Raw genomic sequence first — 115,343 nt, forward strand, 5'->3', positions numbered from 1 at the left:
AGACCTCTCGTTCGCGGAGGGGAAGAGTCGTGGTGCGGGGTGTGACGCCACCGAGTCTGGGCCGCGCCCCACCGGCCGGCCAGGACGTCTTCCGCCTGGGTGTGACGCACCCAGGCACCCGGCGCGGGGCCGCACTAGCCTGGAGCCCATGGCCGACAACGACCTCGGAGAATTCCTGCGCAGCCGCAGGTCAGCACTGCGGCCGGACGAGATCGGCATGGCGAGCCACGGCACCCGCCGCGTCCCCGGACTGCGCCGGGAGGAGGTCGCGGTGCTCGCCGGCGTCAACGCCGACTACTACACCCGGCTGGAACAAGGCAGGGAACGCCGCCCCTCGTCCCAGGTGCTCGACGCGCTCAGCCGCGCGCTGCGCCTCGACGACGACGCCCGGGCCCACCTGTACCGCCTCGCCGGCACCGTGCCCGACGAACCCGCCGCCCCCGTACCCGACCAGGTGAGCGCCACCTTGCGGCAGTTGATGGACGGCTACACGCATACGCCTGCCTTCGTCCTCGACCGGACCCTGGACATCCTGGCGGCCAACGCGCTCGCCGACGCCCTCTACGCGCCGTTCCACCCGGCGGACAACCTGGCCCGCATGACGTTCGCCGACCCCGCGGGGCGCACCTTCTACCAGGAGTGGCACAAGGCCGCCCAGGCCGTCGTCGCCAACCTCCGCCACGCCACGGGGTAACGAGCCGGACAACCCGCGTCTGCGGGACCTCGTGGCGACCCTCACCGCCGGCAGCGCGGAGTTCGCCCGCCTGTGGGCCGCCCACCCCGTGCGCGGCAAGACGCACGAGGCCAAGCGGTTCCGCCACCCCGACGTCGGCCCCCTCACCCTCAACTACCAGGCGTTCGACGTGCGGGAGGCCCCGGGCCAGCAACTCGTCATCTACCACGCCGAACCCGGCAGCGACAGCGCGCACGCCCTGCGTCTGCTCGGCTCCGTCCACGCCACCCGGACCCGTCCCGCCCCGCACGGCACGGACCGCGGCTGAACGGGGTTCTCGCGGGGGAGTCCGGCGGACGGCCGCGGACACATGGGCACCGATCGGCGTCCGGAAGGGCACAACAGCGTATGCACGCGGGCGGATCACCGGCGGCCCGGTGCCAGGATGAGACGAACGCACCGGCCCACCACAGGAGTTCAGGCGTGAGCTGGGAAGCGGCGGCCTCCGGCCGCCGCACGCGGACGGCGTCGCGGAGAACGGACAGTGGGCCGCGTACGAATGGTGCCCCCGACGGCGGCCGGTGACCACACCGCAGGCTCGACCCCGCACCGGAAAGGCGGACATGACGGAGAGTTCGGTGCCCGGCGAAGAACTCGCCTGGCTGGACGCGACGGCACAGGCGGATCTGGTACGGCGCGGTGTGCTGTCACCGACCGAGCTGGTCGAGGCGGCGATCGAGCGGATCGAACGGCTCAACGGCAAGCTCAACGCGGTGATCACGCCGTTGTACGAGAAGGCACGCGCCGAGGCCGCGGCCGGCACGCTGCCCGACGGCCCGTTCCGCGGGGTGCCCATGCTGCTCAAGGACATCCTGTGCGACTCGGCGGGCGATCCGGCGTACGGCGGCATGCGCGCGCTGCGCGACCGCGACTGGCGGGCCGCGGAGGACTCCACGCTGGCGGCGCGGTTCCGTTCGGCGGGCTTCGTCTTCTGCGGCCGGACCAACCTCCCCGAACTCGCCACCAGCGTCACCACCGAACCGCTGGCGCACGGGGCGACCCGCAATCCGTGGGACCTCACCCGTTCCCCGGGCGGCTCCAGCGGCGGATCGGCGGCGGCCGTCGCCTCCGGCATGGTGCCGGTGGCACACGGCAACGACATGGCCGGCTCGATCCGGATGCCGGCCAGCGCCTGCGGGGTCGTCGGCCTCAAGCCCACCCGTGCCCGCACCACGCTCGGCCCGCGCTACGGCGAGTACTGGGGAGCGGTCACCCACGAACACGTCCTGACCCGCTCGGTACGGGACACCGCCGCCGTGCTCGACGTCACCGCGGGGATGGCGGCCGGCGACCCCTACACCGCCCCGCCCCCGGCACGCCCCTACCGCGAGGAGGTCGGCGCCGACCCCGGGGCGTTGCGGATCGGGTTCCGCTGGACGCCTCCGGGCGCCACCGAACCGGCCCACCAGGACTGCGTGGCCGCCGTCGAGCACACCGCGCGACTGCTGGAGTCGCTCGGCCACCACGTGGCTCCCGCCCCGGCGGCGGCCCTGGATTCCCCCGCCATGGCCGAGGCGCTGCCGACCCTCTTCGCGGCCATCCTCGCCTGGGAACTCGACCAGTGGTCCCAACGCCTCGGCGAACGGCTGGAACCCGCCGACCTGGAGCCGATGAACGGGTTCCTCGCCGAGACGGGCCGCTCGGTGACCGCTTCCCAGTGGCTCTCCGGCATTCAGGCCTGGCAGCAGTGGGCGCGCGGCGTGGCGGGGCTGTGGGAGGACGGCCTCGACATACTGCTCACCCCGACGCTGCCCAACCCGCCGCTCCCGCTCGGCGAGTTGGCACCGGACGCCAAGGATCCGGCGGAACTGGTCGCCGGTGTCGCCCAGGGCATAGCGTTCACCCTGCCCTTCAACGTCACCGGCCAGCCCGCCGTCTCCCTGCCCCTGTACCACGGCTCCGACGGACTGCCGATCGGCGTCCAACTCGTCGCCGCCTACGGCCGGGAGGACCTGCTCATCCGGCTGGCCTCCCAGCTCGAACAGGCCGCCCCGTGGTCCGACCGGCGCCCCGCGTTCTCCGCGTAGCGGATCAGCGCGCCGGGACCGGTTCGAGGCCGGGCGGGTCAGCAGGACCGTCGACGGCCGGCTCCGCAGGAGGCCGCCGACAAGGTGCCCGACCCCCGCAAGCCCTTCATGCCGGGGCGGTGACGGAACACGACCGGGCCTACCTCCACCCGACCGCGAGGCCGCCGTCGCCGGGACGGCGGCCTCGCGGTCACATCCGTTCCGGCGCCGAAACCCCCAGCAGCCGCAGCCCGTTGCCCAGCACCAGCCTGCTGGCCTCCGTCAGCCACAGCCGGGCCCGGGTGCGGTCGTCCGGGGTCTCGCCGTCCCTCGGCAGGATGCGGCAGGCGTCGTAGAAACGGTGGTAGGTGCCGGCCAGCGCCTCCAGGTAGTGGGCCACCCGGTGCGGCTCGCGCAGCGTGGCGGCGGCGGCCACGACCTGCGGGAACGCGGCCAGCGCGGCCAGCAGGTCCACTTCCCGTTCGTGGGTGAGCAGCGAGGGGTCGAAGTCTTGCAGGGTGCCCTTGCCGATCCCGGCCTGTTCCGCCTTGCGCAGGACGGCGCACGGCCGGGTGTGCGCGTACTGGACGTAGTACACCGGGTTGTCGTTGGACTGCCGGGTGAGCAGGTCGATGTCGAGGTCGATCATCGCGTCCACGCTCGCCCTCGCCAGGGCGTACCGCGCGGCGTCCACACCGACCGCCTCGACCAGGTCGTCCAGGGTGAGCACGGTGCCCGCCCGCTTGCTCATCCGCACCGGCTTCCCGTCCTTGACGAGGTTGACCAACTGGCCGATGAGGATCTCCAGACGGGTGTCCGGATCGTCGCCGAAGCACGCCGCCATGGCCCGCATCCGGCCCACGTACCCCGCGTGGTCGGCGCCGAGCATGATGACCACCCGCTCGAACCCCCGGGACCGCTTGTCGAGGTAGTACGCGCAGTCCGCGGTGAAGTACGTCCAGGAGCCGTCGCCCTTGACCAGCACCCGGTCCTTGTCGTCGCCGAAGTCCGTGGTGCGCAGCCACACCGCGCCGTCGGCCTCGAAGACATGGCCGCCCTCGCGCAGCCGGGCCACGGCGGCGTCCAGGCCGCCCCGGTCGTGCAGGTCCTTCTCGTTGAAGTAGGTGTCGAAGCGGGTACCGAACGCCGCCAGCGACGACTTGATCTCGGCGAACATCAGCGCCGTGCCCTCGGTCCGGAAGACGGCGGCGGCCTCCGGCTCCGGCAGGTCGAGCACACCGGGGCGCCGACGCACCACGGCGGCGGCGATCTCCTCGATGTACGCGCCGCTGTAGCCGTCCTCCGGCACCGGCTCGCCCCGCGCCGCGGCGAGCAGCGAGCGGACGAAGCGGTCGATCTGCACCCCGGCGTCGTTGAAGTAGTACTCCCGCGACACATCAGCGCCCGCGGCGTCGAGCAGCCGGGCCAGCACATCGCCCACCACCGCCCACCGGGCACCGCCGATGTGCACCGGCCCGGTCGGGTTCGCCGAGACGAACTCCAGGTTGAGCCGCAGGCCGCCGAGCCGATCGGTGCGGCCGTAGGCGTCACCGGCCAGCACGATCTCCCGGGCCAGGGCGCCGAGCGCCGCGCCCTCCAGCGTGATGTTGAGGAACCCGGGCCCCGCGACCTCGGCCCTGGCGACCCCGTCCGCCGCGGCCACCAGCGGCGCCAGCACCTCGGCCACGGTCCGGGCGGGCAGCCCCGCGGACTTGGCGAGCCGCATGGCGACGTTGGTCGAGTAGTCACCGTGGCTCCGGTGGCGTGAGCGCTCCACACGGATCTCCTCGGGCACCTCACCCGAGATGCGTCCTGACTGGATGGCCGTGTGTACGCCGTCGGATATGACGGTCGCGAGATCTGCTGGAGTCACGGCGACGACGCTATCGGCAGCGATGCCCGACCGGCACCCGATATTCGCCCCGGCCACCCCTCCCACCAGCGAGATCCCCGTCACCCCGGCGCCGGGGCGAGGCACCGCCGGGCGGGGGCGGACCGGCCCGGACGCGGCTGACCCGTTCAGCGGGCGCCGGTGTCGGCCACCGGAGCGGAGGGGCGGCGCCAGGCGGGGACGGGAGTTTACCGGGGCGCCCGTCCGGACACCTGGAATGCGCCCGGAACGCTCGCGGACGAGGAGAAGTGATGGCTCAGGTCGCCGATTTCGTGCTGGACAGGCTGCGCCAATGGGGGGTGCACCGGGTCTACGGCTATCCCGGTGACGGCATCAACGGCATGCTCGGCGCGTTCGACCGGGCCCAGGGCGACCCCGAGTTCATCCAGGTGCGCCACGAGGAGATGGCCGCCTTCATGGCGTGCGCCCACGCCAAGTTCACCGGCGAGGTCGGCTGCTGCACCGCGACCTCCGGCCCCGGCGCGGTCCACCTGCTCAACGGGTTGTACGACGCCAAGCTCGACCACCAGCCCGTGGTCGCCGTCATCGGGCAGCAGAAACGGCTGTGCCTGGGCTCCCATTACCAGCAGGAGATCGCCCTGGAGCAGCTCTTCGCGGACGTCTCCGAATACTGCCAGATGGTGGTGGAGCCGGCCCAGGCCCGCCACGTCATCGACCGGGCCTTCAAGACGGCGCTGACCAGGCGCTCGGTGGCCACCGTCATCATCCCCGAGGACATCCAGGAAGCCGAGGCGCAGCCGTCGCCGCCCAAGACGCACGGCGCCGTCTTCTCCAGCGTCGGCTGGAGCCGCCCGCGGGTGCTGCCCAACGAGGACGAGCTGCGCAAGGCGGCCGAGATCCTCAACGCCGGCGAGAAGGTGGCGATGATCGTCGGACAGGGCGCCGCCGAGGCCGAGGCGGAGGTCGTGGAGACCGCCGAACTGCTCGGCGCCGGGGTGGCCAAGGCGCTGCTCGGCCGCGAAGTCCTCCCCGACGACCTGCCGTTCGTGACCGGACCCATCGGCCTGCTGGGCACCAAGGCCAGTGACAACATGATCCGCGGCTGCGACACCCTGCTGATGGTCGGCACCAGCTTCCCCTACGCCGAATGGCTGCCCGACGAGGGACAGGCTCGCGGCGTCGAGATCGACATCGACGGCCGGATGATCGGCATCCGCTACCCCATGGACGCCCACCTCGTCGCGGACTCCAGGGAAAGCCTCAAGGCCCTCATCCCGCTGCTGCGGCGCAAGGAGGACCGAGGCTGGCGCAAGAAGATCGAAAAAGACATCGCGGAGTGGAACGACATCCTCGACAAGCGCGCCGGCCAGCACTTCGAGGGGCGTATCAACCCCCAGGCGGTGGCCCACACCCTCTCCCCGAAGCTGCCGGACGGCTGCATCCTGACCGCCGACTCCGGCTCCGGCACCAACTGGTGGGCCCGCCACCTCAAACTCCGCAAGGGCATGCGGGCCTCCCTCTCCGGCACCCTGGCGACCATGGGACCAGGCACCCCCTACGCCATCGCGGCCCGCTTCGCCTACCCCGACCGCCCGGTGATCGCCTTCGTCGGGGACGGCGCGTTCCAGATGAACGGCATGAACGAGATGATCACCATCAAGCGGTACTGGGACCGGCTGGCCGGCGGACCGCCCTTCATCTTCTGCGTCTTCAACAACCAGGACCTCAACCAGGTCACCTGGGAACAGCGCGCCATGGCCGGCGACCCCAAGTTCCCCGGCTCCCAGCACATCCCCGACGTGCCCTACGCGCAGTACGCCGAACTGCTCGGCCTCAAGGGCGTCTACTGCGACAAGCCCAAGAAGATCGGCGAGGCGTGGGACGAGGCGCTGGCCGCCGACCGCCCGGTGGTGCTGGAGTTCAAGGTCGACCAGGAGATCGCGCCGATCCCGCCGCACATCATGGCCGCCCAGGGCAAGAAGGCGGCCAAGGCAGCCGTCCACGACCCGGAGAAGGCCGGCATCGCCACCCGCGGTGTACGGCAGAAGCTCACCGAGATCGCGGAGCACCTGCCTGGACGGGACCATGGCGAACGGTGACCGCCGCACCGGCGGCGCGGCCGGAACCGTCGACGCCGTCCGCGTGCACGCCTTCGAGTACCCCACCGACGGCCCGGACGGCGTCGAGCAGGACGGGACGCTGGAGTGGGACTCCACCACCGTCGTCCTGGTGGAGATCGACGGCGGCGGGCACACCGGCATCGGATACACCTACGGGGACGTGTCGGTGGCCGCCCTCGCCGAGTCCAAGGTCGCGCCCGCGCTGCTCGGGGCGGATCCGCTGGCGCCGCCCGCCGCCTGGCACCACGTCTTCGGCCGGATCCGCAACGCCGGACGCCCCGGGGTGGGGGCGATGGCGGTCTCGGCGGCCGACATCGCCCTGTGGGACCTCAAGGCCAAGCTGCTCGACCTGCCGATGTTCCAGGTGCTGCCGGCCTTCCACGACCGGGTACCGGTCTACGGCAGCGGCGGCTTCACCAACTACCCCCTGCCACGCCTCGCCGACCAGCTCACCGGATGGGCACAACAGGGCATCCCCCGGGTCAAACTGAAGACCTCCCGTGACCCCTCGGCCGACCCCGCACGGCTGACCGCCGTCCGCCAGGCCGTCGGCCCGGACACCGAACTGTTCACCGACGCCAACGGCGCCCTCTCCCGCAAGGAGGCGCTCTACTGGTCCCGGCGGTTCGCCGACGAGTGGGACGTGCGGTGGTTCGAGGAACCGGTGACCTCCGACGACCCGGCCGGACTGCGCATGCTGCGCGACCACGGCCCCGGACGGCTGGAGATCGCGGCGGGCGAATACGGTTACGTGCTGCGGGACTTCGCGGCGCTGCTGGAAGCCGGCGCGGTCGACTGCCTGCAGGCCGACGTCACCCGCTGCGGCGGCCTCACCGGCCTGCTCCAGGTCGCCGGCGCCGCAGCCGCCGCACACGTCGACCTGTCCGCGCACTGCGCCCCCGCGGTCTCCGCCCACGCCTTCTGCGCCGTGCAGCGGCTGCGGCACCTGGAGTACTTCCACGACCACGTGCGCATCGAGCGGATGCTCTTCGACGGCACGTTGTCACCGCGCGGCGGCGAACTCTGCCCCGACCCCGGCCGCCCCGGACTCGGCCTCCGCGTGAAGTGGGCCGACGCGGAGGCACACCGCGTCCACGGCCCGGAACGCGCTTGACGGCACCGCCTGATCGACATCGAAGGTAGGAGAGTGCGCCACGATGGCGAAGACGTCCAAACGACACAGCCGTGACGTCCCGGCGAAGACGGACCCCGCGATCCCCGGCGCACCCCGCGCCCGGCAGACCATCGAGGTCGGCCGGCTGGAACGGGCGCTGCGCAAAGCGGTCGAGGGCGAGGTCCGGTTCGACCCCGGATCCCTGGCCCTGTACGCCAACGACGCCTCCAACTTCCGCCAGGTGCCCATCGGCGTGGTGATCCCGCGCACCCTGGACGACGTGGTGGCCACCCACCGCGTCTGCCACCGGTTCGGCGCGCCGATCCTCAACCGGGGCGGCGGCACCAGCCTGTCCGGGGAGACGGTCAACGAGGCGGTGGTGATCGACCACTCCAAGTACCTCACCCGGATCGGCCGCATCGACGCCCGGCGGCGCCTGGTCACCTGCGAGACCGGCGTCATCAACGAGGAGCTCAACCGCCATACCGGCCGCCACGACCTGGTCTTCGGCCCCGACCCCTCCTCCCACTCGCGCTGCGTCATCGGCGGCAACATCGGCAACAACTCCTGCGGCATCCACTCCGTGCAGTCCCAGCTGTACGGCCCCGGCCCGCGCACCTCCGACAACGTGCACGCGCTGGAGATCGTCACCTACGACGGCGCGCGCTTCTGGGTCGGGGTGGACGAGGAGAAGGACCTCGACCACATCATCGCCAAGGGAGGACGCAAGGGCGAGATCTACGCCGCCCTGCGCGACCTGCGCGACCGCTACGCCGACGCCATCCGGGCCGGGTTCCCCTCCGAGACCCAGCTCCCGCGCCGGGTCTCCGGCTACAACCTCGACGAACTGCTCCCCGAACGCGGCTTCAACGTCGCCCGCGCCCTGGTGGGCACCGAAGGCACCTGCGCCACCGCCCTCCAGGCCGTCCTGATGCTCACCCCCGCCCTGCTCCAACGCACCCTCGTCGTGGTCGAGTACGACGACCTCGCCGAGGCGGGCACGGACGTGATGGAGATGATCGAGCGCTTCAAGCCGATCGGTCTCGAGGCGCTCGACGACGAACTCATCCGCGACCAGCAGTTGCAGAACATGAACGTGTCGGACATCAAGGAGCTGCCCAAGCTCGGCGGCGGCGCCTGGCTGCTGGTGCAGTTCGGCGCCGACACCGCCGAGGAGTCCGCCGCCACCGCCCACGCCTTCATCGACTGGCTCACCTCCGAACGCGGCTACGAGCGCGACCGGATCGTGATGGCCAAGAGCGAACAGGAGGGCGGCACCAGCGAACACCTGTGGGCCATCCGGGAGAGCGGCTTGGGCTCCACCGCCTTCCCGCCGGACGGCAAGGACCACTGGCCCGGCTGGGAGGACTCCGCCGTCCCGCCGGAGAAGGTCGGCGACTACGTCCGCGACCTGCGCAAGGTGATGGAGAAACACGGCATCACCGGCGCCATGTACGGCCACTTCGGCCAGGGCTGCATCCACTGCCGCCTCAGCTTCGACCTGCGACACGCCGACGGCCTCGCCACCTACCGTGCCTTCCTGGAGGAGGCCGCCGACCTGGTGGTGGCCTACGGCGGCTCGGTCTCCGGCGAACACGGCGACGGGCAGCAGCGCGCCGAACTGCTGGAGAAGCAGTACGGCCCCGAACTGCTCCAAGCGATGCGGGAGTTCAAGGCCATCTGGGACCCCGGCTGGAAGATGAACCCCGGCAAGGTCGTGGATGCCTACCGGCTGGACGAGAACCTCAAGCTGGGCCCCGACTACAACCCGCCCCGCCCGGCGACCAAGTTCGCCTACGCCGAGGACGGCGGTGACTTCGCCCACGCCGCGCTGCGCTGCGTCGGTGTCGGCAAGTGCCGCGTCCCGCGGGCCGTCGACACCATGTGCCCCAGCTACCAGGTCACCCGGGAGGAGAAGCACTCCACCCGGGGCCGCGCCCGGCTGCTCTTCGAGATGCTGCGCGGCGAGGTGATCACCGACGGCTGGCAGTCCGAGGAGGTCGCCGACGCCCTCGACCTCTGCCTCGCCTGCAAGGGCTGCACCAGCGACTGCCCGGTCAACGTCGACATGCCCACCTACAAGGCGGAGTTCCTCCACCACCACTACAAGTCACCGCGGCGCCGCCGTCCCAGGTACGCGTACGCCTTCGGCTTCATCGACCAGGGCGCCCGGATCGCCTCCCGGATGCCGGAGATCACCAACTTCGTCACCCACACCCCGGGGCTCGCCCGCATCGCCAAGCTGGTCGCCGGGATCGACCGCCGCAGGCCGCTGCCGTCGTTCGCCCCGATGACCCTCCAGGAGTGGTTCCGCCGCCGGGGAGGCACCGGCAACCCCCACGGCCGTCCCGTCGTCCTCTTCCCCGACACCTTCAACAACCACCTGCACACCGACGTCGGCGTCGCCTGCGTAGAGGCGATCGAGGCGGCCGGCTGGCGGGTGGTCATGCCCGAGGGACACGTGTGCTGCGGTCGGCCGCTGTACGACTACGGCTTCCTCGACGAGGCCGAACGCTACCTGCACACCGTCCTGGACACGCTGCGCGAACACGTCCGGGCCGGCACCCCGGTCGTCGGGATGGAACCGAGCTGCCTCGCGGTCTTCAAGGACGAGCTCGGCAAGCTGCTCCCGCACGACGACGACGCGGCCAGGCTGACCCGCAACGCCTACCACTTCGCCGAGTTCTTCGACGCCTTCGACATCGAACCGCCGAAGCTCGACGGCACGGCACTGCTGTGGGGCCACTGCCACCAGCGCGCCACCGGCGGCATGGACGCCGACCAGCGCCTGCTGGAACGCATGGGCCTGGAGGTCGACAACCTCAAGGGCGGCTGCTGCGGACTGGCCGGCTCCTGGGGGTTCGAATCCGGCAAGTACCGCATCTCCATGGACTGCGGTGAACAGGCGCTCCTGCCCGCCGTCCGCGAGGCCGACCCGGACACCCTCGTGGTGGCCGACGGCTTCTCCTGCAAGACCCAGATCGAGGACGCCGGCACCGGTCGGCGGGCGCTCCACCTCGCCCAGGTCATGGCGCTGGCCCGGCAGAAACAACAAGGCCAGGTCCCCGACCCGCCCGCACCCTGAGCCGCCCCGCCCCGACACCGGCCCGCCGTACCCTGCGCGTCGGCGTCGCCGGCGCCCTGTGCGCCACCCCGGTCCTCCTCGGCGCACTGGCCCGACGCCGCCGCGCGAAACGGTGACCCTCGCGGTCAGCCCTTCGCCCCGATGCCCGACGGGGAGACGGACAGGCCGGCGGAGGCGGTCTCGATGGCTTCGTCCAGGACTTCCCGGGTAAGGGCCAGGTCCGCGATGAGCCGGTCGATGCGCTGGCGTTCGGCGACCAGCTCCTCCACGAGTCTCGGGGTGGCGGACTCGTTGGGGCCGCCGTCCGCGTCCCGCATGCACGGCAGCAACTGCGCGATCTTCTTGCTGTTCAACCGGCCGCGTACAGGGCCTGGACGCGGATGACGCGGTCGACGGCCCAGTCGCCGTACTCCCGTTGGCCGCCGGGGGTACGCTGCGACCGCAGCAGCCCCTGCTGTTCGTAGTAACGCAGTGAGCGCTCGCTCACGCCGCTGCGCCTGGCCAGTTCGCCGATCCGCATTCCCCACCTCGCATGCCGAGCGCCGTGTTGAACCTGACACCGGTGTCAACTCCTACCGTACCGGCATGACGAACACGGCAGCACGGTCAGCGCTCTTCGAACCCGCCCGCCTCGGACCCCTGCACCTGCCCAACCGCCTGGTGATGGCGCCGCTCACCCGCAACCGCGCCGGAGCCGACGGCGTTCCCGGGCCCCTCATGACCACGTACTACACGCAGCGCGCGTCGGCGGGGCTGATCATCGCCGAGGCGACCACACCCAACGCCGTGGGGCAGACCTACCCGAACATCCCCGCCCTCCACGGCGCCCACCACGTGGCGGGGTGGCGCAGGGTGAACGACGCGGTGCGCGCGGCGGGCGGCAGGATGGTCGTGCAACTGCAACACGGGGGCCGGGTCGGCCACCCCGACAACAGCGGGCTGACGCCGGTCGCCCCGTCGCCCGTTGCGCTCCCGGAGACGATCCACACCCCCAGCGGGCGCCAACCCTCCGTCGTGCCACGGGAGATGACCACCGACGACATCCGCTCGACGGTGGCCGACTTCGCCGCCGCCGCCCGCAACGCGGTGGCCACCGGCTTCGAGGGGGTCGAGGTGCACTCGGCCAACGGCCACCTGCTCCACCAGTTCCTGGCGGAGAACACCAACCGCCGCACCGACGCCTACGGCGGCCCGGTCAGCCGCCGCGTCCGGTTCGTGGTCGAGGTGGCCCAGGCCGTCGCCGACGCCATCGGACCGGAACGGGTGGGGCTGCGCATCTCCCCGGGGAACACCGTCAACGGCATCGCCGAGGGCGACACCGGGCGCATCTACCCGGAGTTGGTGGCCGCGCTGGCCGGTCTCGACCTGGCCTATCTGCACATCGTCTTCGCCGACCCGGACCAGCCGCTCTTCCGCGACCTGCGCGCGGCGTGGCCGACCGCGCTGATCGCCAACCCGGCACTGGGGCACGGCCCGCTCCCCGCCGACGGCGGCCGGCGGGCCGGCGAGCGGCTGCTGGACGCCGGCGCCGACCTGATCGCCTTCGGCCGCGGCTTCCTCGCCAACCCCGACTTCGTGGCACGTCTGCGTACCGGCGCGCCACTGAATCCGGTGCGCGAGGCGTACACGATGTATACCGGCGGCGAGACCGGATACACGGACTACCCCACGCTGCCGGCCACCGTCGCCCACGCCGTGCCGGCCGGTGCGGGCGTCACCCGGTAGGCCGGTCCCGGCGGCCGTGTCACCCCAGCACCCCGGCCAGCGTCCGGACGACGACGGCCTCGAAGCGGTCGGGTACGTCCCCGGGCGGCTCGGCGGACTCGCCGAGGAGCGCCGCGAGCCGGGGGTGGTCGCCCGAGGCGGCGGCGTGGCGCAGGTAGGCGGCGGTACGGCGGGCACCGGGGTCGGCGGCGGCCCGTTCGTGCTGGACGAAGACCGCGGTCAACGCGGTGAGCAGGGCGAACGCCTCCAGTTTCGCGGCGGGGGAGGCGGGGTGGCCGTCGAGCACCGTCAGGATGTGTTCCAGCAGTCCGACCCCGTTGGGGCCGAGCACCGGCCGGGTGACGGCGAGGGTGGCGAGCCACGGGTGGCGGCGCATGATGTGCCGGGCCTGGCGGGCGACATCGAGCAGGTCGGCCCGCCAGTCCCCGGTGGGGGCGGCGAGTGCGTACTCGCCGCCCGCGTGGTCCGCCATCAGGTCCAGCAGGTCGTCCCGGGTGGCGACGTACCGGTAGAGCGAGGCGGCGCCGGTGTCCAGCGCCGCCGCGACCCGGCGCATCGAGACGGCCTCCAGGCCCTCGGCGTCGGCGAGCGCCACGGCCGCCGCGGTGATCTCGGCCCGGCTGCGCTCGGCGGGCCGGCCGGCCGCGGCCTGCTCCGGTCGCATCCAGATCACGACGTCCTGCCGTTGGTCCGGCATCACCGTCCACCTCCTGTGTTGTCGCCACCCTACCATTTCGCGTACGGTGTTCGCGAATCGCATTGCGAACGTCGTTCGCAAACAGTGACCAGGAGGCCCCCGCCATGCCGGAGCACGCATACAACGGTGACGTACGCATCGCCTACGAAGACCTCGGCGGCCATGGCGGCGACCCGCTGCTGCTGGTGATGGGGCTGGGTGCCTCGCGCTTCTGGTGGCCGGACGGCCTGGTCGCGGAGCTGGTCGGGCAGGGCTTCCACGTGGTGGCCTACGACCAGCGGGACGCGGGGGAGTCCACCCGCTTCCCCGACCGCGCCGGCGCCCCGCCCTTCGCCGCGCTGGTGCGCCGGCGGACCCCCGCCTACACCGCCGAGGCGCTGTGCGACGACGCGATCGCGGTGCTGGACGCCGTCGGCTGGGACGCGGCGCACCTGTTCGGCCACTCCATGGGCGGCCTGCTGGCCCAGCGCACCGCCATCCGTCATCCGGACCGGGTGCTCACCATGACCTCCTCCGGCGCCGTGCCCAGCGACGCGGCGGGCCTCGCCGTCCTGCGGTATCTGCGGCTGGGTACCGTCGCCCGCTTCGCGCGGATGCGGTCGCCGGAAGGGCCCGACGCCGCTGCCGCCTTCGCGACCGCCGTCGGTGACGCGCTCGTCGCGCCCGGCCGCCGCTTCGAGGTGGCCGAGGCCCGCGTGATCATGGCGAAGGAGGCCGCCGCCGGGGTGGCGAGCTTCCACGACCCCCAGGCCCAGAGCCGGCAGATCGGCGCCAAGTGGCACGGCGGACGGCTCGCCGAGGTCGCGGTGCCCTCCCTCGTCCTGCACGGCGCCGACGACCCCCTGGTCCGCGTCTCCGCCGCGCACGCCATCGCGAACGCCGTTCCCGGCGCCGGTCTCACCGTGATCCCCGGCGCGGGCCATCTGCTGCACCGGGAGGTCTGGCCGCAGTACGCCGCGCGGCTCCGGACGTTCGTCGACCGGTCCGGAACGTCCCGTACCGCCCGGGCCGGTTGACGTACCGCCGCGTACCGGCGGCGGATCGGGCCGGCCGGTCAGGTCACGGCGTCGGCGACGACCGTGGTCACGACCTTCTCGACGTCGCCGTGGGTCGGCCGGGCGCCTTCCCGGTCTGCGAAGAGCAGGTGCGCGGCCCCGATCAGGGTGGGGGCGAGGGCGTCGAGGTCGGCGTGGGCCGCGACCCGGCCCAGGTCGCGTTCGGCGGCGAGGTAGCAACGGACCATGGCGGTGGCCTCGTTGAGCAGCGGCAGGCCGCCGCCCGTCACCTCGCGCACCTTGGCCCGCATGGCGTCGTGGACGACGACCAGGCCGACGATCCCCACGGCGACCGCGTCGAAGAGGGTGGTCAGCGCGGCGACCAGGTTGCCGGTGACCGTACCAGTGCCGGCCGACTCGCGCAGCGCCGCGCCCTGCGCCTCGACGCGGCCGATCCGGTCGAGCACCAACTCGGCGAGGAAGGTGTCGAAGTCCGCGAAGTGACGGTGGAGCAGGCCCTTGGCGACCTGCGCCTCGGTGGTGACCGCGCGGCTGGTCAGCGCGCTGGCGCCGTCCCTCAGCAGAACGCGTTCCGCCGCGGCGAACAGCTGCTCGCGCGCGTCGCGCATGGCGACCCCTGTCGGCACCGCACACCTCGTCTTTCCCGTGGAACCGTGGCCATCCGTTGCGGAGTGGGCGAGCGCCCACTTAAAGTGGGCACATGCCCAGTCTATCTCCGGTGCCCGACGGGCACCGCCCCGACGACGGAACGCACGCGCTGCGCGACGCCGCGCGGTCCTACGGCACGGACGCCGAACGGTACGACCGCACCCGGCCCCGCTACCCCGACGCCCTGGTCGAACGCGTCATCGCCGCCGCCCCCGACCGCGACGTCCTCGATGTCGGCGCGGGCACCGGCATCGCCGGACTCGCCTTCCAGGCCGCCGGATGCACGGTGCTCGGCGTCGAACCCGACCCGCGCATGGCCGAGTTGGCCCGCCGCAAGGGGCTTGAGGTCGAGGTCGCCACGTTCGAGGGGTGGGACCCGGCGGGCAGGACGTTCGGCGCGCTCGTCTCCGGAACGGCCTGGCACTGGATCGACCCGGTGGCCGGCGCCGCCAAGGCGGCCACGGCGCTGCGCCCCGGCGGCCGGCTGGCGCTGTTCTGGAACGCCTTCCGGCCCGCCCCCCAGGTGGCCCGGGCGTTCGGCGCGGTCTACGCCCGGGTCCTCCCCGACCTGCCGGTCCTCCAACGCGCGATGGCCGGCCCGGACAGCCACGCCGGGATGGTCGCCACGGCGTCCGACGGCATCGCGCGGACGGGTGCGTTCGGCGCGGTCGAGCAGTGGCGCTTCGACTGGTCCCGCCCCTACACCCGCGACCAATGGCTGGACCAGGTGCCGACCTTCGGCGGCAACGGCCAACTCCCGCCGGACCGGCTCGACGCGCTGCTGACCGGGATCGGCGACGCCGTCGACGCGATGGGCGGCGGCTTCACCATGGACTACACCGCGCTCGTGGTCACCAGCACGCGCCTGCCTTGAACGGCGCGTCCACAGCGATCACTTCGCGTGATCGCTGCGGTTGCCGATCGCGTCTTGGCCGGCGCCGCGCACGGCGGTTGACTTGCCACCAGGCGGGAGGCCGCCACCAGGCACCGAAAGGACGGAAGCCGTGATGAACAGCAGCGAACCCCGGGACGTGGTCCGGCGTTACTTCGAGGCCCTGGCGTCGGGTGACGACGAGGTCATCCGTGACTGCTGGGCGGAGGACGGCAGTTGCTGGTACGGCGGTGACCTGCCGATCTCGGGTACCTGGCAGGGACGCGACCGGGTGATCAACGGCTTCCTGGCGACCGCCTTCGCCCACCTCGACCCCGACCAGGAGATCGGCCTGCGGGTGACCAACGTCTTCGGCGAGGGCGACCAGGTGCTCGTCGAGTGGGACTCGTGGGCCACCGGAAAGACCGGCAGGGCCTACCACGAGAAGAACATCGGGGCCTTCGTCGTCCGCGACGGCAGGATCGTCACCATGCGTGAATACGCCGACACCCAGCACTGGGAGCGCGCTCTGGTCGCCGACGCGTCGTGAGCCCCCGCACAGGACCGGCCGGAGCCACGGATCTTCGGAACCGCCGGCGTAGCGAGGAGGATACGGGGGAAGGACTGGGCCGGGACAGGGTGATGGCGAGGGGGTCGGGGTGCCGGGGACGAGACGCGGTGGTGCGACGGGTGGACGACGCGCGGCGGTGCTCGCGCCACGGCGGCTGGCGGCCGTGGCGCTGACCGCCTCCGTGGCCCTCTACATGGCGCTGGTGGCCTTCGGGAACATCACCGACTTCGGCACCAACCAGCAGTTCGTCCGCCACGTCCTGGCGATGGACACCACGTTCCACGACAAGGCGCTGATGTGGCGTGGCATCACCTCACCGCGCGTCGCCGACGCGGCCTACGTCCTGATCATCGCCTGGGAGACGATCACCGCGCTGGTGCTGGTCTGCGCCACCGCGTTGTGGTTCGTCGTGCCGGGACGCGCCCGGTCCTGGAGCGCGTACGGCCTGGTGATGACGGTGCTGCTGTTCGGCGCGGGCTTCCTGGCCGTCGGCGGGGAGTGGTTCGCGATGTGGCAGTCCAAGCAGTGGAACGGGCTGGAGGCCGCCACCCGTGACCTGGTGTTCGCCGGTGTGACGCTGCTCGTGGTCCTCGGCGACCGCGAAGTGACGGGTCGTCAGGGAACCGAGGGCCCCTGAAGGTAACGGCCGTCGGCGTCGTACGGCCAGGCGTTGGCCGTGCAGCCGTGGAGTCCGTCGATCTGCTGCATCATCACGGGGGCGGGCCGGCCGGGGCCCGGGCAGCCTTCGTGGCCGTGGCCGATGCGGTGGCCGACCTCGTGGTTGACGATCAGGGCACGGTAGTCGTGGATGGGCCCGGGGAACTGCGGTGAACCCAGCATCCAGCGCTTGAGGTTGACCACCACGGTGGGGCCGACGTCGCAGTTGACCTCGCCGTGGGTGTGCAGGCCCGCGGCACCGCAGATGGCGTCCACCGTGTCCGGGGTGGCGATCTTGACCACGAAGTCGGCGTCTCCCGACGAGACCAGCTGGAAGCCGTCGTGCCCGTCGCGTGTCCAGCCGCGCGGACTGGCGAGTATGCCGCGGATCTCCTCCGCCGCGCCGGCTGCCGATATCCCCGTGCCGTCCTCGACCTCCACCTTGAAACGGCGTATGCGCCCGCCCCCCGCCGCATCGCCCGATGCCTGCGCGGTGGTGAAGACACCGGTGCCGTGCTCGGAGACCGTCGAGGTTCGCCCGTCCTGACCGCCCCCCGGGGACGGGTTCGTACCACCCGGCGTGGGCCCGGCCGGGCCGGTGGGGGAACCGGCGGTACCGCTCCGGGTGATGTGAGCGCTCGCACTGGCCGTGACGCTGGGCCCGACGTCTGCGGTCGGACCGGGCGGAGCGCTCCGGTATGCCGTCACCGACGCGCCCGCACGCGCCGCCTCCCCCGGCTTCACCACGACGACCACCGCGCCGAGCAGAGCCAGCGAGGCCAGCCCGAGGATCAGATACGGTCCCCTGCGGCGGTGCGCCGGCCCGCCCGCGTGCTTTCTCGCGCTCCGCTTCGGCGCTGCGTTCATCCCACATCCTTCTCGGTCGCCCTGCGACCACCAGACTGGACGTGGCACATGATGATGCCTGGACCATATGGTCACGGGAGCGTAACAGCCGCCTGATCGGCGATGGTTGGCCGGCCGGACGGCGTGACCCCGCCGGCCACGCGTCGTTACGCGCTGAACTCGCCCGCGTGCTCGGCGGCGTAGGCGGCCAGACCCTCGACCATGCGCTGCATGTAGCGGCTCAGGTACGACCGCCAGAACCAGCCGGTTCCGGCCAACTGGGGACGGAACGTGGCCGACCAGTGGATCTCCGTACCCTGCCCCGAGGCGGCGGGGCGCAGCTCGACGACGGCACGGTAGTCCTTCAGGGGGCCGGAGCCGACGATGGAGTACTCGAAGCGGGACGGGGGCTCCAGCTTGTCCACCCGTTCACGGCTGACGTTGCGGCCGGTGCGGAACTCCCGTACGTCGCCGACGTGTTGCGGACCGTCGGCCGGGCCGGGGCCGTCGAGCGAGAAGGCGTCGATCGGCGACCACGACGGCCAGGTGGCGCCGCGGAGCAGGATGGCGAAGACGGTGTGCGGATCAGCCGCCGACCGAGCGGTCACGTGGTACGCGGTGGACATGCCGACGAGCCTAGGGACCCCGCGGCGCGCGCTCCATACGCGCGATTGCGGAACCGGCGGTCACGACTTGCGGTAGTCGGACGGCCGCATCCCCGTGTGCCGCAGGAACGACGCCGACAAGGCACCGGGGCTGCCGAACCCGCACCGGCGCGCGATCTCGGCGACCGTGAGGTCCCCGTTGACCAGCAGCCGCTGGGCGGCCTCGATCCGCAACCGGGTGAGGAACCGGTGCGGTGTCTGCCCGGTCGTCGCCTTGAAGACACGCAGGAAGTGGTACGGGCTCAGGTGTGCCTCGGCGGCGAGATCGGCCAGGGTCACCGGCTCCGCCAGCCGGTCACGCATCAGCGCGATGGCGGCCCCGACCCGGCCGTCCTCCTTGGCCGGTGCCGGAGTACGGCCCCGGGTCAGCAGATGCGCCGTGAGGAACGCCGCCGCCGACTCGGCGTACAGGTCGGACGTCTCGTCCGCCGACCCCAGCGCCGACAGCACCTCCGCCACCACCGGGTCACCCGCGGCCACGGCGGCGGCCATCCGCTCGTAGTCCACGACGGCACCGTCCATCCGCTCGGCGGCCCGCTCGACGGTGCGGTACGGGATGTGCGCCTGCACACTGCGCAGGGCCGTGGTCGCCCGGTAGCGCCACGTGGTGGGGCGGCCCGGGACGACCAGCTCCAGCCGCCCCGGCACCCAGCGGTGCCGCCGCCATCCGCCGTCGGCCCGGGTCTCCAGCTCGGCACGGCCCGCGACGACCAGGACCAGATGGAGATCGGCCGTCCCCGGCAGCTCCAGACCGTCGGCGTTCGCCGCGTGGTCGAACCGCTGGACCAGCAGCGACCGCCAGCCTTTGGCGTTCCAGCTGCAGTAGGTGCGACGGACGTAGGGAGCCATGTCGAACCCCTCGTACGGCCGCAGGTCGAAGTCGGACGAGTCGAACATCCTGCAAGGCTACTGAGCCGCGGGACCGGTCACCGTCCCTCCAGGGCCGCGGTGAGGGAGGCGTACAGCGGGATGAACCGGTCCAGGCCGGTCAGGTGGATCATCCCGCGGATCCGGGCGTCGGTGCAGGCCACGCGGAGTTCGCCGTCGGCCTGGCGGAGGGCCTTGTGGGCCGCGACCAGGGTGCCGAGCCCGGAGGAGCCCATGAAGTCCACGGCGAGCAGATCGATCAGGATCCGGTCGTGGCCCGCCTTCAGCAGATCGCGGATGTGCTCCCAGCACGGGGGTGGTGTCGAAGTCGGCGGCCCCCCGGACGGTCACCACCGCCCAGCCGTGCTCTTCCCGGTGGGTGATCCGCAGAGGGGGTCGCTTCGGGTTCCGGCCGCTGTCGCGCACTGTGTGCCTCCGTATCTCCCTCCCCCGGGACGGCACCGTAGCCGGGGCGCGCGGTCGGCGCGGGGACGTGCGGGCCCGGTGTCACCGGAACAGCACCATGGCCCCGGCCCGTCAGGTGTGGCTCGCGGCCTGCCGCGTCGCGTCGCGGGGCGCGCGCTCGCGGCGCGGGAGCAGCAGCGGGGTGGCCAGGAGGAGGACCCCGGCGGCCGCGATCGCGGTACGGGGGCCGGTGACGGCGGCGAGCAGACCCCACAGGGCGGTCAGCGTCGCGATGGCCGCGCTGCTGCTGACCGACCACGCGGACAGGGTACGGGCCACCCGGTCGGGCGCGGTGTTGTCGAGCCGGCAGGTGGCCAGCACCGGGTTGTAGACACCACAACACGTCACCAGGGCGAGCTGCACGGCGAACACGAGCACCATCCCGGCCGCCCCGGGCCGGACGAACGCCAACCCCACCGACCAGCACGCCCGCAGCGCCCCGGCGGTCAGCAGCACCCGCCGCTGCCCGAACCGTGCCACGAGCCGCCCCGCCACACGGGAACCGACCAGCCCCCCGACGCACGGCGCCGCGAACACCAGCCCGTACTGCCACGGCGCGAACCCGAGGCGCCCCAGCAGCAGCACCGAGAGCAGCGGTTCGGTGGCCATGATCAGACCGTTGACCAGGACGCTGTTGAAGAACAGCGGGCGCAGCGTGGGATGGGTGAGGATGTGGCGCCATCCGACGAGCAGATCACCCGCGCGCAGCCGGGGAGCACCGCCGCGTGCCGGACCCGGTTCCGTCCCGCCGATCGCCCGGATGCCCAGCGCCGAGAGCAGGTAGCTGAACGCGTCCGCGACCACGGTCGTCACCGGGCCGAACAGTCCGATCGCGGCCCCGCCGAGCGGTGGTCCGATCACGGTCGCGCTCCACGTCGTGGACTCCATCCGGCCGTTCGCGACGAGCAGGTCCTCCGGCGGCACGAGCGCCTTGAGGAAGGCACCACTGGCCGCCTTGAAGGCGATGTCGGCCGCGGCGACGACGACGGAGACGAGCAGCAGCTGACCGAAGCCGAGCAGACCGAACGCGAACGCCACGGGGACGCTCAGCAGCGCGGCGAACCGCGTCAGATCCATCGCGACCATCACCGGGCGCTTGCGCCGGAACTCCACCCACGGACCGAACGGCACCGCCACCACGGCCCCCACCGCCCGCCCCGCCGCGGCCAACGCCGCCACCTGGGTCGGCCCGGAATGCAGCACCAGGACCGCGATCAGCGGGAACGCGCCGAACCCGAACCCCGTGCCGTACGCGCTGACGGCGTACGCCGCCCACAACCACCCGAACTCCCGCCCCAGCGCCCGCCTGCCCGCCATACCCCACGCACCCCTCGCCGACCCGGGACCACCACATGCTGACCACCGGCATCCAAGCGAGTGACGGACGGCGAGATCAAACAACCGACCAGCCATGAAAGCACAACCGTCGGTTGTGCCATTACGCTGGCCGGCGTGGATCTCGACGCTGTGCGCACCTTCGTGGCCGCCGCGGACGCGGGGCGGTTCCAGGACGCCGCCGCCGGGCTGTCGATCACCCAGCAGGCGGTCTCCAAACGCATCGCCACGCTGGAGAAGACGCTCGGCGTGCGGCTGTTCACCCGTACCGCGCGCGGCGCGAAACTCACCATCGACGGACAGGCGTTCCTGCCCCACGCCCGTGATCTGCTGCGGGCCGAGGAGCGGGCGGCTGCCTCCGTCCGTCCTGGCAGCCGCCCGTTGCGGGTGGACGTGATCGGGCGCCGCCTCGCCCCGGCCACCCTGCTGAGTGACTTCCGGCGCGCCCATCCCGGCACCGAACTCGACGTGGTGACCCTCTTCGACGCCGACGCGGCCGTCGACGCCATCCGGTCCGGTGTGATCGACGCCTCCTTCCGTGCCGTCACCATGCCCGGCCGTGCGCTCCCCGACGACATCGAGGCGGTACGGGTCTACGGCGAGCCGATCCAGCTCCTCACCGGCCCGGCCCACGAACTCGCCGCCGCCCACGCGGTCACCCCCGCCGGGCTCGTCGGACACCGGATCTGGATGCCCGGCCTCGTCCCCGGCACGGAATGGGGCGCCTACTACGACGCCCTCGCCGCCGCGTTCGGGCTCACCATCGAGATCACCGGCCCCGACTTCGGCACCGAACCCGTGCTGGAGACCGTCGCCGGCTCCCCGGAACTGGCCACCTTCGTCGGCGAGCGGACGCATCTGGTGTGGCCCACCGACCACGGCCTGCGACGGATCACCGTGCGGGACCCCACACCGGTCTACCCCCACTCGCTGGTATGGCACCGCGACAACCCGCACCCGGTACTCGCCGCGCTCCGCGACCACCTCCGCTCCGCCCGCACCGACCACGACGACACCGGCACCTGGGCACCGGCCTGGGCGTGGTCGGCCGAACCACGGCGGGGGAGGTAGCGGGGACGTCAACTGCCGTGCCGCCTCAGGCTTTCCAGCAGGGCACGGAAGGTGCGCGCGGGACGGCCGGTGAGGCGCTGGACGGTGTCGGTGACGCGGTCCTCCGACCCCTGCGCGATGGCACGGTCCAGGCCGGCCAGCATGGCGGCGAACTCCGCCGGTACGTGTGCCGTGAGGTGGTCGCGCATCTGCTCGTAGGTCAGCTGGTGGTGGACCACGGGCCGCCCGGTGACCTTGGTGACGGTCGCGGCGATGTCGTCGTGGCTGAGCGTTTCCGGCCCCGTCAGGACGAGGTCGGTGCCGGGTGCCGTGTCGTCGGTGAGGGCGTGGACGGCGACGGCCGCGATGTCGTCCGCGTCGACGAAGGCGACCCGGCCGTCCCCGGTGGCGGTGCGGATGACGCCTTCTCGGCGGATGCTGTCGGCGTGCGCGTGGGCGCCGGTGAAGTTCTGCATGAACCACGAGGGGCGCAGCACCGCCCACTGCTCGAACAGGCCGGGCAGCGCCTGGTGCACGGCGCCCACCGCAGGGCCGCCCGCGGGGATGGCCGAGGAACTCAGGAGCACCGCGCGGTGTACGCCCGCGGCGCGGGCCCGACGCAGGAACGGCAGCATGACCGTCGCCGGGTCGTAGTCGCCCACGGGCGGAACGAGGTAGACGCGGTCGACCCCGTCGAGGGCGGCGGCGTGAGTGGCGGGTTCGTACCAGTCGAAGGCGACCGGTTCGGCCCCGGCGACCGGGAGGGCGCGGCGGCTGCCGGCCTTGACGCGGTGGCCCGCCGCCGTCAGTTGGGCGGTGGTGCGGCTTCCGGTGGTGCCGGTGGCGCCGATGACCAGTGTGGTTCCGGTGGTGGTCATCGAAGGCTCCGGGTGAAGTCGGCGCCGGGTCGGGTGGCGACGGCGAGCGGGTTCCAGTAGTCGCGGTAGGACGTGATGCGTCCCCGCACGACGGTGACCACGGCGACGTAGGTCATGTCGAAGGGCTCGCCGGTCCGCACCAGGCGGCCGGTGCCGCGCATCTCCACCACGATCACCTCCGGATCGGTGGTGGTGTGGATTCGCACGGTGGGAAAGTCACGCAGGTCGATGTGGTCGGGGTAGTGGCGCATGTAGGCGGCGATGGCCTCCTTGCCCTCCAGTCGCTCCGGCCAGCCGTCGGGGGCGAACGGGAACTCCATCACGCCGTCCTCGGCCCACAGGCCGACCCAGCCGGCGATGTCTTTTTCCAGGAGCAACCGCAGGCTGCGGCGGTACAGATCCGCGGGGGACGGCGATGCGGACATGGATGACCTCCACGACAATCAAGGATCCGGACTTTCGGTCCGCTTTGACGATACGGACTGACGGTCCGGTTGGCAATCGGGGGTCCCGTGGGAGGTCGCCTGTTCGGTGTTGCGAAGCGGAACGTTGCTCCGTATTGTTCAAGCGGAACGACGCTCCGTTTTTGACCGTTCAACGGAAGGCACGCCATGTCCGACGTACCCACGGGTACCCCCACCACCGTCATATCCGCGAAGCCGGTCGTCCTGCCCGCCCCGGGCCGCGGCGAGGACCTCCAGGTCCGCGTCTCCGCCCCGGCCACCGGCGATCGACTTCCCGTCATCGTCTTCTCGCACGGCTTCGGCTGGTCCATGAACGGCTACGCGCCGCTCGCCGACTTCTGGGCCGCCGAGGGCTTCGTCGTCGTACAACCCACCCACCTCGACTCCCGCACGCTCGCCATCCCCGCCGACGACCCCCGTACCCCACGGATCTGGCGCATCCGTGTCGAGGACGTCACACGCGTGCTGGACGGACTCGACGTGCTGGAAGCCTCCGTGCCGGGCCTCGGCGGACGGGTCGACCACGACGCCGTCGCCGTGGCCGGCCACTCCTGGGGCGCCCAGACGGCGAGCACCCTGCTGGGCGCACGCGTCCTCGGCCCCGACGGCGTTCCCGGTGACGACATGTCCGACCCCCGCGTCAAGGCGGGCGTGCTCCTCGCCCTGCCCGGCCTCGGCGACGATCTCACCCCGTTCGCCGCCGAACACCTCCCCTTCATGAGGCCGTCCTTCGACCACATGACCACCCCGGCGCTCATCGTCGCCGGGGACCACGACGACTCCCCGCTGTCGACGCGCGGACCGGACTGGTTCACCGACCCCTACACCCACAGCCCGGCCGACAAGAGCCTGCTCACCCTCTTCGGCGCGGAACACTCACTCGGCGGCATCCCCGGATACGAGGTCGCCGAGACCACCGACGAGAACCCCGCCCGCGTCGCCCTCGTCCAACGCCTCACCTCCGCCTTCCTGCGCAGCGCCCTCCACCCCGGGGACACGGCCTGGAAGGCGGCGGTCACCGCGCTGGAGGAGACCCCCGACCCGCTGGGGACGCTGCGGCACAAGTAGGCGCGGCCCGGCCGGAACACACCACCACCCGGCGCGGCGCGCGCTCTCAGGAGAAGTCGGTGGCGGGTTCGGTGGCGTAACGGGTCATGGCGCGGATGTTCGCCTCGGGGGTGAGCGCCTGGCCCTCGGCGAACATGGTGCGCAGGTCGCGGAAGTACTGGACGTACAGGTCCGGGGTGAACGTGCTGAGCATGACGGCCGGTTGATCGGTGACGTTGGCGAAGGTGTGCGGGGCGCCGGGCGGGACCATGACGAGGGTGCCCGCGGGGGCGTCGTGGTCCTGGTCGCCGACGGTGAACCGGACGGTGCCGGAGATGATGTAGAAGCCCTCGTCGTGCTGGGCGTGACGGTGTTGCGGGGGCCCGGGGGTGTGCGGGGCGAGGACGGACTCGGCGATGCCGAGGCGGTGCCCGGTGTTGCCGCCGTCCTCCAGGATGCGCATGCGCGTGGTGCCCAGGAGGATGGTTTCGCCCTCCCCGGGGCCGACCACCGATACGGTCTTCGATGCGTCAGTCATGGTGTGATTCCACGGCCAGGGTGGCGCGTCCGTCCAAGACCTGTTCCGCGACGTCGATACCGCACGGGTATCGTCGCACCATGGAGCTGCGCACGCTGCGTTATTTCGTGGCGGTCGCCGAGGAGTCGCACTTCGGCCGGGCCGCCGTCCGGCTGCACATGAGCCAGCCGCCGCTGAGCCGGGCGATCAAGCAGCTGGAGACCGAGATCGGGGCCGCGTTGTTCGACCGGTCGTCCGCCGGCGTCACGCTGACCCCGGTGGGGGTCGTGCTGCTCGACGAGGCGCGTGCCCTGCTCGACCAGGCCGACCGGGTACGCGTCCGGGTGGCCGCCGCGGCCGGAACGGCGACCGTCACCGTCGGCGTCCTGGGGGACGGCGCCGACCCGGACGCGACACGGCTCGCCGCCGCCTTCCGCGCGCGGCACCCGGGCGTCGAGGTCACCGTCCGCGAGACCGGCCTGACCGACCCCACCTGCGGGCTGCACGCCGGAACGGTCGACGTCGCCCTGACCCGGGGGCCGTTCGACGAGACCGGTCTGAGCGTGCGCGAGTTGCGCGCCGACCCGGTGGGAGCCCTGCTGCGCGCCGGCGATCCGCTGGCCGCCCGCGCCACCCTGACCACGGCCGACCTGGCCGGCCGCCGCTGGTTCCGGTTCCCGGAGGGCACCGACCCGCTGTGGCGGTCGTACTGGAACGGCGGGGAACCCCGCGAGGGCCCGGTGGTGCGCACCGTCCAGGAATGCCGGCAGGCCGTGCTCTGGAACGGCACGGTCGGCATGACCCTGCTGGACGACGAACCGGTGGAAGGGCTCACCGTCGTGCCGTTGACCGACATGCCGCCGAGCCCCGCGGTGGTGGCGTGGAACACCGGTGACACCAACCCGCTGGTCCGCTCGTTCGTCCGGACCGCGGTCGCCGCCTACCGCGGCCGGTCCGGACGGCCGTAGGGTCCTGCCGTGACCAGTGCTGACGACGCGGCGTACACGTTCCGCACCGCCCGGGCCGAGGACACGGCGGGCATCGCGGACCTCGACGGATCCTTCACCACGAGCACCGTCTTCCGGGTGGCCGTCACCGACGACGGCTTCACGCTGCGGGAAACCTCCGTCCACCCGCCGCTGACCAAGGTCTTCCCCGACGACGAACCCGACGACGAACCCCACGGCGACGAGGAGGACACCGGCCGGCGGCACACCGTCGTCGCCGTCACCGCCGACGGCGAACTGGCCGGCTTCGCCGCCGTGTCCCACTCGCCGTGGAACCGCCGCCTGACCGTCGAAGACATCGAGGTCGCCCCCGCCCACCGGGGCCGCGGCGTCGGGCGCCAACTCATGTGCCACGCCGCCGAGTTCGCCCGCGAACGGGGCGCCACGCACATCTGGCTGGAAGTCACCAACGTCAACGCACCCGCGATCCACGCCTACCGGGCGATGGGCTTCTCCTTCTGCGGACTGGACACGACCCTGTACGAAGGCACCGCCTCCCAGGGCGAACAGGCCCTCTACATGAGCAGGCCCTGCCCCTGAGCCGGCACGGCGGCACGGTGATGCGTCGCGGAGCGCGGGCGAGGGCGCGTCCGCCGCCTCCGACCTCGTCGGACGCGTCCGCCCGCCCCGCGATCCCGGACCGAATGAACCGTGCTGTACAGGAGGGCAATTGCACTGCACCCGCGGGCAGCCCGGGGAAATTGATGGCGTCACTTCTTGAATGGATCTGCGGTCAACTGATTCAATCGGTACCAATCGCCCGTTCGTAGTGCTCCGTGTCTCGCCCCGGGGTCCGCGTCCCCTGTGGCGACGCTACTACCAGGGGACCTTGCATGGATTTAAAGAATGCGCCTGAGTTAACGCTTTCGTCGCCCGATCGTCTTCTCCCCGCACCGGGCCGACCGTGCCACTGACCATCAACAGTTGGCTGACCGCACGCAAGGCACTCACCTCGACGTTCAGCCACGTCCCCGAGGTCGCCTTCGTACAGGCCCTGCTCGACGCCACCGGCGGCGCCCCGCCCCTCGTGCTCGCGCTGGCCGAAGACATGGCCGCGAGCGGTGTGGCCCCCGAGAGCGCCAACGCCTCCGCCGTCGGAATCACCGGCGGACCCCAACTCGCCCGCGCCGTCGACCAGTTCGCCGACTCGCTCGACCCGGAACTCCTGCCCGCGGCGCTGCTGCTCAGCATCGCCGCCGGAACGGTCCCGTACGAGCACCTGGCCGGCCTCACCGGCATGCCGCAGGACGCGCTCGACCGCTGCGCACGCGTCCTCGCCGAGCGCGGACTCGTCGACGACGAGGCCCCGCCCACACGGTTCCGGCACGCCCCGGCCCGCCGCCGGCTCGCCGCCCGGCTGCTGGACCGCCTGGTCGAGCCCGCCCGCTGGCCCACCGTCCAGACCTGGCTGCTCAGCCTCTACGAAGGCCCCGACGGCAGCGCGCCGCACCCACCGGAACCCCACGTACTGGCCCGCCTGCGGGCCGCCGCGCGCCTCCGGCTGGACGCCCCCTCGCGGCTGCTCCTCGCCGAGCAGTTGTGCTGGGCGGGCCAGAGCGAAGCGGCGCTCTCCCTGCTCCGTGACCCGCTGCCCTCCGGCGCCGACGCCGCCACGTTCCACGGCCTGCGCACCCTGATCAGATGCTTCTTCCCAGGCCAGGACGGCGTACCCGCCGCGCCGACGGCCGGCACCTGGAACGGCATCGGCGACACACCCCCGTTGACGGTGGCGGCCGAGGCGCTGACCGCGGCGCTGGCCGGGATGCCCGCCTACGAGGTCGCGCCGCGCGCCGAACGAGTGCTCTCCGTCGTGGAGTTGGGGCCCGGTACGTTCCAGTGCGTACTGTCCGCGGTGTGGGCGCTGCTGTACGCGGACCGCCTGGAGAGCGCCGCGGCGTGGAGCCGCCGACTGGCCCAGCAGGCACGACGCGGCGGCGGATCGGCGTGGCAGTCGGTCTTCCTCACCATCCAGGCCACCGTGGAGCGGCAACTCGGCTCGCTCAAGGCGTCCGCCCGGCACAACGCGCTCGCGCTGGAACTGGCCGCCGAGGAGTTCTCCACCTCGCCGTGGCGACTGGTGATCGAGTGGAGCAGGCTGGTCGCCAGCCTGCTGCACGACACCGAGGTGGTCGACCGGGTCGCGGTCGAACCGCCGACCACCAGCGTGCTGTGGGTCTACCACCGCTACGCCCGCGGACGCGTCCACCTCGCCGACAAACGCCACGACGAGGCCCACGCGGACTTCATGGCCTGCGGGGACGCGCTGCGTTCCTGGAAGATGGACAACCCCACCGTGGTGCCCTGGCGATCCGGCGCGGCGCTGGCGCTGGCGGCCCTGGGCGACCGGCCCGCCGGGCTGGCGCTGGCCCTGGAGGAGGTCCGCCTCGCCCGTGCCTGCGCCGCGCCACGAGCGCTCGGCATCAGCCTGCGCAGCGCGGCGGCGCTGGCCGACCCCCCGTTCCGACTCGACCTGCTGCGCGAGTCGGCGCTGGTGCACGAGGCCGCGGGCGCCCGGCTGGAGCTGGCCTACACCCTGCGTGACGTGGGCGTGGAACACCTCCGCAGCGGCGAACAGCAGCAAGGCCGCGCCACGTTGACCACCGCCCTGCAACTCGCCGAACAGTGCGCCGACGCCGAACTGGGCACGCAGATCCGCGACCACCTCGCCGACGGCGCCCCCGGCGAGGGCACGTCCCACCGCACCGCCGCCACCGCGCTGACCGCCAGCCAGAAACGGGTGGCGCTGCTGGCCAGGGCCGGACGCAGCAACCGCGACATCGCCGGCGAACTCTTCCTCACCGTCAGCACGGTTGAGCAGCACCTCACCCAGATCTACCGCAAACTCGGGATCAGCCGCCGCATCGAACTGGCCCGGCTCCCCGCCGAGCTGCTGACCCCGCCCGGATAGGGGGCGCCCGGCCGATCTAAGGGTTGCCCGCCCCCACCCCGCTCGCAAAGAATCGAGGAAGGTAGAGCAAATGCTCGATTCGCCGGGTGGGTGAATTCCATGCCGCGCTCATCCGATGAAAGTCGCCGTGGCGTCGTCCGCCGCGTCCGCGATCTACCGTGGGAGAGCGAGTGGGTAATTCTCAGGACGAATTGGTCCGGGCGCTCAGGACCTCGTTGAAGGAAAACCAGCGGTTACGCCTGGAGAATGAACGGCTGACCACCGGTTCCCCGGAGCCGATCGCGATCGTGGGGATGGCCTGCCGTTACCCGGGCGGCATCGGCTCGCCCGCCGACCTGTGGCGGCTGGTGGCCGACGGCGGCGAGACCCTGTCGCCGTTCCCGGACAACCGCGACTGGCCCGAGGACCTCTACGACCCCGACCCCGACGCCCCCGGGCACACCTACGCGCGCGCCGGCCACTTCCTGCACGAGGCGGACCTCTTCGACGCCGACCTGTTCGGCATCTCGCCCCGCGAGGCGACCACGATGGACCCCCAGCAACGCGTCCTGCTCGAAACGGCATGGGAGACCTTCGAGCACGCCGGCATCGACCCCCACTCGCTGGCCGGCAGCGACACCGGCGTGTACGCGGGCATGATGTACCACCACTACGACAGCGCCGGAAACCTCAACCCGACCACGCTGGACGGCTCCATCGGCATCGGCGGCGCGGCCAGCGTGGCCTCCGGCCGCATCTCCTACCTGCTCGGCCTGGCCGGCCCCGCCGTCACCGTCGACACCGCCTGCTCCTCCTCGCTCGTGGCGGTCCACCTGGCCGCGCAGGCGCTCCGCAACGGCGAGTGCTCCCTGGCCCTGGCCGGTGGGGTGACGGTGATGACCTACCCGTCGATCCTCGTGGAGTTCGCCCGGCAGCGGGTGCTCTCGGCCGACGGCGTCTGCAAGTCCTTCTCCGACGACGCCGACGGCGCCGGTTGGGGTGAGGGTGTCGGCCTGTTGTTGTTGGAGCGGCTTTCCGATGCGGTGCGTCGTGGTCGTCGGGTGTTGGCGGTGGTGCGTGGGTCGGCGGTGAATCAGGATGGTGCGTCGAACGGGCTGACGGCGCCGAACGGTCCGTCGCAGCAGCGGGTGATTCGTCAGGCGTTGGCGCGGGGTGGGCTGTCGTCGGCGGATGTGGATGTGGTGGAGGGGCACGGGACGGGGACGCGGCTGGGTGATCCGATCGAGGCGCAGGCGTTGCTGGCTACGTATGGGCGGGACCGCGCGGCGGATCGGCCGTTGTTGTTGGGGTCGGTGAAGTCGAACATCGGTCATGCGCAGGCGGCGGCGGGTGTGGCTGGTGTGATCAAGATGGTGATGGCGATGGGGGCGGGTGTGGTGCCGCCGTCGTTGCATGTGGGTGCGCCGTCGTCGCAGGTGGATTGGTCGTCGGGTGCGGTGGAGTTGGTGACGGAGGCGCGGCCGTGGCCGGAGGTGGGGCATGCGCGTCGGGCGGCGGTGTCGTCGTTCGGTATTTCGGGGACGAATGCGCATGTGATTGTGGAGGGGGCGCCGCCGGTTGCGGCGCCCTCCGGTACGGCGTCCGTGGTGTTGCCGGTGGTGCCGTGGGTGGTGTCGGGTGATTCGCCGGCCGCGTTGAAGCAGCAGATCGAACGGCTTGATCAGGTTCCGGAGAACGTGTCTCGGCTGGATGTGGGGTTTTCGCTGGCGGCGGGTCGGGCGGCGTTGCGGTGCCGTGCGGTGTCGTTCGGCGGAGGTTTCCAGGTCGACGGGGAAGCGCCGGTGGTGCGGCGTTTGGGGGTGGTGTTCACCGGTCAGGGGTCGCAGCGTGTGGGCGCTGGGCGGGAGTTGTACGACACGTTCCCGGTGTTCGCGGCAGCGGTGGATGAGGTGGCCGATGAACTGGACCGGCATCTGGGGTTCGATCATCCGCTGAAGGAGGTGATGTTCGGCGGGCGGACTGGCCTGGATGACACAGGCTATGCGCAGGCGGCGTTGTTCACGTTGGAAGTGGCGTTGTGGGAGTTGGTCACGTCGTGGGGTGTGTCGGCGGATGTGGTGGGTGGCCATTCCGTTGGTGAGTTGACGGCGGCGTATGTGGCGGGTGTGTGGTCGTTGGCGGATGCGTGCCGGGTGGTGGCGGCGCGGGCGCGGTTGATGCAGGGGTTGCCGTCGGGTGGGGCGATGGCGGCGGTCGGGCTCGCCGCTGACGAGGTGCGGGGGATCGAGGTGGCGGCGGTCAACGGGCCGTCGTCCACGGTCGTTTCCGGCACCGAAGCCGAGATCGAGGCGTTCCTCGCCGGGCTCGACAGCACCGTCAAGACCAAACGGCTCCGCGTCAGCCACGCCTTCCACTCACGCCTGATGGAACCGATGCTGGCCCCGTTCGCCGAGGCACTGCGTGAGGTGGAATTCCGCCAACCGATGCTGCCGGGCGTGTCCAACGTGACCGGTGAGGCCGTGGACGGCGAGTGGACCGATCCCGACTACTGGGTCCGTCACGTACGTTCTGCCGTGCTCTTCCACCACGACACATCGGCGATGCGGGCCGACGGCGTGCTGGAACTGGGTCCGGACGCCGTCCTCAGCGCCCTGTTCGGCGAAACCCCGGCCGCCACGGCGTTGCGGCGGGACCGTCCTGAGGTGGCGACGCTCCTCAGCGCCGTGGGCACGGTATGGCGATGGGGTCGTGATGTGTCCTGGGCGTCGATGTTCGACAGCACCGGAGCACGCATGGTGGAGTTGCCCACGTACGCGTTCCAGCGCCGTCGTTACTGGCCGGCCGCGGTGTACGGATCGAGCGTGGCTGCGGCCGGAGTCGAGGGGGCCGGCCACCCGTTGCTCGCCGCGGCCGTGGAGGTTCCGACGTCGGGGGCGTTGGTGCTGACCGGACGGATGACGGTGGCCGATCAGCCGTGGCTGGCGGAGCACCGGGTCTTCGGCAGGGTGATCCTGCCGGGGACGGCGTTGGTGGAGTTGTGTGTCGCCGCCGGGGACCGGGTGGGGTGTCCGGTGCTGGACGAACTGGTGATCCACGATGCCGTCCCGTTGCCGGCCACCGTGCGGATCGTGGTGGATCCGGCGGGGGCGGAGGGGACGCGTACGGTCACCGTTCTCACCCGCGACGGGGAACGGTGGACGACCCACGCCACCGGAACCATCGCGCCGGAGTGTGCGGAACCGGTCGCCGAGAAGGCACCGCCCCCGAGTTGGCCCCCCGCCGGCGCCGAAGGGCTCGACGTGTCCGACGCGTACGGCCGTCTGGCCGCCGCGGGGCTCGACTACGGGCCGGCTTTCCAGGGGTTGACCGCCGTCTGGGCCGGTGGTGGGACGGGTGAGGTGTACGCGGAGGCGCGGTTGGACGACGTGGCGTGTGACGGCTATGGCATCCATCCCGCGCTGTTCGACGCGGTGTTGCACGCCGCCGCTCTGCGGAGCGTCAGCGAGGCGGATGGCGAGGTCGTCGTTCCGTTCAGCTGGAAGCGGGTCCGTCTGCACGCGGTGGGCGCCACCGCCGTACGGGCGACGCTCACGCCCACCAGCGGGGCGGGCGGGCACAGTTGGCGGCTGCTGGTCACCGATCCGGGGGGGGAACCCGTTCTCACGGCGGACGAGTTGGCGGGCCGCCCGTTCACCGCGCCCGTCCCGGCCGCCGCCGGGGGAGGGGACGACCTGTACCGCGTCGACTGGGTTCCGGTCGAGGTGCCGGCCGCCGGCGCCGGGGCCGGGGTCGAGGTGGTGCGGGTGGCTGCCGCCGAGGGGTACGGGCCCGAGGTGGTGCATCGGGTCTGCCACGCGTTGCTCGCCGAGCTTCAACGGCACCTCGGCACACCGGGCCCGGACGACTCCGCGTTGGTGGTGCTCGGCCGGAACGCTGTGGGCGCCTACCCGCAAGACGTGGTGGATCCGGCCGCGGCAGCCGCGTGGGCCCTGGGGGCCAGCGCCCAGACGGAGACGCCCCGGCGGATCGTCCTGGTCGACGTGGGCCCCGGGGTCGCCGTGGACGACGGGCTGTTGGAGGCGCTGGCCGCCACCGGTGAGCCGCAGCTCGCGGTGCGTGCGTACGGTGTCTTCGCGCCGCGGCTGGCGCGTATGGACGACCACACGGACCTGCCCATCGCCCCCGCCGCGCTGGCCGGTCCCGTCCGTGTCGGCATGCGCGGCGCCGGCAGCCTGGACGACCTGGCCTGGCTGCCCGCACCGGAATCCGACGGTGACCTGGGGCCCGACGAGATCCGCGTCGCCGTCCGCGCGGCCGGCCTCAACTTCCGTGACGTCATGACCGGCCTCGGTCTCGTCCCGGGTGACGTCGGACGGCTCGGCGGCGAGGCCGCGGGCACCGTGCTGGACGTCGGCTCCGCCGTGACCGACCTCGCCCCCGGCGACCGGGTGATGGGTATGACCCAGGGGGCGTTCGGCCCGGTGCTCGTCGCCGACCGGCGCACCTGGGTACGGATGCCCGCGGGTCTGTCGTATCCGCAGGCCGCGGCGGCGCCCATCGTGTGCCTGACGGCCTACCACGGGCTCGTCGAACTCGCTCGTGTGAAGCCCGGACAGAAGGTCCTGGTGCACGCCGCCGCCGGTGGGGTCGGCATGGCCGCCACCCAGCTCGCCCGGCACCTGGGCGCGGAGGTGTACGGCACCGCGCACCCGACGAAGTGGCCGGTGCTGCGTGAGGCCGGCTTCGAGGACGACCACCTCGCCGGATCGCGTGACCTGGACTTCGCGGAGATGTTCCCGGACGACTTCGACGTCGTACTCAACTCGCTGACCGGGGAGTTCGTCGACGCCTCGCTGAGACTGCTGCGTCCCGGCGGAACGTTCCTCGAAATCGGCAAGACGGACATCCGTGCCCCCGAGCAGGTCGCCGCCGTCCGCGACGACATCGACTACCGGGCGTTCGACCTGCTGGACCAGCCGCCGGAACGGATCGGCGACCTGTTGGCATCGGTGCGCGCGTTGATCGCGGAGGGATATCTGCCTCCGCTGCCGGTGACGACGTTCGACGTACGACAGGCACCCGAGGCGTTCCGCCACGTGAGCCAGGGGCGGCACACCGGCAAGATCGTGCTGACCGTCGATCCACCGGCCGACCCGGACGGCACCGTTCTCATCACCGGCGGAACGGGCGACCTGGGCGGCCTGCTCGCCCGGCACCTGGCCGAATCCGGATACCGCAGGCTGCTGTTGGTGTCACGGCGCGGACCGCGAGCACCGGGCGCCGCCGAACTGCGCGAGGCGTTGGCGGCGGCCGGGGCCACCGCCGAGATCGAGGCGTGCGACGTCTCCGACCGCGACGCGGTGGCCGCTCTGCTCGCCGGACGGCGCATCACCGGCATCGTGCACACCTCGGGCCTGCTCGACGACGGGCTGATCGGCGCGCTCACGCCGCAACGGATCGACCGGGTGCTGTGCGCCAAGGTGGACGCGGTGGCACATCTCGACGAGTTCTCGCGTGACCTGGACCTCGGCCTGTTCGCGGTGTTCTCCTCCGCCAGCGGTGTGCTCGGCGGACCCGGCCAGGGCAACTACGCCGCGGCCAACGCCGCGATGGACGCGATCGTACGGCGCCGCCGTGCCGCCGGGCTGCCCGGGATGTCGCTGGCCTGGGGGCTCTGGGACCGGCCCGGTGGTATGGCCGGCGGGCTCACGGCGGCCGACCTCGCACGGATGGCCCGCCGGGGCGCCGCGGCGATCGACGGCCCCACCGGCATGGCGCTGTGGGACACCGCCCTCACCCACAACAGGCCCCTCATGCTGCCCGTACGATTCGACCTCACGCGCGCCGAGAACCTACCGCGGCTCTTCTCCGGCCTGGCCCCCGGCACCACCACCCGCCGCCGCGCCGAGCGGACACCGGTGGGCCGTGAAGACCTGCGGGCCCGGCTGCGCACCGTGCCTTCCGCCGACCGTCCCCGATACGTCACACGCGTCGTCACCGACCACGCGGCCCGCGTCCTCGGCCATACCGACGGTACCGACCTGGACGCCCGACGTCCCTTCACCGACCTCGGCTTCGACTCGCTGACCTCCGTCGAACTGCGCAACCTGCTCTCGCGCACCACCGGGCTGCCCCTGCCCGCCACCCTGACCTTCGACCACCCGACCCCCGCCGCGGTCGCGGACCACCTGTACGGTCTGCTGACGGCCGACGAGGACGGACGGCGGAACGTCGCCGACACGCTCGCCGGCCTGGAGACCATGCTGGCCGAAGCCGACCTGGCCGAGACCGACCACGGCGAGATCGAGTCCGCCCTGCGGCGCCTGTTGTACCGCTGGACCGAGCGGCGCCCTGGTGGCGCCTCCGCCGACGACGTGAACGACGCCTCGGCGGGCGAGTTGCTGGCACTGCTCGACAAGGAACTCGGCAGCGCCTGAAACCCTGCCCCTCACACTCCTCCAGTCCCGGATCACCACCACTCGTCCAGTCACGGAATCGAGGGCAAGTGTCGGACGACCAGAAGTACCTGGACTACCTCAAGCGCTCCACGATCGAGATCCGCGACCTGCGCCGCCGCCTGCACGAGGCCGAGACCAAGGACGGCGAGCCGATCGCGATCGTGGGGATGGCCTGCCGTTATCCGGGTGGTATGGGGTCGCCGGAGGAGTTGTGGCGTCTGGTGTCGGAGGGGCGGGACGGTGTGTCGGGGTTCCCGGTCGACCGGGGCTGGGACCTCGACGCGCTCTACGACCCCGACCCCGACACCCCCGGGCACGCCTACACCACGCAGGGCGGTTTTCTGCCGGGTGCCGGGGAGTTCGACGCGGAGTTGTTCGGTATCTCGCCGCGTGAGGCGTTGGCGATGGATCCGCAGCAGCGGTTGCTGGTGGAGACGGCGTGGGAGACGTTCGAGCGGGCCGGGCTCGATCCGTTGTCGTTGCGCGGCAGCCGCACCGGTGTCTTCGCGGGGATCACCAGCCAGAACTACGGCGTGCCGGGGGTCTTCGCCGCGGCCCCGGTCGAGGGCCACGTGATGACCGGTACCACGTTGAGCGTGGCCTCGGGGCGGTTGTCGTACGTGTTCGGGTTGGAGGGGCCGGCCGTGTCGGTGGACACGGCGTGTTCGTCGTCGTTGGTGGCGCTGCATCTGGCGGCGCAGGCGCTCCGCAACGGTGAGTGCTCGCTGGCGTTGGCGGGTGGGGTGACGGTGATGGCGACGCCGTTGATCTTCGTGGAGTTCGCGCGGCAGCGTGGTCTGTCGGTGGACGGGCGGTGCAAGTCGTTCTCGGACGCGGCCGATGGTGTGGGGTGGGGTGAGGGTGTCGGATTGCTGCTGTTGGAGCGGCTTTCCGATGCGGTGCGTCGTGGTCGTCGGGTGTTGGCGGTGGTGCGTGGGTCGGCGGTGAACCAGGATGGTGCGTCGAACGGGTTGACGGCGCCGAATGGTCCGTCGCAGCAGCGGGTGATTCGTCAGGCGTTGGCGCAGGGTGGGCTGTCGTCGGCGGATGTGGATGTGGTGGAGGGGCACGGGACGGGGACGCGGTTGGGTGATCCGATCGAGGCCCAGGCGTTGCTGGCTACCTATGGTCGTGATCGGCCCGGAGACCGGCCGTTGTTGTTGGGGTCGGTGAAGTCGAACATCGGTCATGCGCAGGCGGCGGCGGGTGTGGCTGGTGTGATCAAGATGGTGATGGCGATGGAGGCGGGTGTGGTGCCGCCGTCGTTGCATGTGGGTGCGCCGTCGTCCCAGGTGGACTGGTCGTCGGGCGCGGTGGAGTTGGTGACCGAGGCACGGCCGTGGCCGGATACCGGACGGCAGCGCCGCGCGGCGGTGTCGTCGTTCGGTATTTCGGGGACGAATGCGCATGTGATTGTGGAGGGGGCTCCGCCGGTTGCGGAATCGGTGGCACCGGCGTCTGTGGTGTTGCCGGTGGTCCCGTGGGTGGTGTCGGGTGATTCGCCGGCCGCGTTGAAGCAGCAGATCGAACGGCTTGATCAGGTCCCGGAGACCGTGTCTCGGCTGGATGTGGGGTTTTCGCTGGCGGCGGGTCGGGCGGCGTTGCGGTGCCGGGCGGTGTCGTTCGGCAGCGGTTTCCAGATCGACGCGGAAGCGCCGGTGGTGGGGCGGCTGGCGGTGGTGTTCACCGGACAGGGATCGCAACGCCCTGGCGTCGGGCGGGAGTTGTACGACACGTTCCCGGTGTTCGCGGCTGCGGTGAATGAGGTGTCCGGTGAACTGGACCGGCATCTCGGGTTCGATCATCCGCTGAACGAGGTGATGTTCGGCGAGGGGACTGGCCTGGATGGCACGGGCTATGCGCAGGCGGCGTTGTTCACGCTGGAAGTGGCGTTGTGGAAGCTGGTCACCTCGTGGGGCGTGTCGGCGGATGTGGTGGGTGGCCATTCCGTTGGTGAGCTGACGGCGGCCTATGTGGCAGGCGTGTGGTCGTTGGCGGACGCGTGCCGGGTGGTGGCGGCGCGGGCGCGGTTGATGCAGGGGTTGCCGTCGGGCGGGGCGATGGCGGCGGTCGCGCTCGCCGCTGACGAGGTGCGAGGGATCGAGGTCGCGGCGGTCAACGGGCCCTCGTCCACGGTTGTTTCCGGCACCGAAGCCGAGATCGAGGCGTTCCTCGCCGGGCTCGACAGCACCGTCAAGACCAAACGGCTGCGCGTCAGCCACGCCTTCCACTCACGCCTGATGGAACCGATGCTGGAACCGTTCGCCGAGGCACTGCGTGAGGTCGAGTTCCATCAGCCCACCCTCCCCGGCGTCTCCAACGTCACCGGCAGCCAGGTCAGCGACGAATGGACCGACCCCGACTACTGGGTCCGCCACGTGCGCTCCGCAGTGCTCTTCCACGACAACACCTCATCGCTGCGGGCCGACGGTGTCCTCGAACTCGGCCCGGACGCCGTCCTCAGCGCCCTGTTCGGCGAAACCCCGGCCGTCGCGGCATTGCGTCGGGACCGTCCCGAGACGGCCACACTTCTCAGCGCCGTCGCCACGGTGTGGCAATGGGGCCGCGATGTCACCTGGACATCGGTCTTCGATGGCACCGGAGCACACCACGTGGACCTGCCCACGTACGCGTTCCAACACCGCAACTACTGGTTGCCGTTCGCTTCCCGGACGACTGCCGATCTCGGCCATCCGATGGTGACGGCGCTGGCTGAAGTGCCGTCGACGGGTGTGAGCGTGTTCACGGCTCGTGCGGTGCCGGCCGAGCAGCCGTGGCTCGCGGAGCACCGGGTGATGGATGAGGCAATCCTGCCGGGTACCGCCATGGTGGAGTTGTGTGTCGCCGTGGGGGAGCGGGTGGGGTGCCCGGTGGTGGACGAGTTGGTGGTGCAGACGCCGATCCGCGTACCCGCCACGATGGAGATGGTGGTCGACCCGCCGGACGCCGATGGCCGCCGTGGCGTGGCGCTCCACACCCGCGACGGTGACGAGTGGACGACCCATGCCACCGGGGTTCTGAGCAGCGGCCCCGTTGACCCGCCGGTGCCGATGGACGCGTGGCCGCCCGCCGGTGCGGAGCCGTTGGCGCTCGATGACTTGTACCGGGATCTCGCCGAGCGGGGCCTGGACTACGGGCCGGCGTTCCAGGGGCTGACCGCTGCCTGGCGCCGTGATGGCATCACCTACGCCGAGGTCGAACTGCGGGGCCCCGTCGCGGACGGATACGGCATCCATCCCGCGCTGCTCGACGCCTGCCTGCACGCCGCGGCCACCGACACCGACGAGCCTCTGGTGCCGTTCGCGTGGAACGGCGTCGCCCTGCACGCCAGCGGGGCCACCCACGTGCGGGCCGTGCTCACCGCGACCGACACCAACGCGACCCGGCTCGCCGTCACCGACACCACCGGGGCCCCGGTGCTCTCGGTGGCCTCCCTGCGGGTGCGGCCGGCGCGCGCTTCCCGTTCCGGTGCCTTGTACGGCGTGGACTGGCAGCCGGCCACCGGCGCGACCACGGCGCTGCCGGAGGGCGTCGTGTACGAGGTGCCCCGTGACAACTCGCCGCTGAAGTCTACCAGTTGGACGCTCGACCGGATACGCGACACCGAAGGCCCGCTCGTCCTGGTCACCCGTGGTGCCGTGGCCACGGATCCCGCCGAGCCCGCCGATCCGGCCATGGCGGCCGTCTGGGGCCTGGTTCGCAGCGCGCAGGCCGAGGATCCGGGCCGCCTCGTCCTGGTCGACCTCGCGTCGGAAACGGCCCTGCCTTCGTCCTTGCCCGTCGGAGAGCCACAACTCGCCGTACGGGACGAAGTGTTGGTGCCACGCCTGGTGCGGTTGCCCGCCGCCGACTCCGCGTCGGCCGCCGTCACCGGGACCGTGTTGCTGACTGGCGGCACCGGCGGGCTCGGGCTGCTGTTCGCCGAACGGCTGCTGGCGGCCGGGGCCGAACGGGTCGTGCTCGCGTCCCGGCGGGGCCCGGACGCCGTCGGCGCCGCCGAGCAGGCCGGACGCCTGCCCGGGATCGAGGTAGTCGCCTGCGACGTCACCGACCGGGACGCGCTCGCCGAGGTGGTCGGCCGTTACGGCGTCACCGGTGTGGTGCACGCGGCGGGCGTGCTCGACGACGGTGTGATCGGGACGTTGACCCCTGAGCGGCTGGAGCGGGTTCTCGCGCCCAAGGTGGAGGCGCTGCGGCACCTGGACGCGTTGTGCCCCGACGCGGAACTGTTCGTGGCGTTCTCGTCGAGCGCCGGTGTCTTCGGCAACCCGGGCCAGGGCGGTTACGCGTCGGCCAACGCCGCCGTCGACGCGGTGATCCAGAGCCGCCGCGCCCGGGGCGCCGCCGGGGTCTCCCTGGCCTGGGGGCTGTGGGGAACGGGTATGGGAGGCTCAGCCGACCGGGAACGCGCCGCCCGTCTCGGGATGGCCGCGCTCACCGACGACGCCGGGCTCGCGTTGTGGGACGCCGCCCTCGGCCAGGACCGCGCCGTGGTGGTGCCGGCGGATCTGCGTACGCGGGCGTTGCCGCGCCTGCCGTTGTTCGCCGCGCTGCGCCGGGAGCCGGTGGCCGTGCGGCGGACCCCGGAGTCCGCCGGTGCGTGGCGGTTGCCCGGCAGCGGCCGTGAGCGGTATGCGTTGGACACCGTGCTCGACCACACCGCCCAGGTGCTCGGCCACGAGGACCGGACGCGGATCGACCCCGGGCGCCCGTTCACCCAGCTCGGTTTCGACTCGCTGGCCGCCGTCGAGTTGCGCAACCGGCTCGCCAGGACCACGGGACTGTCGCTGCCCGCCACGCTCACCTTCGACCACCCGTCCCCGGAGGCGATCGCCCGCTTCCTGCTCGCCGAGGCCACCGGCGCCGAAGAGCCCCGCGCCACGACACCAGTGGTCACCGGCACCACGGACGAGCCGATCGCGATCGTGGGGATGGCCTGCCGTTATCCGGGTGGTGTGGGGTCGCCGGAGGAGTTGTGGCGTCTGGTGTCGGAGGGGCGGGATGGTGTGTCGGGGTTCCCGGTCGACCGGGGCTGGGACCTCGACGCGCTGTACGACCCCGACCCGGACGCGTTCGGCCGTACGTACACCCGCGAAGGCGGTTTTCTGCCGGGTGCCGGGGAGTTCGACGCGGAGTTGTTCGGTATCTCGCCGCGTGAGGCGTTGGCGATGGATCCGCAGCAGCGGTTGCTGGTGGAGACGGCGTGGGAGACGTTCGAGCGGGCCGGGCTCGACCCCTTCTCGTTGCGCGGCAGCCGCACCGGTGTCTTCGCGGGGGTCATGTACCACGACTACGCGCCCTCGGCGGGGTCGGTCTCCGAGGAGGTCGAGGGCTACGTGGCCACCGGTGTCTCCGGCAGCGTGCTGTCCGGGCGGTTGTCGTACGTGTTCGGGTTGGAGGGGCCGGCCGTGTCGGTGGACACGGCGTGTTCGTCGTCGTTGGTGGCGCTGCATCTGGCGGCGCAGGCGCTCCGCAACGGTGAGTGCTCGCTGGCGTTGGCGGGTGGGGTGACGGTGATGGCGACGCCGTTGATCTTCGTGGAGTTCGCGCGGCAGCGTGGTCTGTCGGTGGACGGGCGGTGCAAGTCGTTCTCGGACGCGGCCGATGGTGTGGGGTGGGGTGAGGGTGTCGGATTGCTGCTGTTGGAGCGGCTTTCCGATGCGGAATGTCACGGGCATCGGGTGTTGGCGGTGGTGCGTGGGTCGGCGGTCAACCAGGATGGTGCGTCGAACGGGCTGACGGCGCCGAACGGTCCGTCGCAGCAGCGGGTGATTCGTCAGGCGTTGGCGCAGGGTGGGCTGTCGTCAGCGGATGTGGATGTGGTGGAGGGACACGGTACGGGCACGCGGCTGGGTGACCCGATCGAGGCCCAGGCACTACTGGCTACCTATGGGCGGGACCGTGCAGCGGACCGGCCGTTGTTGTTGGGGTCGGTGAAGTCGAACATCGGTCATGCGCAGGCGGCGGCGGGTGTGGCTGGTGTGATCAAGATGGTGATGGCGATGGAGGCGGGTGTGGTGCCGCCGTCGTTGCATGTGGGTGCGCCGTCGTCCCAGGTCGACTGGTCGTCGGGCGCGGTGGAGTTGGTGACCGAGGCACGGCCGTGGCCGGATACCGGACGGCAGCGCCGCGCGGCGGTGTCGTCGTTCGGTATCTCCGGCACCAACGCGCACGTGATTGTGGAGGCGGCACCACCGGCTGCGGCGCCAGCCGATACGGCGTCCGTGGTGTTGCCGGTGGTCCCGTGGGTGGTGTCGGGTGATTCGCCGGCCGCGTTGAAGCAGCAGATCGAACGGCTTGTCCAGGTGCCGGAGCAAGCGTCTCCGCTGGATGTGGGGTTTTCGCTGGCGGCGGGTCGGGCGGCGTTGCGGTGCCGTGCGGTGTCGTTCGGCAGCGGTTTCCAGATCGACGCGGAAGCGCCGGTGGTGGGGCGCCTGGCGGTGGTGTTCACCGGACAGGGATCGCAACGCCCTGGCGTCGGGCGGGAGTTGTACGACACGTTCCCGGTGTTCGCGGCAGCGGTGGATGAGGTGGCCGATGAACTGGACCGGCATCTGGGGTTCGCTCATCCGCTGAAGGAGGTGATGTTCGGCGGGCGGTCTGGCCTGGATGACACGGGTTATGCGCAGGCGGCGTTGTTCACGTTGGAAGTGGCGTTGTGGAAGCTGGTCACCTCATGGGGTGTGTCGGCGGATGTGGTGGGTGGCCATTCCGTCGGTGAGCTGACGGCGGCCTATGTGGCGGGCGTGTGGTCGTTGGCGGACGCGTGCCGGGTGGTGGCGGCGCGGGCGCGGTTGATGCAGGGGTTGCCGTCAGGTGGGGCGATGGCGGCGGTCGGGCTGCCGGCGGAGGACATCAAAGGCATCGAGGTTGCGGCGGTCAACGGGCCGTCGTCCACGGTCGTTTCCGGCACCGAAGCCGAGATCGAGGCGTTCCTCGCCGGGCTCGACAGCACCGTCAAGACCAAACGGCTGCGCGTCAGCCACGCCTTCCACTCACGCCTGATGGAACCGATGCTGGCCCCGTTCGCCGAGGCACTGCGTGAGGTCGAGTTCCATCAGCCCACCCTCCCCGGCGTCTCCAACGTCACCGGCGGCCAGGTCAGCGACGAATGGACCGACCCCGACTACTGGGTCCGCCACGTGCGCTCCGCAGTGCTCTTCCACGACAACACCTCATCGCTGCGGGCCGACGGTGTCCTCGAACTCGGCCCGGACGCCGTCCTCAGCGCCCTGTTCGGCGAAACCCCAGTCGTCGCGGGGCTGCGCCGGGACCGTTCCGAGACAGCCACACTCCTCAGCGCCGTCGCCACGGTGTGGCAATGGGGCCGTGATGTCACCTGGACATCGGTCTTCGACGGCACCGGAGCACACCACGTGGACCTGCCCACGTACGCGTTCCAGCACCGCCACTACTGGCTGACACCGGGGCGTCGTTCGGACGTGGCGGCGGCAGGGGTGGAGGGGGCCGCGCATCCGTTGCTCGGGGCGGCAGTGGAGGTTCCGACGTCGGGGGCGTTGGTGCTCACCGGGCGGATGACGGTGGCCGATCAGCCGTGGCTGGCGGAGCACCGGGTCTTCGGTCGGGTGATCCTGCCGGGGACGGCGTTGGTGGAGTTGTGTGTCGCCGCCGGGGACCGGGTGGGGTGCCCGGTGCTGGACGAACTCGTCATCCACGATGCCGTCCCGTTGCCGGCCACCGTGCGGATCGTGGTGGACCCGGCGGGGGCGGAGGGGACGCGTACGGTCACCGTTCTCACCCGGGACGGGGAACGGTGGACGACACACGCCACCGGAACGCTCGCCCCCGGCACGACCGGTTCCGTGGCGTCGGACGGGAGCGGCGCGTGGCCGCCGGACGGGGCCGAGCCGGTGCCGCTCGACGACTTCTATCCGGAACTCGCCGAGCGTGGGTTGGAGTACGGGGCCCTGTTCCAGGGTCTCACCGCGGCCTGGCGCCGTGACGGCATCACCTACACCGAGGTGGAACTGCGGGGCCCCGTCGCGGACGGATACGGCATCCATCCCGCCCTGCTCGACGCCTGCCTGCACGGCGCGGCCACGGCTACCGGCACCAGCGGCGAGGTGCTCGTCCCGTTCACCTGGCAGGGGGTACGCCTGCACGCGGTCGGTGCCACCACCGTACGGGTCACTCTCACACCCAATGGCGAGTCGGCAGAGGGCAGTTGGCGACTGAAGATCACCGACCCGGGCGGCGCGCCCGTCCTCACGGTCGACGCGCTGGTCCTGCGGCAGGCGCGCGCGCTTCGGCCGCCACGGGCCACCGACCATCTCTACGCGGTCGACTGGGTGCCGGTCGTGGCGGAAGCCGTCGCCACCGAGGGCGCCGCCGTGTGCCGGGTTCCACGGGCTGGTTCCCCACTGGAGGCGGCGACCTGGGCGCTGGCCAGGCTGCGGGAGGCCACCGGTCCGCTGATCGTGGTCACCACCGGCGCAGTGGCCGTCGAGGAGCCGGATCCGGCGATGGCCGCCGCCTGGGGCCTGGCCCGCAGCGCCCAGGCCGAGAACCCGGGGCGGATCACCCTCGTCGACCTCGCACCCGGGGCCGAACTGCCCGGTGCCCTGCCGGGCGGAGAACCCCAACTCGCCCTGCGGAACGGCCATTTCCTGGCACCACGTCTCGTCCGTGTCCCCACCGGGGAGACGCCGGACCGGCCGGCGGTGGGCGGCACCGTCCTCGTCACCGGCGGCACCGGCGGACTTGGCGCGCTCTTCGCGGAACACCTGCTGGACTGCGGGGCCGAGCGGGTGGTGCTCGCCTCGCGGCGCGGACCGGACGCCCCCGGCGCCGGCGAGTTGACCCGACGGCTCGCGGCGGTCGACATCGTGGCCTGCGACGTCACCGACTGCGACGCGCTCGCCGGGATCGTCGAACGGTACGGCGTCACCGGGGTGGTCCACGCGGCGGGCGTCCTGGACGACGGCACGCTGGACACACTCACCCCCGACCGCCTCGCTCGCGTGATGGCGCCGAAGGTCGAACCGCTGCGCCACCTCGACGAGTTGTGCCCCGACGCCGCGCCCTTCGTGGCGTTCTCCTCGGCGGCCGGGATCCTCGGCGCGCCGGGGCAGGGCAACTACGCGGCGGCGAACGCGGCCGTCGACGCGCTGATCGAGCGCCGCCGGGCGGCCGGGCGGGCCGGGATCTCGCTGGCCTGGGGGGTGTGGGACGACACCGGCGGCATGGGCGGCGGCGCCGGACGGGCCAGGCTGGCACGCCAGGGCATGGACGCGCTGACCTCGGCGGACGGACTCGCGTTGTGGGACGCGGCGTTGGGCCAGGACCGGGCGGTGGTGGTGCCCGTCGCGCTCGACCTGCGGAAGGTCGCCGGCGGCGGGCGGGTACCGGAGCTGCTGTCGGCGTTGGTTCCGGCGCCGGCGCGGCGGCGTACCGCGGCGGGCCCCGACGCCGCCACCGCAGGACGGCTGCGCGACCGGCTCGCCATGTCGCGTCCGGCCGAACGGGAGCAGGCGCTGCTGGACCTGGTGGCCGCGCAGACCGCCCAGGTGCTCGGCTACGGCGACCCCGGACAGGTCGACGTGACCCGGCCGTTCACCGAGGCGGGGTTCGACTCGCTGGCCGCCGTGGACCTGCGCAACCGGCTCACCCGGGCCACCGGGGTGGCGTTGCCGGCCACGCTCACCTTCGACCACGCCACCCCGCTCGCGGTCGCCCGTTTCCTCGGCACGCTGCTGGTGCCCGGCGAGGCGGAACTGGTGGAACGGGTGCTGGGGGAGCTGACTTCGGTCGGGGAGTTCCTCGGCGCGCCCGACCGGCACGACGACAGCCGGGCGCGGATCACCGAACGGCTCCGGGCGCTGCTGCGCGGCGTCGAGCGGGAGGCCGGCGGCGCGGCGGAGGTGACCGACCGGCTGCGCTCCTCCACCGACGACGAACTCTTCGAATTCCTCGACGACCAGCTCGGCATCTGACGAAACGAGTGGTACACCAGTGGACGAGAACGGGAAACTGCGCGACTACCTGACCCGGCTCAGCGGTGAACTCCACCGCACCCGGCTCCAGGTGCGCGACCTGGAACGCAAGGGCTCCGAGCCGATCGCGATCGTCGCCATGGCGTGCCGCTACCCGGGCGGCGTGTCGTCCCCCGAGGATCTGTGGCGCCTGGTCGCCGACGGTGTCGACGCGGTCTCCGAGTTCCCCGGCAACCGGGGCTGGAACCTCGCGGAGCTGTACGACCCCGACCCGGAGGCGGCCGGCCGGTCGTACACCCGGCACGGCGGTTTCCTGACCGATGCCGACCGGTTCGACGCCGGGCTCTTCGGCATCAACCCGCGTGAGGCGCAGGCCATGGACCCGCAGCAACGGCTGCTGCTGGAGGTGGCCTGGGAGACGTTCGAACGCGCGGGGATCCGGGCCGACCGGTTGCGCGGCAGCCGCACCGGTGTCTTCACCGGCATCATGTACCACGACTACTCGGCCTGGGCCGCCGTGGACCTCGCGGCGCTCGACGGCTACCAGGGCAGCGGCAGCGCGGGCAGCATCGCCTCCGGGCGCATCTCCTACGTGCTGGGTCTGGAGGGGCCGGCCGTCTCGGTGGACACGGCGTGCTCGTCGTCGCTGGTCACCTTGCACCTGGCGGCTCAGGCGCTGCGCGGTGGTGAGTGCTCGCTGGCCCTGGCGGGCGGGGTGACGGTGATGGCCACGCCCACCACGTTCGTGGACTTCAGCCGTCAGCGCGGGCTGTCGCCGGACGGGCGGTGCAAGTCGTTCTCGGACGACGCCGACGGCACCGGCTGGTCCGAGGGCGTCGGTCTGCTGCTGCTCGAACGCCTCTCGGACGCCCGGCGCAACGGGCACCCGGTGCTCGCCGTGCTCCGCGCCTCCGCCGTCAACCAGGACGGCGCCTCCAACGGGCTCACCGCGCCCAGCGGCCCGTCGCAGCAGCGCCTGATCCGACAGGCGCTCGCCCAGGGCGAGTTGGCCCCCGCCGACGTGGACGTGGTGGAGGCGCACGGGACGGGGACGCGGCTGGGTGATCCGATCGAGGCGCAGGCGCTGCTGGCCACCTACGGGCGGGACCGTCCGGCGGACCGGCCGCTGCTGCTGGGGTCGGTCAAGTCCAACATCGGCCACACCCAGGCGGCGGCCGGGGTGGCCGGGGTGATCAAGATGGTGCAGGCGATGGCGGCCGGGACCGTGCCGCCCACCTTGCACGTGGGCACCCCGTCGTCCCAGGTGGACTGGTCCACGGGCGCCGTGGAGCTGGTGACCGCGGCCCGGCCGTGGCCGCACACCGGGCGGGCCCGCCGGGCGGCCGTGTCGTCGTTCGGTATCTCCGGCACCAACGCCCACGTCATCCTGGAGGAGCCGCCCGCCGCCGAAACCCCCGACGAGACCGCCGCGGAACCCCCCGAAGAAACCGTCGGTGTGGTGCCCTGGGCGGTGTCGGGCCACTCCGCCGCGGCGCTGCGGGCCCAGGCGGACCGGCTGGCCGGATACGTCACCGGGCGCCCCGGTGTCCGGCCGGCCGGGGTCGGGGCCGCGCTCGTCGCGCACCGGACGCCGCTGGCCCACCGGGCGGTCGTGCTCGGGGCCGGCCGGGACGAACTGCTCGCCGGGCTGGCCGCCGTCGCCGCGGGCGAGGAGCACCCGGCGGTGGTGGCCGGGGAGGCGGCGGCCACCACCGGCCGCTCGGTCTTCGTCTTCCCCGGGCAGGGCTCGCAGTGGGCCGGGATGGCGCTCGCCCTCGCCGAGTCCTCCGAGGTGTTCCGTGCCCGGCTCGCCGAATGCGACGACGCTCTCGCGCCCTACCTGGACCGGCGCCCCCTCGACGTGCTCGACGACGCGGCGGCCGGTGCCGGGGAGTTGACGCGGGTCGACGTGGTGCAGCCGGTGCTCTTCTCGGTGATGGTCGCGCTCGCCGCGCTGTGGCGCTCGGCGGGTGTGGTGCCGCACGCGGTCACCGGCCACTCCCAGGGCGAGATCGCCGCCGCCTGCGTGGCCGGCGCGCTCAGCCTGGGGGACGCCGCCCGGGTCGTCGCGGTCCGCAGCCGCCTGCTGGTGGGGATCTCCGGCAAGGGCGGCATGGTCTCGGTGGCGCTGCCGGCCGCGGAGGTCGCCGCGCGCCTCGCGCCGTACGGCGGGCGGATCGGCGTCGCCACCGTCAACGGCCCTTCCGCCACGGTGGTTTCCGGCGACGAGGACGCGCTCACCGTGTTTCTGACGGTATGTCAGGACGAGGGTGTCAGGGCGCGGCGCGTACCGGTCGACTACGCCTCCCACTGTGCGCACGTCGACGCGGTCGAGGACGAGCTGCTGGCCGAACTCGCCGGGATCCGCCCGCGCGACGGCGAGATCGCCTTCTACTCCGCGACCACCGGCGACCTCCTCGACGGGGCGGCCCTGGACGCCGCCTATTGGTTCCGCAACCTGCGTGAGCCGGTCGACTTCGAACGGGTCACCCGGCGGCTGCTGGACGGCGGCTTCACCGGCTTCGTCGAGGTCAGCCCGCATCCCGTGCTGACCGGCGCCATCGAGGACACCGCCGCCTCGGCGGGCGCGGTCCCCGTGGTCACCGGAACGCTCCGGCGCGACGACGGCGGACTGCCGCGCTTCCTGCGCTCCCTGGCCCACCTGCACGTCGCCGGCGTCCCGGTGGACCTCGCCCCGTTCCTGCCCGGCGACCCGGTGCCCGATCTGCCGACCTACGCCTTCCAGCGGCAACGCTACTGGGCGACCCGTTCCTCCGGCGGCTCGGCCGACGCCGCCGCGCTCGGCCTCGGCGTGGTCGGCCATCCGCTGCTCGACGCCGTACTCGACGTCCCCGGCGGCGGCGCGACGCTGGTCAGCGGACGGCTCTCCACCGCCGCGCAGCCGTGGCTCGACGACCACCGTGTCTCCGGCCGGGTGCTGCTGCCCGGGGCCGCCCTGGTCGAGATGGTGATCCGCGCCGGGGACCAGGCCGGCTGCCCCGTGCTGGACGAACTGGTCGTCCAGGCACCGCTGCCGGTGGAGGCCGTGGTGCCGGTGCGCGTCGTGCTCGACCCGCCGGACGAAGGAGGACGGCGCCCGGTCACCGTCTACGCCCGCCTGCGCGACGACGCCGAGTGGACCGCCCACGCCACCGGCGTCCTCGCCCCCGAAGTCCCCGACACCCCCGCCACATCCCAACCGGCCGGCGCCTGGCCGCCCTCCGGGCCGGTGACGGCCACCGCCGAGGACGCGTACCCGGAGCTGGCCGCCCACGGACTGGCGTACGGCCCCGCCTTCCAAGGGCTGCGCACCGTCTGGCGCGGCGACGGCGAGATCCTGGCCGAGGCCGAACTGCCCGAACCGCAGCGGGACGACGCCGGGGCGTACGGGATCCACCCCGCGCTGCTCGACGCCTGCCTGCACGCCGCCGCCTTCGGCGACCTGCTCGACGGCGGCGACGGCCCGCTGCTGCCGTTCGCCTGGGCCGGGGTCCGGCTGCACGCCGTCGGCGCGGTCCGGGTACGGATCCGGGTCACCCCGGCGGACGGCGGTGGCGTGCGGCTGCTCGTCACCGACGCGGCCGGCTCGCCGGTGCTGACCGTCGCCGCGCTGACGCTGCGTCCGCTGCCGGCCGGGGCGCTGGACCCCCGGCCGCGCGCCGACGACCTCTACACCCTGGAGTGGACGCCGTGCGCCCCGGCCCCGGCCGCCGACCGGACGGCGGTGAGCGTGCTGCGCGTCCCGGACGGCGAGGACATCCGCGAGGTCACCGCCGCCACCCTCGCCGGACTCCACGCCTGGCTGGCCCGGACCGACGACACCCCGCTGACCGTCGTCACCCGCCACGCCGTCTCCGTCCGCCCCGGCGAGGACGCCGTCCCCGCCCAGGCCGCCGCCTGGGGCCTGATCCGCAGCGCGCAACTGGAACACCCGGGCCGGATCACCGCGGTGGACACCGACACCGACACCGAACTGTCCGAGGACCGCCTCGCCGCGCTGGCGGCCACCGGCGAACCCCAGCTCGCGATGCGCGGCGACACCGTCCACGCCGGCCGCCTGACCCGGATGACCGGACAACTGCCGATCCACCCGGTCGAGTTGACCGCCCCGCTGCGCATCGCGATGCGCTCCGGCGGCACCGTGGACGACCTGGCGTGGATGCCGGGCGACGAGGCGGACGGCCCGACGCCGCCGGGCCACGTGCGTATCGCGGTCCGCGCCGCCGGCCTCAACTTCCGTGACGTCGTGGTGGGTCTGGGCATGGTCGGCGGTGACGTCGGCAGACTCGGCGGCGAGGCGGCCGGTGTCGTCCTCGACGTGGGCCCCGGGGTCGACGACCTCGCCCCCGGCGACCGGGTGTTCGGCCTGTGCCCGGGGGCCTTCGGCCCGGTGGTCGTCGCCGACCGGCGCGGGCTGGCCCGTATCCCGGACGGCTGGAGCTACGTGCAGGCCGCCACGGTCCCGGTGGTCTTCCTGACCGCCTACTACGGACTGCGCGGCCTGACCCGGCTGGAGGCGGGGGAGAAGCTGCTGGTGCACGCCGCCGCGGGCGGGGTGGGCATGGCCGCGGTGCAACTGGCGCACCACTTCGGCGCCGAGGTGTGGGCCACCGCGAGCCCCGCGAAGTGGCCGGCGGTCCGCGCGCTCGGCGTGCCGGCCGAGCGCATCGCCTCCTCGCGCACCCTGGACTTCGCGTCCGCGTTCCACGGCATGGACGTGGTGCTCAACTCGCTCGCCGGAGACTTCGTCGACGCGTCGCTGCGGGTGCTCGCCCCCGGCGGCCGGTTCCTGGAGATGGGCAAGACGGACATCCGCCGCCCCGAGCAGGTCGCCGCCGTCCGCACCGACGTCGAGTACCGCTCGTACGACCTGCTCGACCCCGGGTTCGACCGGCTCGCCGGGATCTTCGCCGAGCTGATGGAGTTGTTCCAGCGCGGTGCGCTCACGCCGCTGCCGGCCACCGTCTTCGACGTACGCGACGCCCCCGAGGCGTTCCGGTTCATGGGCCGCGCCGGGCACACCGGCAAGATCGTGCTCACCGTGGACCCGCCGACGGACCCGGAGGCGGCGGTGGTGATCACCGGCGGCACCGGCGACCTCGGCGCCCGGCTCGCCCGCCACCTCGCCGCCGGCGGCGCCCGCCACCTGGTCCTCGTCTCCCGCCGGGGCCCCGACGCGCCCGGCGCCGACCGGCTCGCCGCCGAACTGCGCGCCGCCGGCGCCACCGTCGAGGTGCTGGCGTGCGACGTCACCGACCGGGACGCGGTCGCCGCGCTGCTCACCGGGCGGCGCGTCGGCGGCATCGTGCACACCGCCGGCCTCCTCGACGACGGCGTGATCACCGCGCTCACCCCCGAACGGCTGGACCGGGTGCTGGCCGTCAAGGCCGACGCCCTCCGTCACCTCGACGAACTCTCCCGCCCCCTCGACCTCGGCCTGTTCGCCGTCTACTCCTCGGCCACCGGCGTCCTCGGCGGCGCCGGCCAGGGCAACTACGCCGCGGCCAACGCCGCCGTGGACGCCATCGTGCTCCGCCGCCGCGCCGCCGGACTGCCCGGCATCTCGCTCGCCTGGGGCCTGTGGGAACAGGACGGCGGCATGACCGGCACCATGGCCGACACCGACCGCGCCCGGCTGGCCCGCCTGGGCGTCGGCGCGATCACCGCCGACGAGGGCACCGCCCTGTGGGACGCGGCACTCCGCCACAACCGGCCGCTGGCCGTGCCGGTCAAACTGGACCTGCCCCGAACCGCCCAACTCCCGCCGCTGCTCTCGGCGTTGCGCCCGGACGCCGTACACCGGGCCACCGCCGACGACGGCCTCACCGCCGGCACCGCCGACGAACTGCGCCGCACACTCGCCGGGCTGCCCCTCGCCGACCGGGCCCGGCACATCACCGACCTCGTCGCCGGACACACCGCGCGGACCCTCGGCCACCCCGACGCCTCCGCACTCGACGTCGGCCGCCCCTTCACCGAGCTGGGCTTCGACTCGCTCACCGGGGTCGAACTGCGCAACCGGCTCTCCCGGGCCACCGGACTGACCCTGCCGGCCACCCTCGTCTTCGACCACCCCACCCCGCTGGCCCTCGCGCGCGAACTCCACGCCGACCTGACCGGCGAGTTGCCGGAGCCCGCCCCGGCCGGGTACCCGACGCGCCCGGCCGACACCGGGGCACCCGTGGCCGTGATCGGCATGAGCTGCCGGTTCCCCGGCGGCGCGGACTCACCCGCACTGTTCTGGCGCAACCTGCTCGACGGGGCCGACGCGGCCACCGACGTGCCGTCCGAACGCTGGGAGATGGACGCCTTCTACGACCCCCGGCGCGGCGCGCCCGGCAAGGCGTACACCCGCAAGGCCGCGCTCGTGCGCGACATCGCCGGCTGGGACGCGGAGTTCTTCGGCCACTCCCCGCAGGAGGCGATGCGCCTGGACCCGCAGCACCGGCTCGCGCTGGAACTGGTCTGGGAGGCGCTGGAGGACGCCGGCCTCCCGGCCGACCGGCTGCGCGGCAGCCGCACCGGCGTCTTCCTGGGCCTGAGCGACTCGCAGCAGTACGGGAACCGCCAGATCGACGCCGAAGGACCGGCGGCCCTGGACGACCCCAACTTCGGGCTCGGCCTGTCCGCCAGCGCCGCCGCCGGACGCATCGCCTACCACCTGGACCTGCGCGGCCCCTGCCTGACCGTGGACACCGCCTGCTCCTCCGCGCTGACCGCCGTCCACCTGGCCGTGCAGAGCCTGCGGCGCGGCGAGTGCGAGACCGCCGTGGTGGTCGCCGCCTCCGCGCTGACCGACCCGGGGGCCTTCGTCCAGGCGTGCAAGATGAGCATGCTCGCCGCCGACGGACGCACCAAGACCTTCGACGCCGCCGCCGACGGCTTCGTCATGGGCGAGGGCGGCGGCGCCGTCGTCCTCCAGCGCGCCGACGACGCGGACCGGCGGCACCGGGCCGTCCACGCGGTCGTCCGCGGCACGGCGATGAACCAGGACGGACACAGCAACGGCCTCACCGCGCCCAACAAGCACGCCCAGGTCGCCGTCGTCCGCCAGGCGCTCGACGACGCCGGGCTGACCCCCGCCGACATCGGCTTCGTGGAGGCGCACGGCTCCGGCACCAGCCTCGGGGACGCCATCGAGATCGGCGCCCTCACCGAGGTGTTCGGCGACCGCCCCGCGACGTCGCCGCTGCTCGTCGGCGCCGTCAAGACCAACGTCGGACACCTGCTGACCGCCGCCGGCATGGCCGGACTCGTCAAGACCGTGCTGGCGCTGCGCACCGGACGGCTCCCCGGCAACCTGCACCTGACCACCCCCAACTCCCTGGTGGCGCTGGACGGTCCGGTCCGCCCGCTCACCGGCGGCGGAGCGCCGTTCCCGGACACCGGGGCGCGACGCAGGGCCGGGGTCAGCTCGTTCGGCTGGTCCGGCACCAACATCCACCTCGTGGTCGAGCAGGCACCCGAACCGGCGGCGGCCCCCGAGCCGCCCGCCGGGCCGCACCTGCTGCCGCTGTCCGCGGTCGGCGCCCCGGCGCTCGGCGCGCTGGCCGCCTCGCTCGCCGCGTGCGCCCTGCCACCGGCCGACCTCGCCCACGGACTCCAGACCGGGCGCACCGCGTTCCCGCTGCGCAAGGCGCTGGTCGTGGCCGACGCCGCCGACGCCGCGACCGCCCTGCGCGACCTCGACCCGGCCACCGCGACCACCGCCGACACCCGGCCCCACCGCGTCGGCCTCGTCCTCGCCGACACCCCGCCGGAGGCGTTCACCCGGCTCCACGAGACCGAACCGGCCTACCGCGCCGCCTACGACGAGTGCGCCGCCCACCCCGGCTTCGCGTCCCGGTACGCGTTCGCCCGGCTGCTGGAGACGTACGGCCTGGCCCCCGTGGTCCTCCTCGGCCACGGCGTCGGCGAGTTGGTGGCGGCCTGCCTGGCCGGGGTGTTCTCCACGGCCGACGCCATGGCGCTGGCCGCCGACCCGACGGCACCGGTGGCGCCCCCGGCCGAACCGCGGATCACCCTGGTCTCCCCGGTCACCGGTGCCGTGCTCACCCCCCGCCAGGCCCGCGATCCGGGCTACTGGTCGGGCGGCGACCGCACCGCGCGGTACGCCGAGGCGGCGGCCGAGTGCGCCCGCCACGCCAGCGTGGTCGTCACCACCGGCTCCGAACAGGACGCGGTGACCGTGCTGCCGTCCGACGGCGGACCGGTGGACCGCCGCAGCTGGCTGACGGCGCTCGGCCGGCTGTGGGAGGCCGGCGCCCCGGTCGACTTCGACGCCGCCCACCCCGTGCCGCGTACCGTCACCCGGCTGCCCGGCTACCCGTTCCAACGCGCCCGCTACTGGCCGATGCCGGCCGCCCGGCGGGCCCGTCCCGCCCCGGCACCGGAGAGCGGCGGCGAGCGGGGGGTGCGGTTCCTCGCCCCGACCTGGCGCCGGCACGACACCGTGGCCGTCGCCACGGCACCGGACGACGCGGCGGCGGTGGTCTTCGGCGACGAGGAGCCGGCCGGCCACCTCGGCGGCACCGTGCTGCCGCGCGGCGGCACCGCCGGGCACTACACCGACCTGCTGCTCGCCCACGCCCCCGCCGAGGGACCGCTGCGTATCGTCCACCAGGTGCCCGCCCCCGGCGACGACACCGACGCGGCGTGCGACGGCGGGGTGTTGAGCGTGCTGGCGCTGGTGCAGGCGCTCGGCCGGCTCTGGCCACAGCGCCACGTCGACCTGGTGGTCGCGCTGACCGGCGCGTACGACGTGCTCGGCGGGGAAGGCGTCGAGCCGTTCGCGGCGGCCGTCACCGGCCTGTGCCGCTCGGTGGTGGTGGAGTACCCGAGGCTGCGGGTCCGCTGCGTCGACCTCGACCCCGCCGAGGCGCCCGCGACCCGCGCCGCCCAACTGCGCCGGGAGTTCGCCCTCGACACCCCGGCCGGCCCCGACGGCGTCGCCGGGCTGCTCAGCGCCTGGCGCCGCGGCCGCCGCTGGCTGCCGGGGACGGACGAGGTCCGGCTGCCGGGCGTCCGTGACGAGGTGGTCTGGCGCCCCGGCGCGGTGTACGCCATCACCGGCGGCACCGGCGGCCTCGGCCTGGCGCTCGCCCGCCGGCTCGCCCCCACCGGCGCCAAACTCGCCCTCATCGCCCGCTCCGAACTCCCCGCCGAGGAACTGTGGGACTGGTGGATCGACGGCCACCCCGCCACCGACCGCACCAGCGAGATCCTGCTGGCCGTCAGGGAACTGCGGGCCGCCGGCGCCGACGTGCTCACCGTACGCGCCGACATCGGCGACCCCGCCCAGGCCGCCCGCGCGCTGGACGAGGTCCGGACGCGTCTCGGCCCGCCGTACGCGGTGATCCACGCGGCCGGCGTACCGGGCGGCGGCCTGCTCCAGACCAGGACCCGCGAGCAGGCGCTGTGCGTCCTCGCCCCCAAGATCCACGGAACCGTGGGCCTCGCCCGCGCGCTCCGCGCCCAGCCGCCCGAACTGCTCGTGCTCTACTCATCGTTGGTCACCGCGGTCGGCGGCCACGGCGAGGGCGACTACGGCGCCGCCAACGCCTTCCTCGACGCCTTCGCCCAGGCCGAGGACGGCCGGGCGGCGGCCCGCGTGGTCTCCGTCGGCTGGGGCCCCTGGCAGCGCGACCGCTGGCAGGCCCAGGCGTACGCGACCGCCCCCGGCGCGCTGGAGCGGGCCCGCCGCCACCGCGACGAGTACGGCCTCACCGACGAGGAAGGGCTGGACGCGCTCGGCAGCGTCCTCGCCGCCGGACCGCCGCACATCTACGTGCTCAACCAGCCGCTGCCCGACTTCGTGGCCACCGTGCGCGCACCGGCCGACCCCGGCGCCGCCGCCCCGGCCGTCCCGCCCGAACGCCGCTTCCCCCGGCCGGACCTGCGGGTCGCCCACCGCCCGCCACGCACCGACACCGAGCGGCGGGTGGCCCGGATCTGGGAGGAACTCCTCGGCATCGACGGCGTCGGCGTCCACGACCCGTTCTTCGAACTCGGCGGCACGTCACTGGTGGGCCTCGCCGTCGTCGCCCGCATCGGCGCCGAATCCGGCACCGAACTGCCCGCCGCCGCCCTCTTCGAACACCCCACCATCGCCGACCTCGCCACGCTGCTCGACGGCTCGGGCGGCGACGACCCCGCCCCGGCCGGCCGGCGGCCCGCCCCCGACGACGCCACCGGCCGAGGCCGACGCCGACGAGCCCGGGCCGGCGCCTCGACCAGCAAGCGCAGGAGGAACGCCCGATGAACCAGCCCCTCGACGACGCCCCGCAGGACGAGGCCGGCACCGACATCGCCCTCGTCGGCATGGCCGGCCGCTTCCCCGGCGCCTCGGGCGTCCGTGCCCTGTGGCGCAACCTCACCGCCGGACGCGACACCATCACCCGCTTCACCGAGGCCCGACTACGCGCCGCAGGCGTCCCCGAGGACCTCCTGGCCGACCCCGCCTACGTACGCGCCGGCTCCGTGCTCACCGGCATCGACCGCTTCGACGCCGGCTTCTTCGGCTACCCGCCCTCCGAAGCCGCCGTGCTCGACCCGCAGCAACGCCTGTTCCTGGAGAACGCCTGGTACGCGCTGGAGGACGCGGCCGTCGACCCCGGCCGCTTCGACGGGAGCATCGGCGTGGTGGCCGGCGCCGCGCTCAGCTCCTACCTCACCAACAACCTGTTCACCCGCCCCGAACTGGCCGACACCTTCGGCGAGGTGCAGGTCGGCCTCGCCAACGACAAGGACTCGCTGGCCACCCGGGTCGCCTACGCCCTGGACCTGACCGGCCCCGCGTTCAGCGTGCAGAGCTACTGCTCGACCTCGCTGGTCGCCGTCTGCGCCGCGTGCTCCGCCCTGGCCGGCGGCGAGGCCGACCTGATGCTGGCCGGCGGGGTGTCGGTCAACGTCCCGCACGAGGTCGGCTACCTCCACCAGGAAGCCGGCATGACCTCGCCGGACGGCACCTGCCGGGCGTTCGACGCCGCCGCGCGGGGCACCCCGGTCGGCAGCGGTGTCGGCGTGGTCGCGCTGCGGCGGCTGGAGGACGCCCTCGCCGACGGCGACCGGATCTACGCCGTGATCCGCGGCTGGGCGGTCGGCAACGACGGCGCCGACAAGGCCGGCTTCACCGCACCCGGGGTACGCGGCCAGGCCGGCGTCATGGCCGAGGCGCTGGCCGCCGCCGGACTCGGCCCGGCCGACGTCGACTACATCGAGGCGCACGGCACCGGCACCCGGCTCGGCGACGCCGTCGAGATCGCCGCCATCCAGCGGGTCTACGACGTGCCCGAGGTGACCGGCCTCGGCATCGGCTCGGTCAAGACCAACCTCGGCCACCTCGACCGCGCCGCCGGGGTCACCGGACTGATCAAGACCGCCCTCGCCCTGCACCACGAACGCATCCCGGCCACCCTCCACCACGAACGGGCCAACCCCCAACTGGCCGCCTCCGGCGAGCGGATCACCGTGGTCGGCGAGGAACGCCCGTGGCCACGCGGCGAACGGCCACGCCGCGCCGGGGTCAGCGCCTTCGGCATCGGCGGCACCAACGCCCACGTGATCGTCGAGGAGGCACCACGGCCCCGCGCCGCCGGACCGCTCCCTGCGCGCCGCCACCAGGTCATGGTCTGGTCGGCGCGCTCCGAACCGGCCGCCGACGCCTACACCGGGCGCCTGCGCGCCGCCCTCACCGCCGCGCCCGACGACCGGACGCTCGCCGATGTGGCGCACACCCTCCAGTCCGGCCGGGCCCTCTTCGGCCACCGCCGGGCCACCGTGGTGGACTCCGTCGCCGACGCCGGACGCGCCCTCGGCGACGACCGCGACCACCGGGTGCTCGGCCGCGCCGAGACCCGCGACGACCGCCCCGTCGGCTTCCTGCTGGCCGGTGTCGGCGAGCACTACCGAGGGATGGCCGCCGAGATCCACGCCGAGGAACCCGTCTTCGCCGAGGCGCTCGACGAGTGCGGCGAGCTGTTCACCGCCCACCTCGGGCGGAACCCGGTCCAGGAACTCCTGCTCGGTGAGCGGGAGTCCGGCGGCCCCGACCTGGCCCGGCTGATGGGACGCGGCGGGGCGCCGGCGCCGGAACGCGCCGCCGAGGACGCCACCGAGATCGCGCAACCGGCCGTGTTCGCGCTCGACTACGCCCTCGGCCGGCTGCTGCTGTCCTGGGGGCTGCGGCCACGCGTCCTGCTCGGCTACAGCGTCGGCGAGTTCGCCGCCGCCTGCCTGTCCGGCAGCCTCACCCCGGCCGAGGCCACCGGCCTGGTCGCCACCCGCGCGCGGCTCATCGCCCGGCTGCCCGGCGGCGTGATGACCGCCGTTGGCCTGTCCGTCGGCGAACTCACCGACAAACTGGGCCCGTTGAGCGCCGCCGGGATCGACGTCGCCGCCGTCAACGGACCCCGCTTCACCGTCCTGTCCGGACCGGCCGACGCCGTCGAGCGGACCGTCTCCCGGCTGGCCGCCCTCGACGTGCCCTGCCGGGAGCTGCGCACCACGCACGCCTTCCACTCCGCCACGCTGCGTCCGGCGGCGCCGGAACTGACCGCGTGGGCGCGGGCCAACCTGGAACCGCGCCCGCCCCGCATCCCGTACCTGTCGAACGTCACCGGCAAGGTGATCACCGAACGGCAGCTCGCCGACCCGGCGTACTGGAGCGACCACATGTGCTCCACCGTGCGCTTCGCCGACATGCTCGGCGAGGTGCTCACCGGCGAGGACCTGCTGATCGAACTGGGCGCCGGACAGTCACTGGGCGCGATGGCGCGCAACCACCCGGACTGCCCGCGCCCGCAATGGCCGCTCCTGCTGCCGACGCTGCCCGCGCAGGGCGACCCGGCGAGCGGCACCGCCGTACTCGCCCGCACCGTCGCCCAGGCGTGGCTGACCGGCGCCACCGTCGACTGGGACGCCTATCGGCGCGACCGCGACGTGCGGCGCACCACGGCGCCGGACTACCCGTTCCAACGGCAGAGCTACTGGATCGACGCCGACCCCGCCCGTACCGCCCCCGTCACCACCGGGGGCCCGGCCGCCGACACCACGGGCCCGGAGCTGTTCGCCCCCGCCTGGAGCCCCGCCCCGCTGCCGGCCGGCGGACGCCTCCCCGACGGGCCGGTGTGGATCGCCGCCGAGGACGGACCGGCCGTCACGGCGCTCACCGCCCGGCTGGCCGCCGACGGCCGCGCGACCACGGTCACCCGCCCCGGGGAGGACTACCGCGCGCTGCTCGAACACGCCCCGGCCCCGGGCGCGGTGGTGCACCTGGCCGGGAGCGGCGACGGCGCCTTCGACGAACTGCGCGCGCTGACCGCCGCGTTGGGCGACGCCGGGGTCACCGCCGACGTCCTCGTGGTGACCGAGGACGCCCGCGCCGTGCTCCCCGGCGACCGCGTCGTCCCCGAACGCGCGGCCGTCTTCGGCCCGGCGCTCGTCGCCCCCCAGGAGTACGACACGCTCGCGGTGCGCACCCTCGACGTCTCCGCCCCCGACCCGGACGCCCTGGCCGGCGCCGTCCTCGCCGAACTCGCCGCCGACGTGCCCGACCACGTGGTGGCGCTGCGCGACGGGGTACGCCTCACCCAGGGGTACGTCCCCGTCACCGAGGCCGGCACCCCCGAGCCCGTCCGCCTCGGCCCCGGTGACGTCTGCCTGGTCACCGGCGGCCTCGGCCCGGTCGGCCTGCTGCTCGCCGGACACCTCGGGGCGTTGGGCGTCCACGTGGTGCTCGCCGGCCGCACCGGCCTGCCCGACGAGGCCGACTGGCCCGCCCTGCTCGCCGACCCCGCCACCACCACCGCGCTGCGCGCCCGGATCGAAGGGGTACGGGCGCTGCGCGGACGCGGCGTCCGCGTGGAGGTCGTCGCCGTCGACGTGACCGACACCGAGGCGCTGACCACCGTGCTGGCCGGGGTACGGGAACGGCACGGCCGCCTCGACGGGGTGTTCCACCTGGCGGCCGTCACCGACCCGCGTCACTTCGCCGCCCTGTCCGACCTCGGCCCCGAGCAGCGGGACGCCCACCTGTCCGCCAAGGCCGGCGGTGCCCGCGCCCTCGACGCCGCGCTCGCCGTCCACCCGGCCCGGTTCTGCGTGTTCTTCTCCTCGATGTCGTCGGTCCTCGGCGGACTCGCCTTCGCCGGTTACGCGGCGGCCAACGCGGTGCTGGACGCCTGGGCCAACGCCCCGCACGACGGCCCCACCCGCCGGCTCGCCGTCGACTGGGACACCTGGGCGACGACCGCCGCCGCCGTGGGCGACCAGGCGCTCGGCGCGAGCCTGGCCCAGTACTCGCTCACCGAACGGGAAGCGCTCGACGCGCTCGACGCGGTGCTCGCCCGGCCGCTGCCACGCACCCTGGTCTGCGCCGGTGACCTGCCCGCCCGGCTGGCCCGCTGGGTCGACCGGCGCCGCCCGGCACCCGCCCCCGCGGCCGGCACCACCCGCTTCCCCCGCCCCGAACTGGCCCAGCCCTACGTACCTCCCAAGGGCGACCACGAACGGCGCCTGGCCGAGCTGTGGGGCGAACTCCTGGGCCTGGACCGGGTCGGCGCCCGCGACAACTTCGCCGACCTGGGCGGCACTTCACTGATGGCGCTCCAACTGGTCAAGCGTATCCGCGCCGCCTTCGGCGTGGCCGTCTCCCCGGTCACCCTCTTCGAAGCCCCCACCGTCCACGCCATGGCCCGCCTGCTCGGCCAACCGTCCGCCGAACCCGCCACCCCGCCCGTGCCGGCCCCGCCCCGCGCGGCGGCCACCGACGACGATCCGATCGCGGTCATCGGCGTGGCCGGACGCTTCCCCGGGGCGGCCGACACCGACGCGTTCTGGGCCAACCTCAGCGGCGGCGTGGAATCCGTCACCCGCTTCACCGAGGAGGAACTGCTCGCCTCCGGCGTCCCCGCGGAGCGCGTCCACGACCCCGACTACGTACCGGCCCGCCCGGTGCTCGACGACATCCGCTCCTTCGACGCCGAGTTCTTCGGCTACAGCCCCCGCGACGCGGCCATCACCGACCCCCAGCACCGGCTGTTCCTGGAGTGCTGCTGGGAGGCGCTGGAACGCGGCGGCTACGGCGCCCGCGACGGACGCGGCCGGGTCGGGGTCTTCGGCGGCACCAACCTCAGCACGTACCTGATGCGCCACGCCGCGACGGTGACCGGCGCCGGGGAGGCCGACGTCTACTCCTCGGTCATCGGCAACGACAAGGACTCGCTGGCCACCGGGGTGTCGTACAAGCTGGGCCTGACCGGGCCCAGCCTGTCGGTGCAGACGTTCTGCTCCACCGCCCTGGTCGGCGTCCACCTGGCCTGCCAGAGCCTGCGGGCGGGCGAGTGCGAGCTGGCCCTGGCCGGCGGCGTGGGCATCCACGTGCCGGACCGGGTCGGCCACCAGTACACGCCCGGCGGTATGGAGTCACCGGACGGCAAGGTCCGCGCCTTCGACGCCCGGGCCGGCGGCACGCTCTTCGGCGACGGCGCCGGAGTGGTGCTGCTCAAGCGGCTCTCCGCGGCCCGCGCCGACGGCGACACGGTGCTCGCGGTGATCCGCGGCTCGGCGGTCAACAACGACGGCGCCCTCAAGGTCGGCTACACCGCGCCGAGCGTCGTCGGCCAGGCCACCGTGGTCGCCCAGGCCATGGCGGCGGCCGGGGTCACCGCCGAGGACGTCTCATACGTCGAGGCGCACGGCACCGCCACCCCGCTCGGCGACCCCATCGAAATCGCCGCGCTGACCAAGGCGTTCGGCCCCACCGAACGCCGCGGGTACTGCCCGATCGGCTCGGTGAAGACCAACATCGGCCACCTGGGGGCCGCCGCCGGCGCCACCGGACTGATCAAGACCGTGCTCTCCCTGCGGCACCGGCAGATCCCGCCCAGCCTCAACTACACCGAACCCAGCCCCGACATCGACTTCGCCGCCTCCCCGTTCTTCGTCAACACCGAACTGCGGCCCTGGCAGCCGCCCGAAGGCCGACCGCGCATCGCCGGGGTCAACTCCCTCGGCATGGGCGGCACCAACGTGCACGTCGTCCTCCAGGAGGCCCCCGAACCGCCGCCCGCCGCCGACGACGGCCCAGGCCCCGCCCGGCGCTACGAGGTGCTGCCGGTCTCCGCACGCACCGAGGCCGCCGCCGACCAGGCCGTGCGCAACCTGCGCGAACACCTGCGCCGCGAGAACGGACTGAGGCCGCGCGACGTGGCGTTCACCCTCCAGGCCGGCCGCGAACGGTTCGAGCACCGCCGCGCCCTGGTCACCGACGCGCCCGCCGCGCTCGGCGCCGCCGACGACCCGGTGCCTGGCCCGCTGCGCCGCGCCGACACCATGGTCGGCCGCCCGGTGGCCTTCCTCTTCGCCGGCGTCGGAGAGCAGTACCCCGGCATGATCGCCGACCTGTACGAGCGCGAACCGGTCTTCCGAACCGTGGTCGACGAGTGCGCCGCGCTGCTGCGGGACGACCCGGCCGCCGCCGCGCTGCCCCTGCTCACCTCGGCCCGCCGGCCGGCCGGCGACGGAGGGCTCGCGGCCCTGCTCGGCCGCGCCGAACCGGACGCCGACCCCGCCGCGCGGGAACTCGCCCGTACCGAACTGGCCCAGCCGGCCATGTTCGTGGCCCAGTACGCGCTCGCCCGGCTGCTGATGTCGTGGGGGCTGGAACCGGTCACCATGGCCGGCTACAGCCTCGGCGAGTACGTGGCCGCCTGCCTGGCCGGGGTCCTCACGCTGCCGGAGGCGCTGCGGCTGGTCGCGTACCGGGCCCGGCTGATCTCCCGGCTGCCGACCGGGGCGATGGCCGCCGTGCCGCTGACCCCGGCCGCGCTGACGGACCGCTTCGGCGACCCGGCCGCGCACGGGCTCGACGTGGCCGTGCTCAACGGCCCCGAGCAGACCGTGCTCGGCGGTACGCCGGAAGCCGTCGAGGCGTGGGCGGCCCGGCTGACCGAGGCGGGCGTGCCGGTGCGCCGGCTGGCGACCACGCACGCGTTCCACACCCGCATGATGGCGCCGGCCGCGGACGAGCTGACCGCGTGGGTGCGGGCCAACGTCCGTCCGCGGCCACCCGAGCGCGCCTACCTCTCCGACGTCACCGGCGGCCCGGCCACCGCCGAGCTGGTCACCGACCCTGGCTACTGGGCGCGGCACCTGTGCTCCACCGTCCGGTTCGCCGAGGCCGTCGAGGCGCTGCTCGCCGACCCGGACCCGGCGCTGGTCGAGCTGGGCCCCGGGCAGTCGCTCGGCGCCATGGTCCGCGCCCACCCCGGCTGCCCCCGGGACCGCTGGCCGCTGATCGTGCCGACGCTGCCCGCGGCGTCCGACCCCCGCCCCGGCGACGCCGCGCTGGCCGACGCGCTGGCCCGGCTGTGGCTGGCCGGCGCCGACGTCGACTGGGCCGCCCACCACGCCGACCGCGCGCCACGCCGGATCCCGCTGCCCACCTACCCGTTCCAGCGCCGCGACCACTGGCTGGAGGCACCCGCCGCCACCCCAGCCGTCGCGGCGGCCGGCGGCGACGGCGACGGCGACCCGCGCATGCCGTCGCTGCCGAGGCTGCCCGAGGAGGAATGGCTGCACGCGCCGGTCTGGCGGCGCACCGCCACCCCCGGCCACCCCACCCCGACGGCCCGCTGGCTGCTCTTCACCGACCACGGCCCCGCCGACGAACTGGCCGCGCCACTGGCCCGCCGGCTTACCGAGGCGGGCGGCAGCGTCGTACGCGTCCGCCCCGACGCCGACGCCGACGGACCACGACGCGTCGCAGACGACGAGTACACCGTGCACCCCGGCGACGCCGCCCAACTGCGCGAACTGCTGCGGACGTTGCGCGGCGACGGCGGCCTGCCGGAGCGGGCCGTGCACCTGTGGACGCTGTCGGCACCGGCCACCGGCGGCCTGGCCACCGCCCTGGAACACGGCAACGACACCCTGATCGCGCTGGCCACCGCCGCCAACGACGTCGGCCTGCTCAAGTGGTCGCTGGACGTGGTCACCACCGGCACCCGGCCGGTCACCGGCACCGAGACCGTCCGCCCCGAACTGGCCACCGTCTCCGGACCGGTACGCGGCATCCCGCTGGAATACCCGGGCGTGGTCTGCCGGCTCATCGACGTCGAACCCCCCGCCGGGGACGCCGGGCGGCTGGCCGGGCTGATCGCCGCCGAACTGGGGGCCAACGGCGACGAGCCGGTGGTGGCGCTGCGCAACGGCCGCCGCTGGCTGCCCGGTTACGAGCCCGTGCCGCTCGCCGAGGGACACCCGGCCACCCCGTTGCGGGAGGGCGGCGTCTACCTGGTGACCGGCGGGCTGGGCGGCATCGGGCTGGCCATGGCCGAACGGCTGGCGGCCGAATGCCGGGCCCGGCTGGTGCTCTTCGGACGCACCGGACTGCCACCACGCGAGCTGTGGCCGGAGATCCTGGCCGACCCCGCCGCCGGGGACGAGGTCCGCCGCCGGCTCACCGGCGTGCTGCGCCTGGAGGAACGGGGCGCGCAGGTCGCCGTGGTCACCGGCGACGTCGCCGACGAGGCCGACGCCCACCGCGCGGTCCGGGCCGGGATCGAACGCTGGGGCGCCCTGCACGGCGTGCTCCACGCGGCCGGGCTGCCCGGCATCGGGCTGATGCAGTTCAAGACCACCGGCGACATGCGCAAGGTCATGGCACCCAAGATCGACGGCACCCTGGCGCTGGAGGCGGCGCTGCGGGAGGTGCCGCTGGACTTCCTGTGCCTGTTCTCCTCCATCACCTCGGCGACCGGCGGCGGACCCGGCCAGGTCGACTACAGCGCCGCCAACGCCTTCCTCGACGCGTACGCGTGCGCCGCCGACCAGGGTCCCGGCGGGCGGCGCACGGTGGCGATCGGCTGGGGCGAGTGGACGTGGAACGCCTGGGAGGCCGGCCTGGCCGGCTACGACGCCGAGGTGCGGGCCTTCTTCCGGGAGAACCGGGCCCGCTTCGGCATCGGCTTCGACGAGGGCTGGCGCGCGCTGCTGCGGGCGCTGACCCAGGACGAGCCGTACGTCGTGGTCAACACCCAGGACTTCGCGCAGTACGTGCGGATCAGCCGCGACTTCACCGTGGACGCGGTCGGCGGCGCCCGTGTCGCCAGGCTGGAGGGCGGCCGCCATCCACGGCCCGACCTGGTCACCCCCTACGTGCTCCCGGCCGGACCCACCCAGCGGGCGATCGCGGAGGTCTGGTCCGATCTGCTCGGCGTGGAGAACGTCGGCGCCGACGACAACTTCTTCGACCTGGGCGGCAGTTCGCTGATCGGCATGGAGGTCATGGCCCGCGTCCGCCGCCGGCTCGGGGTCGAGGACCTCGCCCCGCACGTGCTGTACGAGGCGCCGACCGTCGCCTCGCTGGCCCGGTTCCTGGCCGCCGCCGGCGCCGTGGCCGACGGGGAGGCGCAGCCGGCCGGGACGGCGGACGGCGACGACGAACGGGCCCGCGGCGAGCAGCGCCGCCGCGTGCTGCGCCGGGGCCGGGCCCGGGAGGGGGAGCGGGCATGAGCGAGGACACCGAGTCGCAGCTGGCCGTCGTGGGCATGGCCGGCCGCTTCCCCGGCGCGGGCGACGTGACCGCGTTCTGGCGCAACCTCACCGCGGGCGTCGGCGGCATCCGGGAGATCACCCACGAGGAACTGGCCGCCGCCAAGGTGCCCGCCGCCGTACGGGCCGACCCGGCGTACGTGCGCAAGGGAGCCCCGCTCGCGGACACCGACCTGTTCGACGCCGCGTTCTTCGGCTACAGCCCGCGCGAGGCGGAGGTCACCGATCCGCAGCACCGGATGTTCCTGGAGTGCGCCTGGGAAGCGCTGGAGGGCGCCGGATACCGGCCCACCGCGGTCCCCGGCAAGGTCGGCGTCTTCGGCGGCGTCGCCCCCAGCACCTACGGCCTGCGGCACGTGCTCACCCGCCCCGAGGTGATGGCCACCATCACCATGGAGCAGTACGGCACGGGCACCACCGCCGACGCGCTGTGCACGATGGTCGCCTACAAACTGGGGCTGACCGGGCCGGTGCTGGGCGTGCAGACCAACTGCTCGACCTCGCTGGTCGCCGTCCACCTCGCGGCGCAGGCCCTGCTCACCTACGACTGCGACGTGGCCCTGGCCGGCGGGGCGGCCATCGCCGACCCGCTGCCCGTCGGCTACCCCTTCGAGGACGGCTCGATCGTCTCCCCGGACGGCACCGTACGCAGCTTCGACGCCGACGCGGCCGGCACCGTCGTCGGCAACGGCGTCGGCGTGGTGGCGCTCAAGCGCCTGGCCGACGCGGAGCGCGACGGCGACCACGTCTGGGCGGTCCTCCTGGGCAGCGCGGTCAACAACGACGGGGCGGGGCGCGCCGGTTACGGGGCCCCGGGCGTCGACGGCCAGAGCGCCGTGATGACGTACGCGCTCGCCGTCGCCGACGTCGACCCCGGTGACGTGGGGTACGTCGAATGCCACGCCACCGGCACCCGGCTCGGCGACGCCATCGAACTGGCCGCGCTGGACCGGGCGTTCCCCGGCACGCCCGAGCGTCCCCGGGTGCTCTCCTCGCTCAAGCCCGACATCGGCCACCTGGACCGGGCCTCCGGCGTCGCCGGGCTCATCAAGGCCGTCCTGGCGCTCCACCACCGGGTGCTCCCCGCCACCCGGGGCTTCCGGCGGCCCAACCGGGCGCTGGACACCGCCCGGTTCACCGTCCTCACCGAGGACCGGCCGTGGCCGCCCGGACCCCGCCCCCGCCGCGCCTGCGTCAGCTCGTTCGGAGCCGGCGGCACCAACGCGCACGTGGTGCTCCAGGAGGCCCCGCAGCCCCCGCCGCGCGCCGAGGCCCCCGGCCCGCACCTGCTGGTGCTCTCGGCGCGTACCCCGACCGCCCTGAAGGAGTCGGTACGGCGGCTGCACGCCCGGCTGAGCGGACCGGACGCGCCGGAGCTGTGCGACGTCGCCCACACCGTGCAGCGAAGCCGCGCCGGGTTCGCCCACCGGACCGCCGTGGTCTGCGCCGACCTCGCCGAGGCGGTCAAGGCGCTCGCCGATCCGGACGCGCTCCCCGTCACCGGACCGGTGGCGCTGTCCGGGCGGCGGGTCACCCCGGGCGGGCCCGCCGAGGCCGCCGAACGATGGCTGGCGGGCGACGACGTCGACTTCTCGGCGCTGCACGACGGGCCGCGGCGCCGGGTGCCGCTGCCCACCTACCCGTTCGAGCGGCGCCGCTACTTCATCGACCGCGCCGACGCCCCGACCGCGCCCGCCCCGGTGCGGGAGGCCGCCACCGGACGCCTGCCGGAGCTGGCCGACTGGTTCTCCCACCCCACCTGGCGCTGCGTGCCGCTGCTCGGCGACCCCGACCCGGCCACGCTGCGCCGGCACGGCCCCTGGTGGGTGCTGGCCGACGCCGGACCGGGCGCCGAGGCCGCCGCGACGCTGGCCCGCGCCGGGGCCGAGGTGGTCCGCCTCACCAGCGGTGACCGCGGCTACGCCGAGGTGCTGGCGGCCGGGCCCCGGCCCCGTACCGTGGTGCACGCGCTGCTGCCCGGCCGGGAGACCGACGACGCCGGCGCGCTGCGGGAGGGCTTCCACTCGGTGCGCGCCCTCGCCGGGGCGCTGGCCGAGGACCCCCGCCCCGGCCCCGTCACGCTGCTGCTGTGCACCTCCGGCGCCGTTGAGGCGACCGGCGGCGACCTGCGCCACCCCGAGCAGGCCACGCTGGTGGGGCTGCGCCCCGTGCTCGGCCAGGAGTTCGGCGACCTGACCTGCCGCCTGGCCGACACCACCGCCGCCACCCGCGGCGCCGACCTGCTGCGCGAGGCCGTCCTCGGCGAGGGCGCCGAACCGGTGGCGCTGCGCGGCGCCGACCGCTGGGTACGCGGCTTCGACCCGATCCGCCCGCCCGCCTCCCCGCCCGGCCGCCCGGTGATCCGCCCCGGCTCGACGGTGCTGATCACCGGCGGCCTCGGCACCGTCGGCACCGCTCTCGCCGAGCGACTGGCCCGCCGCGCCTGCTCGTTGGTGCTCCTCGGCCGTACCCCCGTGCCACCCGAGGCGGCCTGGGACGCCCCGGACCACGACCGGCGCGCGGCGGCGGCGATCGCGGCGGTACGCCGGCTGCGCGCCCTCGGCGCCGAGGTGCTGACCGTGGCGGCGGACATCGCCGACCGGACGGCCGTGGCCGAAGCCCTCACGGCGGCACGGGAACGCTTCGGGACGATCGACGTGGTAATCCACGCCGCGGGCACGCAAGGGGCGCGCTACTTCGGGTTCGCCCCCTCGCTCACCGACGACGTGTGCGACCTGCACTTCCGTTCCAAGGCCGGCGGCCTGCGGGTCCTCGACGAACTCCTCGGCGCCGACGAGGCGCCGCTGCGGATCGCCGTCTCCTCGCTCGCCGCGGTCCTCGGCGGGGTCGGCTACGGCGCCTACGCCGCGGCCAACGCGGCGATGGACGCCCACGCCCGCGCGAGCGGCCGGTGGCTGCCGGTCGACTTCGACACCTGGAACCTCGGCCAGGACCCGCACGGCGACCTCGGCGCGACCATGAAGGACTTCCACTACGACGCCGACGAGGGCTTCGAGGTGCTCCAGCGCTGCCTCGCGCTGACCGGCCGGGTCCGCCAGGTGGTGGTCTCCACCGGCTCGCTGCGAAGCCGCCTGGACCAGTGGACGGCACCGGGCGCCGGCCCGGACCGGGAACCCGGCGCCACCCGGACCCGCCACCCGCGGCCGGAGCTGATGACCGGCTACGAGCCGCCGGCCACGCCCCAGGAGGCGGCGCTCGCCGAGATCTGGGGCGACATCCTCGGCGTCGACGGCGTCGGCGTGCACGACAGCTTCTTCGACCTCGGCGGCCACTCCCTGACCGCCGTCCGGATGATGGCCAAGGTCCGCGGCCGGTTCGGAGGCTTTCCCGTCGCGGTGCTCCTGGAGAACCCGACGGTCCGCAGTTTCTGTGCAGTGATCAACGGAAGGAATCCCGGGTGACCCTGACAGGAGTCGTCGGCGCGGGCGTGATGGGCGCCGGCGTCGCGCAGAACCTGGCCCAAGCCGGCCACGACGTCGTCCTGGTCGACAACGACCCCGACGCGGTGACCAAGGCGCTGTCCACGATCGAACTCAACTGCCGGACGAGCCGGCTGCTCGGCGGCCCCGACCTCGACCCGGACGCCGTACTGGCCCGGATCACCGCCGGCACCGACCTGGCCCCGCTCGCCGACGCGGAGACGGTGATCGAGAACATCACCGAGAACTGGGAGCTCAAGCGCGCGCTCTACCTGGAGCTGGACCAGGTGGTGCGGGCGGACGCGGTGTTCGTCGCCAACACCTCGGCCATCCCGATCACCCGCCTGGCGTCGCTCACCCGCCGCCCACGCCAGTTCGTCGGCGTGCACTTCATGAACCCGGTGCCGATGAAACCGGCCGTGGAACTGATCCCCGGCCACCACACCTCCCCCGAGGCGCTGGAACGGGTCCGCGCCCTGCTCACCTCCATGGGCAAGAAGGCGATCCAGGTCAACGACGCCTGCGGGTTCGTCTCCAACCGGGTGCTGATGCTCACCGTCAACGAGGCCGCGTTCCTGGTCCACGAGGGCGTCGCCGACGCCGAGACCGTCGACGAGGTCTTCCGCAGTTGCTTCGGCCACCCGATGGGCCCGCTCCAGACCGCCGACCTGATCGGCGTCGACACCATCCTCTACAGCATCGAGGTGCTCCACGAGCACTTCGCCGACAGCAAGTACCGCCCCTGCCCGCTGCTGAAGCAGATGACCGACGCGGGCCTCCACGGCCGCAAGACCGGCCGCGGCTTCTACACGTACGACGCACCGGCGGCGCCGTCCCCCGTGGCCGCCGCCGGCAACGGATCCCGTCCCTCCGCAGTCACCCGTTGAGGAGCACGTCCCATGACCGACTTCCGCGCACCCGTCCGTGACTTCATCCTGGCACGCTTCCCGAACCTCGAACTCGCCGACGACGACGACATCTTCGCGCTCGGCTTCGTCAACTCGCTCTTCGCCATGGAACTGGTGATGTTCGTGGAGAAGACCTTCGGCACCAAGGTGCCCAACAACGAGATACGCCTCGACAACTTCCGCACCGTCGAGCGGATGGGCGACCTGGTCGCCCGGATCACCGCCGGCGACCGTGCCACCGTGAGCTGAGGCGCCGGCCGTGTCGAGCCTGACGACCGACCACGACCCGGCCGCCGGCGTCCCCGCCGCGATACGGAGCTTCGTCGACGACGAGATCGTGCCGTACGCCGGCGAGTGGGACCGGGCCGAACGCATCCCCCGCGACGTGCTGGACCGCATCTGCGAACTGGGCCTGTGGGCCCCGTTCCTCCCCGAGGCGCACGGCGGGGCCGCCCTGCCGTGGACCGAGGTCGGCCGCCTCCACGAGGAGGTGGGCCGCGGCTGCTCCGCGGTACGCAGCCTGCTGACCGTCCACACCATGGTCGCCGGCACCGTGCTGCGCTGGGGCACCGACGAACAGCGCGCCCGGTGGCTGCCGCTACTGGCCCGGGGTGAACCGCTGGGCGCCTTCTGCCTGTCCGAGCCGGACAGCGGCAGCGCCGCCGACGCGGCCGGCACCGTCGCCGTACCCGACGGCACCGGCTGGCGGCTCACCGGCACCAAGACGTGGATCACCGGCGGCCAGGTCGCCGGGGTGCTGCTGGTCTTCGCCCGCGTCCAGGACGCCATGTCGGCGTTCCTGGTGCCGGCGGACGCCCCGGGCGTCACCGTCACACCGCTGGGCGGCATGATGGGCACCCCCGGCAGCATGCTCGCCCGCATCGACCTCGACCGCGTCCCCGTGGACGCGCAGGCGCTCATCGGCCCGGAGGGGTGGGCCGCGGGCACCGTGATGACCGGGGCGCTCGACCTGGGCCGGTTCAGCGTCGCCAGCGGCAGCGTCGGCGTGGTCCGCGCCTGCCTCGACGCCTGCGTGGCCTACACCGCGCGCCGCCGGGTACGCGGCGCCAAGCTCTCCGAACTGCCGCTGATCCGCCGCAAGATCAGCGACATGGTGGTCGCCGGCCGGGCCGGCCGGCTGCTCTGCGCCGAGGCCGGACGCCTCAAGGACGACGACGACCCCGCCACCATCATGGCCAGCTGGATCGCCAAGTACTACACGTCCACCGCCGCCACCGCGGCCTCCGCGGACGCCGTGCAGATCCACGGCGCCCACGGGTTCAGCCCCGACTACCCGGTGGCGCGCTACTACCGCGACGCCCGGGTCGCCGAGGTCATCGAGGGCAGCACCGAACTTCAGCAGCTCACCATCGCCGACGTGGCATACCAGGAGGCACGAGCATGAGCACGGAGACGGCCGCCGGGCGCACCCCGCGGACCACGCCCCGGCGCGGCAGGATCAAATGCGTGGTGTGGGACCTGGACGACACCGTGTGGGACGGCGTCCTGCTGGAGGACGGCGAGGTCACCGTCCGCCCCGCGGTGGTCGCCGAGATCCGGCGCCTGGACGGGCTGGGCATCCTGCACTCCGTCGCCAGCCGCAACGACCACGAGGCGGCCATGGCCAGACTGCGCGCGGCCGGACTCGACGACTACTTCCTGCACCCGCAGATCGGCTGGAACCCCAAGTCCGCCTCGGTGGCCGAGGTCGCCAAGGCCCTCAACATCGGCCTGGACACCATCGCGTTCGTCGACGACCAGCCGTTCGAGCGCGAGGAGGTGGCCCACGCGCTCCCGCAGATCCTCACCGTCGACGCCGCCGACATCCACACCGCGCTGCGCACCGAGGAGTTCCGGCCCCGGTTCGTCACCGACGAGTCCCGCACCCGCCGCGCCATGTACCGCAGCGCCATCGAGCGCGACCAGGTCGAGCGGGAGTACACCGGCACCAGCGAGGAGTTCCTCGCCACCTTGGACATGGTCTTCACCATCGCCCCCGCCCGCCCCGGCGACCTGCAACGCGCCGAGGAGCTGACGGTACGCACCAACCAGCTCAACGCCACCGGCCGCACCTACTCCTACGACGAACTCGACGCGCTGCGCCGCTCCGACGACCACCTGCTGCTGGTGGCCGGCCTCACCGACAAGTACGGCAGCTACGGCACCATCGGCCTGGCCCTGGTCGAGAAGGGCAGGCCCGCCTGGCACCTGCGGATGATGCTGATGTCCTGCCGGGTCATGTCCCGCGGCGTCGGCACCGTGCTGCTCAACCACGTCATGGGCCTGGCCAAGGCGGACGGCGCCACGCTGCGCGCCGACTTCGTGGAGACCGGACGCAACCGCGTCATGTACGTCACCTACGCGTTCGCCGGCTTCACCGAGGCCCAGCGCGACGGCGACCGGATCGTGCTGGAGTCCCGGCTGGACGAGATCCAGCCGCCGCCCGCCTACCTGACCCTCGACATCGCCTGACTCCGCTCGAAAGGGAACCCGCCCGCGATGACGACCGACACCCCCGCCGGGGCCCGCCGGGGCAGCCCCTGGCTGCCGTACGGGCCGCCCGACCCCGGCGACCGCACCCTGTTCTGCCTGGCCAACGCCGGGGCGGGCGCCGCCTCCTACGCCGGCTGGCGCGCCCTCGCCCCCGACGGCGTACGGGTCTGCCCGCTGCAACCGCCCGGCCGCGCCGAACGCTTCGCCGAGCCGCCCCACGCCGGCGCCCCGGCGCTCGTGGACGCCTTGCTCGACGCGATCGGCGACGTCTTCACCGGCGACTACGCCCTCTTCGGGCACAGCATGGGCGCCGTCGTCGCCTTCGAACTGGCCCGCCGGCTCCAGGCCGAGGGGCGCACACCCCCCGCCCACGTCTTCGTCTCCGGCCGCGCGGCACCGTACCTCCCCGAACCCAACCGCCCGATCCACGACCTGCCGCTCGACGCCCTCATCGACGAACTGCGCGTCATCGGCGGCACCCCCGAGGAGATCCTCGCCGAACCGGAACTGATGGCACGCCTCCAGGTGCTGCTGCGGGCCGACTTCGCGGTCAACGAGACCTACCGGTGCCGTGCGGACGAGCCGATCGACGCGCCGCTGACCGTGTTCGGCGGCGACCGCGACCCGCGGGCCCCGGTCGCCTCGCTGCACGCCTGGCGACCGCTGACCACCGGGCCGTTCGAGGTGCGCGTCCACCCCGGCGGCCACTTCTACCTCAACGACCGGCCCGCCGAACTCCTCGCCCTGATGGGCCGGTTCGCCCGCCGATGACCCGACCGGAGGCACACCTGTGGCGTCGCCCGAGACCGCGGCCCCGGACGGACGACGCCGGTACGCGGGGCGCCGCGCCAGGACCGGCTGGTACGTCTACGACTGGGCGCACACCGCCTTCACCACCTCGGTCACCGCCGTCTTCCTCGGCCCCTACCTGACCGGTGTGGCACGGCACGCGGCGCGACCGGACGGCTGGCTCCGGCCGTTCGGGATCGCCGTGCGCCCCGAGTCCTACTACCCGTACCTGGTGGCGCTCGCGGTCGTCCTCCAGCTCGCGGTGCTGCCCGCGGCGGCGGCGCTGGCGGCGCGCGTCGACCGCGGCGTGCTGCTCGGTACGCTCTCCACCGCCGGGGCGCTCGCCACCGCGGGGATGTTCGCGATCGGCGACAGCGGCTGGCTGCTGGGCGGCGTGCTCTTCGTGGTGGCCACCACCGCGCTGGGGGCGTCGGTGACCGTCGCCGACGCCTACCTGCCGCTGCTGGCCCCGCCCGGACGCCGCGACCGGGTCTCCACCCAGGCCGTCGCCGCCGGATACCTCGGCGCCGGGGTGCTGCTCGCGGCCGGACTCGCGGTCTACGCCGCCCGCCGCCGCCTCGGGGTCTCCGAGACCATGGCGGTGCGGGTCAACCTGCTCGCCGTCGGCGTGTGGTGGCTGGTCTTCGGGCTGATCGCCGTCCGGCTGCTGCGCGGCCACGGCACACCCAGCGGCGAGCGCGGCACGCGTCCGGCGCGGCGTACCCTCGCCGCGGCCCGGGGGCTGCGCGCCCGCCCGGCCGCCTTGTGGTTCCTCGCCGCGTTCCTGCTGTACAACAACGGCGTGCAGAGCATGACGTCGCTGGTGGGCACGTACGCCGTCGAGCAGTTGCGGATTCCGCAGGACCAGCTCGTGGTGGCGGTGCTGCTGGTGCAGTTCGCGGCGGTCGCGGGCGCGGTCGCCGCGGGACGGCTCGCCGAACGCCACGGCGGCCGGCCCGTGCTGCTCGGGTACGTGCTGCTGTTCGTGTGCGTCGCGGTCGCGGGCGGGCTGCTGCCGCCGGGGCGGTTCCCGCCGTTCCTCGCGGTGGGCTTCGGGGTGGGCCTGGTGCTGGGCGGGGTGTACGCGCTCTCCCGTTCGGTCTTCGCCGCCCTGGTGCCCGCCGCGCAGGCCGGTGAGGCGTTCGCGCTCTTCGAGATGGTCAACCGGTGCCTGGGCTTCGCCGGCCCGGCCGCCTTCGGGCTGGTGCTCCAGTGGACCGGGAGCTACCGGCTGGCGGGCACCACGATCCTGGCGTTCCTGCTGGCCGGCGGCGCGGTGCTGGCGGCCGGCGGAAACGCCGCACGGGACGGGAGGAGGAACGATGGGTGAGCCGAGCGGGCCGCACCGGGTGCTGCTGACCGAGACGACGAGCGCGTCGGCCCGCGAGGTGCTGACCGTCCTCGGCCACCTCGGCCACCGGGTCGGCGTACTGGACGCCGGCGGGATGTCGTTCACCCGGGGCTCGCGCTGGGTGGCGCGCCGCCACCGGGTGCCGCCGTTCAACGCCGGGCCGTTGCGCTGGCTGGACGCGCTCGCCGGGGTGCTGGCCGGTGGCGGGTACGACGTGGTGCTCCCCACCCACGAGCAGCTGAGCGCGCTCTCGGCGCACCGGGAACGGTTCGCCGCCCTCGTCCCGGGGCTGGCGGTACCGGAGTTCGCCGCCGTACGCAGGGCCCAGGACAAGGCCGAGGCGGTGGCCCTGCTCGACGAGGCGGGGCTGGCCCGGCCCGAGACCGCGGTGGTGACCTCGCCCGGTGAGCTGGCCGCCCGCGACGACCTGCTGCCCGGTTACGTCAAGCTGCCGGTGGCCACCGCCAGCCGCGGGGTGTGGCGGGTCGGTGACGCCGCCGAGCTGCGCCGGGTGGCCGCGCTGCCGGAGGTGTTCGCCGGTGACGGCCGGGTGGTGCTCCAGCGCGCCCTGGCCGGGCCGGTCGCCATGGTCTCGGCCGTCTTCGACCGGGGCCGGCCGGTCGGCGCGCACGTGGTGGTGCGTCGCCGGGACGGTTTCCAGGGCGGCGCCGCGGCCAAGGAGTCGGTGCGCCTGCCGGACGTTGAACGGGACCTGGCCGCGCTCGGCCGGACGCTGCGCTGGCACGGGCCGCTCTCCGCGGACGCCGTGCTCGTCGGCGAGGCACGGGTGGCGCACTACATCGACCTCAACCCCCGGCTGGTCGAGCCGGTCAACGCCCACCTCGCGGGGGCCGCGCTCGTCGAACGCTGGCTGGACGTCTCCACCGGGCGGCCCGTCGGCGACCTCGTCACCGGCGCCGCGGGGGTCCGTACCCACGCGCTGCTGCTCGCCGTGCTGGGGGCCGCAGCCGACGGGCGGGGCCGCCGGGGCGTGGCGGCCGAACTGGCCCGGGCGGCGGCCCGGCGCGGCTGGTACGCGCGCAGCGCCGAGGAGTTGACCCCCTGGGCCGATCCGCTGTCCCGGCTGCCGCCGGCCCTGGCCGCCGGGGTGCTGCTGGTCCGTCCGGCCGCGTGGCCGGCGCTGGCCGGGACGGGGGTGCCGCCGCACGCCCTGACGGCCGCCGGATGGCGCGAGCTGACGGACCGCGCGGGGTGAACGGGCGGGCGGCACCTCACAGTTCGGCGGCCCGTCCCGCACCGCCGAGCAGCCGGGCGTACACCACGGCCGCCCCCGCCACCGCGACGGCCAGCAGCACCGCGCAGGCCGCCACCGTGTCCGAGGTGTCGCCGTCCAGCGCGCCGTTGAACGCCCGCAACGCCCAGTAGCCCGGCGAGATCGGCGCCAGCGGACGCACCCAGCCGGGCATCGTGCTCAGCGGCACCATCACCCCGGCCAGCGCGCTGAGCAGGATCCCGCCGATGTCGTACGCCGCGGACATCTGCGCCAGACTGCGCGCCACCACCCCCAGCGCGGCACCGAGCCCGAGCAGCGCCAGCGACCAGCACAGCACCGTCACGCAGAGCGTGGCCGGCGAGAGCACCCGCAGATGCAGCAGGGCCACACCGAACAGCAGGACGACCACCTGCTGGCAGGCGAGCGCCCCGAGCACCGGCACCGACTTGCCCACCAGCACCTCCAACGGGCGCGCGGGCGAGGCACGCAGCCGGTTCCAGGTGTGCCACAGCCGCTCGGAGAAGATCGCGTTGCCCACGACGCTCAACGCCAGCAGCGAGAACATCACCAGGCCGCCGGTGACCACCCGGGCCCGGCCGGAGGCCTCCCCGTAGGCGGTCACGTACAGCGGACGCATCAGCACCACGAAGCCGAGCGGCAGCACCAGCCGGCTGACCAGCGGACCCGGCTCACGCAGCAGCAGCATCGTGTTGTGCCGGACGAGCGCCGAGGCCCGGATGAAACACTCCTCACCCCGCATCGCGGGCCTCCTCCTGGTGGTTCCCGGCCGGCGGCGCGCCGAGCGCTTCGAAGAGATGGTCGAGCCCCGGGCGGTCGACGTCCACGAACGTGGGGCTGCACCCCGCCGCCACCAGCGCCGCCAGATCGGCGGGGGGATCGAGGCTGGTCAGGTGCCACTCGTCGTTCTCCCGCACGGCCCGCCGCGCCAGCTCCGGCGGCAACCGCGCGGGGCGTGAGGTGTCGAACCGCAGCCGTACGGTGCTCGGCAACCCGTGCAACAGGCTCGACTGCTCGCCCCGGGCCACCACGCGACCGCGCCGAACCACGGCCAACGTGGCCGCCAGATCGGTCAGTTCGGGCAGGTAGTGCGTGGTGTAGACGACCGCCGCGCCGGCTTCGGCACGCGCCCGCACACTGCGCAGCAACGCGGCCCGGGTCTGCGGGTCGGCGCCCGCGGTGGGCTCGTCGAGCAGCAGCAGCGGAGGGTTGCCGATCATGGCGCTGGCCGCCTGCGCCCGTCGCTGCTGGCCGCCGGAGATGAGGCCGACCGGCCGGTCCAGCACGCTTTCCAGCATCAGCTCGGTGGCCAGCCGCCGGATCGCCTCGTGGCGGGCGGCCCGGCGCAGCCCGGCGAGGGCCCCGAACAGCCGCAGGTTGTCGCGGACCGTGGCGGTGCGGTACAGCGAGATCTCCTGCGGGCACACGCCGACCATCTCCCGTACCGAACGCGGGCCGCGCAGCGCGTCGCTGCCGCAGATCCGCAGCTCCCCGGCGTCCGGCCGGACCAGTTGGGTCACCACCTCGACGAACGTCGTCTTCCCGGCGCCGTTGTGTCCGATCAGGCCGGTGACCTCCCCGGCCCCCACCTCCAGGTCGAAGCCGTCGAGCGCCCGGATCCGTCCGTAACACTTGACCAACCCGACCGCTACGAGCATGCGGCGCCCCCGGGCGTCTCCCTCGGCGAGTGCTTGCCGAACGTCCACTTCAGGCTGAGCCCGGTGGCGGTGCCCCCGGGGCGTTCCCGCAAGGAGGGCACGACGCGCGCGTGGAAGGCGCGCACCACGGCCTCGCGGTCGGCCCGGTCCGGCAGTTCGGGGAAGTACTCCTCGGCGTTGGAGGGCACCAGGAGGGTGTCGAGGAGTTCGTCCGGGAGGATCTCGAAGTCCTGCTGGTGGACGTTGCCGGTGAAGTGGGCGTCGAAGATCCCGGTGAGGGTGTCGGCCCGGTTGGGGGCGGGCAGGATCCGCCGTCCGGCGCGCTGGTCGGTCTCGGGGGAGCGGGCGGCACGTGCCCGGGCCACCGCGTCCCGCACCCCGGGCGGCAGTTGGCCGTCGACCGGCGCGGTGAGCACGCTGTGCCGGATCGCCCGGTTGGCGTCGTGGAACAGGTACGCCTCCGGGCCGGCCGGGGCGATGTCCGGCGCGTTCCACAGCAGCGTGCCGCCGGGGTTGATCAGACCGGCCAGGTCGGCGGCGACCCTGGTGAGCGCCCGGGGCGGGATGAGGTGGAAGACCATGCTGGCCAGCACCACGTCCACCCGGTCCCCGGCCATGATCTCGGCCATCGTGCGGAACGCGCCGTCGGGGCCGCGCAGTTCGTGGAAGCGGGTCCACGGGTGGGCGCCGAGCAGCCGCTCGCCCTGGTCGAACCAGGCGGTGCGGATGTCGGCGAGGTGGAGTTCGAGCCGCATGCCGGCGTCGCTGACGAGCCGGTCGGTGCGCCGCTCGGTGAGCGCCTTGAGCAGTTCGATGGCGCCGAGCCCGGTGCCCGCGCCGTAGTCGAGGACACGGATGGTCTGCCCGGCGCCGCCGGTGGCGATCCGCCGTTCGATGGTGCGCAGCGCCTGGGCGACGATCCAGCCGGTGGGGTCGGCCGCCCACGGGCGCGGGCGCCGGGTGTCACCGCCGGCGAAGAGCAGTTCGTGCAGGCCCCGTCCGTCGTCCCCGGACGCCTCGCGCCCGGCGGGGCACGGCACGGCCGGCACGTGCGCGGTGGTGCGTTCCGCCACCGGCAGCAGGCGGTTGAGGCTGACGGCGACGAACGGCCGCCCCGCCGGGTAGCGGTGGCCGGCGTACGGCACCGTCTCCAGCCCGGCCGCGCGGCAGCACTGCAACCAGCGGTCGTGGCCGACCGGATACTGGTGGGACAGGGCGTGGCAGGTGTCGTACGCGACGCTCTGCACGCGGCCGGGGAACCGCCGGGCCACCTGGGGCGCGACGGTGTGGGCCGCCAGCACCACCAGGCCGTGCCGGCGGACGTACGGCGCCCAGCGGCGCAGGTGCTCGACCAGGTCGCGTTCGACCGCCTCGTCGGTGAGCGGCCGGCCGTCGGCGTCCACGTACGCGCCGTCGCCCGCCCCGGGCACCCCCACCGGAGCCGGTGCGCCGGTGCCCCGGAACCGCCGGGCCTGGTCGGCGAAGGCCCGCACGTGCAGCCCCTCGTCCATCGCCAGCCCGTGCCGGGCCAGCTCCGCGGCGATCGCGGCGGGGTCGTCGACCGTGCCCTGGACGAGGACGGCCGGTACGCCGTCCTCGTCCAGGCGTGCGCGTGCCGCCTTCAGCGCGGCGGGGTCGGCGTCGATACCCACCATCACCAGCGGATGGGCGGCCAGGCAGGCGCCGCGCGCGGTCCGGTCGCGGATCGCCCGGTGGATCGCGCTCAGCCGGCCGCCGTCGCCGCAGCCGACCTCGGCGACGAACCGGGGCTGCTCCTCGGGGCACGGGCGGTTGAACAGGTCGAGGACGACGGTCAGCAGGTCCTTGTCGTACCGCTCGTGCGCCGCGTGCCGGGCACGGGAGTTGAGCGCGCGGTCGACGTACCGGGCCGGGTCGTCGGCGGCACCGCCGAGCAGGTCGCCGAGGCGGGCCAGCATCGGCAGATAGGAGCCGACCAGACCGAACCCGGCGGGGGAGAAGCGCTCCCCGGCGACGTCCAGCAGCGCTTCCGCCTCGGGGGAGGGGGCGCCCGCGAGGAGCGCGGGGATCAGCAGCGCGCCGTCCAGATGCGCGGTGACGGCGTCGGCCCGGTCCGGCGGCAGCCCGCCGGTGCCCCACCGCGCCAGCATCCGCGGCAGCAGCGCCGGCCACCGCCGCACCGCCGACCGCCACGCGCCCGCCCAGCCGTCGTCGGCCACCTCGGCGAACGCGGTGAGGAAGCGGCCCACGGCGACGTAGTCCGCGCGGTGGACGGCCATCGCGGCGCCGGACGCGGTCCACCGGGGCGGGCGGTCGGCACGGTGGGCCATGGAGCCGGTCAGCCACCCCTGCGCGGCCAGCGCGCGCAACACCACCCGCAGGCGGCCGAACGCCGGCTCGGACAAGGCGGCCACCTGCCGGCGCATCGCCTCCTCGTCCTGGATCCGGGCGAGCACCCCGGCGCCGTCCAGCGCGGCCAGGGCGCAGGCGAGCACCAGTCCGTCCTGGGCGAGGAACGCGGCCCGGCGCGCGGAGCGACGGTCCGTCGCGGACGTGGCGATGACGTCGATCGGTTCGGGATTGGGCATGCTCACCCTTCGGGGAGGATCGGACGGCGGGCAGGCGGTACGGGCTCCGCGCGGACGGTTCCGTAGGACCGATCGGGCTCCTTGAGGAAATGGCGGAGAAGCGCGCCGGACTCGTCGTGACTTCTCCTTCGGGCGGCGCGCACCGGTGAATGCGTGCACGCGAACCGAGGCGCTACGAGGGCCACCGGCAAAATTAGGAAACAACGGCCGCCGGAAGATACCCCTGTCCGCTCCGCCCGCCATTGTTAGGGGTTTTGCGGACCCGCCGGGCCCGGCTGTATTGATTTCCGGCGGAGCCGAGCCGGTTAGGGGTGGGCGGGGACGGGTTAGGGGCTGACGGGTGGTGCGGTCGTCTCCCTATTCTGCGATTGGCCTGTTCGCCGGTGACCGGAAGAAGCACTCGCGATGACTTTGATCTCGGCCCGCTCCGCGCTCACTTCGGACGACATCGATTTCCGTGACCCGCGCCGCCGGTTGGCCGGTCTGCTCGACCCCGGCTCCCTGGCCTCCGCGGGTCCCGCCGACGGGTGCGGGGTGACCCGGGTGACCGGCCGCGTCGACGGCGCCGAGGTGGTCGCCTTCTGCACCGACGCCACCTCCATGGGCGGGGCGCTCGGGGCGGCCGGCGCGGACCGCATCGTCGAGGCGATCCGGTTCGCCGTCGACCACGACCGGCCCGTCGTCGGGGTGTGGCACTGCGGCGGCGCCCGGCTCGCCGACGGGGTGGAGTCGATGGACGGCGCCGGCCGCATGTTCCGGGCGATGACCGCCGCCTCCGGCCGGGTGCCGCAGATCTCGGTGGTGGTCGGCCCCGCCGCCGGCGCCGCCGCCTACGGCCCGGCGCTCACCGACTTCATCGTCATGTCCGACGCCGCGCGCGTCTTCGTCACCGGCCCCGACGTGGTCCGCGCCGTCACCGGCGAGACCATCGACATGGCCGGCCTCGGCGGACCCGAGGCGCACGGGCCCCGCTCGGGCGTGGCCCATCTGACCACCGGCTCCGAGGCGGACGCCTACCGCACGGCACGGGCCCTGACCGGCTACCTCGCCCGGCCCGGCGCCGTCGATCTCGGCGCGGTCGGTGACGCCCGCGACCCGGCCGCGCTGCTGCCCGGCTCGTCCAGACGCGCCTACAACGTGCTGCCGCTGCTGGACGCCCTGCTCGATCCGGGGACGTTCCTCCAGATCCAGCCGCGCTGGGGCCGCAACATGGCGGTGGGACTGGGCCGGCTGGCCGGCCGCTCGATCGGCGTGGTGGCCAACAACCCGTTGTACAAGGGCGGTTGCCTCGACTCGCTGTCGGCGGAGAAGGCGGCCCGGTTCGTGCGCACCTGCGACTGCCTCGGCGTGCCCCTGCTCGTCGTCGTCGACGTGCCCGGCTACCTGCCCGGGGTGGGCCAGGAATGGGGCGGTGTGGTGCGCCGCGGCGCCAAGCTGCTGTACGCGTTCTCCGAGGCGGTGGTGCCCCGGATCACGTTGATCACCCGCAAGTCGTACGGCGGCGCGTACCTGGCCATGAACTCCCGTCCGCTCGGCGGCGACGCCGTCTTCGCCTGGCCGGACGCCGAGGTCGCGGTGATGGGCGCCGAGGCCGCCGTCGACGTCCTCCACCGCCGCGCCCTCGCCGCCGCCGACGCGGAAGAACTGCCCGCACTGCGCAGCCGCCTGGTCGAGGAGCAGCGGCGCAACGCGGGCGGCCTCGACCGGGCGCTGTCGCTCGGCGCGGTGGACGAGGTGGTGGCCCCCGCCGACACCCGGCGCCGCCTCGCCCAAGCCCTCCACGACCTGCCCGCCCGCCGCGGAACGCACGGCAACATCCCGCTGTGACGCGTCCCTCACGACCGGAGAAACGCATGGTGAACGCTGTGCAACTGCTGTCCGCAAGGCCGCTCGCGGTGATCGGGCTGGTGGTCCGGGGCTCGACGCCGGAGCCCGCGCCCGACCCCGCCGTCCTGGCGGCGCTGGGGGCCGGCGACGGCACCACCACCGCGCCCCGGCTGCTGCGGCGGGTCTGGGAGGCGCTGGAGGACGCCGGTGTGCTGCCGTCCCGGTTGCCCGGCACCCGCGTCGCGCTGCTGATGGCCGGGGCCGACGAGGCCGAGGTGCGCCGCGCCTTCGACCTGACCCCCGAAGTCCCGGACGGTGAGCCGGAGTTGACGCTCGCCGGCTCGGCCGAGGGGGTCGCGGTGCTGCGTCCGCTGGACCGGGCGCTCGCCGACGGCGACCCGGTGCACTGCGTCCTGGGGGCCGGACCGGACGCCGACCCCGCCACCGCCGAACGGGTCCGCGTGGTGCTCGCGCCCCACGTGACCGGCGAGTTGACCATCGGCGCGGCGCCCGACGAGCCGCCTCAGGAGCCCGGCACCGATCCGCTGCCGCCCCCGTGGGTGCTCTCCGCGCCCACCCCCGCAGCGCTCGCCGCCCGCGCCGCCGACCTGCGCGACCTCCTCGCCGACGGATCCGCCACCATGCCGCGCGCCACCGACCTGGGCTGGTCGCTGGCGACCACCCGGGAGACGTACCCGTACCGCGCCGCCGTCCACGGCGCCGACCGCATCGCGGCCCTGCGCGCCCTCGCCCGCGGCGGGCACGCCACCGGCGTCGCCACCGGAACCGCCGCCACGCCTCCCGGCGTGGTCTTCGTCTTCCCCGGCCAGGGCCCGCAGTGGCCGGGCATGGGCGTGGAACTGCTCGACACCGACCCGGTCTTCGCCGACCGGTTCCGTGCCTGCGCCCGCGCCCTGGAGCCCTATCTGACCTGGCGGGTCGAGGACGTGCTGCGCGGCCTGCCCGGGGCGCCGGAACTGGTGGCGCTCGACGTGGTGCAGCCGGTGCTGTTCGCGGTCATGGTCGCCCTCGCCGCCATGTGGCAGAACCTCGGGGTGCGCCCGGCGGCCGTGGTCGGCCACTGCCTCGGCGAGGTGGCCGCCGCGTGCGTCGCCGGCGCGCTGTCGCTGGAGGACACCGCCCGCATCGTCACCCTGTGGAGCCAGGCCCAGGCCACCCTCGCCGGCCACGGCGACATGATGTCGGTCCCGCTGCCCGCCGACCGGGTCGCCGCCCTGCTCACCGAGTACGGCGACGACCTCGAACTGGCCGGGGTCAACGGCCCCGCCCTGGTCACCGTCTCCGGGCGGACCGGCGCCGTCGACCACCTCCTCGCCCGGCTCCAGCGCGACGGGGTCCGCGCCCGCAAACTCCCCGTCGGCTTCGCCGGCCACTCCGTCCAGGCCGACGCGCTGCGCGACGGACTGCTCGCCGACCTCGCCCCGCTGCGCCCCCGGAGCCCCCAACTGCCGTACTACGCCACGCTCGACGGGGTGTGGCTCGACGACGACCGGCTGACCGCCGAGTACTGGTGGCGCAATCTGCGCGAACCCGTCCGCTTCGACCGCGCGGTGCACGAGGCGCTGGACGCCGGCCACCGGCTGCTGCTGGAGATCGGCCCGCACCCGGTGCTCACCGTCGCCATGGAACAGGTCGTCGCCGAACGCGGGGCGGACGCCACCGTCCTCGGCACGCTGCGCCGGGACGCCGCCGGAGCCGGCCAGGTCGCCGCCGTGCTGGCCGAGTTGTACGCGCACGGCGTGCCGGTCGACTGGCGGGCGGCGTACGCCGGGCGGCGACCGCGCACCGTGCGGCTGCCCACCTACCCGTTCGACCGGGCGGCCACCGGCGGCGCGCGCCGCACCGCGCCGGGGCCGGACCAGCTCGACGCCGAACTGCTGGCCCTGGTGCGCGCCGAGGCCGCCGCGATCCTCGGCAGCGAACCCGATCCGCAAGTGACCTTCTGGGAGCAGGGCTTCGAGTCGGTCACCGTGGTCGAGCTGCGCCGCCGGCTCGTCGCCGCCACCGGCCTGCGGCTGCCGGTGACCCTGCTCTTCGACCACCCCACGCCGCTCGCCGTCGCCACCCGGCTGCGCGAGGAGCTGACCGGCGCCCCCGAGCAGGCGCCGGCCACCGCGCCGCGCACCGAGGGGACCGCCGCCGACGACGACCCGGTCGCCGTGGTCTCGATGGCCTGCCGCTTCCCCGGCGGCGTACGCACCCCCGAGGAGTTCTGGGAGCTGATCGCCGGCGAACGGGACGCCGTCGGCCCGTTCCCCACCGACCGGGGCTGGGACCTGCGGGCCTGCCGGGACCAACTGGCGCAGCGGGAGGCCGGGTTCCTCGACGTCACCGGTTTCGACCCGGCGTTCTTCCGCATCTCCCCCCGCGAGGCGCTGGCCATGGACCCGCAGCAGCGCCTGCTGCTGGAGACCGCCTGGGAGACGTTCGAACGCGCCGGGATCGTCCCGGCCACGCTGCGGGGCCGACGGGTCGGGGTGTACATCGGCGCCATGGCCATGGACTACGGCCCGCGGATGCACGAGGCCGGCGAGGACGTGCAGGGGTACGTGCTCACCGGCAACTCCGCGAGCGTCGCCTCGGGGCGGCTCGCCTACACCTTCGGGGTGCAGGGGCCCACCGTCACCGTGGACACCGCCTGCTCCTCGTCGCTGGTCGCCTTCCACCACGCGGTGCGGGCGCTGCGCGCCGGCGAGTGCGAGATGGCGCTGACCGGCGGCGCCACCGTGATGTCCACGCCCGGGATGATCGCCGAGATGGGACGCCAGGGCGCGCTGTCGGCCGACGGACGCTGCCGTGCCTTCTCCGCCTCCACCGACGGCTTCGGGCTCAGCGAGGGCGCCGGCCTCGTCCTGCTCGAACGGCTCTCCGACGCCCGCCGCAACGGCCACGAGGTCCTCGCGGTCGTCCGCGGCAGCGCCGTCAACCACGACGGGGCGTCCAACGGCCTGACCGCGCCCAACGGACGCTCCCAACGGCAGGTCATCCACCAGGCGCTGACCGCCGCCGGCCTCGGCCCGGCCGACGTCGACCTCGTCGAGGCGCACGGCACCGGCACCACGCTCGGCGACCCGATCGAGGCCGAGGCGCTGCTCGCCACCTACGGCCGGGACCGCGCCCCCGGAGACCCCGTCCGCCTCGGCACGGTGAAGTCCAACATCGGGCACACCCAGGCCGCCTCCGGCATCGCCGGGGTGATCAAAGCGGTGCTGGCCATGCGCCACGGCCTCATGCCGCGCACCCTGCACGTCACCGAGCCCACCCCGCACGTCGACTGGTCCTCCGGCGAGGTGTCGCTGCTCACCACCGCCACCCCCTGGCCCCGGCTGGACCGGCCCCGGCGCACCGGCGTCTCCGCCTTCGGCATCAGCGGCACCAACGCCCACGTGATCCTGGAGGGCGGCGACGAGCCGGCCGCGCCACCGGCCACCGACGGGGCGCCGGTGACCGTTCCGGTGGTGCTCTCCGGACTCACCGCGGACGCCGTACGCGACCAGGCCGCCGCGTTGCGCCGCCTGGTCGAGGACCGGCCGGGCGCGCGCCCCGCCGCGATCGGCGCCGCGCTGGCCCGGTCGCGCACCGCCTTCGGCCGGCGCGCCGCCGTCCTCGCCGCGACCCGCGAGGAACTGCTGACCGGGCTCGCCGCGCTCGCCGACGGACTGCCGGCCGCCGGGACCACGACCGGCGCGGCGCTCACCGGCGGCCCGGTGTTCGTCTTCCCCGGCCAGGGCGGTCAATGGGCCGGGATGGGACGGGAGTTGCGGGACTCCTCACCGGTCTTCCGCGAGCGGCTGGCCGAGTGCGAGGCGGCGCTCACGCCCTACACCGACTGGACCATGGACCAGGTGCTGGCCGACACCGAGGAGTCGGCGGCCCTGCTCCGCCGCTCCGACGTGGTGCAGCCGGCGCTCTTCGCGGTCATGGTCGCGCTGGCGGCCGTGTGGCGCTCCTACGGGGTGGAACCGGCCGCCGTGATCGGCCACTCCCAGGGCGAGGTCGCCGCCGCCTGCGTCGCCGGCGCGCTCCCGCTCGACGACGCAGCCCGGGTGGTGGCGCTGCGCGCCTCGGTGCTGATGGACGTGGCCCGCACCGGCGGCCTGGTCTCCGTGCAGGCCGACGCCGCCCGGGTGGCCGCCCTGCGGGAACGCTTCGGCGACCGGCTGGAGGTCGCGGGCCTCAACGCGCCGACCCTCACCGTGCTCGCCGGCGACGCCGCCACGCTGGACGAACTGCTGGCGCACTGCCGCGACGAGGGCCTGCGGGCACGCCGCGTCGACATCGACTACGCCTCGCACAGCTCGGCCATGACCGTACTCGGCGACCGGCTGCTGCCCCGGCTCGACGGGATCCGGCCCGGCCGGGCCGAGGTGCCGCTGTACTCCACGGTGACCGGCGCCCCGCTCGACACCACGGCCATGGACGCGGCGTACTGGTTCCGCAACCTGTGCGCCCCGGTGCGGTTCGCCGACGCCCAGCGCGCGCTGATCGACGCCGGCCACCGCCTCTTCGTCGAGGTGAGCCCGCACCCGGTGCTCACCGTGGCGACGACCGAGAACCTGGCGGCGGCCGGGGTGCCCGGCGCCGCCCTCGGCACGCTCCACCGGGACGCCGGCGGCCCCGGCCGGATGACGGCGGCGCTGGCCGACGCGTGGGCGCACGGCGCCGCCCCCGACTGGGACGCCGTCCTCCCCGGCGAGCGCGCCGACCCCGCCTCGCTGCCCACCTACCCGTTCCAGCGCGAACGGTACTGGCTGGCCCCCGGCGCCGGTCACGCCGCCGCCGTCGACCACCCGCTGCTCGACGGCCGGATGGCGCTGGCCGACGGCGACCGCTCGGTGCTCACCGGGACCCTCTCCCTGGCCACCCACCCGTGGCTCGCCGGGCACACGGTACGCGGCACGGTGCTGCTGCCCGGCACCGCCCTGCTCGAACTGGCCGCCCAGGCCGGCGACGGCGTCGGCTGTGACCTGGTCGAGGAACTGGCGCTGGAGGTGCCGCTGGCGCTCACCGACGACACCGCGCCCACCCGGATCCAGATCGGCGTCGACTCGGCCGGCCCCGACGGGCGGCGCCCCTTCACCGTCCACGCCCGGCGCGGCGACGACGAACCGTGGACCCGGCACGCGAGCGGCACCCTGGCACACTCGGCCACCCCGCCCGCCCCCGGGCCGGACCCGGCGCCGCCCGCCGACGCCGAACGGGTCGAACTCGACGGCGTCTACGACCGGTTGGCCGCCACCGGCTACGCCTACGACGGCGCCTTCCAGGGGCTGCGCGCCATGTGGCGGCGGGGCGACCGGATCTGGGCCGAGGTGCTGCTGCCCGAGGACGTCTCCGGCGGCGGGTTCCATCTGCATCCGGCGCTGCTGGACGCCGCGTTGCACCCGCTGCTGGTCGGCTCCGGTCGCGTCGAGCTGCCGTTCACCTTCGGCGGGGTGCGGCTGCACGCCACCGGCGCGACCACGCTGCGGGTCTGCCTGGAGCGCTCCGGCGACGGACCGGTACGGCTGTGGGCGACCGACGCGGACGGTGCGCCGGTGGTCACCGTGGAAGCGCTGACGCTGCGCACCGCCGCCGTCGAGGACGTCCCCGCCGGGGCCGACGCGTTGTTCCGGATCGCCTGGCGGGAGACCACCGGCGGTGGCGGAGCCGACGGTGACGTGACGGTGGTGGCCGCGCCGGACACCCCGGCCGGGGCCGACCCGGCGACCGCCGCGCACGAGACCGTCGAACGGGTGCTGCACCGGGTGCGCGGCCTGCTCGACGGCACCGGACGGGTGGTCGTCACCACCCGCGCCGCCGTGGCGGCCCGTCCCGGGGAGGACGCCGACCCCGTGCAGGCGGCCGTGTGGGGGCTGCTGCGCGGCGCGCAGACCGAACACCCGGGAAGGTTCACGCTCCTGGACACCGACGGCACGCTCGACCCCGCGGCGGCCCCGGCCGACGAGCCGCAGGCGTGCGTCCGCGACGGCGCGCTGCTGGTGCCCCGGCTCACGCCCGTCGCCCCCCAGCGGCTCCGGCCGGCCACCGGCGGCTGGCGGCTGGAGGTCACCTCGCCCGGCACCGTCGACGGCATCGGCGTTGCAGAGGCGCCGGAACCGGAACTCGGGGAACACCAGGTACTGGTCTCCGTCCGCGCGGCCGGCCTCAACTTCCGCGACGTGCTCCTCACCCTCGGCCTCTACCCCGGCACCGCCCACCTGGGCACCGAAGGCGCCGGCGTGGTGCTCGCCACCGGCCCCGGCGTCACCGACCTGGCCCCCGGCGACCGCGTCACCGGCTTCCTGACCGGCGCCTTCGGCCCCCGCGCCGTCGCCGACCACCGGCACCTCGCCCGCGTCCCCGACGGCTGGACGTACGCCCGCGCCGCCGCCGTACCCGTGGCCTACCTCACCGCCTACCACGGCCTGGTCGAGCTGGCCGGGGTGGGCCCCGGGCAGAAGGTGCTCGTCCACGCGGCGGCCGGCGGCGTCGGCGTGGCGGCCGGCCACATCGCCCGCGCCCTCGGCGCCGACGTCTACGCCACCGCCCACCCCGCCAAGTGGGACACCCTGCGCGCCCTCGGCTACCCCGACTCGCACATCGCCGGTTCCCGCGACACCGGCTTCGCCGAGACGTTCCCGGACGGCTTCGACGTGGTGCTCAACTCGCTCACCGGCGACCTGCTCGACGCCTCCGTCCGCCTGCTGCGCCCCGGCGGCCATCTGCTGGAACTCGGCAAGACCGACCCGCGCGACCCGGCGTCGCTGCCCGGCATCGTCTACCAGCCGTACGACCTGCTGGCCGGGCCCCCGGCCGAGCGGCTGCACGAGATGCTCACCACCGTGCTCGCCCGGCTGGCCGACGGCACCTACCCCGAACCGCCGGTGACCACCTGGGACCTGCGCGACGCCCCGGACGCGCTGCGCCACCTCCAACAGGCCCGGCACGTCGGCAAGATCGTGCTGACCCTGCCCGCCCCGCTCGACCCGGACGGCACCGTGCTGATCACCGGCGGCACCGGGGCGCTCGGCGCCGACGTCGCACGCCACCTGGTGACCACGCACGGCGCCCGCCACCTGCTGCTGACCAGCCGCCGCGGACCGGCCGCCGACGGCGCCGAACAACTCCGGGAGGAACTGGCCCGATCGGGGGCCACCGTCACCGTCACCGCCTGCGACGCGGCCGACCGCGACGCCCTGGCCGCCGTCCTGTCCGAGGTCGATCCCGCGCACCCGCTGACCGCCGTGGTGCACGCGGCCGGGGTCCTCCAGGACACCACCCTCGCCGGACTGACCCCGGCGCGGCTCCACGCCGTCCTGCGCCCCAAGGCGGACGCCGCCTGGCACCTGCACGAGCTGACCCGCGAGGAGGACCTGGCCGCCTTCGTCCTGTTCTCCTCCGCCTCCGCCGTCCTCGGCACCGCCGGCCAGGCCAACTACGCCGCCGCCAACGCCTTCCTGGACGCACTGGCCCACCACCGCCACGCCCTCGGGCTGCCCGCGACCGCGCTCGACTGGGGGCTGTGGGACCGGCCCGGCGGCATGACCGGCGCCCTGACCCGTACCGACACCGACCGGCTGCGGCGCGGCGGACTGCGGCCGATGACCACCGACGAGGCGCTGTCCGTACTCGACGCCGCGCTGCGCAGCCCCGCGCCCCGGATGCTCGCCGCCCACCTCGACCGGGCCGCGCTGCGCGCCCAGGGCTCGCCCGACCCGCTCCTGCGCGAACTGCTGCCGGCCACCGTCGGCCGCCGCACCGCCCGGGGCGCCTCCGGCTGGGCCCGCGAACTGACCGGGCTCACCGAGGACGAGCGGCGCGCCGCCGTCCGACGGCAGGTCCGCGCACACGCCGCCGCCGTCCTCGGGCACGCGCCGGAATCGCTCGGCGCCGACCGGACCTTCCGCGACCTCGGCTTCGACTCGCTCACCTCCGTCGAACTGCGCAACCGGCTCACCGCCGGCACCGGACTGCCGCTGTCGGCCGCCGTCGTCTTCGACCACCCCACCGTCACCGCCCTCGCCGACCACCTGCTGTCCCTCGCCGCCGGGGACCGGCCCGCGCCCGCCGGACAGGTGGCGGCGCGCGACACCGGTGACGACCCGGTCGTGGTGGTCGGCATGGCCTGCCGGTTCCCCGGCGGCGTCGCCTCGCCCGAGGACCTGTGGCGGCTCGTCGCCGACGGGACCGACGCCATCGGCCCGCTCCCCGGCGACCGGGGCTGGGACCTGGCCGCCCTGGTCGACCCGGCCGGACGGACCGGCACCACGTACACCTCCCAGGGCGGCTTCCTCGCCGACGCCGCCGGGTTCGACCCCGAGTTCTTCGGCATCAGCCCCCGCGAGGCGCTGGCGATGGACCCGCAGCAGCGCCTGCTGCTGGAGACCGCCTGGGAGGCGCTGGAGTACGGCGGGATCGACCCGACCCGGCTGCGCGGCAGCGACACCGGCGTGTACACCGGCATGTTCGCCCAGGACTACGGCGCCGACCGCCACGACGGCGACGAGGAGACCGCGGGCTACCTGCTGACCGGGCAGACCGGCAGCCTCGCCTCCGGACGGGTCTCCTACGTCCTGGGCCTTCAGGGCCCGGCCATCACCGTCGACACGGCGTGCTCCTCCTCACTGGTGGCCATGCACATGGCGGCTCAGGCGCTCCGCTCGGGCGAGTGCGACCTGGCGCTGGCGGGCGGCGCCACCGTGATGGCCACCCCGTTCATGCTGACCGAGTTCGCCCGGCAGCGCGGCCTCGCCCCGGACGGGCGCTGCAAGGCGTTCTCCGACGACGCCGACGGCACCGGCTTCTCCGAGGGCGCCGGCCTGGTCGTCCTGGAACGGCTCTCCGAGGCCCGGCGTAACGGCCACCGGGTGCTCGCCGTGCTGCGCGGCTCCGCGGTCAACCAGGACGGTGCCTCCAACGGGCTCACCGCCCCCAACGGCCCCGCGCAGGAACGCGTCATCCGGCAGGCGCTCGCCGCCGCCGGGCTCCGTCCCGACCAGGTCGACGCCGTCGAGGCCCACGGCACCGGCACCCGGCTCGGCGACCCCATCGAGGCCCACGCCCTCCTCGCCACCTACGGCCAGGACCGCCAACACCCCCTGCTGCTCGGCTCGGTGAAGTCCAACATCGGCCACACCCAGGCCGCCGCCGGGGTCGCCGGCGTCATCAAGACCATCCTGGCGATGCGCCACGGCACCCTCCCCGCCACCCTGCACGCCACCACCCCGTCCCGGCACGTCGACTGGGACGCCGGACACATCACCCTGCTCACCACCGCCACCGCCTGGCCCGACACCGGCCACCCCCGCCGCGCCGCCGTCTCCTCCTTCGGCATCAGCGGCACCAACGCCCACCTCGTCCTGGAGCAGCCACCCGCGCCCGCCGCCCCCGCCACCACCCCCGCCACCGCACCCGTGCCGTGGCTGATCAGCGCACGCGGCGAGCCCGCCCTGCGCGCCCGCGTCCGGCAACTGACCCAACTCCTCGACCGCGAAGGCGACCTCGCACCGCTCGCGGTGGCCAGGGAACTCGCGGTCGGACGCGCCCACCTCGACCACCGCGCGTACGTCGTCGGCACCACCACCGAGGAACTGCGGCAACGCCTCGCCGAACCACTGACCGGCGTCGAGCCCGGCACCGGCACCGTCGCCTTCCTCTTCAGCGGCCAGGGCGCCCAGCGGGTCGGCATGGGACGCCAACTCGCCGACACCCAGCCGGTGTTCGCCGACGCGCTCGACGCCGCGCTGGCCCTCCTGGAACCCGGGGTGCGCGAGGTCATGTGGGGCGACACCGCCGCGCTGGTCCGTACCCGGTGGACGCAGCAGGCGCTCTTCGCGGTGGAGACGGCGCTGTTCCGGCTGCTGGAGCACTGGGGGGTGCGCCCCGCACACCTGCTCGGCCACTCCGTCGGCGCCATCAGCGCCGCCCACGCGTCCGGCGTCCTCGACCTGGCCGACGCCGCCACGCTCATCACGGCCCGGGCCCGGCTCATGGACCAGCTGCCGCCCGGCGCCATGGCCGCGCTGGAGGCCACGGAGGACGAGGCCGTCGCGGCGCTCCCGGACGGCGTCGCCCTCGCGGCGGTCAACGCCCCGGACGCGGCGGTGGTCTCCGGCGACCCGGACGCGGTGGCCGCGCTGGCCGCCCGGTGGCGGGAACGCGGCCGGCGCGCCCGCGTGCTCGACGTGAGCCACGCCTTCCACTCGCACCACATGGAACCCGTCCTCGACGAGTTCCGGACGGTCGCCGCCTCCCTGACCTACCGCGACCCGGCCGTCCCGGTCGTGACGGACCTCACCGGACGCCTCGCCACCGCCGAGGAGTTGCGCGACCCCGAGCACTGGGTGGACTCCGCACGCCGGCCGGTCCGCTTCCACGACGGCCTGGCCACCCTCGCCGCACTGGGCACCGAGGTCTTCCTGGAACTGGGGCCCACCCCCGCGCTCACCCCGCACGTGCCCGCACCCGGCACCGCCGTACCCCTGCTGCGCGCGGACCGGCCGGAGCCCGACAGCGTGATCACCGCGCTCGCCACCGCGCACACCCACGGCGTACCCGTCGACTGGGACACCGTGCTACCCCCCGCCGAGACCCGGCCCCTGCCCGTCTACCCGTTCCAGCGCGAACGCTACTGGCTGACGAGCCGGCCCGTACGCCCCGCCGCCGACGACTCCCGCTTCTGGACCGCGGTCGACGACGGGGACGTGACGGCACTGGCCACCGTACTGCGCGCCGACGATCACGAGACCGGCGCGCTGGCCACCGTGCTGCCCAAGCTCTCCGCCTGGCGGGACCGGCACCGCCACGACCCGCGCGCCGACGGATGGCGCTACCGGGTGGTCTGGCGCCCGCTCGCCACGCCCCCGGCCACGCCCCCGTCCGGCACCTGGGCGGTGGTGGTCCCGGCCGGCCAGGCGCGGACGGCGTGGCAGGAGACGGTCACCGAGCTGCTGGCCGACCACGCCGACGTCGAGGTGGTGCCGGTCGGAGCGGACCTCCAACGCCGGGCGCTGGCCGACCAGTTGCGCGCCGCCGCGCCCACCGCCGTGCTGTCGCTGCTGCCGATGTCCCGGGCGGCGCACCCCGCGCACCCGGACCTGCCCTGGGGGCCGGCCGCCACGCTGGTGCTCGTCCAGGCGCTGGCCGACACCGGGCTGACCGCGCCGGTGTGGACGGTCACCTCGGGCGCCGTCGGCATCGGCGGGGAGGACCGGATCACCGACCCGGCGGCGGCGCAGTGCTGGGCCCTGGCCCGTTCCGCCGCGCTGGAACACCCGCGCCTGTGGGGCGGCCTGATCGACGTGGCGGACGCGGCACCCACCGCCGACCTGCGCGACCGGCTGGCGACGGCGCTTTGCGGACCCGGCGGCGAGGACCAGCTCGCGGTGCGCCCCTCGGGCCTGTACGCCCGCCGCCTCGTCCCCGCCCCCGCCACCGAACGGCCCGGCCGCGACCCCTGGCGCCCCCGCGGCACGGTGCTGGTCACCGGCGGCACCGGCGGACTCGGCGGCCACGTCGCCCGCTGGCTCGCGGCCAACGGAGCCGAACACCTCGTGCTGGTCGGCCGCCGCGGCCCCGACGCCCCCGGCGCCGCCGCCCTCGTGGCCGAACTCGACTGCCCGGTCACCGTCGCCGCCTGCGACGTCACCGACCCCGAGGCGCTGGCCCGGCTCCTCGAACAGGTCCGCGCCACCGGGCCGATCCGCGCCGTGGTGCACGCCGCCGGCCTGCCGCAGGACACCCCGGTCACCGCCACCACGGTCGCCGCGCTCGCCGAGATCAACGGCAAGGCGGTCGCCGCCGGCCACCTCGACCGCCTGCTCGCCGACGACCCGCTGGACGCCTTCGTCCTCTTCTCGTCCATCGCCGCCACCTGGGGCAGCGCCGGCCAGGGCGGGTACGCCGCCGCCAACGCCGCCCTCGACGCCCTCGCCGAACAACGTCGCGCCCGGGGCGCCACCGCCACCTCGATCGCCTGGGGGCTGTGGGCCGGACCCGGCATGGCGAGCGGCCTGCGCGCCCGCACCGAACGCACCGGGCTGCGCGCGATGGACCCCGGGACCGCGATCACCGCCCTGCGAACCGCCCTCGACCAGGACGACACCACCGTCACGGTCGCCGACGTGGACTGGCCCCGCTTCCTGCCGCTGTTCACCTCGGCCCGCGACCGCCCGCTCCTCGCCGAACTCCCCGCCGCGCGGCGGCAGAACACCACCGCCCGGACCGACGGCGCCGCCGCCGAACTGGCCGCCCTCGACCCCGCCACCCGCGCGGCCCGCCTGCTGGCACTGGTGGCCGGCCACACCACGGCCGTCACCGGCCGCACGGCCGACCCCGACCCCCGCAAACCGTTCAAGGCGTTGGGGTTCGACTCGCTGGCCGCCGTCGAACTGCGCACCCGGCTCGCGGCGTCGCTCGGCACCGACCTGCCCAGCACCCTCGTCTTCGACTACCCGACCCCGGCCCAACTGGCCGACCGGCTCGACGCGTTGATCACCGGCACGCCGGACCCCGCGGCCACTGCACCGGTACCGGCCGCCGTCCCGTCCGACGACCCGGTCGTGGTGGTCGGCATGGCCTGCCGCTTCCCCGGCGGGGTGCGCTCACCCGAGGAGCTGTGGCGGCTGGTCGGCGACGGGGTGGACGCCATCGGCGGCTTCCCCGCCGACCGCGGCTGGGACCTCGACCGGCTCCACCACCCCGACCCCGACCACCCCGGCACCACCTACAGCGACCGGGGCGGGTTCCTCCACGACGCCGCCGGGTTCGACCCCGAGTTCTTCGGCATCAGCCCCCGCGAGGCGCTGGCGATGGACCCGCAGCAGCGCCTGCTGCTGGAGACCGCCTGGGAGGCGTTCGAATACGCCGGGATCGACCCGACCCGGCTGCGTGGCAGCGACACCGGCGTCTACGCGGGCCTGTCGGCCCAAGGGTACGGAGGCGGACTCGGCCACGGACCCGACGAGGTACGCGGACACCTGGCGACCGGCGGCGCGGCCAGCGTCGCCTCCGGCCGGATCGCCTTCGCCCTCGGGCTGCACGGCCCCGCCGTCACCATCGACACCGCCTGCTCCTCGTCGCTGGTCGCCATCCACCTGGCGGCCCAGGCGCTGCGCGGCGGCGAATGCGGCCTGGCGCTGGCCGGTGGGGTCACCGTGATGTCCTCGCCGGGCGTCTTCCTGGAGTTCAGCCGCCAGCGCGGCCTCGCCCCCGACGGGCGCTGCAAGGCGTTCTCCGACGACGCCGACGGCACCGGCTGGAGCGAGGGCGTCGGCCTGCTGGTCCTCGAACGGCTCTCCGAGGCCCGGCGTAACGGTCACCGGGTGCTGGCCGTGCTGCGCGGCTCCGCGGTCAACCAGGACGGTGCCTCCAACGGGCTCACCGCCCCCAACGGCCCCGCGCAGGAACGCGTCATCCGGCAGGCGCTCGCCGCCGCCGGGCTCCGTCCCGACCAGGTCGACGCCGTCGAGGCCCACGGCACCGGCACCCGGCTCGGCGACCCCATCGAGGCCCACGCCCTCCTCGCCACCTACGGCCAGGACCGCCAACACCCCCTGCTGCTCGGCACCGTGAAGTCCAACATCGGCCACACCCAGGCCGCCGCCGGCGTCGCCGGAACCATCAAAATGATCATGGCGATGCGCCACGGCGAACTGCCCCGCACCCTGCACGCCACCACCCCGTCCCGGCACGTCGACTGGAACGCCGGACACATCACCCTGCTCACCACCGCCACCGCCTGGCCCGACACCGGCCACCCCCGCCGCGCCGCCGTCTCCTCCTTCGGCATCAGCGGCACCAACGCCCACCTCGTCCTCGAACAGGCCCCGCCCCCCGCCACCGAACCCCCGGCCGGGCCCGCCACCGCACCCGTACCGTTGCTGCTCAGCGCCCGCACCGAGCCCGCCCTGCGCGAGCAGGCCCGCCGCCTGCGTACCTTCCTCGCCGACCACCCCGACACCACCCCCGCCCAGGTCGCCCGCGCCCTGGCCACCACCCGGGCCCGCTTCGACCACCGCGCCTCGGTGGTGGGCACCACCCGCGACGAACTCTCCCGCCGCCTCGCCGCACCCCTCACCCCGGTCCGCCCCGGCAACGGGCGCACCGCCGTGATGTTCACCGGCCAGGGCGCCCAACGCGCCGCCATGGGCGCCGAGTTGTACGCCGCCTACCCCGCCTTCGCCGCCGCCTACGACGAGGTCTGCGCCCACCTCGACCCCCGGCTCCGGCAGATCGTCACCGACGGCGGAGAACCGCTGGACCGCACCGAGTTCACCCAGCCCGCCCTCTTCGCGGTGGAAACCGCGCTGTACCGGCTGCTGGAGAGCTGGGGCGTCACCCCCGACCTGCTCATCGGCCACTCCGTCGGCGAGCTGACCGCCGCCCACGTCGCCGGCGTACTCGACCTGCCCGACGCCGCCCGGCTCATCACCGCCCGGGCCCGGCTCATGCAGGCGCTGCCGGCCGACGGCGCGATGGCCGCGCTGGCCGTGACCGAGGAGGAGATCACCCCCGACCTGACCGGGCGCGTCGGCATCGCGGCGGTCAACGGCCCCGAAGCCGTCGTGATCTCCGGCGACACCGACGCCGTCGAGGCGCTCGCCGCCCGCTGGCGCCACCGGGGCCGCAGGACCCGGCGCCTCACCGTCAGCCACGCCTTCCACTCGCACCACATGGACCCGATGCTCGACGACTTCCACCAGGTGGCCGCCGACCTCACCTACCACGAACCCGCCATCCCGATCGTCTCCGACCTGACCGGCCGCGAAGCCACCGCCGGACAACTGGCCGACCCCGCGTACTGGGTACGCCACCTGCGCGAACCCGTCCGCTTCCACGACGGCCTCACCCGGCTGCGCGAACTGGGCGCCACCGTCTTCCTGGAGGCCGGACCGGACGCCGTACTCGCCGCCATGGCCGGCGCCGCCGCCGTACCCCTGATGCGCGCCGGCCACCCCGAACCCGCCGTCGCCATGGCCGCCCTGGCCACCGCCCACGACCACGGCACCCCCGTCGACTGGGACGCGGCCCTGCCGCCGGCCCCGCCCACCACCGTGCCCACCTACCCGTTCCAGCACCGCAGGTACTGGCTGACCGACGGCCGGTCCACCGCCGACACCGGCGGACCGACCGCCACCGCCGGCCACCCGCTCCTGCGCGAACTGGTCGAACTCGACGACGGCGGATTCCTCTACACCGGACGCGTCTCCCGGCGCTCCCACCCGTGGACCGACGACCACGACGTCTTCGGCACCACCGTCATCGCCGGCGCCACCTGGGTCGAACTCATCGCCTGGGCCGCCCGGCAGCACGGCTGCGCCGAGATCGCCGAACTCGGCCACGAGACCCCGCTCGTCCTGCCCCCCGACCGCGTCGCCCACCTCCAACTCCGGCTCTCCGCAGCCGCCGACGACGGCACCCGCCACGTCACACTGCGCTGCCGCGCCGACGGCCAACGCTCCGACTGGACCGGCCTGGCCCGAGCCGTCGTCACCCCCGGCACCCCGCTCGACGCACCCGCCCCCGACGCGCTGCGCACCTGGCCGCCCCGCGACGCCGAACCGATCGACACCAGCACGTTCTACCGGCGGTTCGAGGAACAGGGGTTCTTCCGCTGGGGCCCGGCCTTCCAGTCACTGCGCGCCGCCTGGCGCTCCGGCGACACCGTCCTCGCCGAACTGCGCTTCCCCGAACACACCGACGCGGGCGCCTACGACCTGCACCCCGCGCTCCTCGACTCCTCACTGCACGTCCTCGGCCTGGACGGCACCCCTGACGGGCTCCCCCTGATCGAGGACGCCGGCCTGCCCACCGAACGCCCGCGCGTCCCCTTCGCCTGGCGCCGGGTACGCATCGACGGCCGCGGCACCCGGGTGGCACGCGTCCTGATGACGGCCGCCCCCGACGAGGGCGCCAAGCTGACCCTCGCCGACGACTCCGGACGGGTCGTCGCCGAGATCGGGTCCTTCGTCACCATGCCCATCTCCCACGAGCAACTGCGCGGTTCGCTGACCACACCACGGCACGAATCGCTGTACCACCTCACCTGGAACCTCTTCACCCCGCCCGCCGACGCCGCCGCGCCCACGGTGGCCCGCCTCGGCGCCGAAGGGCTGGACGCCCTCACCACCGCCCCGCCCGGAGCCGTCGTGGCGAGGGTCCCCGACGGCGGCGACGACCCGGCACGCGGCGCCCACGACACCACCGCCGCAATGCTCGACCTGCTCCAACGCTGGCTCGCCGCACCGGAGTTGGCCTCCGCGCGCCTCGTCGTGCTCACCCGGGGCGGCGTCACCCTGCCGTCCGACCCGGTGCCGCCCTCCCCGGCGCACGCCGCGGTGTGGGGCCTGGTCCGGGCCGCGCAGGCCGAACACCCCGGCCGGTTCATCCTGGTCGACGCCGACGACGAGCCCGACGACACCCTCCTGGCCACCCTCCTGACCGGCGACGAGGCCCAGATCGCGCTACGTGGCGGCCTGCCCCGCCTGCCCCGCCTCACCAGGCTCCCGGACGCCCCACCGCCGCGTACGGTGCGCCCGCTCGACCCGGACGGCACCGTGCTCGTCACCGGCGGAACCGGCATCCTCGGCGGCCTCCTCGCCCGACACATCGCCGAACGGCACGGTGTACGCCACCTGCTGCTCGCCGGACGCCGGGGCACCATCACCGACGAACTGCGCCACGCGCTCACCGCCTCGGGCGCCCACGTGACGGTTGCCGCCTGCGACACCGCCGACCCCGACGCGCTGGCCGCGCTGCTCGCCTCCGTACCGGCCGACCACCCGCTCACCGGCGTCGTGCACACGGCCGGACTCATCGACGACGCGGTCCTGGCCGAGCAGACCCCCGAACGCCTCGCGGCCGTCCTGCGGCCCAAGGCGGACGCCGCCTGGCACCTGCACCGGCTCACCGCCGGCCTCGACCTGTCCGCCTTCGTGCTCTACTCCGGCGCCGCCGGGGTCCTCGGCGGCGCCGGACAGGCCAACTACTCGGCCGCCAACGCGTTCCTGGACGGACTCGCCGCCCACCGCGCCCACCTCGGCCTCCCCGCCACCTCGCTCGCCTGGGGCCTGTGGGAGGAGCCCACCGGCATCACCGGCCACCTCGACCACGCCGACCGCCACCGCATCGCCCGCGGCGGCATGCGGCCCCTGCCGACCCCCGCCGCGCTGACCCTGTTCGACACCGCCCTCGCCTCCGGCGTCCCGACGCTCCTCCCCGCCCGCCTCGACCCGTCCGCCGTGACCGACCCGACCACGGCACCCCCGGTACTGCGGACCCTCGTCCACGACAGCGCCCGCCGCACCACGACCGCCCCCGCGGCCACCCGCGCCACGGACGACCTGCGCGGCCTCACCGCCGCCGAACGCCGACGCCGGCTCCTCACCCTGGTCACCACCCACGTCGCCACGGTCGCCGACCACGCCGCGCACGCCGTCGACGCCAGGCGTCCGCTGAAGGACCTCGGCTTCGACTCCCTGATGACGGTCGAACTGCGCAACCGCCTGGCGACCGCCACCGGCCTCCCGCTCCCCGCCACCCTCGTCTTCGACCACCCCACCCCCGCCGACCTCGCCCAGCACCTGCACGACCTCCTCGGCCCGGACGCCGACGACCCGGCACCCGCACCCGACGTCCCCGACGACGCCGTACGGGCCGCCCTGCGATCCGTCCCCGTCGCCGCCCTGCGCGAAGCCGGCCTGCTCGACGCCCTCCTGCGGCTCACCGCCACACCGGACACCCCGGCGCCGGCCGCCGCGGACGAGACCGCCGACATCGACACGATGGACTCCGACGACCTGATCCGCATGGCACTCGGCGACGGCAGGTGACCGGCGCCCACCCCACCGACGACCACCAGGAGCCCCCGCCCATGCCCCAGCAGATCACCGCCGACCTCCCCGGCAGCGTAGGAAAGGTCCTGGTCACCGAAGGCAGCACCGTCGCCCCCGGAGACACCCTGGCGATCCTCGAAGCCATGAAGATGGAGATCCCCATCGAGGCCGACACCGCCGGCACCGTCACCAAACTCGCCGTCCAGGAAGGAGACGTCCTCAAAGAAGGCAGCCTGATCGTGGAGATCTCGGCCACGGTCTCCTAACCCGGGCTCGCGGCCCACCGCCCGCCCCGAATGGCCGAGGGAGGCATGCGGGTCACCCTGGCCTGACCCGGGACCGGCGAGCACGCCTCACGCGACCGCTGACGGGGCGAACATGCCGAACTTTTGGTGCGGCGGCGTTGTTTGTGGTCACCTCGTGCAGTGGAAGCTATCTGGGCAAGTGCCGTGGCGGTGGTGGGAACGCTGCTGGGCTCGGTGATCACGCATACCTTCCAGCGCCTCGCGTCGAAGCGCAACGAGCAGTTCACGCGGTCCGAAGCGCTCCGCCAGGAGCGCATAGCCACGTACAGCGCGTTCGCCGCGGCGATGGAGGACTACCGGCGTGGCCAGGCGGACCGGTGGTACCGCAAGCAGGAAGACCCGGACGGCGAGGCGTTCGTCACGGCCCGGGACGAGGCGCACCGCCTTCGGACGGTCGCCCGGCAAGCGCTCTACCGGGTCAAACTCCTCACCGACGACCGGCAGGCCGTCCTCGCCGCCGAGCAGGCCTACCACCGCACGCGAGACATGTCGAACGCGCGGGACCAGACGGGCTGGACGACACGGGACGCCGAAGCCAAGCGGGCCATCGAGGCGTTCGTGTCCGAGGCTTCACCGCTGGTGCGCTGAACCGTCGGCGCGGTCGTGAGGAGGCCATGGAACGCGGTGCGTCACCTATCACCGAGTAGTGGGGGATGCGAGCGATCGGTGGACGCGGGCAGGGAGTTCGCGATCCGGCGTCAGGTCCGGGGTCAAAGGCGCGGGACCCGGGCGCGCAGGAGGCAGAACTCGTTGCCTTCGGGGTCGGCCAGGACGTGCCAGCTCTCGTTGCCGGTTTGGCCGACGTCGGCGGGCTCGGCGCCGAGCGCGAGCAGCCGCTCCAACTCGGCTTCCTGCTCGCGGTCGGTGGGGCTGACGTCGAGGTGCAGCGGGAGCTTCCCGGACCGCGGATCGTCGCTGGGGCTGAGCACGAGCGTGGGCTGCGGGCCGCCGAAGCCGGTGTCGGGCGGCCCGATCATGATGCTTCCGTCGTCCTCCCGGTCGAGTTCGACGTAACCGAGGACCTTGCTCCAGAACGCGGCGAGCCGTTCGGGGTCGGCGGCGTCGATGACCAACTCGGTGATGCGGCATGCCATGCCGGTCAGTGTACGGCGAGGGCCCGTAGTCGATCGGAGACTACTCGGCGTGCGTCGGACGGCCGCCGTCCTCAGCACGGGACGCCTCTCCGCGGCGCGGCCGTCGGGTAGCGATGGGTTCGTCCTCCAGCCGGGAGATGTCGACGGGGTCGGGCACGGCGACGAGTCGGTGGACGAGGAGGTCCGTCGCGGAGACGACGAGGCGGACGGCGACGCCCCCCGTCCTGCCGATGCTCCGGTCGGCCGTACGCGTCGGCGTCCCGGCGTCACCGGCCGTCCGAGACGGAATGCGCCCGGTCCGGGAACACGGTGCGGGTGCCGCCCGACGCAACGTTGCTGGACGCGCTGATCCGGGCCGGACATCCGGTGACGTGCGGATGCCGCGAAGACGTCCGCAGGAGGTGTGAACTCACCGTCCTCGACGGCGATCCCGAGCACCGGGACGACATGGGCGCGCCCGCCGGTCGTGTGCCGTACGGTGCGGGTCGGTACGGCGTCGTGAAAGCGGTTCGCCGGCGTGGGGGCGCGGCGCTGCGCCCGGGCCATGGGGTCGGCCGGTCGGCGGCTCTACCGGAACGCGGCGATGGTATCAGTGACGGCTGCCTTCCCGCCGGGTGAAGACGAGGAAGCCGGCGTGGTCGGGGTCGGTGTGGTTGGTGACGGGGAAGAAGCCACCTTCCCGCTTCTCCGCGCCGACCACGGTGACGACACACTCACCGTGCTCGTTGATCAGATGCAGCACCTCGTCCAGCCGGCTCGCCGGATAGACATAGTGAACAGCGTTGTCGGCCATGAGATCTTCTCCTTCGATGCGGCCGTTGGTCCGTCCCCGCCTCCGCCGCCCATCGAGCGACGAACCATCCCGGCCCACGGGCGCGGACACAACACGCCCCCGCACACCCGGACGCGGAAACATACCCTCACCCCTCCTCCTGCCCTCCCCGACATCGTCCGTGCCCCCTACGAGCCCGACGGCGCCGGGCGAGCCGTCACTCGTCGTCGAGCTGCCGCGACACCGTCGACCCCTGCGCCGGGAACGGCGTGGGGGCCTCGGCGGAGGGCGGTGAGGAAGGCGGTGCCGTTGGGGGTGCCGAGGCCGGTCATGGTGTCGTAGCCCTTGGCGGTGACCTGGTTGGTGTCGGGGTGTCGCTGGGAGTCGAAGACGTCGAGGGCGGGGGAGTCCGAGGGGTTGGTCGGGGGGAGGTAGGCGGCCCGGTTCTGCTGGGGTGTGGCGGGGGTGACCGGGAGGACGTCGTGGAACGCCGGGGTGCCGGCGAGCCGGTAGAGCAGGGGGTTGATGAAGCCGAAGGGTGAGGTGCGGCCCTGTTGGGCGTCGGCGATCAGGCCGGCGACGAGCGGGCAGGCCAGGCTGGTGCCGGCGTTGGGGACGGTCCGGTAGGGGCCGGGTTTCCCGTTGCTGTCCGATGCGGTGTAGCCGGTCAGCAGGCCGGTGTCGGGGTCGGCGTCGGCGGCGATGTCGGGGACGGCGCGGCCGATGACCGTCCGTTTGCCGACGCGGACGTGGGACATCGACGCCGGGACGACGCCCTTCTGGTAGGCGGGCTGTCCGTGAACAAGGCTGGTGCCGCCGCCGGCCGCGCTGAGGCCCAGGCTGCTCCACTTGCCGTGGTCCAAGGAGACGTAGTCGCTGGACCAACCGGTCTCGAACACCCGGTTGCCGGCCGCCCCGATGCCGAGGGTGGTGCCGCCGACCGCGGTGACGTACGGGTCGGAGTCGGTCACCGTCAGCCCGGAGGTGTCACCGGAGGAGAAGTACATCCCCACGCCTTCGGAGGCGGCCCGCAGGGCGATCGCGTGCACGGTCCGCTCCGGGACCGAACCCAGCGGGATCTGCCAGGAGTTGGAGACGATCGAGGCGCTGGGGTGGCGGCCGTCGCCGGTCAGCACGGTGAGCGCGGCGTTGAGCAGTGCCTGGTTCTCGTCGCAGCCCTGTCCGACGACCATCAGCTGGTTGGCGTCGGGCGCCATCGCGTAGACGGCCTCGGCGTCCATCTCGGCCTCGTCGTTGACGGGTGCCGCATGCGCCGCGTGGTGCGAGGGGGCGGCGCAGGGCTTCCCGCCCTGGATCTCCCGGAACTGGGAGGGTTTGGGCGCGGGCAGATGGTTGGTCCGCGCGTACTCCGTCAGCGTCCGGAACATCGCCTCGGGCGCCTCGTCCTCGGTGAGGGCGACGGTCTGGCCCTTGCCGGTGTCCGTCCACGTCGCCCCGTAGGCGGCGCGGATCTGGGCGGCGGAGTAACCGCAGGCCGGCAGGGACGCCTTGGTCAGCCCCTGGTAGGCGGGGCGGAAGGACCGTACGTGCTGTGCCCAGTAGTGGGAGCACGTCGGGGCGTTGGCGGCCTTGCCGTGCGGGAGCGGCGCGGCGGCCCGGGGCACGGCCGGGGGGACGTCGTTGAGACCGGTCACGCCGATCACGTCGGAGGCGAGCGCGGCCGGCAGGGAGACGTCGCGGTCGTTGGACCGGATCACCGTGGGCGTGCCGTCCGCGGCCGTGGTCCGGTACTGGTTGATCCGCACCCCGAACGCCGACTGCACCGCCGACACCGGTCCGGTCGCCGAGACGTAGTCACGGCCGCTGCCGATCCGGACCTGGGTCAGGTGCCGGCTCCTCAGCCACGCCGCGAGGGCGGTGGCGTGGGCGGCGGAGGGGCCGAACCTGGCCGTGTAGGCGTCGGGGCTCAGGTAGTGGTGGAACTCGGGGCCGCCGGGGGTGGCGACCGCGTCGGCGAACGCGGCGGCGCCCGCCAGATCCGGCTTCAGCCACACCTGGACGGTCAGCTCCCGCGACGCCGGCACGGCACCCGCCACGGACGCGGCGCGCACGGCGGACGGTACCGAACCCGGCACCACAGCCGTGGCGGCGGCCTGCCCGGTGCCGGGCACCCCCACCACCGCGCCGGCCGCCAGCACGACCGCGCAGCCGGCCCGGACCGCGAGCCCACGGCGCCGTCCCGTCCCGGACGCGCCCCCGTACCCTTGCGACAACGATCTCTCCACGTGTTCCCACCCCTGCCCGATCGTCCCGGCGCCCGGGATCCCCGCCCCGGCTCCCGCTACGACGCCGCCGAGAGGGTCGCGGGTTCCGGTGCGCCCCGTCGAATCCGGTGCGGGCGCCGTCGGGTTGGGCCGTATCCGGCCGCGCCGTCCGCGGCTTGACGGCACCGGGCCGGCCCCGGGCTCACGTCCCGATGCGGGGCTGCCCGCTGGCGGCGCCGAGGCCGCCGTCGACCGGTATCTGCGCGCCGGTGACGTACCGTGCGTCGGGGCCGGCGAGGAAGGCGACGACCCCCGCGACCTCCTCGGGCCGGGCCACCCGGCCGAAGGGGATGCGTTCGGTGAAGGAGCGCACGGCGGGCGTGTCTTCGGTGAGGCCGGCGGTGATGCCGGTGTTGAGCGTGAACCCGGGGTGGACGGCGTTGACGCGGACCTCGGGGGCGTGGTCCACCGCCATCGCGCGCGTGAGGTTGACCATGCCGCCCTTGGCCGCGTTGTAGGCGGCCATGCCGTAGTCGCCGCCCAGTCCGCTCACCGAGCCGACGTTGACCACGCAGCCGTGCGTGCGGCGCAGGTGCGGGATCGCCGCCCGGCTGGTGTGGTAGACGGCGTCGAGGTTGACGGCCATCGCCGCTCGCCACTGCTCCGGGGCGACGGCTTCGACCGTACCGAACGCCGGCGCGCCCGCGTTGTTGACCAGGACGTCCAGGCGTCCGAGGTCGGCGGCGACGGAGGCGATCAGCGCCTCGGCCTCGTCCGGCACGGTGACATCGGCGGTGCGGGCGAACACGGTGGCGCCGTCCGGGGCCGCGGCCGCGGCCTCGCGGAGCTTCTCCAGCGTCCGCCCGACCAGCACGACGGTCGCGCCGTCCGCGGCGAACCGGTGCGCGACGGCGGCACCGATGCCTTCCCCGGCGCCGGTGACCACAACGACCCGGTCAGCGAAAACACTCACGACTACAGTCCTTCCAGAACGAGGGGGCTGCCGCACCGGTCCGTCCGGCTCCGGCCACGCTAGGCGGGGCCGCGCCACCTAGGCTTGAACCACAGCGCCACACCGGCGGAACGTCGGTGCCAGACGGAGAGCGAGGCGACCGTGACGGTGACGGTGACGAGCGGTACGTTCGCCCTGGACGTCACCGAGGAACACCCCGCGGCCCACGGCTACGACCTCTTCCGGCGCGGATGGGAGAGGCAGGTCGGCGAGGCGTATCCCGCCCCCGCCTTCACCCCCGGCAGCACGGGTGAGTTCCGGATCAGCGCGCGTGCCGTCACGGCGTACGAATCGGTGATCGCCGACGTACGCAGTCGATCGCTGGTCGGCACCAACACCGGCGGTCTCCCGCCGGGTCTTGCCGACAAGGTGCTGATGCACGTGGTGCGGCGTGACGTGTGGAGCTTCGACCGGCGTGGCGAGGGCCGAGTCGCCGTCCCGGCCGGGCACTTCATGCTTCAGCGCAGCGGCCCGCCGACCTCCGAGACGGCGCGGCACACCGCGGCGACGATACTGATCCTGCCGTCGTCCGGCCTCGGGCCGCTGATCGGGGACCGGCTGATCACCGGGTCGGCGGCCTCCGCCGAGATGCGGCTGCTCCTCGGCCATGTGCACCTGGTCGAGCAGACCGCCCCCGCCCTCACCCCGGCCGGCGCCCAGGCCGCCCACCACGCGCTGATCGAACTGGTCAAGGGGGTGCTCGGGCGGCGGGCGGACCCGGCCGAACCCTTGCTCGGCCCCACCCTGGCCCAGGCGGCGAAGGACCTCGCGGACCGCCGGCTCACCGACCCCGGCCTCTCCCCGGCGGCACTCGCCCGTGAACTCAACGTCTCCGTCCGCACGTTGCACCGTGCCTTCGCGTGCACGGAGGAGACCGTCGCCGGATACATCCGCGGCCGCAGACTGGAACGGGCCCGGCTCGACCTGCTGGCGCCGACCGGACGGCGAAGCGTCTCGGAGATCGCCGCCCACTGGCAGTTCGCCGACAGCAGCCACTTCATCCGGGCCTTCAAGAGCCGGTACGGCCGTACCCCCGCCGAGTTCGCCCGCCACCCGACGTCCGGCAGCCGCCGCTGAACCGCCGTGCGCCCGGTCGGACACCAGCGGCCGGTGCCCGCGTCGCGAGGTGACCTGGAGACCGTCACCGGCCCGCCGGGCCGGTGGTGAACAGCTCGACCGTCCTCTCCAGGCCGCGCGGGCCGAACATGGCCTCCAGGCTCCCGGCGGACTCGGCGGCGGACGCCTCGGCGCGCGGGAAGAGCGCTTCCTCGTACGCGGTCAGGGCGGCCTCGATGTCGCCGGGGTGGGCGGCGACGGCCTGGCCGAGTTCGGCGCCGTCGAGCAGAGCGAGGTTGGCGCCCTCGCCGGCGAAGGGCGACATCAGGTGGGCGGCGTCGCCGAGCAGCGTCACCCCCGGGACGCGGTCCCAGCGGTGGCCGACGGGCAGGGCGTGGATGCGGCGGGGTACCAGCGCGCCGTCGGCGTCGGCGACGAGGGCGCGCAGGCTCTCGTCCCAGCCGTCGAAGTGGGACAGGACCGCCGCCTTGGCGGCTGCGGTGTCGCCGAAGTCGATGGTGTCGAGCCACCCCTCGTCGGCCCTGAGCGCGGTGTAGACGTGGAGGCTGCCGTCGGTCTCGCGGTGGCCGAGGAAGCCGCGCCGGTCACCGAGGGAGATGAAGAACCCGCCGCCGACGAGGGCGGCGCTGCGCGGGTGACGGGTGTCGGCGTCCAGCAGATCGGTCTCCACGAACGAGATGCCGGTGTAGGCGGGCTTGGCGTCCGAGACCAGCGGCCGGATCCGCGACCAGGCACCGTCGGCGCCGACGAGGAGGTCGGTGGTGATGGTGGAGCCGTCGGCGAAGGCCACCTCGTGGCGTCCGTCGCCCAGCGGGCGGGCCCCGGTCGCCTTCACACCCCAGCGGATCGTGCCGTCCGGCAGGGAGTTGAGCAGCAGGTCGCGCAGGTCGCCGCGGTCCACCTCGGGGCGGGGCGCGCTGCCGTCGTCCTCGTCGGCGAGGTGGACGGTGCCGTCCGGGCCCACCAGGCGCATGGCCTGGCCGCCGTCGTGGATGAGGGTGCGGAAGTCGTCGTGGAGTCCGGCGGCGTGCAGCGCCTTCTGCCCGTTCTCCTCGTGGATGTCGAGCATGCCGCCCTGGGTGCGGGTCCCGGCCGACGCGTCCAGCTCGAAGACGGTCGCCTCGACGCCGGCCACATGCAGCACTCGGGCCGCGGTGAGGCCGCCGAGACCTCCGCCGATGATCGCGATGGGGTGGTGGGTGGTCATCGGAGCCTCCAGAAGTGTCGCGCTTGACGCGGGCCCCAGCGTGGCGGACGGCCGTCGCGTGAAGCGATCCGATCGGACGACTCCAGCCTAGCGAACACGTTCGTTACGAACAAGTTCGTCACTGTGTATGCGTCGAACCGCCGGGTGTGGGGATCGTTCAGGACCCGTCGGCGGGGCGGCGGTCGTACGCCGAGCGCGCTTCGAGGACCCGGGAGGCGTTGGCCTTGGACCAGTCGGCGATCGCCGCGGTCAGGGCGCCCGCCTCGACGCCGAGGTCGGTCAGGGCGTACTCGACGCGCGGGGGGATGGTCGGGTAGATGGTGCGGCTGACCAGGCCGTCGCGTTCGAGGTTGCGGAGCGCCTGGGTGAGGGACTTCTGGGTCACGCCCTCGATGTGCCGGCGCAACTCCGTGAAGCGCAGGGGGCGTTCGTAATGCCGCAGCAGACCGAGTACGTAGAGCGACCACTTGTTGGCGAGCACGCTCACCACCGTGCGTGACGGGCAGTCCTTCGCGTAACCGTACTCGGTATCCATCAGGTACCTATATACCCGACAGGTGCCTACTTCACAACGGGTACCGGACGTGCGCACCCTGGACGGGGCGCGCGGGGGTCCGGGGCCGCCGCGCCGCCGCCGTCCTGCTGATGGGCACTGTCGAGGGAGAACGCATGATCCTGGTCACCGGAGCGACCGGAAACGTCGGATCGGAAGCCGTGCGCCTGCTGGCCGCGCGGCGGCACCCCACGCGGGCGCTGGTCCGTGACCCGGCACGCGCGTCCGCCGTGGACGGCGTCGAGATCGCCGTCGGCGACTTCGGCCGCCCGGACACCCTCGACGCGGCCCTGTGTGGCGTCGACACCGTGGTGCTCGTCACCCCGTCCGTGCCGGAGCAGGAGATCGCGGTGATCGACAGCGCCCTCCGCCAGGGCGTGCGCCACATCGTGAAGATCACCAACCACAAGGCAGCGGCCGACTCCCCGGTCGACCGGCGGCGTGACCACGCGCGGATCGAGGCCCACCTGAAGGCCACCGGGCTCGGGCACACCCTGCTCGCGCCCAACCTCTACATGCAGAACCTGCTCGCCGTCGCGCCGGCGGTCAAGGAGACCGCAGGGTTCGTGATGTCGGCCGGCGACGGCCGGTTCGGGATGATCGACGCCCGTGACGTGGCCGCCACCGCGGCGGCCGTCGCCGCGGCGCCCTCCGGGCACGCCGGCCGCACCTACCTGCTCACCGGGCCCGAGCTGATCACCTTCGGGGACGTCGCGCGAGCGCTGACCGACGTCCTGGGGCACCCGGTCGCGTACCGCAGGATCTCCCCCGACGAGCACCGGGCCGCCATGATCCGGGCCGGGGTGCCCGAGCCCGTCGCGGCGTCCAACGCCCAGGTGTTCGGCCTCATCGCCGAAGGCGACGCGGCATGGCTCTCCGACGACGTGGCCTCCGTCACCGGCGAGCGCCCTCGTGACCTGCGTACCTTCCTCACCGAGCACGTGGCCGCCTTCCGCCGGGCGCCAGGGCTCGGCCTCACTCCGCCGGGCCGGGCACCGGGGTACTCGTGATGCCGTTGAGGAGAACGTCGAAGCCCCAGGTGAGCCGGGCCGTGGGGGTGCCGCTGAGCAGGGCGGGCATGTGCGCCTTGATCGCCGGGTGGGTGGTCGCCTCCACGGTGTCCAGGACCCTGGTGAGGGCGTTCCAGTCGTCCCGGGCCGTCGGGTCGTCCTCCTGCGTCGCGTGCTCGGCGGCGGTGGCGGTGGCGTGCTGGATCAGCTTGTCGACCCCCCAGGCGGCCTGCTCGCGGGTGGCCCCGCTGAGCGAGAGCAGCTCCAGGAGGCGTTCCACGAGGTTGAGGTAGTTCTCCCCGCTGGGACGGGCGACCACGGTCGACCGGGCGAGCTGCGGGTGCTCGAACAGGACGGTGGTGTAGGAGGTCAGCACGGCCAGCAGGCGGTCGCGCCAGCCCTTCCCGGCGCCCTCCCCGGCCAGGTCGACCTCGCCGAGCAGCGCGTCGAGCACGGCCGCGTGGAGTTCGGCGGTGTTGGCCACGTAGACGTAGAGCGAGGCCGGTCCGGTGTCCAACTCCTGCGCCAGGCGGCGCATCGTCAGCTTCTCCAGCCCCTCGGCGCGCATGATCCGCACGGCGGTGTCCACGATGCCCTGCCGGGACAGGGCGGGCTTGGCGGGGCGCTCCCGGCGGCTGACCGGCTCTCGTTTCGCACTCATACCCCGATCGTAACGAACGCGTTCGCCACGGCAACGGCCCGTACGGATCCGGGTCGTCGGGTACGACGGCATCGTGGTCGGCCATGGCGCCACACCTCCCGTATCGCGCGGGGCCGACCGGAACCCGTACGGGTTCTCACCGGGAACATGTCGTCGTTAAACCACCGGCCATGTGCACGTAGTTGGCCGGAAAGACGTTCCACCCGGTGCCGTTCTGTCGTGGCGGGACTTCTCGCGGAATGCTGGGAGGAGAATCGGCCAATTGGTCAAGGAGGCGTGTCCGCAAGGCCCGTTACCGCTGCGGGACAGGCGTCCGGAATGGTCCGTAACCTGGCGTTGTCGCGGGTCGTTTCGCCGGGGCCTTCCGGGTGGCCGGTTTGGTGTGCGGGTGGATCCGGCCATGATCGGCGTACCGGCTCCTTGGCGAACCCCGGACGGCTGTGTAAAGGTTGACGCCCATGAGGGCCTTTCGGTCCGATGCCCAGTCGGGCGAGTCCGAACGTGGCGTGCGCGCCGGTCGGTTCGTGGCATACGAGTTCGCCGCGCGTGCGAATACTCGAGACCTTTACCGCTTTCTCCTGGAAGTCCGCATCTGCGGGACGGAAGGATTTTCGCGCGTGGATTCTTCGAGTGAAGCCGGACGTGAGTCGGCCGTGCCGGCGCGACTGGGAACGGGCCCGATGTCACGCAACTCCGTCGACGCGTGCATAGCGGTGGCCCACCGCTTCGGCCAACCGCTGATGCTCATCCCCAGCCGCCGCCAGATCGAGGCGGCCGAACTGGGCGGCGGTTACGTGGAAGGGTGGACGACCGAACAGTTCGCCCGTTACGTCCGCGAACAGGACCCCAAGGGCCTGGTGCTGCTCTGCCGCGACCACGGCGGCCCGTACCAGCTCCCCCGCGAGCGGTCGGACCGGATCGGCGCCGAGCAGGCCATGCGTTCCGCGCTGGACTCCTTCCGCGAGGACATCCGCAACGGGTTCGACCTGCTGCACATCGACACCTCCATGGACCGGCAGGGCCCCGCCCCGTTCGCGGTGGCGGCCGACCGGCTCGTGGCCCTGTACGGGGAGTGCTGGGAGGCGGCCCGAAGCGCCGATCGCCGAATCCTTTTCGAGATCGGCTTCGAGGACCAGGGAACCGACACCAACGACCCCGGGGAATTCCGCGACCAGATCCGGGACGTTCTCGCCCGCCTCGAATCCGCCGGATTGCCCGCGCCGACCTTCGCCGTCGCCCAGACCGGCACCAAGGTCCTGGAGACCGGAAACACCGGCGGCCCTGGCCCTGGCCGGTTTCGCGATGGCGCCCGTCTTCCCCACCGCCATCGCCTGGCTGACCCGCCACCATCCGGCGCCGCAGCGCGCCAACTCGGTGCTCCTGGTCGCCGGTATGACGGGCAGCACCGTACTGCCCGCCCTGGTGATCGTGGTGGCCCAGGTGACGACCGCGCGCGGCATGCCCTGCCTGCTGGCCTCGCTCGCCGTGCTGATCGCCCCGGCCGCGCTGCTCGCCCGCCGGGCCACGTCCCGTGCCGGCGGATGACGGCCGCCGGGGCGTCAGCCTCCCTGCCCGTCCGCGCCGTGCCCGCCGTCCCACACCAGCCGCAGCACGAAGTTGCCCTCCCCGGCCGTCCTGGCGATCACCGCCCCCACCTCCGCGTTGAGCTTGACGCCGAGTTCCAGCTCGATCGAACTGGGGCTTACCGACATCGACTTGAGCCGGTCCAGCGCGACCTCGGCGGCGGCGCGCACCTGGTCGAAGCTCTCCGCGAGCGAACGCACCGCGGTGGCCGCGATCTCCGCCGGCCGGGAGGCGCGCACGATACCGGCATCGGCCTCCTCCACCTCGACCACCACCTCGGCCGCCCCCTGCCCCGTTGATCCGGACAGCGGGGTGAGCGGGGTGACGACGAGCCTGGTCTGCGGGGTCATGGCGTTCCCTTCGGTACGTTCCCGGCGTGGCCGGCGCGTGGTCGGGTCAGGGGCACAGCGGACCGCGATAGGCGCCGGGCGGAAGCTTCCGTTCGGCGGCGGGCCGCAGGTTCGGGTCCGCGACGACACGGCAGAGCCGGTCCATCCACCGCGCGGGCGTGCCGCCGGGAGAGGCGGGGGCGTCCGGGTCGAGGGTGGGGAACCGGAACGGCGACGCGGTCGGCACCGCGGGCGGCGGCACGGCGGGGACCTTGGAGAGCGTGTCCCCGTCCCCCGAGGCGCCGACGAAGGCGTCGAGCCCCCAGTTGGCCAGGAGGACGGCAGAGGTGCCGGACCGCCCCAGCAACGCCACGCTCCGCCAGGGTGGCGCCAGTGCCAGCGAGCCGGGGGAGGGGTCCAGGATGACGCCGACGCCGGGGAGCTGGTCGGACGTTCCCGGTGGTCCCAGGCGGCCCGGGGTGGTGTAGGCGACGTCCCGCCGGCCCCCGGGGGTCAGTACGATCCCGGTCGGCGACACCGTCTCCGTCCGGTCCCGGCGGATGAGCCAGCCGCTCGGCAGGGCGTACACCGAGACGTCCCCGGTGCTGGGCCAGCCGGCGTGGAAGCCGGCCACGGCCAGGGCGCCGCCGTCCGCGCTGACAGCCGTCTCGGCCGGGCTCGCCGTCCACGGCAGCGTCAGCACGATCCGGGGCCGGGGAGCGGCCTCGCCGAGGTCCCAGGTGGTGACCGCGTATCCGCCGCCGCCCTTCAGCAGGGCGCCGCCCGTCGGGATGACGGGGGAGAGGGTGATCAGGCTGCGGCCGTCCGGGCCGAAGAAGAACCGGTAGGTCTCCAGCGAGTTGGGGACCCGCATGATCTTCCCGATCCGGCCGTTCGCCAGGTCCCACACGATCAGGCGCCCGGCGGTGAGCGCGGCGAGCCGCGTGCCGCCCGGGTCGAAGGCCATCCCCTGGTAGGTGGTCGGAACGGTGGCGCCGGACGGGATCGGTACCGGGGGACTGGCGAGCGCGGAGGGGAGGGAGGTGGCGCCGGGGTCGCCCTGACCGGGTGACTGGAGCGTCCGCGTGGCGCGGGTACGGGTGTCGTACAGCGTCACCGTCGGGCCACCCTGCCCCTCCAGCATCGAGCCCGTCTCGGAGTAGCCGGTGCCGCGGGCCATCGCCACCAGCGACCCGTCCGGCGAGACGGCGGTGACCTCGGCGGACCGGCCGGTCGAGGTGCCCGACGGCGGCCGGGCGGCCAGCCGCCACACCTCCACCTCGCTCTTGTCGTCCCGGGTGATGGCGACGCGTCCGTCGGCGCTGACCGCCAGCGTGCTGCCCGCGTCGGTGGCCAGATCGCTCAGCGCGGCCACGGTATCGCCGGCCGCCGTGCCGTAGTCCGGCACGATGGCGTACGCCGCCCCGTAGACCGCGTACTCCTTCGCCAGCTGCGCCCTGGTGGCGGGGGTGTCCCAGGTGCGGTAGGCGCGCATGGCCAGCAGCAGCCCGGTGTACGGGTCGCCGCGCCCGCTGCCGGCCGCCGCCTCGCGTGACTGCTGCACCAGGGCCGCGGCGGCGGTGGCGGTGCTGTGGTTGCGTGCCGTCACCTCCGACTGGTGGCGCCAGGTGAAGGTACCGGCGGCGGCCACCGTCATCAGCACGGTGACCGTGGTGAGCGCGTACCACCGGCGGCGTCGGGCTGCCGACCGGGCGGCGTCGACGAACTCCCGCTCCTCCGGCAGGAGTTCAACGGAGCGGGCCTGCCGCCAGCGCGTCGCGTCCCGCAGGTCCGAGCCGCGCGGCAGCCGGTTGCGGGGGCGGCCCTCGGCACGCCAGCGCGTGATGCGCCCACGCAGCTCCTCCTGCCAGCGGCGGAACTCCTCGTCGGCGCCGACGAATTCGCTCAGCCGCGCCCACGCGGTCAGAAGGGTCTCGTGGGCCAGCTCCACGCTCTCGACCACCCCGCCCGGGGTGACCTGGTCCGCCCCGGGCACCAGCAGCCGGGTGGTCATCAGACGCTGCGCCAACCGCCATTGGGGCACGGTCAGACCGGTACGCGGCACGGTGCGGCGGGTCGGGGACTCGCCGGGGCCGCGCGGATCGGCGAGCTGCACCAGAAGGGTACGGGCGGTGCGGCGCTCCTCGTCGCGCAGTTGGTGCCAGACCCGCTCCGCGTGGTCGGCCAGGGCCTTGCCGAGCCCGCCCAGCGAGTCGTACTGGGCGTGGCCGATGAGCCCGTCCCGCTGGAGGTCCCACAGCGTGCTGAGGGTGAACTCCAGCAGGGGCAGACGGCCCGGCTCCGAGCCGAAGTCCGCGAGGAGCCTGTCCACCAGACCCGGTTCGTAGCGCACCCCGACCCGCTCCGGGGGACGTTCGACGGCCGCGCGCACCTCCTCGCGCGTCATGGGGCCCAGGGTGAACAGCCGCCCGTCGTCCAGCAGCGGGGCCACCCCGGGGTGGTTCAAGGCGGTGGCCAGGAAGTCGGCGCGCAGCGCGAGGACGACCTGGAGCGGGGAGCCCGGCTCGCGGCAGTGGGCCAGCACGGCGGCGAAGGCGTCCAGATCGGGGTCGTCGGGGCGCACCAGCGCCTGCTCGAACTGGTCGGCGAGCAGCAGCAGTTGGTGCTTCCGCCACCGGGCGAGCACCTGGCGCACCACCTCCGGCGCCCCGCCCGCGCGCAGCGTCCCGGCGACGCGTTCGGCCGCGCGCAGCCGGTCCGCCTCCGCCACGTCCGGCTCCAGCAGCGGCAGCAGAGCCCGCGACAGCGACTCCAGCGGCGAGGTGCCGGGCTGGAACACCACCACCGCCCGCCCCGCGTCCGCCCGCAGCGCCGGAAGCACCCCGGCGTACAGCAGCGAGGACTTGCCCACCCCCGACGCGCCGACGAGCGTGACGCCCGACCCTGACCCGAGCCGCTCGACGATCCGGCGCGCCGGCTCCTCGCGGCCGTGGAACACCTCGGCGTCCGCCTCCTGGAACGGACGCAACGCCCGGAACGGGGAACGTTCCAGCACCGCCCGGCGCAGCGCCGGCCAGCAGTCGTGCAGTGTCTCGGTGGGGATCAGATAGCCGGTGCGGCGGCCGGCCCGGGCGTCCACGGCGACCACCATGCCGACCACACCACCGTGTTCCCGGTCCCACACCGGCGCCCCGGAGAAGCCGCGCCGCACCTCGTACTGGCTCGCCGGGTCGGCGTCGTACTGGAGCCAGCCGGTGGCCTGCCGGCCGCGCAGCACACCGGAACTCCACACCCCGTCCTGGTAGCCGAGCGGGAAGCCGAAGGTGCGCACCGTCAGCCCGGGCGCCGCGCCGTGCTCCACGAGGCGGGCCAGCGGCGCGGTGGCCGGCGGGTCGGAGAGCAGGCGCAGCACCGCGACGTCCCCCGACTCGTCCGGCCGGGTGGGCACCCACGCCAGGACGCGGGCCTGGACGAACCGTCCCGGCTCGGCGAGCGGGAAGTCCACCCGCAGCAGACCGGCCGGCGGCTCCGCGCTCTCGGGCACGCCCAGCGCGGCGGCCACCACGTGGGCGCAGGTCATCACGTGCCGGTCCACGGTGAGGAACCCGGCCCCCACCGGCCGGCCCGCCGGGTCGAGAACCCGGACCACCGCTTCGTCGCTGAGCACGGTGGTGCTCGGCCCCATCGCTGCCCCCCGAAAACCCGCTCGTCACCGCGCGTCCCGCACCCCATTGTGCCGCCCGGGACCGGGCCGCCCGGGCGGAACGCCGAGTCGATCAGTAACGATGTCGTGGCCCGGCCCAGGGCCCCGGCCGCCTTCTCGTTGGGCACCGTTGTCTCCCGACACTCCGGAGAGCCTTTCCGGGTTGATTCCCGGTACCATGCGGAGAGGTTCTCCGTTTGGCCGGCCTTCGCGACCCAGGACCCACCCGGAGGCCGGACACGACGACCCGGGAGCGACCGGTGAGGAGCGGCACCCATGACGCCAGCGGGACACGGGACCCGACGGCCGCGCACGGACGCCCGGCGCAACCGGGAACGACTCCTCGCCGCGGCCCGGGAGGTCTTCGCCGAGGCCGGCCCGGACGCCTCGCTCAACGAGATCGCCCGCCGCGCCGACGTCGGACCGGGCACCCTCTACCGCCACTTCCCGACCCGGCACGCCCTGCTCACCGCGGTCGTCAGGGACCGCGTCGAGACCCTGTGCGAGCAGGCCGCGGAACTGCTGACCGCCGACCGCGCCGACGACGGGCTCGACCGGTGGCTGCGGATCTTCCTCGCCCACGCCCGCACCAGCCAGGGCCTGACCGGCGCCTGGCTGGTCGAAGGGGCCGGGGAACCCGCCTTCGACTGCCACCGGATGATCCTGGACGCGGCCACCG

At 74.1% G+C, this 115,343-nt stretch carries 56 protein-coding genes and 4 pseudogenes (1 of these 60 running past the window's edge); 35 read left to right on the top strand and 25 right to left on the bottom strand.

What is annotated here, in order from left to right; translation table 11 throughout:
* Positions 1-148 precede the first annotated feature (148 nt).
* Positions 149-1,001: pseudogene (locus tag SCATT_RS33990) on the top strand (helix-turn-helix transcriptional regulator).
* Between the two features lie 295 nt (positions 1,002-1,296).
* Complete coding sequence (locus SCATT_RS33995; protein WP_014150797.1) at positions 1,297-2,760, top strand: amidase; 1,464 nt, start codon at positions 1,297-1,299, stop codon at positions 2,758-2,760.
* A gap of 190 nt (positions 2,761-2,950) precedes the next feature.
* Here the strand turns inward: SCATT_RS33995 and argS are convergent, their stop codons facing one another.
* A complete protein-coding gene (gene argS, locus SCATT_RS34000; RefSeq protein WP_041823575.1) occupies positions 2,951-4,612 on the bottom strand; it encodes an arginine--tRNA ligase in 1,662 nt (553 codons plus the stop codon).
* A gap of 269 nt (positions 4,613-4,881) precedes the next feature.
* Here argS and SCATT_RS34005 point away from each other — a divergent pair, with 269 nt between their 5' ends.
* From SCATT_RS34005 to SCATT_RS34015, 3 genes are read left to right on the top strand one after another with little or no spacing between them, the layout of a single operon-like run.
* Complete coding sequence (locus tag SCATT_RS34005) at positions 4,882-6,690, top strand: thiamine pyrophosphate-requiring protein (RefSeq protein WP_014150795.1); 1,809 nt, start codon at positions 4,882-4,884, stop codon at positions 6,688-6,690.
* Complete coding sequence (locus tag SCATT_RS34010) at positions 6,677-7,825, top strand: enolase C-terminal domain-like protein (protein ID WP_014150794.1); 1,149 nt, start codon at positions 6,677-6,679, stop codon at positions 7,823-7,825. The genes SCATT_RS34005 and SCATT_RS34010 overlap by 14 nt, the downstream gene beginning before the upstream one ends.
* Before the next feature lie 43 nt (positions 7,826-7,868).
* Positions 7,869-10,910: an FAD-binding and (Fe-S)-binding domain-containing protein gene (locus SCATT_RS34015; protein WP_014627067.1), complete on the top strand. Its 3,042-nt coding sequence runs from the start codon at positions 7,869-7,871 to the stop codon at positions 10,908-10,910.
* Positions 10,911-11,035: 125 nt separating this feature from the next.
* Here SCATT_RS34015 and SCATT_RS37435 read toward each other — a convergent pair.
* Positions 11,036-11,430: pseudogene (locus SCATT_RS37435) on the bottom strand (MerR family transcriptional regulator).
* Positions 11,431-11,495: 65 nt separating this feature from the next.
* On the opposite strand from SCATT_RS37435, the gene SCATT_RS34025 reads away from it, so the two are divergent.
* Positions 11,496-12,635, top strand: coding sequence for an alkene reductase (locus tag SCATT_RS34025; RefSeq protein WP_014150790.1), 1,140 nt, complete (start codon positions 11,496-11,498; stop codon positions 12,633-12,635).
* Positions 12,636-12,654: 19 nt separating this feature from the next.
* Here SCATT_RS34025 and SCATT_RS34030 read toward each other — a convergent pair whose 3' ends face one another.
* Positions 12,655-13,335, bottom strand: coding sequence for a TetR/AcrR family transcriptional regulator (locus tag SCATT_RS34030; RefSeq protein WP_014150789.1), 681 nt, complete (start codon positions 13,333-13,335; stop codon positions 12,655-12,657).
* 101 nt (positions 13,336-13,436) lie between these two features.
* On the opposite strand from SCATT_RS34030, the gene SCATT_RS34035 reads away from it, so the two are divergent.
* Complete coding sequence (locus tag SCATT_RS34035) at positions 13,437-14,348, top strand: alpha/beta fold hydrolase (protein WP_014150788.1); 912 nt, start codon at positions 13,437-13,439, stop codon at positions 14,346-14,348.
* Positions 14,349-14,386: 38 nt separating this feature from the next.
* On the opposite strand, the gene SCATT_RS34040 is transcribed toward SCATT_RS34035, so the two are convergent.
* Positions 14,387-14,974, bottom strand: coding sequence for a TetR/AcrR family transcriptional regulator (locus SCATT_RS34040; protein WP_014627068.1), 588 nt, complete (start codon positions 14,972-14,974; stop codon positions 14,387-14,389).
* A 74-nt stretch (positions 14,975-15,048) separates the two neighbouring features.
* Between SCATT_RS34040 and SCATT_RS34045 the strand changes: the two genes are divergently transcribed.
* The 3 genes from SCATT_RS34045 to SCATT_RS34055 all read left to right on the top strand — a co-directional run bounded on the left by SCATT_RS34045 (position 15,049) and on the right by SCATT_RS34055 (position 17,075).
* Positions 15,049-15,870 (top strand): class I SAM-dependent methyltransferase, encoded by an 822-nt coding sequence (locus SCATT_RS34045; protein ID WP_041823570.1) that lies wholly within the window; start codon positions 15,049-15,051, stop codon positions 15,868-15,870.
* Positions 15,871-16,003: 133 nt separating this feature from the next.
* The gene (locus SCATT_RS34050) at positions 16,004-16,417 is read left to right on the top strand and encodes a nuclear transport factor 2 family protein (RefSeq protein WP_014150785.1); all 414 of its coding nucleotides are present in this window, start codon (positions 16,004-16,006) and stop codon (positions 16,415-16,417) included.
* 157 nt (positions 16,418-16,574) lie between these two features.
* Entirely contained in the window at positions 16,575-17,075 is a 501-nt protein-coding gene (locus SCATT_RS34055; protein ID WP_014150784.1) for a DUF2165 domain-containing protein, read from the top strand.
* On the opposite strand, the gene SCATT_RS34060 is transcribed toward SCATT_RS34055, so the two are convergent.
* The 5 genes and pseudogenes from SCATT_RS34060 to SCATT_RS34080 all read right to left on the bottom strand — a co-directional run bounded on the left by SCATT_RS34060 (position 17,054) and on the right by SCATT_RS34080 (position 21,255).
* Positions 17,054-17,962: a DUF3152 domain-containing protein gene (locus SCATT_RS34060; RefSeq protein ID WP_014150783.1), complete on the bottom strand. Its 909-nt coding sequence runs from the start codon at positions 17,960-17,962 to the stop codon at positions 17,054-17,056. The genes SCATT_RS34055 and SCATT_RS34060 overlap by 22 nt on opposite strands.
* 146 nt (positions 17,963-18,108) lie before the next feature.
* Positions 18,109-18,567, bottom strand: coding sequence for an SRPBCC family protein (locus SCATT_RS34065; RefSeq protein ID WP_014150782.1), 459 nt, complete (start codon positions 18,565-18,567; stop codon positions 18,109-18,111).
* Between the two features lie 60 nt (positions 18,568-18,627).
* On the bottom strand, positions 18,628-19,503 hold the full coding sequence (locus SCATT_RS34070) for a helix-turn-helix domain-containing protein (protein WP_014150781.1): 876 nt from the start codon (positions 19,501-19,503) through the stop codon (positions 18,628-18,630).
* 29 nt (positions 19,504-19,532) lie between these two features.
* A pseudogene (locus tag SCATT_RS35755) lies at positions 19,533-19,781 on the bottom strand (STAS domain-containing protein); the annotation flags it as partial.
* A gap of 229 nt (positions 19,782-20,010) precedes the next feature.
* On the bottom strand, positions 20,011-21,255 hold the full coding sequence (locus SCATT_RS34080) for an MFS transporter (RefSeq protein ID WP_014150779.1): 1,245 nt from the start codon (positions 21,253-21,255) through the stop codon (positions 20,011-20,013).
* Between the two features lie 135 nt (positions 21,256-21,390).
* On the opposite strand from SCATT_RS34080, the gene SCATT_RS34085 reads away from it, so the two are divergent.
* Entirely contained in the window at positions 21,391-22,344 is a 954-nt protein-coding gene (locus SCATT_RS34085) for a LysR family transcriptional regulator (protein ID WP_014150778.1), read from the top strand.
* An 8-nt stretch (positions 22,345-22,352) separates the two neighbouring features.
* On the opposite strand, the gene SCATT_RS34090 is transcribed toward SCATT_RS34085, so the two are convergent.
* A complete protein-coding gene (locus tag SCATT_RS34090; protein WP_014150777.1) occupies positions 22,353-23,201 on the bottom strand; it encodes an NmrA family NAD(P)-binding protein in 849 nt (282 codons plus the stop codon).
* Positions 23,198-23,626 carry a nuclear transport factor 2 family protein gene (locus SCATT_RS34095; protein ID WP_014150776.1) on the bottom strand — a complete coding sequence of 143 codons (429 nt, stop codon included), beginning with the start codon at positions 23,624-23,626 and terminating at the stop codon, positions 23,198-23,200. The genes SCATT_RS34090 and SCATT_RS34095 overlap by 4 nt, the downstream gene beginning before the upstream one ends.
* A 186-nt stretch (positions 23,627-23,812) precedes the next feature.
* Here SCATT_RS34095 and SCATT_RS34100 point away from each other — a divergent pair, with 186 nt between their 5' ends.
* Positions 23,813-24,733 (top strand): alpha/beta hydrolase family protein, encoded by a 921-nt coding sequence (locus tag SCATT_RS34100; RefSeq protein ID WP_014150775.1) that lies wholly within the window; start codon positions 23,813-23,815, stop codon positions 24,731-24,733.
* A 46-nt stretch (positions 24,734-24,779) separates the two neighbouring features.
* Here SCATT_RS34100 and SCATT_RS34105 read toward each other — a convergent pair whose 3' ends face one another.
* A complete protein-coding gene (locus SCATT_RS34105; protein ID WP_014627071.1) occupies positions 24,780-25,250 on the bottom strand; it encodes a cupin domain-containing protein in 471 nt (156 codons plus the stop codon).
* Between the two features lie 80 nt (positions 25,251-25,330).
* Between SCATT_RS34105 and SCATT_RS34110 the strand changes: the two genes are divergently transcribed.
* The 15 genes and pseudogenes from SCATT_RS34110 to SCATT_RS34180 all read left to right on the top strand — a co-directional run bounded on the left by SCATT_RS34110 (position 25,331) and on the right by SCATT_RS34180 (position 75,246).
* Positions 25,331-26,197 carry a LysR family transcriptional regulator gene (locus SCATT_RS34110; RefSeq protein ID WP_014150773.1) on the top strand — a complete coding sequence of 289 codons (867 nt, stop codon included), beginning with the start codon at positions 25,331-25,333 and terminating at the stop codon, positions 26,195-26,197.
* 9 nt (positions 26,198-26,206) lie between these two features.
* Entirely contained in the window at positions 26,207-26,776 is a 570-nt protein-coding gene (locus SCATT_RS34115) for a GNAT family N-acetyltransferase (protein WP_014150772.1), read from the top strand.
* 364 nt (positions 26,777-27,140) lie between these two features.
* On the top strand, positions 27,141-29,144 hold the full coding sequence (locus tag SCATT_RS34120) for a helix-turn-helix transcriptional regulator (RefSeq protein WP_014150771.1): 2,004 nt from the start codon (positions 27,141-27,143) through the stop codon (positions 29,142-29,144).
* A gap of 263 nt (positions 29,145-29,407) precedes the next feature.
* A pseudogene (locus tag SCATT_RS34125) lies at positions 29,408-35,521 on the top strand (type I polyketide synthase); the annotation flags it as partial.
* Between the two features lie 68 nt (positions 35,522-35,589).
* Positions 35,590-45,495 (top strand): type I polyketide synthase, encoded by a 9,906-nt coding sequence (locus tag SCATT_RS34130; protein ID WP_014150769.1) that lies wholly within the window; start codon positions 35,590-35,592, stop codon positions 45,493-45,495.
* A 19-nt stretch (positions 45,496-45,514) separates the two neighbouring features.
* The gene (locus SCATT_RS34135; RefSeq protein WP_014150768.1) at positions 45,515-55,756 is read left to right on the top strand and encodes a type I polyketide synthase; all 10,242 of its coding nucleotides are present in this window, start codon (positions 45,515-45,517) and stop codon (positions 55,754-55,756) included.
* Positions 55,753-65,010 carry a type I polyketide synthase gene (locus SCATT_RS34140; RefSeq protein WP_014150767.1) on the top strand — a complete coding sequence of 3,086 codons (9,258 nt, stop codon included), beginning with the start codon at positions 55,753-55,755 and terminating at the stop codon, positions 65,008-65,010. Before SCATT_RS34135 ends, SCATT_RS34140 begins: the two co-directional genes overlap by 4 nt.
* Positions 65,007-68,471, top strand: a complete 3,465-nt coding sequence (locus SCATT_RS34145) for an SDR family NAD(P)-dependent oxidoreductase (RefSeq protein ID WP_014150766.1) — start codon at positions 65,007-65,009, stop codon at positions 68,469-68,471. Before SCATT_RS34140 ends, SCATT_RS34145 begins: the two co-directional genes overlap by 4 nt.
* On the top strand, positions 68,468-69,376 hold the full coding sequence (locus tag SCATT_RS34150; protein ID WP_014150765.1) for a 3-hydroxyacyl-CoA dehydrogenase family protein: 909 nt from the start codon (positions 68,468-68,470) through the stop codon (positions 69,374-69,376). The genes SCATT_RS34145 and SCATT_RS34150 overlap by 4 nt, the downstream gene beginning before the upstream one ends.
* Positions 69,377-69,388: 12 nt before the next feature.
* On the top strand, positions 69,389-69,646 hold the full coding sequence (locus SCATT_RS34155) for an acyl carrier protein (RefSeq protein WP_014150764.1): 258 nt from the start codon (positions 69,389-69,391) through the stop codon (positions 69,644-69,646).
* Between the two features lie 10 nt (positions 69,647-69,656).
* Entirely contained in the window at positions 69,657-70,802 is a 1,146-nt protein-coding gene (locus SCATT_RS34160; RefSeq protein ID WP_014150763.1) for an acyl-CoA dehydrogenase family protein, read from the top strand.
* Positions 70,799-71,869, top strand: coding sequence for an HAD-IIIC family phosphatase (locus SCATT_RS34165; protein WP_014150762.1), 1,071 nt, complete (start codon positions 70,799-70,801; stop codon positions 71,867-71,869). Before SCATT_RS34160 ends, SCATT_RS34165 begins: the two co-directional genes overlap by 4 nt.
* Positions 71,870-71,896: 27 nt before the next feature.
* Positions 71,897-72,661: a thioesterase II family protein gene (locus SCATT_RS34170; RefSeq protein WP_014150761.1), complete on the top strand. Its 765-nt coding sequence runs from the start codon at positions 71,897-71,899 to the stop codon at positions 72,659-72,661.
* Positions 72,662-72,680: 19 nt separating this feature from the next.
* Positions 72,681-74,009, top strand: a complete 1,329-nt coding sequence (locus SCATT_RS34175; RefSeq protein ID WP_014150760.1) for an MFS transporter — start codon at positions 72,681-72,683, stop codon at positions 74,007-74,009.
* The gene (locus SCATT_RS34180) at positions 74,002-75,246 is read left to right on the top strand and encodes an ATP-grasp domain-containing protein (protein ID WP_014150759.1); all 1,245 of its coding nucleotides are present in this window, start codon (positions 74,002-74,004) and stop codon (positions 75,244-75,246) included. Before SCATT_RS34175 ends, SCATT_RS34180 begins: the two co-directional genes overlap by 8 nt.
* 16 nt (positions 75,247-75,262) lie before the next feature.
* On the opposite strand, the gene SCATT_RS34185 is transcribed toward SCATT_RS34180, so the two are convergent.
* The 3 genes from SCATT_RS34185 to SCATT_RS34195 are packed head-to-tail and all read right to left on the bottom strand — an operon-like array spanning position 75,263 to position 79,507.
* Positions 75,263-76,024, bottom strand: a complete 762-nt coding sequence (locus SCATT_RS34185) for an ABC transporter permease (RefSeq protein WP_014150758.1) — start codon at positions 76,022-76,024, stop codon at positions 75,263-75,265.
* Positions 76,014-76,940 carry an ABC transporter ATP-binding protein gene (locus tag SCATT_RS34190; protein ID WP_014150757.1) on the bottom strand — a complete coding sequence of 309 codons (927 nt, stop codon included), beginning with the start codon at positions 76,938-76,940 and terminating at the stop codon, positions 76,014-76,016. Before SCATT_RS34190 ends, SCATT_RS34185 begins: the two co-directional genes overlap by 11 nt.
* Positions 76,931-79,507 (bottom strand): class I SAM-dependent methyltransferase, encoded by a 2,577-nt coding sequence (locus SCATT_RS34195; protein WP_014627075.1) that lies wholly within the window; start codon positions 79,505-79,507, stop codon positions 76,931-76,933. Before SCATT_RS34195 ends, SCATT_RS34190 begins: the two co-directional genes overlap by 10 nt.
* Positions 79,508-79,912: 405 nt before the next feature.
* Here SCATT_RS34195 and SCATT_RS34200 point away from each other — a divergent pair, with 405 nt between their 5' ends.
* From SCATT_RS34200 to SCATT_RS34215, 4 genes are all read left to right on the top strand, one after another.
* A complete protein-coding gene (locus SCATT_RS34200) occupies positions 79,913-81,334 on the top strand; it encodes a carboxyl transferase domain-containing protein (protein WP_014150753.1) in 1,422 nt (473 codons plus the stop codon).
* Between the two features lie 26 nt (positions 81,335-81,360).
* Positions 81,361-99,168: a type I polyketide synthase gene (locus SCATT_RS40510; RefSeq protein ID WP_014150752.1), complete on the top strand. Its 17,808-nt coding sequence runs from the start codon at positions 81,361-81,363 to the stop codon at positions 99,166-99,168.
* 41 nt (positions 99,169-99,209) lie between these two features.
* Positions 99,210-99,437 (top strand): biotin/lipoyl-binding carrier protein, encoded by a 228-nt coding sequence (locus SCATT_RS34210; protein ID WP_014627076.1) that lies wholly within the window; start codon positions 99,210-99,212, stop codon positions 99,435-99,437.
* Between the two features lie 183 nt (positions 99,438-99,620).
* Positions 99,621-100,064 carry a hypothetical protein gene (locus tag SCATT_RS34215; protein WP_014150750.1) on the top strand — a complete coding sequence of 148 codons (444 nt, stop codon included), beginning with the start codon at positions 99,621-99,623 and terminating at the stop codon, positions 100,062-100,064.
* Positions 100,065-100,186: 122 nt separating this feature from the next.
* Here SCATT_RS34215 and SCATT_RS34220 read toward each other — a convergent pair whose 3' ends face one another.
* From SCATT_RS34220 to SCATT_RS34235, 4 genes are all read right to left on the bottom strand, one after another.
* Positions 100,187-100,570 (bottom strand): VOC family protein, encoded by a 384-nt coding sequence (locus SCATT_RS34220; RefSeq protein WP_014150749.1) that lies wholly within the window; start codon positions 100,568-100,570, stop codon positions 100,187-100,189.
* Between the two features lie 589 nt (positions 100,571-101,159).
* Complete coding sequence (locus SCATT_RS34225; protein WP_014150748.1) at positions 101,160-101,363, bottom strand: hypothetical protein; 204 nt, start codon at positions 101,361-101,363, stop codon at positions 101,160-101,162.
* A 167-nt stretch (positions 101,364-101,530) separates the two neighbouring features.
* The gene (locus SCATT_RS34230) at positions 101,531-103,588 is read right to left on the bottom strand and encodes a S53 family peptidase (RefSeq protein ID WP_014150747.1); all 2,058 of its coding nucleotides are present in this window, start codon (positions 103,586-103,588) and stop codon (positions 101,531-101,533) included.
* A 181-nt stretch (positions 103,589-103,769) separates the two neighbouring features.
* Positions 103,770-104,540, bottom strand: a complete 771-nt coding sequence (locus SCATT_RS34235; protein WP_014150746.1) for a meso-2,3-butanediol dehydrogenase — start codon at positions 104,538-104,540, stop codon at positions 103,770-103,772.
* Between the two features lie 153 nt (positions 104,541-104,693).
* On the opposite strand from SCATT_RS34235, the gene SCATT_RS34240 reads away from it, so the two are divergent.
* Positions 104,694-105,656 carry a helix-turn-helix domain-containing protein gene (locus SCATT_RS34240; protein ID WP_239013392.1) on the top strand — a complete coding sequence of 321 codons (963 nt, stop codon included), beginning with the start codon at positions 104,694-104,696 and terminating at the stop codon, positions 105,654-105,656.
* A 64-nt stretch (positions 105,657-105,720) separates the two neighbouring features.
* Here the strand turns inward: SCATT_RS34240 and SCATT_RS34245 are convergent, their stop codons facing one another.
* Both SCATT_RS34245 and SCATT_RS34250 read right to left on the bottom strand, forming a co-directional pair.
* The gene (locus tag SCATT_RS34245; protein ID WP_014150744.1) at positions 105,721-106,863 is read right to left on the bottom strand and encodes an FAD-dependent oxidoreductase; all 1,143 of its coding nucleotides are present in this window, start codon (positions 106,861-106,863) and stop codon (positions 105,721-105,723) included.
* Positions 106,864-107,020: 157 nt separating this feature from the next.
* Positions 107,021-107,398 (bottom strand): winged helix-turn-helix transcriptional regulator, encoded by a 378-nt coding sequence (locus tag SCATT_RS34250; protein ID WP_014150743.1) that lies wholly within the window; start codon positions 107,396-107,398, stop codon positions 107,021-107,023.
* Positions 107,399-107,508: 110 nt separating this feature from the next.
* Here SCATT_RS34250 and SCATT_RS34255 point away from each other — a divergent pair, with 110 nt between their 5' ends.
* Complete coding sequence (locus SCATT_RS34255; protein ID WP_231904891.1) at positions 107,509-108,426, top strand: SDR family oxidoreductase; 918 nt, start codon at positions 107,509-107,511, stop codon at positions 108,424-108,426.
* Here SCATT_RS34255 and SCATT_RS34260 read toward each other — a convergent pair.
* Positions 108,392-109,087, bottom strand: a complete 696-nt coding sequence (locus tag SCATT_RS34260; RefSeq protein WP_014150741.1) for a TetR/AcrR family transcriptional regulator — start codon at positions 109,085-109,087, stop codon at positions 108,392-108,394. The two genes, SCATT_RS34255 and SCATT_RS34260, sit on opposite strands and share 35 nt — an antisense overlap.
* 683 nt (positions 109,088-109,770) lie before the next feature.
* Positions 109,771-110,409, bottom strand: coding sequence for a hypothetical protein (locus SCATT_RS38765; protein ID WP_157894777.1), 639 nt, complete (start codon positions 110,407-110,409; stop codon positions 109,771-109,773).
* Here SCATT_RS38765 and SCATT_RS38340 point away from each other — a divergent pair.
* The gene (locus tag SCATT_RS38340; RefSeq protein WP_014150740.1) at positions 110,390-110,632 is read left to right on the top strand and encodes a hypothetical protein; all 243 of its coding nucleotides are present in this window, start codon (positions 110,390-110,392) and stop codon (positions 110,630-110,632) included. The two genes, SCATT_RS38765 and SCATT_RS38340, sit on opposite strands and share 20 nt — an antisense overlap.
* 14 nt (positions 110,633-110,646) lie before the next feature.
* On the opposite strand, the gene SCATT_RS38345 is transcribed toward SCATT_RS38340, so the two are convergent.
* On the bottom strand, positions 110,647-111,021 hold the full coding sequence (locus SCATT_RS38345; RefSeq protein ID WP_014150739.1) for a CU044_2847 family protein: 375 nt from the start codon (positions 111,019-111,021) through the stop codon (positions 110,647-110,649).
* Between the two features lie 46 nt (positions 111,022-111,067).
* Positions 111,068-114,646, bottom strand: a complete 3,579-nt coding sequence (locus SCATT_RS34280; RefSeq protein WP_014150738.1) for a serine protease — start codon at positions 114,644-114,646, stop codon at positions 111,068-111,070.
* A 294-nt stretch (positions 114,647-114,940) separates the two neighbouring features.
* On the opposite strand from SCATT_RS34280, the gene SCATT_RS34285 reads away from it, so the two are divergent.
* Positions 114,941-115,343, top strand: the 5' portion of a protein-coding gene (locus tag SCATT_RS34285; protein WP_014150737.1) for a TetR/AcrR family transcriptional regulator. It continues 179 nt past the right edge of the window; 403 of the gene's 582 nt are visible here — the first part of the coding sequence; the start codon lies at positions 114,941-114,943; its stop codon lies off the right edge, out of view.

Origin of the sequence: Streptantibioticus cattleyicolor NRRL 8057 = DSM 46488 (assembly GCF_000240165.1) — a bacterium.
In the GTDB taxonomy this organism is placed as follows: Bacteria; Actinomycetota; Actinomycetes; order Streptomycetales; family Streptomycetaceae; genus Streptantibioticus; species Streptantibioticus cattleyicolor.

Excerpts from the sequence above, each read along its gene's own strand:
- SCATT_RS33995 (WP_014150797.1), top strand. The coding sequence starts at position 1,297 with ATGACGGAGAGTTCGGTGCCCGGCGAAGAACTCGCCTGGCTGGACGCG.
- SCATT_RS34005 (WP_014150795.1), top strand. The coding sequence starts at position 4,882 with ATGGCTCAGGTCGCCGATTTCGTGCTGGACAGGCTGCGCCAATGGGGG.
- SCATT_RS34010 (WP_014150794.1), top strand. The coding sequence starts at position 6,677 with ATGGCGAACGGTGACCGCCGCACCGGCGGCGCGGCCGGAACCGTCGAC.
- SCATT_RS34015 (WP_014627067.1), top strand. The coding sequence starts at position 7,869 with ATGGCGAAGACGTCCAAACGACACAGCCGTGACGTCCCGGCGAAGACG.
- SCATT_RS34025 (WP_014150790.1), top strand. The coding sequence starts at position 11,496 with ATGACGAACACGGCAGCACGGTCAGCGCTCTTCGAACCCGCCCGCCTC.
- SCATT_RS34035 (WP_014150788.1), top strand. The coding sequence starts at position 13,437 with ATGCCGGAGCACGCATACAACGGTGACGTACGCATCGCCTACGAAGAC.
- SCATT_RS34045 (WP_041823570.1), top strand. The coding sequence starts at position 15,049 with ATGCCCAGTCTATCTCCGGTGCCCGACGGGCACCGCCCCGACGACGGA.
- SCATT_RS34050 (WP_014150785.1), top strand. The coding sequence starts at position 16,004 with ATGAACAGCAGCGAACCCCGGGACGTGGTCCGGCGTTACTTCGAGGCC.
- SCATT_RS34060 (WP_014150783.1), bottom strand. The coding sequence starts at position 17,962 with ATGAACGCAGCGCCGAAGCGGAGCGCGAGAAAGCACGCGGGCGGGCCG.
- SCATT_RS34065 (WP_014150782.1), bottom strand. The coding sequence starts at position 18,567 with ATGTCCACCGCGTACCACGTGACCGCTCGGTCGGCGGCTGATCCGCAC.
- SCATT_RS34070 (WP_014150781.1), bottom strand. The coding sequence starts at position 19,503 with ATGTTCGACTCGTCCGACTTCGACCTGCGGCCGTACGAGGGGTTCGAC.
- SCATT_RS34080 (WP_014150779.1), bottom strand. The coding sequence starts at position 21,255 with ATGGCGGGCAGGCGGGCGCTGGGGCGGGAGTTCGGGTGGTTGTGGGCG.
- SCATT_RS34090 (WP_014150777.1), bottom strand. The coding sequence starts at position 23,201 with ATGACCACCACCGGAACCACACTGGTCATCGGCGCCACCGGCACCACC.
- SCATT_RS34095 (WP_014150776.1), bottom strand. The coding sequence starts at position 23,626 with ATGTCCGCATCGCCGTCCCCCGCGGATCTGTACCGCCGCAGCCTGCGG.
- SCATT_RS34100 (WP_014150775.1), top strand. The coding sequence starts at position 23,813 with ATGTCCGACGTACCCACGGGTACCCCCACCACCGTCATATCCGCGAAG.
- SCATT_RS34105 (WP_014627071.1), bottom strand. The coding sequence starts at position 25,250 with ATGACTGACGCATCGAAGACCGTATCGGTGGTCGGCCCCGGGGAGGGC.
- SCATT_RS34110 (WP_014150773.1), top strand. The coding sequence starts at position 25,331 with ATGGAGCTGCGCACGCTGCGTTATTTCGTGGCGGTCGCCGAGGAGTCG.
- SCATT_RS34140 (WP_014150767.1), top strand. The coding sequence starts at position 55,753 with ATGAACCAGCCCCTCGACGACGCCCCGCAGGACGAGGCCGGCACCGAC.
- SCATT_RS34145 (WP_014150766.1), top strand. The coding sequence starts at position 65,007 with ATGAGCGAGGACACCGAGTCGCAGCTGGCCGTCGTGGGCATGGCCGGC.
- SCATT_RS34155 (WP_014150764.1), top strand. The coding sequence starts at position 69,389 with ATGACCGACTTCCGCGCACCCGTCCGTGACTTCATCCTGGCACGCTTC.
- SCATT_RS34165 (WP_014150762.1), top strand. The coding sequence starts at position 70,799 with ATGAGCACGGAGACGGCCGCCGGGCGCACCCCGCGGACCACGCCCCGG.
- SCATT_RS34170 (WP_014150761.1), top strand. The coding sequence starts at position 71,897 with ATGACGACCGACACCCCCGCCGGGGCCCGCCGGGGCAGCCCCTGGCTG.
- SCATT_RS34180 (WP_014150759.1), top strand. The coding sequence starts at position 74,002 with ATGGGTGAGCCGAGCGGGCCGCACCGGGTGCTGCTGACCGAGACGACG.
- SCATT_RS34185 (WP_014150758.1), bottom strand. The coding sequence starts at position 76,024 with ATGCGGGGTGAGGAGTGTTTCATCCGGGCCTCGGCGCTCGTCCGGCAC.
- SCATT_RS34190 (WP_014150757.1), bottom strand. The coding sequence starts at position 76,940 with ATGCTCGTAGCGGTCGGGTTGGTCAAGTGTTACGGACGGATCCGGGCG.
- SCATT_RS34195 (WP_014627075.1), bottom strand. The coding sequence starts at position 79,507 with ATGCCCAATCCCGAACCGATCGACGTCATCGCCACGTCCGCGACGGAC.
- SCATT_RS34200 (WP_014150753.1), top strand. The coding sequence starts at position 79,913 with ATGACTTTGATCTCGGCCCGCTCCGCGCTCACTTCGGACGACATCGAT.
- SCATT_RS40510 (WP_014150752.1), top strand. The coding sequence starts at position 81,361 with ATGGTGAACGCTGTGCAACTGCTGTCCGCAAGGCCGCTCGCGGTGATC.
- SCATT_RS34210 (WP_014627076.1), top strand. The coding sequence starts at position 99,210 with ATGCCCCAGCAGATCACCGCCGACCTCCCCGGCAGCGTAGGAAAGGTC.
- SCATT_RS34220 (WP_014150749.1), bottom strand. The coding sequence starts at position 100,570 with ATGGCATGCCGCATCACCGAGTTGGTCATCGACGCCGCCGACCCCGAA.
- SCATT_RS34225 (WP_014150748.1), bottom strand. The coding sequence starts at position 101,363 with ATGGCCGACAACGCTGTTCACTATGTCTATCCGGCGAGCCGGCTGGAC.
- SCATT_RS34245 (WP_014150744.1), bottom strand. The coding sequence starts at position 106,863 with ATGACCACCCACCACCCCATCGCGATCATCGGCGGAGGTCTCGGCGGC.
- SCATT_RS34250 (WP_014150743.1), bottom strand. The coding sequence starts at position 107,398 with ATGGATACCGAGTACGGTTACGCGAAGGACTGCCCGTCACGCACGGTG.
- SCATT_RS34255 (WP_231904891.1), top strand. The coding sequence starts at position 107,509 with ATGGGCACTGTCGAGGGAGAACGCATGATCCTGGTCACCGGAGCGACC.
- SCATT_RS34260 (WP_014150741.1), bottom strand. The coding sequence starts at position 109,087 with ATGAGTGCGAAACGAGAGCCGGTCAGCCGCCGGGAGCGCCCCGCCAAG.
- SCATT_RS38340 (WP_014150740.1), top strand. The coding sequence starts at position 110,390 with ATGGCGCCCGTCTTCCCCACCGCCATCGCCTGGCTGACCCGCCACCAT.
- SCATT_RS38345 (WP_014150739.1), bottom strand. The coding sequence starts at position 111,021 with ATGACCCCGCAGACCAGGCTCGTCGTCACCCCGCTCACCCCGCTGTCC.
- SCATT_RS34280 (WP_014150738.1), bottom strand. The coding sequence starts at position 114,646 with ATGGGGCCGAGCACCACCGTGCTCAGCGACGAAGCGGTGGTCCGGGTT.